Below are 115,343 nucleotides of genomic sequence, written 5' to 3' on the forward strand. Positions count from 1 at the left end.
CTACAATCGCAACACCAGCTTCTTTTTCTTCTTTAGTCAGAACTGCTTCAGACGACGCCAAAGGTTCCAAGGTCAAAGCTTCCATCTCCAGACCTGCTTCACGAACGCATCTTGCAATGTTTCTGATAGAACCCATTTGTCCCACTACAACGTGGAAATTAGCTTCTAACCTTTTGCCGTGCATCCCAACCGGTTCCTGGATTTCACCTTCAGAATCTACTTTGTATTCCTGAGGCAAAACGTGGATGATTTCTTCTCCAGGCAACATTACCAATTTCTTTACCTGGTCTTTTAGTTTCTCGATATCATCTTCTGTGATGTATCTATCCGGATGCTCTCTCATTATATAATCCGAATGCTGGAGAGAACGGATATGTTTTCCTGCAATCCCGACAGTTACCTTGTGTATAGGAACTCCAGCGCTGGATTGCGCTTCTGCCACTGCAGTTTTGATGGAATTGATGGTTTGGGAAATGTTGTTCACGATTCCTTTGTGAACACCAAGACTTTTAGCCTTCCCAACGCCCAGGATTTCGATTTTTCCGTGAGCGTTACGTCTTCCGACAATGGCGACAATCTTGGTTGTCCCAATGTCCAGACCTACTGAATACTCTTGATTTTCCATTATATGCTCGATTTGATTTTTTATTCTACTACTACTTTTGCTTTTTTCTTTTTATCAGAAGACGATTTGGAAGTGGTTTCCTTTTTCTTTTCCGAAGATTTTTTCGGTTCAGATTTCTTCTCTACTTTTTTAGGTTTCGAAGTTTCTTTCTTGACCTCTGATTTTTTAGCTTCAGCTTTTTTTATTTCTTTTTTCGGTTCCGGCTTGGGTTCCGATTTTTTAGTTTCTGTTTTTGCCGGAACTGATGCTAATGATTGCGTCGGTTTTTCTTCCGGTTTTGTGATTTCAATTTTTGGTGCATTTCTCAGAATACTGTCGTTTTCCTTGAAATAAGGATTCAGTGTGGTTACAATCTGATTATTGTATTTAACCGAAATCTTTTTGTATTTCTCAGGGCTCTGATAAACCAGATATTTCTCTACAAAAGTTTTAAATCCTTTAACCTTAAAATCAATATTTTCTAAATCTCCAATCTCAACTTTGTAATTCCCATCGCTCGTCAGAAGATTATAATTGTCTTTTTCTTTCTTGATTCCGATGAAATATTTTTTACTAAAATCATCTTTGTCAATTTTCTCAACCAACTTTCCGAGTTCCTGATATTCAGAAGCTTCAACATCACCCATTACCAACATACACGGATAAGAAAAATTTCTCGAAATCGGGAATTCTACGCCTTTTTCGTCCACATAAAAATCTTTTCCATTTTTATTTAATCTGAAAACCGGAACTCTTTGCTTAATATCAACATTAAGGTTTCCGTTCAGATTCATATAAACATTCGCACTGTCAACGAATGGATTTTCATTAATTTTTTTCTCCAATTCCGGAATCTTCACATCCCCGATTTTTCTTGTCGGGTTGTATTGTTTCACCAAATCCTTGATGTCCTTCTCATCAATGAAATAAACCGGCGTTTTGCTTTGGTTCATATTGATAGACACATTCTCCATCTTGGCGTTGTTGAAACGCTTCAACGAGAAACTGAGCAGAAATCCAAAAAGGACCACTGTTACCAATATCTTCAATATTCTCCACTTGTTTTTCATTCTCTATATCACATTTTCAATGCAATCAGCATCAAATATTTCTTTTATTTATTCTTATCTGCTTTCCGGTTTTTATCATAATTTTTAACCGTCTTCAGCATATAATTGAAATTCTCTTTTAATTCTGATTCATAGTCCCAATCGTCCATTTCGGTTTTCCCGTGTCCGAGGGAAGTCATATGAATCACTTTATTTTTATCAATCCAAAAACTAACACTCCATCCAATTATGTCTTCTGCATCGGACATATTCGTATAAGTTATACTTTGGCTTGCAAAAACCCTTTCCCCATTTTTCAATAGAAAATAATCGTTGTACAATTCCCACCAATTATTACTATTTTCTTTCCATTCTCGGGAGATTTTCACAATCTCATTTCCCTTCTTCTCATAATGGTAATGAATCGTTTTGTTCTTACCTTTTACCTGAAACTGATATTTAGTTATCTGTGAATCTTTATCAATGATGTCAGAATACTTATTTATATTTTCGACTTTTATCAAATCCGCTTTCGACTGTGAAAATCCCAATCCGAAAACCAAAACGAATAGCAAGAAGAAAATTTTCAGTTTCATAATTCTACTTTTTCAACATTGGGAAGCCACTCCATAATCGGGTCATAAAGTGTATCAATATTTCCCGCGCCTACTGTCAATAAAATATCAAAATCTTTTTCTTTTATCAATTCAAAAGTCTCCTGTAATGTGCAGACTTTCTTGTTTACAATTTCAATTTTATCCGATAACCACGATGAGGTAATTCCTTCAAAATTTTCCTGAAGTTCCCTTGCCGGATAAATATCCAACAGCAATAAATCATCAGCTTTCTCCAGACTTCTTGCAAAATCTTCTGCAAAATCTCTCGTTCTGCTGAAAAGATGAGGTTGAAAAACCACCAACAATTTCTTGGTTGGATAAAAAGTTTTAATCGAACCAATCACTGCATTTAGCTCTGTTGGATGATGCGCATAATCGTCGATATAGATTTTTCCGTTATCGAAAATATGTTTGGTATATCTTCTCTTGATGCCTTTGAAATTAGCAATTGCTTTTTTCAAAGTATCGAAATTAACACCTAAATTGCTCAGAATTGCTAAAGCAACGGTTGCATTCTCAACATTGTGAATTCCAGGAATTTCCCAAACAAAATCTTCAATTTCCTGCGTTGGCGTGTGAAAATCGAAATAGATTTTATCGTGGTCCATTCTCAAGTTATCGGAATAATAATCTGCTTCCTCATTCACTGCGTAAGTCTTGTGCTCTCTTCCGATAGCAATTCCTTTTCTCACAAACAACTGATTGTCATTCGGAACCAAAGACGCAAACTGTCGGAAACCATCTTCAATCTGAACTCTATCTCCATAAATATCCAAATGGTCTGCATCAATCGATGTTACAACCGCCCAATCCGGAGAAAGGTTTAGAAAACTTCTATCATATTCATCCGCTTCAACTACAGAAAACTGGTTGCCGTTGTAATCAAAATTAGATTTGAAATTCTCAGAAATTCCACCTAAAAATGCAGACGATGGAAGATTTGCTTCCTTACACAAATGTGCAATCAAAGTTGAAGTTGTCGTCTTGCCGTGCGTTCCTGCAACTGCAATGCAATCTGTATTTTCAGTAATTAATCCAAGAACTTTTGCTCGTTTTAGGATTTCAAAACTTTCACTTGCAAAATAATCTAAGATTCCCAGTTTCTTAATTGCTGGCGTATAAATAACCAAAGTCGATTCTTTGTCGAACGCTACAATTTTCTCATCAATCACATCTTCAAAAGAAATATCAATTCCTTCAAAACCAAGCTGAGCTGTCAATTTTGTAGGCGTTTTATCATAACCCAAAACATTTTTGCCGTTGGCGTGAAAGTATCTCGCCAGTGCACTCATCCCAATCCCACCGATACCGATGAAATAGAAGTTTTGATATTTATTTAAGATGCTCATTATTTAATTATTCTTGAAAATATATTATTTTATCCTCATCCAAAGCGTAAGAATCTCCTTGATAAAGGAAAAATTCTACTACCGCATCTTCCAAAGTCTCATATGTAAAGCCATTCGAAATCCAAAAACTGTATTGAAAAAATATGGCATCTTTTTCCTGATTATAGGTTGCCTTAATCATTGCAAGATCATTGATTTTTTCTACCAACTTATCAATACTGGCTTTACTCGTTCCTTTATTCAACAATATATTGATATTTAAAAGCAGTGATTTTCTATCATCCGAAATATCTATAAACATTGATGAGTTTTGGTTATCAACAAGTTTTAGATACGTTTCGTCTTTTTCAATTATTTTATATCCTTTTTTGCTAAGATGGTCCGCAATTTTTGAAATTTTCAAATCTTTTGGCATTACCAATGTTTGTGCGGACAAGCCAGCCACACAAGAGCAAAGAATAAACAGGACAAAAATTATTTTTTTCATCTTAAATGTATTTTAATATTTCATCTACAATCATCTCTGTTGCTTTTGGTTTTGCAAAAAACTCCAGATTATTTGACATTTCTTTTCTTACATTCTCACTCTCACAAATCTCTGAAAGTGTGTTCCAAAACTTATCTTTCATCTCAGAATCTTTGACCATTCTCGCCGCATTTTTATCAACCAAAGTCATAGCATTTTTGGTTTGATGGTCTTCTGCCGCAAACGGAAATGGAACCAATAAAACCGGTTTTTTCGCAACTGCCAATTCAGAAATCGCAATCGCACCAGCTCTGGAAACAATCACATCTGCCGCCGAATAAGCCAAAGCCATATCGGAGATGAATTCCTTAATTTGGATAGAAGCTGGAGGTTGGATGCTGGAAGTTATTTCAGCAAAATCCGTCTTTCCCGTTTGCCAGATTAACTGATAATCTTTCTCTCTCAGTTTATCAAAATTATCTTTCCAGCCGTTGTTCAAGGTTCTGGAACCAAGAGAACCGCCAACCGAAAGAATCGTCAATTTATTTTTATCTAAGCCTAATTTTTCTTTTGCCAAATCCTTATCAATCAAATCCGTGATGATATTCTGACGAATCGGATTTCCCGAGAAATAAGTTTTTGTTCCCGAGAAAAATTTCTCCATATCTGGATAGGCTGTGAAAACGGCTTTTGCTTTTTTCGCATTGAAAACATTGGTCTTTCCTGGCAAAGAATTCTGTTCTTGTATGAAAGTCGGAATTCCCATTTTCGCTGCGATGTACAATGCTGGTCCGCTTGCAAAACCCCCGGTTCCAACCGCAAAATCTGGTTTGAAATCTTTGATGATTTTCTTAGCTTTCATCAGGCTGGAAATGATTTTAAATGGCAATCCAATATTCTTGAGAAGATTACCTCTGTCAAATCCAGCGATGTTCAATCCTTCGATTTTAAATCCGGCCTGAGGAACCTTTTCCATTTCCATTTTCCCGTTGGCACCAATGAACAAAAACTCGGCATCAGGAAATCTCTTTTGGATTTCCTGAGCAATCGCAACCGCCGGAAAGATGTGTCCACCTGTTCCTCCGCCACTCATTAATATTTTCAGTTTTTTGTTCATTTAAGCGATATCATTTATTTCTTCAATGCTTTGTCTTTTGCCTAAACCTTCTTCATCAAAAACCTGAATTCTGGAACTGACATTTAAAATAATTCCTAACTGAATGTACGTTACCAGCATTGATGTTCCACCATAGCTTATTAACGGTAAAGGCTGGCCTGTAACCGGAATCAGATTTACCGCAACCGCAATATTCACAGATAATTGAATGAATATCATTAATCCGATTGCTAATACGAGCAACGAGCCAAAAAATGCGGGCATTTTACTGGCTATCATTACAATTCTGATTATCATTATCATATAAAGGCTTATCAGCACAAAAGCGCCTATCCAGCCGTATTCTTCCACAATAATGGCAAAAATAAAATCCGAAACCGATTGTGGCAAAGTCTGTTTTAACGCACTTTTCCCTGGTCCGATTCCATTAAATCCACCGTGAACAATAGCCGCTTTCGCTTGCATTACCTGATAGTTTTTTGCTTTGATACTCTCGTCTTCAACATCTGCAGTCTTTTTGGAACTCGTAAACGTTTCGATACGGCTCATCCAAGTGTGAACACGGTTTCCTCCAATTAGATTCGTATTTAATGCAATGACTAAAAACATCACAACGAAAACTACAGCAACCGAGATGAATCCCGCTACATATTGCCAAGCCAATTGCCCTATAATCAGAATGATAATTGAAACCATCATAATCATCAATGCTGTGGAACCGTTGTCTTTTGCAACCAATCCGAACACAATTAGAATTGGTCCGAATATGTAAACAATGTTCTCAATCGGAACTCTTTCCCTTTTGATTTTCTTAGTCAAATATCTGCACAGATAAATAATCAGCATCAAATAAGCAAACGAAGATGGCTGAAAGGAAATCGGTGTTCCCGGGATTTTCAACCAACGCGAAGCACTTGCACCTTCAATCTTTTGTCCTGTGAACATCGTTATCAACAACAGTCCAATCGTGAACAAAAGCAGAATGGAACTCAGTTTTCCAATATATTCGTACTTAACTGTTCCTACGAAACGCATAATTCCCAAACCAATGAATACAAAAACGATATGCTTGAAAACGTGACCTGTCGTGGTCCCGTTATTCACAATATATTCCAGATTCGAACTTGCGGAATAAACCGGAAACACGGAAAGGAAGGATATCAAAATGATAACCGACCAAAGAACCTTGTCTCCTTTCAGCAACTCGAATTTGTTTTCTGTAGTTTGGTTTTCCATTTATTTTATTTGTATGATGTAAAAAGTATTATGTACAATGTACTTCCTACTTATTTACTTTGTACAATTCTAATTCTTAATTGTCAATTCGTCTAAAACTTCTTTTTTGAATTGATTTCCACGGTCTTCATAACCGTTGAACAAATCAAAACTCGCGCAACAAGGCGACAATAAAACCACGTCTCCTTTTTCTGCAATTGATTTAGAAACTTCTACCGCTTTCTGCATACTGGAAGTGTCATAAATCTCAGTTTTCTTATCTTTGAAGAAATCAATAATCTTATGATTATCAACACCTAAGCAAACAATCGCTTTAACTTTTTTTCTGACTAATTCTTCAATTTCTGTATAGTCATTTCCTTTGTCTTTTCCGCCAACAATCCAAACAACCGGCTGCTTCATACTTTCCAAAGCGAAATAAGTCGCATTAACATTTGTTGCTTTACTGTCGTTGATGAACTTCACTCCGCGGATTTCTGCAACAGGTTCTAATCTGTGCTCAACTGCCTGAAATGTCATCAAGGAATGTCTGATACTTTCATTGCTGATTTCCAATAACTTTCCGGCAATACTCGCTGCTAAACTATTTGCCACATTATGTTTTCCAACCAGTGATAATTCATCAATATTCATTGTGAATCCGTCATTGATATTGACTACAAAATTTTCATCAATCGAGAAAGCTCCTTTTTCCAATCTTTCATCCAATGAAAATGGAACTTTGGTCACTTTCAAATCCAATTTTTCAAGAATTGATTTGCTCATTTCGTCATCTTTATTATAAATGAAAAAATTGTTAGCATCCTGATTTTCAGCAATTCTGAACTTAGCCAAAGCATATTCTTCGTAATTGTAGTTGTACTGGTCAAGATGGTCCTTAGACAAATTCAACAACAATGAAATATATGGCCTGAAATTCTGTATATCATCCAACTGGAAACTACTCACTTCCAAGACATAATAATCAAAATTCTCTTCGGCAACCTGCTTTGCAAAGCTTTTTCCGATGTTCCCGCCCAATCCGACATTGAATCCGTCTTCCTTCAGAATATAATAAATCAAAGACGTTGTCGTCGTTTTTCCATTACTTCCTGTAATTGCAATAATTTTTGCATTGGTAAATTCCGAAGCAAATTCAATCTCAGAAGACAATCGGATTCCTTTTTCCTGAATCTTCTGAACCATTTCCGCTTTCTTTGGAATTCCAGGACTTTTGATGACCCAATCGGCATTCAGAATTTTTTCTTCTGAATGTGTTCCGTCTTCATAGTCAATCCCAAGCTCGTCCAATTCTTTTTTGTAATTCTCCCGGATAGTTCCCATATCCGAAAGAAAGACATCAAAGCCTTTGGCTTTTGCCAGATATGCAGCACCAACGCCGCTTTCGCCTCCTCCAAGTATTACTACTCTCATTTGTGGTTATTAGTTTTTATCTAGTTTTTAAAGTAATTAGACAAATAATCGCCAGCATTACACCCACAATTATCATTCGGTTCACAATTTTACTTTCGTGAAAACCTTCTTTCTGATAATGATGATGCAATGGCGACATCTTGAATAATCTATTGTTTTGAGCATATTCCAGCCCATATTTTTTCTTTCTGTATTTGAAAACCATTACCTGCAGGATCACTGAAAGATTTTCGATAAGGAACACGCCGCACAAAACGGGAATTAATAATTCTTTCCTTAGAATGATTGCTAAAACGGCTATTACACCACCTAACATCAAGCTTCCTGTATCGCCCATAAAAATCTGTGCAGGATAGGTGTTGTACCAGAAAAATCCTATTACCGCTCCAACCAATGCAAGCGCAAAAATCGTGGTCTCGCCCATATGCGGAAGAAACATAATATTCAGATAGTCTGCGAAAATCATATTTCCGGAAACGTAAGCAAAAAATGCTAAAGTCAATAGAATCACTGTACTTGTTCCTGCAGCTAATCCGTCAATTCCATCCGTGATATTTGCACCGTTGGAAACTGCTGTTACAATGAAAATTACAATCGGGATGAAAACAATCCAAGCCCATTCGTGTGCTTTTGCATCATCCATCCAGAACAAAATTCCACTGTAATCAAACTCATTATTCTTTGTAAAAGGAACTGTAGAAACCGGAATTTTCTCGTCCGGCATAAAGTTCTGTTCTACATTATTTCTGTTGATAACCGTTGCGTCAGCATACTTTCTCTTAACCTCAACATCAGGGTGGAAATACATTGTAACTCCGACAATTAAGCCTAAACCAACTTGCCCGATTACTTTGAATTTTCCACTTAATCCGTCCTTATTTTTCTTAACTTTTTTGAGATAATCGTCCAAAAACCCAATCGCGCCCATCCACAAAACCGAAATAATTAAAAGGATGATATAAACATTGGTAATTCTGGTAAATAACAAAACCGGAATAATGGTTGCCAAAATGATAATCAAACCTCCCATTGTCGGCGTTCCTTCCTTCTGTTTTTGCCCTTCCAAACCAAGGTCTCTCACCAATTCTCCCATTTGTCTTCTTCTTAGGAAATTGATGATTCTTTTTCCGTAAGCCATCGCAATAATCAGCGAAAACAAAACTGCCATCGCCGCACGGAACGAAATGTACTTGAACAAGTTCATTCCTGGAACGTGGATTCCGTGGCTGGAAAGATATTCGTATAGGTAATAAAGCATATTTTGTTATTTTCCCATTAATTGTAATAATTCCCTAATCGTTTCTTTGTCATCAAAATGATGTTTCACTCCATTGATTTCCTGATATGTTTCGTGGCCTTTTCCAGCTACCAAAACAATATCTTTTGGTTCGGCAAATTTGATTGCCATTTTTATCGCTTCTCTTCTGTCAGGAATCGAAGTGTACTTGCTGAAATTCTGTGGTTGAACTCCGGCTTCTATTTCTTTGATAATCTGCGTTGGTTCTTCAGTTCTTGGATTGTCCGAAGTGATGATGGCCAAAGTCGATTTTTTGGTAGCAATGTCGCCCATTTCCGGACGTTTGGTTTTATCTCTGTCGCCTCCACAACCGAAAACACAAATCAATCTTTCGTTTTTGGTTCTGATTTCGTTGATGCTGTCCAACACATTTTCCAATGCATCCGGTGTGTGTGAATAGTCAACTACGAAGAAAATTCCGCTGTCGGATTTTATTGTTTCAAATCTTCCGTTCACTCTGTGAAGAATAGAAATCGCCTGTAAAACTTCATCTTCTCTCATCCCTAATTCCAACGCAATTCCGTAAGCCAAAAGCAGATTATAAGCATTAAACTTCCCAGTCAATGTTGTCCAGAATTCTTTGTTATTGAAATTCAATAACATTCCGTTGAAGTCCACTTCCAGCACTTTTCCGTGGAAATCTGCCATTGTTTTCAAAGCGAAAGTTTTCTTTTTTGCTTTTGTATTTTGAAGCATTACCGAACCATTTTTGTCATCAGCATTTGTGATGGCAATTGCAGAATCTTCCAACTCGTCAAAGAATCTTTTCTTTGCGTAGATGTAGTTCTGAAACGTCTTGTGATAATCCAAATGGTCGTGCGTGATATTCGTAAAACCGGCAATTTTGAAATGTAAACCTTCAATTCTGTCTTGAGAAATTCCGTGAGAACTGACTTCCATAAAAGCATATTCACAACCGATTTCTACCGCTTTTGCCAACATTTGATTTAATCTAATGACATCCGGCGTTGTGTGAGTTGAAGGGATAATCTCGTCTCCGATTCTATATTCAACAGTAGAAATTAAAGCGGATTGATAACCCAAAGTTTTGAATATGTCGAACAATAAAGTAGTCACCGTCGTTTTTCCGTTGGTTCCGGTAACGCCGATTAGATTTAATTTTTGAGAAGGATTTCCGTAAAAATTAGACGCTAAATGTCCTAAAGTTTTGGAAGAATCTTCAACCTTCAAATAAGTTACTTCATCATTAATTTCTGAAGGTAATTCTTCACATACAATCACTTTTGCACCTTTTTCAATGCTTTGCTTGATGTAAGAATGTCCATCTGAAACTGTTCCTTTCAATGCCACATACAAAGAATTTTCAACAACTTTTCTGCTGTCGAAAACCAATTCCGACACTTCGACTTCGCTGAGTGCAAGAGTTCCGATAGTTTCCAAGATTTGGATTCTTTGTAATAATTTTTCTAAATTCATTTAACCAATATTTCGGTGCTTAGCACCTCATTGTTATTATAATTCGTTTTTATTTCTACCAACATATCGCGACTTCGTCGCTCTTCATTAATTCTGAAGATTAAGATAAATCTTTTGGTTCTTTCCAATGTTTGCACCTTCCGCTGGAAATTGTCCTGTGATTTTTCCAACACCTTTGTAATCTACTCTGTAACCTAAATTTTCAAGTTGTGGGATCACATTTTTTCCAATCATCCCAATCAAATTCGGCATCGAATCTCTTGTGACATTCACCTTTACATTTGGTGCAGTCATTTTATTAAGGTTAACTTTATGCTCAACCAAAAGGTCTTTCTCAACATTCAGAGGTGTTTTCAGGAATGTTTTTCCTGCAATTTCTTTAAAAACAGGTGCTGAAACCGTTCCTCCGTAAAACCCTTTTGATACATCTGGCTGATTCACAACTACAATACACGTATATTTCGGATTATCAGCCGGATAAAATCCTGCAAATGACGCCTGATACTTCATTGGTCCAGCTTTCCAATATTCGAATCTTGCAGTTCCGGTTTTACCCGCAATTTTAAGATTCGGAGTATAGATACTCTTTGCCGTTCCTTTTTCAACCGCTTTTGTCAAAGCATTGGTCATCATTGTAATGGCCTTATCTGAAGCCATTTTTTTGACCATAATTTCAGGTTTCGCTTCGTAAAGAACTTTTCCATCTTTCATTATTTTATCAATGAAAAGCGGTTTTACCATTTTACCTTTGTTCGCAACTCCGTTATAGAAAGCCACCAATTGCAACAATGGAAAACTTGATGAATATCCATAACCTAATGAAGCCAAAGTCGCTTTGTTCCAACGTTTGCTTTGAGGTGTTTGAATCGAAGGTTTTGCAATTCCTGGAAGTTCAATCTGCATTTTATCGAACATTTTCCAACGTTTCAAGTGGTCTATGAAAACCTGAGGTTTATCAGCGTAATGTGCTGTAATTAATTTTGCAGCTCCAACGTTACTTGATTTCGCTAAAACATCGCTAACATCATAAGTTCCTCCACCGTGACCGTCTGTAATTCTTTGTCCTGCGTAAGTCCAGATTCCGTTTCCGATGTTGACTTTCGTATTTTCATCAATAAAACCATCATCCATCGCCGCCAAAAGAGAAACGGTTTTGAATGTAGAACCTGGTTCCTGAGCATCTTTCACAGTATAATTGTAAGCATCCACATAGATTCCCGGTTCGGTTCTTCTAAGGTTGACCATTGCACGGATTTTTCCCGTTTCAACTTCCATAACAACAACGCTTCCGTGGTTTGCATCGAATTTGATTAATTGATTTTCCAGAGCTGAATGTGCAATATCCTGAATTCTCAAATCCAAAGTTGTATAAACATCCTGTCCATCAACAGGCTCCTGAACTTTCCAATAATCGATTGGCTTCCATTGTGTAGAAGTAATTTTCTGTTCCAAACGTTTCCCATCAATCCCTGTTAAGAATTTGCTGAAAGCGCCTTCCAAACCAGATTTTGATTCGCCGTTATCAGCTCCGATTGTTCCAGCTCCGATTTGAGTTGTTGCCAATTCTCTTCGGAAATTTCTTTCTACGATGAAACCGCCTTTGTTTTTACCTTTTTTGAAAATAGGGAATTCTCGAATCCTATCGTATTCATCGAAATCAAGACCTTTTGCCAAAAGATAATATTGATTATTTTTTTTGTTCTGTGCATCCAGTTTTGCTCGGAAGTAACTTCTTGGTTTATCGAACATTTTACTGAGAGAATCTGTCAAAGCACCAATATTATTGGAATAGATTGTATCTCTCATCGATTTGAAATCCAGATAGATATCATAACGCATCACCGTTGTCGCCAAGATAGAGCCATCGGAAGCGAAAAGGTTTCCACGAGCAGCCTTTAAAGTTGCTTCGCGGTAGTTTTTGCTGATGTAATTATTTTCGAATTCTTCAACATTGGTATTCTGAAGAATGAGAATTCTCGTTAAAAAAATGACAAACAAAATGAAAGCTCCCAATACAAAAAGGTAGCCCCACTTCAACGCATTGGAACGCTTTTTTTCGTAATTGTTATTTGGTTGCTTTATCATCTGTGCTGTCAACTTTTATCAATAATTTCATCGGGTGGCTTTCCAAACTCACCAAAGAATCCTGAACCATTTCTTTTCCCAGCTCGGATTCCATTCTAATTTTTATCAGTCTGCTTTGTGCGTAAGCATTTCGCGACTTGTATTCTTCCGTTTCTTCTTTAAGTTTGTTAACGTGCTCAATCTTTTTGTTAACCAAGTGGTTACTATAAATCATCACCATCAACAACCCAAAAATGAATAGGAAATATTTGTAATGCGCTTTTACCTCATCACGGTTAAGAAAGTTTCCTTTTATGATATCCATAAAAGTGAGTTTCTTCTGTCTGTTTTGAGTTAATTTTGCCAATTCTTATTAATTATAACTTAGTTCCTATTCTCATTTTCGCGCTTCTTGCACGTGAGTTTTCTTCAATTTCTTTATCATCCGGAATAATTGCTTTAGTTTTCAATAATTCAAAAGCTTTCGCATAATTTCCGTAAATATCACGTTGAGGCTCGCCTTCGAACATTCCGTTTTTCAGGAAACGTTTTACCAACCTATCTTCTAAGGAATGATAAGAAATCACAACTAATCTTCCTTCAACTTTCAAAATTTTGTAAGACTGAACCAGCATTTCTTTCAAAACCTCCAATTCTTGATTAACCTCAATTCTGATGGCCTGGAAAACCTGAGCAAAAAATTTATTCTGCTTAAAAGCCGGAATATAGCTGAAGAGATTTTTCAGATCTTCCGTTGTATTGATTTTCTTCGTTTTTCTATGATGAACGATTTCCCTTGCCAATTTTCGAGATTCTCTCAATTCCCCATATTGGTAAAAGATATTAGCAAGGTCTTCTTCTTCGTAATCGTTGATGATCTTTTTTGCATCCAGACCCTGCATTACATTCATTCTCATATCAAGAGGCGCATTGCTTCTCGTAGAAAATCCACGTTCTGCTTCATCAAACTGATGAGAAGAAACACCCAAATCAGCCAAAATCCCATCAACGTGAGAAATCCCATAAGCCAACATCGAGTTTTCCAAAAACCTGAAATTTTGATTGACCAAAGTAAATCTCGGGTCATCAATTGCATTTTTCAACGCATCCAAATCTTGGTCAAAAGAAAACAACCTTCCTTTTTCGGAAAGCCTGCTTAAAATTTCTCTTGAGTGACCACCACCACCAAAAGTACAATCCACGTAAACACCGTCCGGATTGGTTACCAGAGCGTCTACGCTTTCTTTTAATAAAACTGGATTATGATACATTGTCTTTATAATTGATGAATGATGATTGATAAATGATTTAATAATCGGTTTCAGAACCTATTAATTATTCTTTCTTAATTATTAATATGATTCCTCGGAATCAAGATTTCCCATTACATCCTCTGCAAGATTTGCAAAATCAGATTCGCTGACAGAAATGACTTGCTCGTAAGAATCTTTGTTCCAGATCTCGAACAACTCGCCGGCACTTGTAATCACAATTTCTTTGCTGAGATTAGCATACTGCGTCAAATCTTTGCTGATCTGCAGACGACCCACGTTATCCATCTCCACGGTTTTAACTCCTGCTGTAAACATCCTGATGAAATCTGCATTTTTTTTCACAAATCGATTCAGACCGTTTATTTTTGCCATCAGTTTTTCCCAAGGTTTCATCGGATAGACCTCAAGACACTTCTGAAACACCGAACGCTTTATCACAAATGGCTCATCTGCAAAATGTTCCATCTGCTTCGTAAGCGAAGCAGGCAGTTTGATGCGCCCTTTGTCATCTATTTTACACTCGTATGTTCCAATGAAGTTTTTCATTTGGAGCAAATTTATATAAAAATCTACCACATTTTACCACTTTCGCCCACTTTTATACTTAATGTTTATAACTTTTTGGTTTCAAAGCTTTCTTGGCTAATGATTTGATTTAAAATCGATTAAAATGAATTATTGCGAAAACCTTTATTATAAAGCCTTTGCAATGAATGATTTAAAAAATTCGGTTAGAAATGTTTCATTATTTAAAACGGTTCTAACTAAAATTTCAAATTGTCTATATTTGTTATATGAACTATTTAGAAGCACTTAACTGGCGATATTCTGTTAAAAAATTTGATGGAAAAAAGATTTCTTCTGAAAAACTGAACAATATCCTGGAAGCAGGACGATTGTCTGTCAGCTCATTAGGCTTACAACCTTATCATCTTTTGGTTGTAGGAAATGATAAAACGATTCAGAAATTGATTCCGGCCTTTTATAATCCTTCACAAATATCGACTTGCTCGCATTTGATTGCTTTGGTCACAAAAACTCATATTAATAAGGAATATGTCGATAATTATTTCAGTCATATTATTAATGAGCGTGGTGTGACTTTGGAACAATTGTCTGCTTTTAGAAATAACATCAATCTTTTCTTAGAAAATTATACCCAGAAAGAACTGGAAAGTTGGTCCGAAAAACAGAGCTATATTGTTCTTGGTTCATTGATAATGGCTTCTGCCGAAGAAGAAATCGACACTTGTCCAATGGAAGGCTTCAAAGCTGATATTTTAGAAGACGTTCTGAAAATCGATAAAGAACACGAAAAAATTGCTGTTGTTCTGGCGCTTGGCTACAGAGCGGAAGATGATATTTTTCAGAATTTCAAAAAAGTAAGAAAACCTGCGGATAAGTTCATCAAATTCTTTTAACTTTATTCTTTTGAATTTTCTCAGACATTGAGAATCATTAATTCTTATTTATGATAAAAACAGACGTTCTTGTAATTGGTTCCGGAATCTCGGGCTTATCTTATGCCATTAAAATTGCCGAACAATTACCTGAAACTAAAATTACCATCGTTACAAAATCCAACGAGGACGAAAGCAATACCAAATATGCACAAGGCGGATTGGCAGTCGTAACAGATTTTTCCAAAGATAATTTTCAAAAACACATAGACGATACTTTGCGTGCCGGAGATTACATCAATGACCCGGAGATTGTCAAAATCGTGGTAGAAGAAGCACCTTATCGATTCAATGAAATTGTTGAATGGGGCGCAAAATTTGATCAGGAAAAAGGAAAATATTCTCTAGGTCGTGAAGGCGGACATACCGAAAACAGGATTGTCCATCATAAAGACATTACAGGTTTTGAAATTGAAAGAGCGCTTCTTGAAACTATTAGAAACTCTCCAAATATCGAAATGCTCCCTCATCATTATGTTATTGATTTGATAACACAACACCACGTTCCAGGGAAAGAATTGGACAAAGGAAATATCAATGCTTACGGTGCTTATATTCTTGATGAGCAGAATAAAAAAATCAAAAAAATCACTTCGAAAATTACTTTAGTTGCAACAGGAGGAGCCGGACACGTTTACAAAAACACAACCAATCCAATCATTGCGACAGGAGACGGGATAGCCTTTGTTCACAGAGCGCAAGGGAAAGTTTCCAATATGCAATATTATCAGTTTCACCCAACGGCGATGTACTCTAAAAGAGATGGAATGCTATTTTTGATCTCAGAAGCTGTTCGTGGTGACGGCGCAAAACTCCGTACCAAAAACGGAAAACCATTTATGCAGAAATATGATGAGCGCGAAGAATTAGCTTCCCGTGACATCGTTGCAAGAGGAATCGATAATGAACTGAAAATCAGCGGAGACGACTATGTTGGTTTAGACTGTCGCGAAATGGACAGAGAAAAATTCATCAATCACTTTCCAAATATCTATCAAAAATGTCTGGATGAAGGAATTGACCCTTTCAAAGAATTGATTCCTGTGGTTCCGGCTTGTCATTACTTGATGGGCGGAATTGATACCGATAAATACGGACAATCTTCTATCAAAAATCTTTTCGCCGTTGGAGAATGTACCAACTCCGGACTTCACGGCGCGAATCGTTTAGCTTCGAATTCTTTATTAGAAGGTTTGGTCTTTGGTCACAATGCGGCGATGAAAACAGTTGAATTGCTGAAAGAAAATGATTTCAATTTCGATGATTTGAAAGCAGTTCCGGAATGGAACGAAGAAGGAATGAAAATGATGGACGAAATGGTTCTCGTAACTTATCTCAGAAAACAACTCCAGGAAATGATGAGCGATCTGGTCGCGATTGTAAGAAGCAACGCAAGATTAGAATTGGCAAAGAAAAAGCAGCGTGAAATCTATGAAGCCGTGACAGAGCTTTATAATTATTCCATACTTTCGCCACAGCTTTCGGAATTGAGGAATCTTGTGAATGTTTCTTACCTTATTATCAAGCATTCTCTCGAAATGAAAGAAAATAAAGGTGCATTTTACAATAAGGATTTGGCCACGAAACCGCTTTTGATCAATGAGTAATGACAGTGATTAAATATATTTTTCTGATTGGATTTCTTATCGTCATTTCTTGTAATTCTTCGAAACAAGAAACCGATAAAAATTCGCTGGAAACAGAAAACTTCATCAACAACAATCTCAACTCACATCCCGGCAAACCCTTTTTTACTTTTGATGCCGTTGATTATTATAAAAATGACATCGATGAGAACACGGCAATGAATCTTCTGAATTATCGACCAACATCATTAGATTCAATAAGATATAATTTAATCATCGACGAAACTTCAGAAAATATCAGTAATGAATACTTTATAAACAACCTTACAAAAGCAGACTTCAACAAGACAGAAATTAAGTCTGAAGATTTTCAGAAACTTGCTGCCCTATTTTCCGAACAGCACCAACGTGAGGAAATTTATTTTGCCTGTATTCCAATCTTTAGAGATATATTAGTATTCAAGAAAAATGAAAAGGTAATTGGCGTTGCAAAAATCTGTTTCGGTTGCAATCGAAATAAAATTATTGCAAGCAAAGCAAATACTTCCAATTTTGGACAAGGGAAAGATTACGAATTACTTTCATTGATTCTCAACAAATATAAAAATACCAATTAACGCAAAATGAAAAGACCAGCATACGCCAGCGACAAAGTTTTAAAAGAATTCATAAGAACTGCTTTGGAAGAAGACATTCAAAATGGTGATCATTCTACACTCTCTACGATTCCGAAGGATTTGGAACAGAAAGCTCAACTTATTGTAAAAGAGAATTGCATTCTGGCAGGAGTAGAATTAGCAGAAATTATTTTCAAGAACTTTGATAAAAATCTGAAAGTGGAGATTTTTATTAAAGATGGAGAATCCGCCAAGAAAGGTGATGTTGCATTTATCGTTTCTGGAAAAGCAAGGTCGATTCTTTCAACAGAAAGGTTGGTTCTTAACTGTATGCAACGTATGAGCGGCATTGCAACAATGACCCACGATTGGGATTCTAGATTAGTGGGAACAAAAACTAAACTTCTTGACACCAGAAAAACGACACCTAATTTCCGAGTTTGTGAAAAATGGGCAGTGGCAATAGGTGGCGGAACCAATCACAGATATGGACTTTATGATATGATAATGCTGAAAGACAATCATATCGACTATAATGGAAGTATTACCAATGCTGTGAAGATGGCGAAAGATTATGTCAAGAAAAATAAGTTAAAACTTAAAATTGAAGTGGAAACCCGTAATCTAGAAGAAGTTGAGGAAGCTGTGAAATCAGGGGCAGACAGAATTATGTTTGACAATATGGATGTCGAAACAATGACCAAAGCTGTAAAGATTGTCAATAAAAAATCAGAAACCGAAGCTTCTGGTGGAATTACACGCGAGGTGTTAAATTCGGTGGCGAAAACTGGTGTTGATTTTATCTCAGCGGGTGCAATTACTCATTCTTCAAGCAATATAGACCTGAGTCTCAAGGCATTAAAAATTTAACACTATATTAACAGAACATATTAATTTTTTTAAGACTTTTGCGACATAAATCTTAAAAAAATGAAAATGTTATCGAAAAAACCAGCATTAGTCTTTATGCTGACAATGAGTACGGCAAGTTTTTACTATGCTCAATCTACTCAAGATACACTGTCAAAAACAAACGACATAGAACAAGTCGTGATCGCAGGTGTTGCAGATCTTGCAAAAGATAGAAAGACACCTGTAGCTGTTTCTACTATCAAAGAGGCTCAAATCGTAGAAAGACTTGGTAACCAAGAATTTCCTGAAATTTTGAAATCAACACCCTCTATCTATGCTGTAAAAGGTGGTGGTGGTTTTGGAGATGCAACTATGAAAATCCGTGGCTTTGACACTAATAATACGGCAGTTATGGTTAATGGTGTTCCTATAAACGGAATGGAAGATGGTGCCGTATATTGGAGTAACTGGTTAGGTCTTTCGGACGTAACTTCTGCGATGCAGATACAGAGAGGTCTTGGTTCTTCAAAATTAGCAATTGCTTCCGTTGGAGGAACAGTCAATATCATAACAAGAGCTTCTGATAAAAAAAGAGAAGGCAATGTAACAGTAGGTGTTGGTAACGATGGTTATCTTAAAACTTTATTTTCTTATAATACTGGAAAATCTGCAAATGGCTGGTCTACTTCATTCTTAATGTCAAGAACTGCAGGAAATACTTATATCGACGCTTCTGAATTTGAAGCTTATAATTACTACTTTGCATTAGGTTATCAAAAAGGAAATCATGATTTCCAATTTACTTTAACTGGTGCACCACAATGGCATATGCAAAACTTCCAAAGTAGGATATCTGATTTTATTAAATATGGAAATGGCGTAGATGAACCCAACAGAAGATACAACCCTAACTGGGGTTATCTGAATGGTGAAGTAATGTCTCAGTCTATAAACTTCTACAGCAAACCCGTTGCATCTATCAACTGGGATTGGAAGTTGTCCGAAAGCTCAAAACTATCAACTGTAGCTTATGCCTCTTGGGGTAGAGGTGGCGGAAGCGGTGTAATTGGAAGCATCAATGGAAACAACATTAATAGCGCAAAATTAAAAGATGCTAATGGTAACATTAGATTTGATGACATCGTGGCTTGGAATCAAGGTGCTGTAATTCCTGCATTTACAAATTCTGCTGGAACTGCTGCTCCTGCAAATCCAACTCCAGGTACTGCAACCAGAACAAACGGTCTTGTAAGAAGAGCAAGTATCAATTCTCACGACTGGTACGGATTATTATCTAATTTCCAACATAAAATCAATGATAACTGGAATTTTTCTGCTGGAATTGATTTAAGATATTATTATGGTTATCACCCAGGTGTAATTACAGATTTCTGGGGGAATTCAAAGTATGTTGAGAAAGACAACATGAATGAGCTTCCTAATGGACACGATGTAACAATAGCTCAAAGTACATCTCCTTCTGCCAATCCTTTTGCCGCTGCAGTAAAAGACAAAAGCCAAATTGCTTACAGAAATTATGATGGAGAAGTTCTTTGGGGCGGGGTTTTTGGCCAGTTAGAATATTCTAATGAAAATTTATCTGCATTTATCCAAGGATCTGCTTCTGAGCAAGGTTATAAAAGAATTGACAATTGGTTAAAAAATGGAACCATCCAACAAGGTCAGGCTGTGAATCAAAAAACAGATACTAAATTTCTTTTCGGATTTAATACAAAAGCTGGTATCAACTATAATATCAATGAGCAACACAATGTATTTGCAAACGTAGGATATTATGAAAAACAGCCTTTATTTAATTCTGTTTACAACTCTCCTCTTGCCCCCGCTTCTGGAAACGACCCGTTAATTAATACTAATGATGGTAGAGCAACCGGTAATCAGCAGATTGTAAATCCATTATTAACAAATGAGAAAATTGCATCAGCAGAATTAGGTTACGGTTTCAGAAGTGGTATTTTCAATGCAAATGTAAACTTATACTACACTTCTTGGAAAGATAGATACAACAGATTTACAGGACTTGTTGTTCCTATTAATCCTAGTTTGCCAGCAACTGGAGCAAACCTTTACAATAGACCATTTGCAAACTTAACAGGTATTCATGAAATCCATATGGGGGTTGAATTCGAGGGTACGATAAAAGCTACAGATTATCTATCATTCAACACCATGATTTCTGTTGGAGACTGGAAATATAAAGGGAATGCAACCGGAAACCTTTATGATGAAAATGGAACACCTATTTCTTTGAATGGTAAAACTGATGTAATATTTGCATTAGATAAAGTTAAAGTTTCTGACGCTGCACAAACTACTGTAGCTTTAGGATTCACAGTAAAACCATTGAAAAACCTAAGTGTTTTCGGAAACTGGAACTATTATGATAATTATTATGGAGTAATCAATTTCAGTGATATTGCTATTACTAAAGCTGATGGTTCAATTAGTAATAATGGTAAAAAAGGAGCATTAGAATATCCTAGTTATAACTTGTTTGATGTAGGTTTATCTTATGGAATTAATCTTAATAATGGCCACAAAATTGTTTTGACAGGTAATGTTTATAACTTACTTGACACAACTTATATTTCTGATGGTAAAACATCTACCCACGTTAAAGATATTTCTGATTTTACACCAACCTCAACACAAACTGCACAACAACAATATGATGCTTACATCAATAACCCTTTGAACTTCTACAAAGGAATTGATACAAGTAATCAAGTTTACTTCGGTTTCGGAAGAACATGGGCAGCTTCTATCTCTTATAAATTCTAAATATTAGATTAATATTTAATTATACCCAAATCCCGGCTATCTGTCGGGATTTTTCTATCTTTGTCAATCAAAAATCTGAATATGGACTTTTTTAAAATTTTTCTTAGCGCTCACAAAGGTTTCGCATACTTAGAGCTAGCACTTGTAGCTGCATTTTTAGTATTCTTATTAATCACAATGTTTGGCTATAGCGGCAGAATTTCTAAAGCATTAAAAAAAGTGACTTTGTTTACAATGATCTTTTTTCACGTTCAATTTTTAGTCGGTGTATGTTTATTGTTCATTTTTTCACCAGGATTCAAAGCTGCTATAGATGCAGGGACATTGATGAAAGACCCTTACTCAAGATTTCAATACGTAGAACATCCTTTCTCTATGTTAATCGCAGCAGTATTAATGACAATCATCAATAAAAAATTCAAAACAACCGAAAAACTGACTATTCCTATTATGTCATTAGGGTTGGTTGCAATTGCATTATTCGTTTTTGCATTCCCTTGGGCAAGAGTTTTCGGATAAATATTTAACAATTTAATTAATCAAAAAACAATGAAAGTAGCTGTAGTAGGCGCAACCGGAATGGTTGGACAAGTTATGCTGAAAGTTTTGGAGGAGAGAAATCTTCCAATTACTGAACTGATTCCCGTAGCATCAGAGAGATCTGTTGGAAATAAGGTCAAATTCAAGGACAAGGAATTCACTATCGTTAGCATGAACGACGCTATTGCAGTCAAACCCGAGATCGCTATTTTTTCAGCAGGCGGTGGAACATCTTTGGAGTTTGCTCCAAAATTCGCTGAGGTTGGAACAGTAGTGATCGATAACTCATCGGCTTGGAGAATGGATCCGACTAAGAAATTGGTTGTTCCTGAGATCAATGCGAACGTTTTGACAAAAGAAGACAAAATCATTGCTAATCCCAATTGTTCTACAATCCAGTTGGTAATGGTTCTTCACCCGTTGAATCAGAAATATGATATCAAAAGGGTCATTGTTTCAACTTACCAATCTGTTACCGGAACCGGAAAAGCAGCTGTTGATCAACTAAATTCTGAAATCAAAGGCGAAAACCCTGAGAAAGTTTATCCTTATCAAATTTTCAAAAATGCATTGCCACATTGCGATGTTTTTGCGGATGATGATTATACTAAGGAAGAAATCAAATTGATGAAAGAGCCTAAGAAAATTATGGGCGATGATACTTTCAATTTGACGGCAACTGCAGTAAGAGTTCCTGTACAAGGAGGACATTCTGAAAGCGTAAACATCGAGTTTGAAAACGAATTTGATTTGGAAGAAGTAAGAAAAATTCTTTCTGAAACACCAGGAGTCGTTCTTCAGGATAACGTTAAAAATAACGAATATCCAATGCCTTTATACTCTGAAGGAAAAGATGACGTTTTTGTCGGAAGAATCAGAAGAGATCTTTCGCAACCAAAAACGCTCAACCTCTGGATTGTAGCAGACAATCTCCGAAAGGGCGCTGCTACCAACGCAGTTCAGATTGCAGAGTACCTAGTAGCAAATAACTTAGTTTAAACTAACAAAATCTAAAGAATCTTCGAAATTTCGAAGATTCTTTTTTTAGCAATGAAAACAAATAAAAAAAACAATTCTAGTCTCGCTTTTCAAAAATGGATCGCTGTTGTTGGCATTATTCTATTCGTAGGGAAAATAGTTGCCTGGAAACTAACAAATTCTGACGCCGTATTCTCCGACGCTATGGAAAGCATCGTGAATGTCATCAGTGCTTTTTTGGGACTTTATTCTTTATACTTAGCTTCGAAACCGAGAGATGAGAATCATCCTTACGGACACGGAAAAGTGGAGTTTGTCACATCGGCTATAGAAGGCTCTCTGATCAGCATTGCCGGTTTAATGATTATTTATGAAGGAACCAACAGTTTGATATCCGGAAAGGTTCTTAGTAAATTGGATTTGGGAATTTGGATTATCGCTGCAACGGCTATTATTAATTACATTATTGGCTATATCTCGATTCAAAAAGGGAAAAGAGAGAATTCGATTGTTTTGATTTCTTCCGGGAAGCATCTTCAGTCTGATACAATTACAACTTTGGGTGTTGTAGTCAGTTTAGTATTAGTTTATTTCACAAAAATTGTTTGGATAGACTCTGTAGTTGCTTTGTTCTTTGGATTCTATATAATTGTAATCGGCTACAAAATCATTAGAAAATCTCTGAGTGGAATAATGGATGAAGCCGATCCAGAAATGTTGGAAAGATTGGCAAGCTTCCTCAATGAGAACAGAAAACCAGAATGGATAGATGTTCATAATATGAAAATCCAGCAATTTGGAAGCCGACTTCATATAGATGCACACATCACTTTACCTTGGTATTTTGAACTAAGAACTGCTCACGATGAGATGGAGGAAGTCATTAAATTAATCGCCAAAAACACCGACAGAAAAGTAGAATTCAATTTTCATATGGACGATTGCAAACCGACTTCCTGTGCTATTTGCCAAATTGAAAACTGTCCAGTTCGCCAACATGCTTTTACAAAAAAGATTGATTGGAATGGCGAGAATATTTCACAGCCGGATAAACATACTTTAGATAATCAACTCTGAATCATCTTTTTACGATAATAAAAAATCGGAACAAGCAAAACAAGTGTCAGTGGTTGAATCACAAATCTTCTCACATAAAATGAGAAAAGATAACCAAAGTCAAACTCATCATAAATGCAGAAGAGATAAATTGGGAATACGATTGCGAAAACCAAAAGAATCAAGATAAAAGCCTGCTTTGTCCATTCTTTATTTTGGAAAAGAAAATGGATAATTACCAACGAGAAAAAGGCGTTTAAACCAAATCTAAAAAGATAACTTATAATTAATTTCCCCCAAACAAAATCTGGAAAAATTTCATTTGGATTAGCTGTTTTGAAGAAACGCAAAAAAGGATCATAGAAAAGTTTATCTTCTAATCCGCGTATCCCGATTAATCCTAAAACGCCTGACAAAACTAAAACCCACTTTAGTATTTTAGGCAATTTTATGGATTGCAAAAGTGAAATGTGAACAATCATTTTTACAAAAATTTAAATTCTTTGATAGATTAATAGCATTATGAAATTCTCAATCCAAAGATTGAATAAGTCTAAATTCATTATTTACTTACGAGAGTAAATGAATGCTATAAAACGAAGTGTTGGATATTAGAATCAGTTCGATTCTGTAAAGCGCTGTGGAAAATCCCAGCTTGGATAATAAATTTATTTTTCATTGTTTCTCGTGTGTTAGACGACAAAATTACAAAAATAAATATTGTTAATCGCTAATAATCAACAATTAAAGTCAAAAAAATTAAAATTCTTTAATGATAATTAAGATTTATCTGTTTTTTTTAAAGCAAAAACCTGAATCCAGACTAACCAAAGAATAATTACACCGCCATAGATAATCGCAGGAAAAAGGTAATCGTGGCCAATTTTTTCGTACTGAGGGTATTTTAAGAAAATGATATTCAATAAAACAATTCTGGAAATATTAAGGATATGAAGTAAAATAATTCCTCCGAGGGCAAATAGAAATGTTTTAGCACCTTTATAAAAAGCAAAAACAAAAGCCGTAAATAAGATTGCGACCGAGAAAACATTACAACCTTCTACCATTCTGGTTGTGAACTTCCCGGATGTTTGAAACAAGACACTATGCAATTTCAAACTATCTACCAAAACAGTTGGGAAGCCTAATACATTTTGCAGAAAAGCGACTTGTTTCGCTACCCATCTTGTAAAAGGATCTACCACTTCGTTTTCATATGTGTTAAGATAGAATTGATAGAGCAATACCAGAACGATATAGATAACAACGAATCTTAACAGAATTTTCAGAACGGGTAAAAAATCTTTCATTTGTGGGTGTTTATTTTTTAAGGTCAATTGAAATCACACTTTATTTTTATAAAATTCTAAGTTTGTGATTTTAAAGCGTAAAATTACAATTTTTAGCGAATCAAAATCTATTATTAATTAACTTTGTTCTATGCAGGAACATCAGGATTTTTTCAAAGAATTTTTGGGTAAAAACCCGGATTCTTTTATTGCAATTCCACAAAGTGGCTCTTCCAGAATCAATTATATCGGGAGTTTTGAGGATAAGAAATATGTGATTACTTATAACGAGAATATTCGGGAGAATGAAGCGTTTTTCTATTTTTCCGAGTTATTTCAAAGTCTACAACTTAATACGCCGAAGGTTTTTAAAATCAATTCTGATAGAGATTTGTATGTTCAGGAGTTTCTGGGAAACAAAACGCTTTCGGAAGTTATTGCTGAGGAAGGAACTTCTGACCGAGTAAAAAAATTAGTCAAAAAAAGTCTGGAGAATTTGTTTAAACTGCAGTCCAAAACTTTGGGAAAAGTAGATTTCAAAAAAAGTTTTGAGTATGAAAGTTATGATGATTTACCAATTACGCACGATCTTTATTACTTCAAGAATTTTTTGATTGATGTTCTTGAAATTGAATATCACAAATCGACTTTGCTGAAGGAATTCAAAACTATTTCTGAGTTGATTCAGAAGTTGGAGCCAAAGACCTTGATGATTCGGGATTTCCAGTCCAGGAATATTTTGGTGGATGAGAATGATGAGGTTTTCTTTATCGATTATCAATCGGCAATGGAAGGTCCTGCAGCTTATGATGTGATATCTTTTCTTTATCAGGCTAAAGCTAATTTCCCTAATAATTTTAAAGAAGAAATGCTTGATTATTATGTATCATTCTGGGAAAAGGCTTCTGACAAAGAAGCTCTGAAAGAATCTTTTGATTGGATGAAAATGATGCGTTTTCTGCAGGTTTTAGGTGCTTATGGGTTCCGCGGGTTGATACAGAGAAAAAAACATTTTTTAGCAAGCTTACTTCAAGGAATTAATAACATTTATGAACTGAATCAAACGTGGAATGAGATTGCTCTACAGTTTCCGGAATTGTATTTTATCATTCTAAGATTAAAAAGCAAAGAAGTGCAATCTAAGATTGAGGAATTGATTATTGATTAAGGCTTAGCAGCTTCACTCTGACATTGATTGACAAATTTTGTTAAGACGACAAATGCCCTAGCCCCGATTGCAGTGGTTACCCCGCAACAAGCCTTGGGAAAAGTTTTGGCGTGAGGAGTATGAGCGGAAAGCGGGAAATAGCTCCTAAGTAAATTTTTTAGATTACTTCGCTTCGTTCGCAATGACAAATAAAAAACCTCAGAAGCAATTCTGAGGTTTTTTCTGAATATTTTCAGTCTCTCTAATTATTTAATACAGTTAATGCATTTTCTTTTACAACTCGCTTAGCGAATCTGAATTTTGGTCCCCAATAATTATCGTCTAGTGAAGAAACCATTACACCTTTGGATGTTGCGGCGTGAATAAACTTCACTTCGCCTTCTGGCGTTACATCTTCCACGATTCCTACGTGAGAGATTCTGCTGCCTCTGTGTGAGAAAAATACCAAATCTCCTTTCTGAAGTTCTGTTTTTTCTACAGAATCGCCTTCTTGAGATTGTTGAGCTGCTACTCTTGGAAGGTCCATCCCAGCTGCTGCGCCAAAAACTGACAATACGAATGCTGAACAGTCTATTCCGCTTCTGGAAGTTCCTCCGAATCTGTATGGTGTTCCGAGATAACTTTCAGCTTCGGATAAGATATTGTCAATCGTATTGCTGTGTCTGATTGCATTTTCTATCGCTGACCTTTTGATAACATCGTTTGTATTAGCAATAGATGCTAAAACTTGTTGTCCTTTGTTGTTTGATTTGTTGGTTACGGGTTTTACGTTTACATCCAACGATGCAAATTTGGCATCAGTTTTGTATGTTTGATTGTTAGAAACCACATAGTTAGAAACACAAGACTGAAGTGTAAAAAACGTGGTCACAAATAAGATATAAACTAGAACTCTTTTCTTCATATATATTTAATTATTTGTGTTAAACTTTAGGTTGGTATTTTGTGATTGCATAGCAAAAATAGCCATTACCGTTTAAAGGGTCTTCCAATTCAAACTGAGAGACTTTTAGTTTAACATATTTTAACAGTCTTTTTAAGAATGTTAAAAAAAAATGAACCGCAAAGCCTTTATTTGGGCATTGCGGTTTTATTTTTAGTTAAGATTCTTTAACTTTTTTGTAGATATTTATCTAGTGAAGAGTAATTCTCTATATTTTGTCATTGGCCAAAGCTCATCGTCAACCATCATTTCCAGAGCGTCAGAAGCCTCTCTAATGTTATCAAACAAAGGGATAACTTTGGTGCAATATTCTTCTGCTTGCTTTTGACTTCCTGACGTATTTTTAGCTTTTTCTTTAGCAGCTAATAAATTGTCAACACCAACTTTGATTTGAGAAACATTTCCGGAAATATCAGAAATCAATGCCAATTGTTCTTTTGCCAAAGTCTTGAATTCTTTGTCTCCGAAGATTTCTTTCAATCCTTTAACGTTCTCGATCAATCTGTTTTGATAATTAAGCGCTGCAGGAATGATGTGGTTTCTTGCAATATCAGCCAAAACTCTAGCTTCGATATCAATTACTGTTGAGTATTTTTCTAACTTGATTTCGTTTCTAGCTTCGAATTCTCTGTGGGAATAGATTCCTAATTCCTCGTAAAGCTCAACGAATTTTTGGTCTAATTCCATTTTAAGAGCTTCCGGAGTTGTCTTCAAATTGTTAAGACCTCTTTTCTTAGCTTCTTTGGCCCAATCGTCAGAATAACCGTCACCTTCGAACATAATGCTTTTGGATTGCTTGATGTATTCTCTCAAAACATTGAAAATTGCTTCGTCTTTTTTAAGACCAGTTTCAATCAAAGCATCAACCTCAGTTTTGAAAGTTTTTAATTGTTTAGCCGCAATTACGTTCATTACAGTCATTACTTCCGCACAGTTTGCAGAAGAGCCCACCGCTCTGATTTCGAATTTGTTTCCGGTAAAGGCAAAAGGCGAAGTTCTGTTTCTATCGGTATTATCTAAAAGAATTTCAGGAATTTTTCCAACAACATTCAGTTTCAACTCCGTTTTTTCTTCAGGAGATAATTTTCCGTCTGTTACTTTTTCCAATTCTTCCAAAACGCCGAACAATTGACTTCCTATGAATGCTGAAATGATTGCAGGTGGCGCTTCATTAGCTCCCAATCTGTGGTCGTTGCTCGCAGATGCAATACTTGCTCTCAACAAATCCGCATAATCGTGAACCGCTTTCAAAGTATTAACAAAAAAAGTCAGGAACTGAAGGTTTTTCTTTGGATTTTTACCCGGACTCAAAAGGTTTTCGCCTGTATCTGTTCCCAAAGACCAATTGTTATGTTTTCCACTTCCGTTAACACCAGCAAATGGTTTTTCGTGAAATAAAATATGGAAGTGATGCTTGTGTGCAATCCTTGCCATAATATCCATTAATAATGAATTGTGGTCAACTGCAACATTTGCTTCTTCGAACATTGGTGCCAATTCGAATTGGTTAGGCGCAACCTCATTGTGACGCGTTGTTACAGGAATTCCTAACTTCATACATTCGATTTCCAACTCCTTCATATAATTCATCACTCTTGTAGGAATCGAACCAAAATAATGGTCATCCAACTGTTGTCCTTTTGCAGGAGAATGTCCTAGTAAAGTTTTTCCTGTTAAAACCAAATCTGGTCTTGATTGATACAAAGCTGTATCTACCAAGAAATATTCTTGTTCCCAGCCCAAAGTTGGAGAAACTTTTGTTACATTTTTATCGAAGTAAGACTTGCAGACATCCGTTGCTGCTTCATCAACCGCATTCAAAGCTCTTAATAATGGTGCTTTATAATCTAAAGTTTCGCCTGTGTAAGAAATGAAAATCGAAGGAATACAAAGTGTAGTTCCCATAATGAAAGCCGGAGAAGTTGGATCCCAAGCAGTATAACCTCTAGCTTCAAACGTATTTCTGATTCCACCATTTGGGAAAGAAGAAGCATCTGGCTCTTGCTGAATCAATAACGCTCCGCTAAATCTCTCGATTGCTCTACCGCCTTCGATTGGTGTGAAGAAAGAATCGTGTTTCTCAGCAGTTGCGCCTGTTAATGGTTGGAACCAGTGTGTGTAGTGTGTTGCGCCTTTGGACATTGCCCAATCTTTCATCGCAACAGCCACTTGGTCTGCAATGTGTCTCTGGATTTTTGTTCCTTTTTTAATAGCATCTAAAATAGATTGGAATGCTTCTTTCGTCAGATATTCTCTCATTGTTTCTTCAGAGAATACGTTTTGACAAAACAATTCTGAAAGTTTGGAAGGTATAGAAACCGCATTATCCTGTCTGTAATTTCTGAAAGGAAGCTCGGCTAAGGCTTTAAATCTTAATGTTGACATAAAAGTGTGTTATTTTTAACAAGGCAAATTTACAAAAAATATAAATTCAAATTAATTTACCCCTGAAAATTTATAGTCATTTTAAATAAAACAAATTTAAAACTTAAAACAACCCCTAAATTTCAAGACAAATCAATTAACGTAAACAAAAACTTTTATTTAATATTTGTTATCAAATTATGAATGAAATTTATTTTTAGAATATTGATGAGAAAGTTTAACTTTAAAAACTATTATAAATTAATCAACCAAGAAGCACATAAAAGCAACAATCATTTGAAATTCAACTAATTAACCAAAATATTTTGATTTAAATAAAATTTCATATCTTTGCAGACTTTTACAAAAATTTTAATATATGGCAAATTCAAGAGCAAGAGAAACCACAGAAGCTATCGAAAGATTATATGTCTCTATGAGACACTTATTCTATAGAGGATTTTTCAAACCATCTGGAGTGTCGGGCGAATCATTAAGAAAATTATTAATGGTCATCAATCCCGAAATCTACGGAAGCATGAGCATCCCTAACAAGATAGAACTGGACGGTTTGCTTTATGTTCTTGACCGTCTCCCGGAAGGCATCGAGGAGTGTTCTTTTATCCATTTGACTTCTGACGAAGGTTTTGACAAAGGAAGTTTCGAGCCAATCGTTCCTAAGAAAAGACGTAGAAACTGCTACAGAATAGATGAACACCAAATGAACATCGAGGTTCTTTTGGGACGTTCTGAGATTTATGATATCCTGACTCACTTAACATTCCTTTATTTGGAAGCTGATAAAATTAAAAATATCGGTTTCGATTTGGATAACGAAGGTCGCCCAAAACGCATCTGGAAAATCATTGAAGAGGTTGCAAAAGGCGAGAAAAAATACAGCAGAAAAGAAAAAGAAGTGGCATTGATTCATCTTTCTTCTTTCTTAGGAAGAACTTTTGATGAAACTCTGAATGCTTATAACAACTTCGGAGACGACAAAAATCCGGACCGTTTGTTCAAAATCATTTATTGGTTAGGGCAGATCAGCCTTGATGATTGGAGAGAAACAAGGGAAAGAGAAATCCATTTTTCAGCGATTCTGCAGGAACGTGTAGGTCATCACCTTTTCGGGGAAAGATGGGCGAACAAAATCAAGAATATCCTTGTAGAAAACAATCTTCATATGCGTCCGCTTCACATCATCAGTGCCAATATGCACTCTGTGAAAAATATGCTTTTCGCCAATGAGGCTCTTAACAAAAAAGCCACAAAAGAAGTAGATTATAAATTATTTGCTGACATCAGTAATAAGAAAGACCTTCAGGAAAAAATCCTTGACCACGCATTGAAAGAAGGAATGATTTATATTGATGACAATAGCGGAAGTAATATCGATGTCCAAATCATCGACCTTTCTAAAACTGAACTAAAGAATTCGGTTTTCGCTAATCAAAAATACAAAGGCGACGATGTGATTTTGGTTTTCGATTATGCTTTCGGTGAACAAGCTTATGAAGTAATGGACGAATTGTTAAGGCCTTACGAAGTGAACGGCGAAGTTTATATGATGAAAGTTAAATCCGTCTCTATAATGGGGAAAGCAGGAATCTTGACCGGTGGAAAAGGCGATATTATGATTCCAACGTCTCACATTTTTGAAGGAACTGCCGATAATTATACTTTCGAAAACGCTTTGAAATTGGAAGATTTTGTAGATGATGAGGTTAAAGCTTTTGAAGGACCAATGATTACTGTTCTTGGAACATCGCTTCAAAACAAAGATATCTTATCCTATTTTATGACAACTTCTTGGAAAGCCATCGGACTGGAAATGGAAGGTGCGCATTACCAAAAAGCGATTCAAGTAGCGAGCAAAATTCGTCATCACATTTCTCCGGATTTGTTTGTGATGTATGCTTATTACGCTTCTGATAATCCATTAGAAACAGGAAGTACATTATCTTCCGGCGGACTTGGACTCACAGGTGTAAAACCAACTTATATGATTACGCATAAAATCATCGAGAAAATTCTTGATAAGAAATAAAAATAGAAAGCCTCCAAAATTTGGAGGCTTTTTTATGAATAAAACTATCTCGCTTATTTTGCAGATACAGCAAATTTTTAGTTTTAATGATTTGCTAAATCTACCAAACTTTTGAGAGCATCAATTATAATTACATTTAAATAAAATTAGCAATCGTATAAATCAGCAAACCAACCAATCCACCAACGATGGTTCCATTGATTCGGATGAATTGCAAATCTTTCCCGACTTCCAGTTCCAATTTTCGGCTGAGTTCTTTACCTTCCCAATTGCCAACCGTTGTACTAATGAGTTCACCAAAATTCTGTGTGTTTTTCAGAATATATTTATAGGCAGTCAATCTAACCCAATTATCAATTCGACTTTGGAATTGCTCATCATTTTGAAGGTTAGAAACAAATTCATCAATGTTTTTTTTGACATAAGATTTTAGTTTAGAATCTTCATCTGATAGTTCTTTTATCAAAGAAGATTTCAGAGATTGCCAAATATCAGAGGAATATTGTTTGATTTTATTACTTTGCAGAAAATCAGATTTTATAGAATCAAATTCTGTTTCCCATTTTGGTTCTTCTTTTAGTTCTTGTGAAAAATCCAGAATTTTATTCGTGATTTCAGCTCGTAATGGATGATTAAGATTTTCTTCAACTTCCAGAAAATAATCGCTTAAACCTTTGGTGATTTTTTCTGCAATTTTATTATCTACCGATTTTGGAATCAAAAAGAAACTCTCCTTTCCTACTCTTTCGGAAACCATTTGCTGATTATCCAGAATATAATTTTTGATTTGAGAACTTAGATTGGTAATGATTTTCTGATGGTCATTTTTATTGAGAAGATATTCGATTCCGTTTCCAACAACTGAGTTTAATTTGAGTGAATCCGTCATTTCCTCAGCTTTATTTGAAATAAATTTCACAACAGATTCATCATCTAACTTATTCAGAATATCTTTAAGAATCGATGACAACTCATTAATCAAAACATTCTGATTATTATCCTTAGACAGCCAATCCCCTACATAAACCGAAACTTTTAGTTTCTGAATATAAGGACGAATATTCTGAGGTGATAGAAAATTATCAACCACAAAATTTCCTAGATTATCTCCGATTTTTTCTTTAGAATTCTCAATCAAATTGGTATGCGGAATTTTAAGTCCTAAAGGATAATTGAACAAAGCCGTCACCGCAAACCAATCCGCCAAAGCACCAACCATCGCCGCTTCCGAGAACGCACGGATGTATCCAATCCAATGCGAATGATTTTCTTTTTGCAAAATCGTCATTGTTATGAAAGTAACCGCCATCAGAATAAATAATCCTGTCGCAAGATTTTTGTAGCGCTTGAGTTGTTGTTTTTTCAATTCATCATTCATAAATCTGGAAAATCGAAAATCATTCCAAACAAAATTAATCAAAATTTGATGGAATACTCTTGAAAATCATATCAATAAATCTATACTAAAATGTTTATTTTTTTAGTTTTGTGTTTAGAAAACAATTCTATGAAAAAACTCTCTGTACTGATGGTAATATTCTTATCATCATTCTTCTATTCGCAGACTCAAGATCTTTATGCATTAGCAAAAGGAGAACATTTGGGATTCAACGCTATCTTTGACCAAAAGGACAATCTTTTCGGTTACATTTCCATCTATTCTTATGGAAAAAGCAGTGATAAAACCAAAAAATTCGAATATGTAATCCTTGATAAAAATCTGAATCCAATCGCGAACAAAGAGTTTGAAGGTGATATCACAGCAGGCGATTATTACGGCTATATGGATTTTCGAGGAGAAATTATCCTCCGCCCTTCCAGAATAGACCGAGAATTCGTTACCAACAAAACGGTTTTCACGCCATCTTCAATGGTCATTGACCTGAAAGACAATTCGGTGAAAAAGAAAATCTATTATGATTATGACAATGGAACATTCAAGGAAATCACCGAACAAAAAGCGTGGAAAAGTGCCAGAAAAGAAAACCGTGAAGAGAAAAAGGAAAAAGGTTACAATTACATCTCTTATGTCGTAGAAATCAAAGAAGGTGGATATATTGCTGTAGAATATAATGATTATGGGAAATATGTGAATAACAACAGTCTCATCAAATTTGATGAAAATAAAAAGGAATTATGGCGATACAAGTACAATACTTCTGGTGACAAAAAAATAAATGAGGAGATTTCTTTAATCGATAAGGATGAAAAGCATCTCTTTTTCCTAGTCAAAAAAACGATAGACAAAAACAAGCAATATTCTCTTTTGGTACTTGACATCAAAACCGGAGAACAAAAAAGTTTTGAAAAAATAGAAGTCTTGAACAATGAAACTCTGGATTATATCACGAGTTTGTACTCCTACACTTTCGGGAATATTGATAACGACAAAATTTTCGATGATAAGATTGTAATGCTCGGCAACCACATTACCAATGACCTCCGAAAAATCGGCTACACCAGACTTTTGGTGGATAAAAATACATTTGAGGTCAACGTAAAAGACCTTGACCACCTTGACCTTGTAAGTTATATTCCTAAGATCAAAGAAAGTGGACTGGTAGAATCTGGTTATTACTTACATCCTCGTGATGCCTATTTTCTGAAAGACGGAAGCGTTGGCTTAATCTTGGAAAAGTATAAACCAGAAGGACAATACAGCGCACCAAAAACCACAGATTTGGTTTACGTTTTTACGGATAAAGATTTTAAAACAAAAGGCGTAAAGATTTTTGAAAAGGAAAAATCAAAATGGTCTAACTCAGATTATCTTTTTTCTCAATATCTGAACGATGGAAAAGATGTGGTCTTCTTCTACCGAGATTATGTAAAAGATAGCGAAACAAAGGAGAAAAACTGGAATCTGTACATCAATACATTAATAGACGGAAACTTCAAACAGGAAGTTGTACCAATCTCTGCCAAAGACGATTATATGGTTTATCCATATGTTGGAAAAGAAGGCTATATCTTGTTGAGAGAATATAATCAAAAGGAAAAATACAATAAGATCCGTTTGGAACGTCTCAATTATTAAGACAAAAGTCTCTGAGTTTTCAGAGACTTTTTTTATTATAAAATTCGGTAATGTATTTGATATCATCCAGACTTAAATTCCACATAAAATTGAGAAACTGCTGGTAACTTTCGCTCTGATTTTTTGGATCAACTCTGTCCAGATAACGATTGAGTTTATAATTCTTCCGAGCTTCATATATTTTTTCAAAATTCTTTCCCAACCAATATTTGTAGTAATCTATATCCGGATCTTCTTTTTGAAGAAATTGCAAAGCAGAATAAATTCCAACGCCATAATCTTCTGATTGATAAAAATTAGGAAGGACTTCCATTTTCGCTATTTTCTGCAGGTCAATAAAATCAGGTTTCGGTTCTTCTTTTGAAACCAAATCCTGCAAAGGGAAATGCTTGTCTAGATATTGTATCCTCGCCTCTATCTCAGGATGCGAAGCCACAGAATCTTTATCTATCTTCTCTTTGTAATGAGAATAATCGTAGCCGGAAAAATCTTCCTTTTTCATCCATTGTTCCTTGAAAGGATGATTCGGAAGGTCAAAAAACTGTTTATAAGTTTCAGCCTTGACTATTTTTGGAGAAATCGTATCGTATTTTTTCAAATTCAACAAAGCTTTCCTGAAATCTGGCTTGGAAAAATTCGATTTCTGATAATAGATATAACCAAGAGAATCTGCTTCATTTTCCTGTTTCCTTTTCTGTGCACTGAATTTGTACAATTGTCTTTTGTAAAACTGATGCGCTTTCTCACCCTTGTTATTTTGAACTAATGTCAAAGTTTTAGCTTCAGCTTTTCCATCTTTTCCCAACTGAATATTTTCTAATTGAATCTTGATGGAATGGTCCAAAAAAAGATGTCCCAACTCGTGGCAAATCACCGATGCCAATTGTCCCTCATTATCCACCCAATTGAAAAGGCCCATATTCACAACCAAAGTTCCGTCTCCCATACAATAGGCATTTGGGCTGTTATCTTTTTCTACCAGAACTTTCAAGTTTGGAAAATCTAAAGAATTGCTTTTAAGAATCTGTTCAACCATTTGATTCACATAATGGTTAAACCCTGTATTGAACACAAAATTCTTATTTTTCACTTCATCCTGAAAATCCTTTTGAAATCTTGATAGAGCAGCAGAAATCTCTCTTCCGGTTTTTCCTTCGTATTTGTCCTTTTGTTTCTTATTATAAGTTTCAGAATCTTTGATATAAGTTGTCAAAAAACTTTTCCGCTGTAGATAATCTGCTGTATCAATCGGTTTGTAGTTGTTTTGAGCATTAGAAAAAGAAAATATACTCAACATCAAAACCAATAAAAATCTATTCATCAATAATATTTTTAACAAAAATAATGTTTTCAGATGACGATGATTACATATTCTATATTTTTGTAGCAAAAGCTTTCTATGAAAAAAATTATCAATGTTGTTCTGGTAATCATTGCTTCTGTTATTGTCCTCATTTACATTACGGGATACAATTATCTTTTCCGGGGGATACAATTAACATATCTGCGAGGTAAAAACGGACCAACCATTGATGATGGAAAAGATTTCCCTTCAAAAACAATTTCCAGAGGAAATCCAAAACCTTGGCCTATTGATATCAGTTATAACAAACAACCTTTATCTCCAGCTTTGGAAAAACATTTAGCGGATACAAAGTCTGTTTCCTTTTTAGTAATTCAGCACGGAAAACTTTTGCAAGAACATTATTGGGATGGCTATAACAAAAATACACTCAGTAATTCTTTTTCTATGGCCAATGCAATTACTGTTTTATTAATGGGAAAAGCTATAGATGATGGTAGGATAGAAAGAATTAATCAGCCTTTTTCAGATTTTTATAAAGAATTTTCAAATGATAAGTTTGGAAAAAATTTGACTTTAGAAAATCTCGCCTCAATGCAAGCCGGACTCGATTGGGAAAACGATTATAAGAATCCTTTTTCCAAAAATGCAGCTACTTATTATGGCTTTTCCATTTCGGATGTTGTTTTCAAAACTAAGTTTAAACATAACCCGGGTGAAAAGTTTGAATATCAATCTGCCGCACCACAACTATTAGGTTTTGCGGTAGGCAGAGCCATTCAGATGCCATTATCGATGTATGCTTCAGCCAAGCTTTGGAAACCTCTCGGGATGGAACACAATGCAGAATGGTCGGTTGATGGTCTTGGTATAGAAAAATCGTTTTGCTGCGTCCATTCTACCGCCAGAGATTTTGCTAAAATTGGATCGTTACTTTTAAACAGGGGAAAGTTCGAAGACATTCCTTGGGTTAATGAAAATTTTGTTGATAAAATGACAACACCTGCAGAAGATACCAATGGTGTTTACGGAATGGGAATCTGGATTAATAACGATTCCAAAATTCATCATTATTATATGCACGGAATACACGGTCAATACGTCATTATGATTCCGGAATATGATATGATTATCGTAAGATTAGGCAACGAACAGGCGCCAGAAAAAGATTCTAAAAATAGACCAAAAGAAGTAGAATTTTACATCAACGAAGCTTTAAAATTTGCAACAAAAAACTAATCCGCGTCGTAATCCAACAAAGCAAAAACGCTTAACAACGTACTGTTTTTCAGTTTCTGTTCAGCTTCTTTCATATATTGTGTATCGTTGTTTGCAGGAACATAGATTTCGTAAAAGTTCTTGTTTCTAATTACAAACAAAGTTGAACCAATAATCATCGTCAGGATATCCTCAGATTTTGGTGCATTGTGAAAAACACCGGAAACTATTCCTCTTTTGATAATCTCGTCCAATCTGCCAACACAAGTCTGGTAAAACTCCAAAAGATCATCTTTCACATTGTCCAGAGAACGCATCTCCTGAGTTACAAAACCGTGAAAATAACTGTATTTGAATAACAAAGAAATCACATAATTCACGATTTCCTTCATCTGCATCTCCGGTTTTCCTTCTTTTATAGTCTGCGCAAACTCAGAAAAACTTTCCTTTGTCCTTTGCACACGATACTGATAAAGATAAGACATCATCTTTTCTTTGGAACCAAAATAGTAAGAAATCATTGCAACATTGATTCCCGCTTTGGTACAAATATCCCGTACAGACGTGCCTTCAAAACCTTTTTTAGCAATCAGTTCCTCTGCAACATCCAGAATTTTTGTTTGTTTATCAGTAAATTTTTTCCTCATTCTTTATGAAAGATTTAATGTAAAATTAAACTAATTTTCATCAAAAACAATAGATATCGATTACAGAATTTAACAAATTTTAACTTTTTATGATTCGCATAATAATTTGGGCAGCTTTATCCGTCCTCCATTCCCGCTGTTTTGCAAATTGCCAGCACTTTTCCCAGTCCAAATTTGCAAAACGAGCTCCATTCAGGCCGGGCTGCGTGCAATTCATCGTTCAGTAAAAATATTTAATTTCATATCTTTGACTATGGATTTTTTGGATTTTCATCATCATAAACAAAATAAAACCGGGATTTATAACCTGAATCTTAGTGAGGTGATTCCACAAGGTAATTTCTCGGCTGGTTTACATCCAAAAGATATTTCAGAAAACTGGAAATCAGATTTCGACAAAATCAAAGAAATTTCTTTATCAAAAAACTGTCTTGCCATCGGCGAATGTGGTTTGGATGGATTAATTAACATCGATGAAAATCTTCAAAACGAAATATTTCAAAATCATATTTCTTGGGCAGAAGAGATCAAGAAACCAATTATCATCCATTGTGTCCGTAGATTTTCGCAAATTTTACATTATAAAAAAGCTAAAGTTCCTTTGGTAATTCACGGTTTCAATAAGAAAGAAAATATTGGAAAAGAACTTCTGGAGGCAGGGTTTTATCTCAGTTTTGGAAAAGCAGGGTTAGATAACTTATCTTTGCAAAAATTGATTAAAGATTTTCCCGTCCAAAAGATGTTTTTGGAGACCGATGATGCAGATTTTGACATTGCAGAATTGTATGAAAAAGTTTCAGAAATCAAATCCATTTCTTTGGAAAACCTGAAAACCCAAATATGGGAGAATCTTGAAAATGTTGTTAATTATGGATAAATTTTGGTTAGAACGCACCGAATTACTGATAAAAGATGAGGGAATTGAAAAACTGCAAAATGCTAAAGTTTTAGTGGTTGGATTAGGCGGTGTAGGTTCTTTTGCAGCAGAATTTTTGGCAAGAGCAGGAATCGGAAAAATGATTATTGCTGATGGCGATGTTGTTGACATAACCAATATTAACAGACAACTTCCTGCACTTCATTCAACTGTTGGTCAACATAAAGTAGAGTTGGTTGGAAACCGCTTAATGGACATCAATCCCAATCTGGAGCTTACAAAAATCAATGAGTTTTTGGAGCCGGAAAGAATGGAAGAATTAATCAAATCAGAAAAATTCGATTACGTTTTGGACTGCATCGATTCTTTGACCCCGAAATTGGCATTAATGATCACTTGCCGCAGAAACAAGGTCAAATTAGTTTCATCTATGGGAGCTGGAGGAAAAACCGATCCAAGCAAAGTAATGGTTCGTGACCTGCATAAAACAAGAGATTGTCTATTGGCAAGACAAGTGAGAAAACGTTTGAAAAAAGAGAAAATCAACAAAGGTTTCCGCTGTGTTTTCTCGACAGAAGTGCAAGATGAAAACAGCCTGAAGATGACAGATGGAAGTAACTTTAAGAGATCTTTCTACGGAACAATCAGTTTTATTCCTGCACTTTTCGGATTATATGCCGCTGCTGAAGTTATCAATCATTTAACCGGAAGACAATAGATTTTGGACAAAAAAAGCTACCCTTCTCACGAAAAACTGAAAAAAAAGTACGAGATAGATTTGCTTTTTGCTAAAGGGAAGTGGCTTTCTGTAGATAATATTAGAATTATCCATTTGAAATCTTCGGATAAACTTTTGATAGACAATCATAAAATTGGCGTTTCTGTTTCAAAGAAATTTTTCAAAAGAGCCGTGGACAGAAATCGCATAAAACGTTTGTTAAGAGAATCTTACCGCCTCAACAAATCTATTTACATCAATGCTTTTGGAGACCAATCTATTGCAATGCTTTTTTGGGCTTCTAAGGAATTGCCCGAAAGCTTTTCTGTAGTTGAAAACCAGTTTTTAGCTCTTTGCAAAAAAAGAACTGGATAAACATCTCTATTTAATTTGTAATTTTATTCTCAAAGAAATTACAAATGGAACATATTTTACCTTACCTTCTGAGTGCTTTCATAGGAATTGGATTAGCTGCGGCTTCTGGCTTTAGAGTCTTTCTACCTCTCTTTGCGGTTAGTCTTTCATCTTATCTTGGATGGATTCCTATGAGTGACAATTTCGAATGGCTTTCTGGATTACCAACCCTCATCACAACCGGAGTTGCAACAATTATTGAGATTCTGGCTTATTATATTCCTGTTGTTGATAATTTTCTGGATACGCTTTCTATTCCGTTGGCAACTATTGCGGGGTCAGTTCTTTTTGCCAGCCAGTTTATGGAATTAGGAACATTTCCTCAATGGGCTTTAGCTCTAATTGCTGGAGGCGGAACTGCTGCTACTATTGCTTCAGGATTTGCCGGAACACGAGCAGCATCTACAGCTACGACTGCAGGGATAGGCAATAATGTAGTTGCAACTACTGAAACTGCAGGAGCAGGATTAATGTCTTTACTTTCTATATTTCTTCCCGTTATTGCTTTTATAATTGCAATCGTTCTGATTATTCTTGTCTTATTTTTTGGACGGAAGCTTTGGAGGAAGATGAAGACGCAGAATTCTGGGATATTTTAAAAATAAAAAAAGACCGCAATTACTTGCAGTCTTTTTTTTTTATAAATAAATATTTTATTATTCTATTTTGATATTATCAATATTAATATCATATACTCCGGCAGAACCAGTTTTGATCGCAAAGATGTCTTTTCCCGCAGCCAGATTAATCAATGGTGCACCAGCTAAATTAATCTCTACTAACATCCATTCTCCTTTTGTATCAATTGCACCTCTGTAGTCATTAGCGTCAGAAACATTAATGATGGTGCTTTTCGTAAAGTTCAACAAATTATATGTATAGTATGCTGGTGATCCAGAAGTTCTGTATACATTAAATGAAAGTGATTTTCCAGTAGATGTTCCTTTAATATAAAAAGTAATTCTTTTTGGACTAGCTGGCAATCCTGCCGGAGCAAGTGCTGTAAACAAATAATCATTACCAGCTGCTGTTCCTTTAATTTGTAAAGAATTGCTTCCGTTCAATCCAAGACCTACACCTTGTGCCAATGGTTGCTTTATCCCAAAACTATTAACACTATTTAAGAAGGTAGCCCAGTTTTCAAAGTCTGAACCAGCAAAAAGATTAACAGCAGATGAAGATGGCTCTTCTGGTGCATTTGGATCTCCTGACGCAAATCTATCCTTAACAAAATTTACATCATTAGTATTTCTAATTAACATTTGGTAGTTAGAATTATATCTGCTTACTACAAAAGTTAAGTCTCCACTTTTAGTTGGAACTAATGTAGCACCAAATGTCGAGAAACCAGAATTTCTAAGGACTGTTGTATTACCATTTTTACCTTCAATATCTCTATCTGTATCCTGACCAACACCTGCAGTATAATTTATATAAGTTAGAGGTTTTGTTGGGTCTTCCAACTTGAATTGTACATCAGCAACCTGAACCAATGTATTGAGATATTTTTCTTGTTTTGCTGCATTTAAATTAGCCAGTTTTGTTGGCACCAAAGTAGCAATATCCATTCTATTATTTCCGTTACAAACACCTGCAAGGTATCTTGTCAAGAGAATGCTTGGGATTCTTCCAATAGCATAGGTTGGATCAATGGATCCTATTTTTCTTGTTCCTCTATCCCATCCTAAAACAAGACCATTAGCTTTGATACGGATATGCGCTCCTACAGGAAAATCCGCATAATTAGAAGCTTTATCAACTTCCAACGACAAACCTACAGTTGGGTTTTCCGCCTTATCTTGGAAAGAAATTGTTTTGTAAAAATTACCACTTTCATCAGAAGACACTATATAAGCATCAAAAATTACAGGAGCTCCATCTGTAGGAACCTTATAGGTACCTGATGTTGGTGCTAAAGCAGCAAAATTAGCCATTGTAGTAGTCGGCTCATCAAATCTATTATTGCAAAGAATCTCTGGCGCATTCCAGTCATCATCTTTAACACACGAAGTAAAGGTCATCGCAACTATTGCAGAAAAGACCAATGTTTTGATTGTTGTATATGTTTTCATTATTATAATTTTAAAATCTAACTTGTAAATTAACGAAATAAGAACGCCCTTGTGTATACCAATATTTAGGAGCGAATAATTGCTGGCTTCTGTTGAAATCTTCCTGGAAACCATCAAATTTAACATTTCTTGTTTGTTCAAATCCTCCAGTAATATACTTTGTATTATCAAAGATATTATTAACAGATGCAGAGATTAACAAATAATATTTACCAAACATCCAAGATTTACCTGCGTTAGCATTGATAAAATAAGCAGCAGGTAATTTGTTTGGTGCTAGTAATCTTCTAAGTTCTTCTGGGGTAGCATTTTCATACGGCGTCCCTGAGTTACTATTTTGCACAAAACTTTGAGATCTCAATAGTGCAGATGGATCCAAATAGTTATTATCTAAATAATTCCAGTTAGCACCAACCCACCAGTATTTTGGAGAGTTATATCTAAAACCAGCAGAGAAAGCCATTTGCGGCGTTCCACCTTGTTTGTAGTTTTTAAGATCAGATTTACCAAACTGCACAAAAGATTGTCCATTTCCGAAAACTCCAATTGCATCAGAAGCAAAATAAACATCTGGATTGTTACGGTAAGTATATTCACCATAACTAGCTACACCTTGTAGTGATAATGTAGGTAATACCTTGAAGTCAACTCCAAGTTCTGCACCCATATTTCTTTTTTCTACATTAGACATTACCTGAGTTACAAAAGCACTCTGAATGTACTGTCCTCCTGTGTTAGTATCTGTAGCTCCACCACTCGCGGAATTATCAATTTGGATACCATCTGCAAAGAATCTCTGCACACTTGTTTCATTCTGAGTATCAATTAAAAACACTGATGCTCTTATTTTGAACAATGGAGAATTAATCACATAACTCAAATCATTAGCATTGATAACCGTATTTTTAATGTTCGGTGCAACAGAAGAGTTAAGTCTTGGGTTGATGAATAAATCTTCAAGATATGGTGCCTGCGAGAAGAATGATCCGTTATATACCAAGAAGTTTCTTCCATCTATTTTATATATAACCTGCCCCTTCAAACCAAAGTTCCAGAAGTCATAATCTTTACTTTTCCCAAAAGAGTCAGCATAAAGATAGTGTTTGAATAATCCTTCTCTGCTAGACGTTGAATAGCCAGCAAGTGCTGAAACAAAAACATCAAATTTACCTTCCGAAAATTTTAGTCCCGGATTTACCTTTACCTCTTGTCTTCTGAAGATATAGTTATAAAGCAATCTATCTCCAACTTTTTTAGCAACATCTGTTTCTCCTTCATTATATAAAGCAGAAGTTCCAGGATTATTAGTTGCCGCAAACGGATCTTTATTGAATACAAAATCAGCTCCTAACAAATCATTAACTTCTCTATAAAGCTCTGATCTGTAGTTCTGATAAGAAACGTTCAACATAAATTTTGTTTTATCCGTAAAATTGTAAGTATAATGCATTGCAGCATTCCAGATTTTATCATCACTTACATCGTTTACCAAATAATACAATGCTCTTTTACCAGTTACACCATATTGTGTTACAGGAGACTGCCCTATGTTGGCAGCATACAATCTGTTCCAATTGATCTGAGTTACATTCGGATCGCCATTTTGCCAAGCAGTACGAGATGCCTGATAAGCATCACCTGCTGCTAAATAATTTCCCGAACTAGGATCCCAAACAAAAGCATCTTCGTTCAATGATCCAAAATAACTTGGTAGATTTCTATAATATGTAGGAGAAGGGTTTGGTACACTTTGCCAATCTAATCTAGATCCTTTATCTTTTCCAAACTGATAAGACAATGATGTCCATAAGTTTGATTTCTTATTGATTTTCCAGAAATCCTGTAATTGGAAAACTGGTTGGAAACCTTTTCTTACTCTTTCACTTCTCTTCTCTCCATCTTGCCAACCCCAATAGGAGTTATAATGTACGCCTCTGTAATCATAAACTTCTTGAGTACTTGGGCTTGCTGTAGATCTTCTATACGGAGAAGCAAATGCATTAAAAGTCATTGTGTGACTATCGCTAAATTTTTTCTCAACACCTAGATAAGTACCATAAGCATCATAGAAAGTTCCTTCTTGGATACCTTCTTCAGCCCATCTTTTAGCTCCCATTAACGTGAAGGCCCATCCACTTTTTGACATTCCAGAAGAATATCTCAAAGAAACTCTTTGTCTATAATTTCTGTTTGTAATAGAATAAACAGCTTGAAAGCCTTTTCGATACTCGCTGGCTCTGGTATTTTTGTAGATAACACCAGTTGCTCCACCAAATGCATATTCAGAAGGAGAATGATTAGCAGCGATTTCAGGATATCTAACAATCTCATTAAGACCTCCCCAATTTGAGAAATCAACATTACCATTATCAGATTTTACCATTGAAACACCATTCAACATGTTTTCGGAAGTTCTTCCATCAACACCCCTTGGTCTGAACCAATAAGCTCCCAAGTCGAAACTTGCGATTCTATTGAAAACATCTTGAGAAGATTGCAATAATCCAACAGTAGAAGACTGACCGCTATTTTCATCGTCTCCAGTATCAAGGATTGCAAGACCTTGATCTGCTCCTGTCAATGTAGAATAAAGGGTAATTACCCCTAAGTCTTTCCTCTTTTCTGTAGTAATGTCAAATTCCAAAGTTTTTGTCTCGAAATTTGGCTTTGACACCACAATTTGATAATGTCCGGTCTTCAAATCTACAAATTGGAAATAACCAATTTTGTCTGCCGTAACATCATTACCTTCTCCTTTTAGATCTACTCTTGCTTTTTCTACGGGTTTCCCATCAGCATCTTTTAGGTATGCAAAAACCGTAGTCTGTGCAAAGTAAAATGATGCCGGAAGCATTGTAAACAAGGAGATTAATGATAATTTTTTAATCATAAATCAATTAGGTTTTGTTTGCTCTTTTTTTCTAATATACAGTCCGTTATGCACGGAAGGCAAATGTATATAAATTTTTGATAATTAAAACTTTTTAACATTTTTTTTATTTTAACAAATTATCAATTAATTAAAACATAATTATGAATTTTTAAAAACTTTAAATTTTTATTTTGCAACTATCCAAAAAAAATTACTTTTGTAGCCTTACATTTTTTATTATGAAAAATTTATTTAGCGTAATAGCTATATTTAGTATTTCCTTATTATTTGCACAACAAAAAAGACAAGTTCGTGCAGCAACGGTTGGATTCTTAAACGTTGAAAACCTTTGGGACACCGTTCGTTCTGCAGATTATATAGACGGAACAAAAGACAGAAGCAATCCTGCATTTCACAGAAGCGTACCTTTGGATTCTATAAAATATCTGGAAGTTACAGAAAAAGACTACAAAGGTCCTTGGAATGATGAATCACTTGTAGGTAAAAAAGTGGTACGAATCCAAGGCGGTTCAGAGGAGTTCACACCAAAAAGTGGTAAAAACTACACCTATAGTGTATACAAGCAAAAATTAGCAAACGAAGCAAAAGTAATTTCTGAAATGGGGAAATCCTATACAGGAACTGCCCCGGTTGTTGTGGGTCTTTTGGAAGTAGAAAACCGTCAGGTGGTGGAAGATCTTGTAAAAGAACCAGCTATTGCAAAGTATGATTACGGCGTTGTACATTATAACTCTTATGATTATAGAGGTATTGACATCGCTTTCATCTATCAGAAAAGAAGATTCACACCATCTAAATCTTGGAAAAAGGAAGTGAAAATTTTTGGTGATGCTGGAAAAAGAGAATATACAAGAGATATTTTAGTATTAACAGGTTTCTTAGACAATGAGAAAGTTGCATTTTTCCTAAATCACTGGCCATCAAGGAGAGGTGGTGAAGCGGCATCTCTGCCTAAACGTAATGCGGCTGCAATGGTTTTAAGACAACAGATGGACAGCATAAGAGCTTTAGATCCATCAACAAAACTATTTGCTATGGGAGATTTCAACGATGATCCTGTAAGTTCAAGTTTGAAAAATGGTTTCAAAGCAGTAGGAAACCCTAAAGACCTCTCCGAGACTTCACCTTATCTCAATTTGATGTATCCTTTATATAAGAAAGGGGTTGCGTCTTTGGCTTACCAAGATGCGCCTAACTTATTCGACCAAATTATCGTTTCTTCCAATCTTCATTCACCTAACAACGAGTTGAAAAAAGATTACACAGTTTTCAAAGCAGAGATTTTTGCTCCCGATTATTTGATTACCAAAGAAGGAAGTTACAAAGGTTATCCGTTCAGATCTTGGTCAGGAGACAAATTTACCGGAGGTTATTCCGATCACTTCCCGGCATTCGTGATTTTGCAGAAAGATCCAAATCCTTAATTAAATCTTAATTGCTATACAAACCGTTTCAAATCTTTGGAACGGTTTTTTATTTTAAGAATCAAATTATTTGGGCAGCTTTATCCGCGCTCCGTTCCCGCAATTTTTTGCCAAAGCTTTGTCCAAATAAAAATGAGCTCCACTCAGCTCGGGCTGCAAGCAATTCACTGGTAATAAAATTAGTCATAACTTTAAAGAAATCATTTAAAATGAAAAACCTTATCGCCATATTAATTATTTCAGGATTTGTTTGGTCTTGCTCCACAACTTCAAAACCATTACCTGAAAATCAAAATCATTCTTTATCAACCCAGAAAAAGACCGATTCTGCAGACGAATGGGAAGTCACCGTTTTTGATCCAGAATATGAGAATTTTGTAGCAACAAGAGCTCAACCAAAATCGATGTTCACAGAAAGTAGCTTGAAATCTCGAAATCAAATTCTCGTTACCGAATGGAACAGTAGATTCTATTCAGGAATTAATCCCAACTTTTATGAAGTCGCTATAGAATACGACCAAAAAGAAAATTATGGATTCGATTTCGAATACAGATTATATCAATTCTTCGCTTATTGCAACTGGAAATACGGAGTCAAGTTTAATGGACTAAGAGGAATCGATAAAACAAAATAAAAAAAGACTGCAAAATTGCAGTCTTTAATTTTTATATAGTGACGAGAATTAAGCAATTCCCTCTTCTTCTCCTTTTAGCTTTTCAGCATTTTCTGCCATTATCACAGCGTCCATCATTTCCTGAATATCACCGTTCATATAAGCATCCAGATTATACATTGACTTATTGATTCTATGATCTGTAACTCTTCCCTGAGGATAATTATAAGTTTTGATTTTTGCAGAACGGTCACCTGTGGAAACCATCGTTTTTCTTTGTGCTGCAATATCGCCAACTACTTCCTGAAGTTTGATATCATACAATTTTGCTCTCAACATTTCCATAGCTAATTCTCTGTTAGCCAACTGAGAACGAGCTTGCTGACAAACAACAACCAGCCCAGAAGGTTTGTGTGTTAACTGAACTTTCGTTTCAACTTTGTTCACGTTTTGTCCACCAGCACCTCCAGAACGAGAAGTCTGCATCTCGATATCAGCAGGATTGATTTCCACATCTACTTCTTCCGCTTCCGGTAAAACAGCGATTGTAATTGCAGAGGTGTGAACTCGACCTTGAGATTCGGTTTCAGGAACACGCTGTACACGGTGAACTCCGGATTCGAATTTCATAATTCCATACACGCTTTCGCCCTGAACTTTCATTATGAGTTCTTTATAACCTTTAGAGGCTTCACTGGAATCTGTAACTTCGTGTTTCCAACCTTTTGTTTTGAAATACATTGTATACATTCTGTACATATCTTCCACAAAAATTGCCGCTTCATCACCACCAGTTCCGGAACGCATTTCCAGAATGATATTCTTATCATCAGCTGGGTCTTTTGGAATTAGAAGGTATTTCAATTCTTCCTCAAAAGCAGGAAGTTTGTCCATAGCTTGATATTTTTCCTCCTTCGCCATTTCCACGAATTCTTTATCAGAACCGTCAGCAATGATTTCGTCAGATTCAGCAATGGTGTCAAGAGCGCCTTTATATTCATCGAATACTTTTACGATTTTTCCCAAATCGCTGTATTCTTTGTTAAGTGTAGAGTATTTTTTTTGATCCGAGATCACATCCGGTTGGATGATAAGATCGGCGACCTCGTTATATCGTTGTTTTATCGCTTCCAGTTTCGGAATTAATGACTTAGACATAGGTAAATTTTAGTTTGCAAAGATAATGATTTAAGAAACAAGAAGAAAGAGACAAAATTCAAGAGTTAGAATTCGTGAAAAATTGTTCTAATCTTCAAAGAAAAATCCACTCTCGAAAGAATGGATTTATTATATATTGTTTCGCTTTGAGTGCAATCTCTCACGAAAAGAAAATTGCCAAATTAATGGTGGTGACCGTGAGAAACTGGTTTTTCTCCAGCTGGTCTTTGGTAGATTACTTCTACACCTTCCTGCTCATAAAGCTTTTTGTATCTGATTTTTTCTGGGTCAAAGTTTTTGTTGATTTTCCCAAAATATTCTGCTACTCCTTCTGTTAACCAAAGTGGTACGATGAATCCGAAGAACATCAAAATACACCAGAATCCACAAATCATCATTGTGAAGAAATAAACGGTCCAAAGAAATTGGTAAAACGGCCAGAATGCTGATAACATCATAATGCTATATATTTTGAGCAAAAATAGAGGTTTTTATTCTATCTCACAAAATTTCTGAATTGATTTTTTTCATTTTGCTGAACTTTTAGTTTTTAGTATTTTCGTAAGGTTATAAAAATCAATGAAAAGTTGGTTGAAAAAGTTTATAAAACAGTCTTTATCAACTAGCCCCGATTGCAGCGGTTACCCCGCAACAAGCGCTGGGAAAAGCCTTGGTGTGAGGAGTAATAGCGGAAAGCGGGATAAAGCTCCTAAAAATAAATAAATATAATACAATGAGTTTCAGAATTGAAAAAGACACGATGGGCGAAGTGCAAGTGCCTGCTGATAAATTTTGGGGTGCGCAGACGGAGCGTTCCAGAAATAATTTCAAAATCGGTCCGGAAGGAAGTATGCCGCGCGAAATCATCGATGCATTTGCTTACCTGAAAAAAGCGGCGGCTTTTACCAATGCAGAATTGGGCGTTCTTTCCAATGAGAAAAGAGATGCAATCGGGAAAGTTTGTGATGAGATTCTTGCAGGAGAATTGTATGACCAATTTCCATTGGTGATTTGGCAAACCGGTTCTGGAACGCAGTCTAATATGAATGTGAACGAGGTTGTTGCCAATAAATCTCACGTAAACAGCGGGGGACAATTAGGCGAAAAAACTGAAGTTCACCCAAATGATGATGTAAACAAATCTCAGTCTTCCAACGACACTTATCCAACAGCAATGCACATCGCGGCTTACACGAAAGTGGTGAAAGAAACTTTGCCTGCTTTGGAAAAATTGAGAAATACATTGGATGAAAAAGCGAAGAAATTCCAGAATATTGTAAAAATTGGAAGAACGCACCTTATGGATGCAACACCTTTGACACTGGGACAGGAATTCTCTGGTTACGTCGCTCAATTGGATTATGCGAAAAAAGCAATTAACAATACACTTGACCATTTGAAAGAATTGGCGCTTGGTGGAACAGCGGTTGGAACCGGACTTAATACTCCAAAGGGTTATGATGTTGTAGTTGCAAAATATATTGCAGATTTCACAGGTCTCCCTTTTGTAACAGCTCCGAATAAATTCGAGGCTCTTGCAGCACACGACGGAATTGTGGAAACTCACGGTGCGTTGAAACAATTGGCGGTTTCGCTTTACAAAATTGCTCAGGATGTTAGATTGCTGGCTTCTGGTCCGCGTTCTGGAATTGGGGAAATCCACATTCCGGAAAACGAACCGGGTTCTTCTATTATGCCTGGAAAAGTGAATCCTACACAGAACGAAGCTTTAACAATGGTTTGTGCCCAAGTTCTTGGAAATGATACAACGATTTCTTTCGCAGGAACGCAGGGAAATTATGAACTGAATGTTTTCAAACCGGTTATGGCAGCAAACTTCCTGCAGTCAGCACAATTGTTGGCTGATGCGATGATTTCTTTCAACGACCATTGTGCTGTTGGAATCGAACCAAATGAACCGAGAATCAAAGAATTGGTTGATAAATCTTTGATGTTGGTGACTGCGCTTAACACGCACATCGGTTACGAAAACGCAGCGAAAATTGCTAAAACAGCCCACAAGAACGGAACAACTTTGAAAGAAGAAGCTGTGAATCTTGGATTGTTGACAGCTGAACAATTTGACGAATGGGTGAAACCAGAAGATATGGTTGGAAGTCTTAAATAGATCATAGACTTTTAAACAAAAGATAATAGATAAACTCCGAGGTAATTCTCGGAGTTTTTATTTTTATTAAATTTCGCTTATGAATATTGATATAATTCTTGACCAAATTTTCTTACTTCCTGAACATTCAAAATCAGTTTTAAAGAATCTGATTTCAGAAGTTGAGTTTCCAAAAGACAGCATTATCATCAAAGCCGGAAAAGTAGAAAGAACGATTTATTTCATCAAAAAAGGAATTGTAAGGGCTTTTGTTCCGCAGGAAAATCAAGACCTTACGTTTTGGTTTGGGAAAGAAGGCGATGTTGTTTTACCGATGAAAAGCTATGTTGATAATCATCAGAATTATGAAAATATTCAGCTTTTAGAAGATTGTGTTTTGTATCAATTGAAAATCGATGATTTGCGACAATTATTTGAAACTGATATCAATATTGCGAATTGGGGAAGAAAATTAGCTGAAAAAGAACTGGTAAAAACCGAAGAATTGTTTATTTCCAGACAGTTCAGAACCGCAAGCCAGCGATATGAAGAACTTTTGACAAAACAACCGGAGATTATCCAAAGAGTTCAGTTGGGTTACATTGCTTCTTATTTGGGAATTACTCAAGTTAGCCTAAGTAGAATCCGAAGCGAAATCTGATTATTTTTTAACATTTGTAAAAAGATTCAAAGTATCAAATTCGGAAATTTGCATCATTAAAAATGATAAATAAATGAACTGGATTTTTTTAATTCTTGGAGGACTTTTTGAAGTTGGATTTACATCTTGTTTAGGAAAAGCCAAAGAAACATCGGGCACAGAATCTTACCTTTGGTACGCCGGATTCGGAATATCGTTGATTGCAAGTATGCTTTTGTTAATCAAAGCAACACAAACGCTTCCGTTGGGAACGGCTTATGCAGTCTGGACAGGAATCGGAGCCGTAGGAACTGTACTGGTAGGAATTTTTATCTTTAAAGAGCCAGCAACTTTCTTGCGATTATTTTTTATTTTCACATTAATTGCTTCCATTGTTGGACTGAAAGCCGTTTCTTCTCATTAATTACAAAACCTTTCAAAATTTTTGGTCCATTTATAATTTAACCAGAAAATTCATCCAGCAGATCTTTGGACGGAACAAAAAACAGGCTACCTGTTTTTGCAGTACTAAAGTCTAGAATCCGATCGTAATTTCCCTTCGGATTCCCAACAAACATATTCTCCAACATCTTTCTTGTTGTTGAAAAACTGCTGGCATAGGAAATAAAATATGTTCCGAATTCATTAGAAGAAGGTCTTCCAAAAGGCATATTATCTCTAACAATCTTTAAATCGTCGCCTATGTTTGCCAAAGCAATGTGGGAATTATCTGGTTTTACCTCGTCTGACATTTCAATATCATTTTCTTTGGATCTGCCTATTATCTTTTCCTGATCTTCTGTAGAAAGACCTCTCCAAGCGTCCATATTATGCAGGTATTTCTGAACAAAAAGGTAACTCCCTCCTGAATATCCAACATCTTCGTCGCCAATTATTGCAAAAACGTCACGATCTTTCCCGTGTGGGTTCTCGGTACCATCTACAAATCCTAATACAGAACGGTTATCCCAGTACTTGAAGCCCCTGATTTCTTCAATACTTTCAGCAACCGGCGTTAAGATTTTAGAAATCTCTATTGCCATATCGAAGCAAATGCTATAATCATCTGCTCGAAAATGAAAATGAAGATCTCCAAAAGTAGAAATTGCAGTATGCTTATCGCCTTTTATTTCTGTAAAGTTCTCTAACTCTTTCGGCAAAGGCTCTTTCAGGCCAAGTCTTTTCCAAGCTTCGAAACCAATTCCTATAATACAGCTTGCTCTGCTATCTGGAAATCTATTGACCACAGAATTATTTAAATTTAATACCAAAGCACACAGCCTCTGAAAGGAATCCTGGATTTCTAAATTCTCTTTGAATTTCCATACTTGAAAAATGGTATTGATATTTGGATAATCTGTAACATTTTGCGGTTTTAAACTCATTGTATATTTTTAATGAGATGAATTTACAAAGAAGTTACCTGGTCTGCAAAATATTGCTCCAAGTCTCTCAGTGTCTCCGGAGAAGTTTGGATATCTCTTACCAATTCTCCTTTGTTGATGACCACGATTCTTTCGCAAACTTCTGTGGTGTGAGCTAAATCGTGACTGGAAATCAGGAAAGTGGAATCTGAGTTTTGTGACCAATCTCTGATGAGGTTTTTCAGTTTGATTTGAGTTGATGGATCAAGATTGGCGAAAGGTTCATCCAGAATAATAATTGCTGGCGTTCCGATCAATGCTCCGATGATGCCTACTTTTTTCATATTTCCTTTGGAAAGGTCACGGATGTATTTCTTGGCATTCAGGATTTCTCCGTTGAAAAAATCTGTGAAGTTTTTCAGGAATTCGTCAACATTCGCTTTACTTTGTCCTCTGAGTTCTCCCAAGAAATAGAAATATTCTTCCGGAGTCAAATAGCCAATCAGAAAAGTTTCATCGATGAATGCACCAACTTTGTTTTTCCAATTTTCGGATTCGTTAACTTTTTCTTCATCAATGGAAACATATCCTGAACTTGGTTCTATCAAATCCAGAATCAAACTGAATAATGTGGTCTTTCCCGCACCATTGTTCCCGACTAAGCCAATGGTTTGACCTTTTGGAAATTCTAGGTTTTCTATGGATAAGACTTTTTTGGTTTCGTAGACTTTGGAAAGGTTATTTATTGTTATCATTTAATTAGATATTAGAAGTGAGATATTAGATGTTAGATTTTTATTGACAGTGAATTACTCGCAGCCCGGCTTGAGCGGAAATCCTTTTTGTTATTGCGATTGTACAAATTTTCTACAGATTGCTTCACTTCGTTCGCAATGACAAAAAGATTGGGAGCGGAAGACGGAAATAGCTGCCCAAATTATTTTAATTCCCTTTAAAGGCTTTGATGGTTGAGTATTTTTCTTTTTTATACAATTTGACAATGAAATCGAAGAATTTTTCTCTTAGGAAAAAGCCAATCAACCCCAAAACGCCCAGACTCGCCACAGCTGCTGTTGTTCCGAAAAAATATTTTGAAAAGCCGAAAACCGCCATTGGCAATACCATTTGTGGCAAAAGAAGTAAGATATTTTTGAAACTGAAGTTATTTTTCTTTCCTAATGTTTTTCCCCTCGCATTGAGGTCAATTGGATTTTTGTTAAACGCGCCCGACAACAAAACGACCTGAGAATTGACGCCAACATTGTAAAGTCCAGCCGCTAAAAAGGTGAAATACAAATCCCAATTTACGAACGCATAACCAACTGCCAAAACCATACTGACGCCAGTAGCACTCACAATCATCCACCATTTGGCTTTCAGATATTCTTTGTAGGGAACGTTCAGTGTCATCATCAGCGGATAGTAGGAACTGTCGAAAGAAGGAACTCTCTGTCCAAATAAAAACAAAAATCCACCAGTTACGAAAAGCCCCATAAATAGTTGCATATAAGCGGTTTTGTATGCCGGAGAACTGAACAAAAGCAAGCCATAAAACAAGAACAGAAAACTTCCCAAAGCAATGGATTTTGCAGCCTTGCTTCGTTTTATCATTCGGATATCGTTGTTGATGAAGGTGCCGAGAACACCATATTTATTGAGAAACTGAATACTTTCTGTTTTCCCGACTTCCTGCTTCATTTCCAGTCCCTTGTCGAGATAAAAATTGTCGTAAATAAATTTTCTACAAATAATATAGAGAATAACGAATAGCGCAATCGGCAATACAATCGTGAACCAATGATTATAGAAAAGCATAAAAAACTTTTCAGAAGCCGATGACAAAGCAATGATATTATAATAATCTAATCCGCCAGCAAGAACCAAAAATCCACCGATAATCCAAACGGCTAAATCTTTTCCGTTCAAAAGGATATTAATCAGATTGATGGTGAAACTCAGAATAATCAGGGCAAATACCCAAGAAAAACTGCCCAAAACTGCATAGCCATTATAAAGCAGAATCCCTAAAAACGGCAAATAAATAAAAAGTCCGCCCCAACTGAAAAATGACAGAAACGTCTTGCTAATCATATAATTGACCAGCGTACTTTTCTTGATATTCATCGTCAGAAAAGGTTTGATATTCTGAGTCGGCATCTGCTGGAAAAAGTATCTCAGGAACAGATCGACAATCAGCCAATAGATCAGAAACTTACTGATAAATGGTAATGGGTCGATATGCAATTCTTTTTTCGGGTAATAAAAAGCACCGAAAGCAGCAAAAACAAATATCGCAAGGATATACAAGACTCCCAAAAGTTGGAAAATCTTAATGACAATATTGGCTGCTAAAGAACTGGACCTGAAAAAATTTTTGAATTCTAATCTGACGAATCGTTGCAACATAAAGTTTATTTTTTGTTAAATGTAATGAATTCTAGATATTATTAGGTTTTCTATATATTAAGTTCGCATTTTGTACATTTTGTTACAGATTTCTTTGACTTTTAAAAATTACTAACATACGATTTCTTGCAGCAAAAGGTGTTTGCAGGAATTGTGAATAATTTTGTTAGGATTTTCATTGACCTCAACCTATCAAAAAAACTATCTTTGTACAATGGCAGAAAAGGAAACATTATCGAGTTTGATTCACGGTAATTTTGCAAAGGAATTATCTATTTCGGATGGCAAAATGCCGCCCAATGCATTGGATTTTGAGAAAATCGTCATCGGTACTTTTTTGATTGACAGAAAAGGGCTTGACCATTCTATCGATTTATTAACGCCCAATGTTTTCTATGACCCAAGACATCAGACGATTTTCGCATCAATCCTGAAATTGTATGAGAGCAACTCTCCTATCGATTTGATGACAGTTATTCAGGATTTGAAAAAGAATGAAAAACTGAATCTAGCTGGTGGTGACCATTATATCATCGATTTGACAATGGGTGTAAGTTCTTCTGCCCACATCGAATATCACGTTCGCGTAATTTTGGAGAAATTTATCCTACGTTCATTGATTAATGTTTCAGCCAATGTTATCGACAGTTCTTACAAAGAATCAACGGACGTTTTCGAATTGTTGGATAAAGCTGAGCAATCTTTTTTTGAAATCACCAATGGAACGATCAAAAAAGGTTTCGATACTGCCAATTCATTAGTAAAAGAAGCGATTGACAAAATCAAATCGTTAAAAGATAAAGAAGGATTGTCCGGTGTTCCTTCCGGATTTACTGCCCTTGATAAGGAAACTGGAGGTTGGCAAAACTCTGACCTCATCATTATTGCGGCAAGACCTGCGATGGGAAAAACGGCTTTCATTCTATCGATGGCGAGAAATATCTGTGTAGACCACAATATTCCAATGGCGCTTTTCTCTCTGGAGATGGCATCTGTCCAGCTAATTACAAGGATGATTTCTTCAGAAACGGGGATTTCTTCCGAGAAATTAAGAAAAGGACAAATGTCTGATGATGAGTGGCAAAGGTTATTCACCAACGTTTCCGCATTGGAAAATGCCCCACTTTTTATTGATGAGACGCCTTCGCTTTCTATCTTCGACTTCCGAGCAAAATGCCGAAGACTGGTAATGCAGCACGGTGTTAAGATCATTATGGTCGATTACCTCCAGCTGATGACAGCAAGTTCCGGAAAAGGAGGCGGAAACCGAGAACAGGAAATTGCAATGATTTCGCGTTCATTAAAAGCGATTGCAAAAGAATTGAACGTTCCGGTAATTGCACTTTCTCAGCTCTCCAGAACCGTGGAAACAAGACCCGGAAAAAGGCCTATGCTTTCTGACTTGAGGGAATCCGGAGCGATTGAGCAGGATGCGGATATTGTATCTTTTATCTTCCGTCCGGAATATTATAAAATTGCGGTTTGGGATAATGATGAAGACGGCGCAGAAACCAGTACAGAAAATCAGGCAGAAATAATCATCGCTAAACATAGAAATGGTGCAACAGCCGATGTCCGTTTAGCTTTTCACAAGAATATTGGTAAGTTTGCGGACCTTGGAACAAATTACGAATACACGCCTTCTAACTTCGGACAGAAAGATGAGCCATCTGGATTTGACAGAATTACTATTACGAGTGACCCACATTCTGCATTTGGAATTCCTGGCAATAATCAGGTTTCTGGTTCAGCGATGAATGATGACGATGATGATATGCCTTTTTAATTTTTTACTTTGAGTTTGAAAGTCGAAATCTTTACAGACGGTGCCTGCAGTGGAAATCCCGGACCTGGCGGTTATGGAATCTTAATGCGTGTTCCGGAAAAGAAATATCAGAAAACCTACTCCAAAGGCTTCCGAAAAACAACCAACAACCGAATGGAATTGATGGCTGTAATAGTAGCTCTTGGTAATTTGAGAACGTCTGACAATGATGTCCACATCTATACCGATAGCAAATATGTGGCAGATGCCATTAACCAAAAATGGATTTATGGATGGATTAAACGAGGTTGGAAAAATGTGAAAAACCCCGATCTTTGGAAAGCTTTCTACAAACTCTATCAGCTTCATCAGCCAAAATTTCATTGGATTAAAGGACACGCCGGACATCCTGAGAACGAAATTTGTGACCAATTAGCAGTAGCCGCAGCCAAATCAGGAAAATTAGAAATCGATACTTTTTTTGAAAATCCGATTGAAGGAGGAATGTTTTAAGCATTCCAAAAATCGCGATCCAAACTTCTGTACTGTATCGCTTCAGAAATATGATCGCCTTGGATATTTTCTGAGTTTTCCAAATCGGCAATTGTTCTGGCAACCTTCAAAACCCTGTCATAAGCTCTTGCAGAAAGATTAAGTTTCAACATTGCTGTTTTAAGTAGTAATTGCGAATACTCGTCCAGTTCACAATGTTTTTCTATTTCTTTTGGTCCCATCTGCGCATTATAATTGATATCGAGATCCTTGTATCTCTCGGTTTGCTTATTCCTTGCACCAATCACTCTTTCGCGAATTTTCAGACTGCTTTCTCCTTTTCTCTTTTCAGCTAATTGTTCGTATTCAACCTTTGAAACTTCGATATGAATATCAATCCTGTCTAGAAGTGGTCCAGACAGTTTGTTCATATAACGCTGCATTTCCAATGCTGATGAAGTATTATTAGGATCATCGGGAAAATAACCGCTTGGACTTGGGTTCATACTTGCTACGAGCATAAAGCTTGCAGGATATTCAATCGTAAATTTGGCTCGGGAAATGGTAACAACTCTATCTTCCAAAGGTTGTCGCATTACTTCGAGAACTGCACGTTTGAATTCGGGCATTTCGTCCAAAAACAGAACTCCATTATGAGCCAAGGAAATCTCGCCTGGCTGGGGATAACTTCCGCCTCCGACTAATGCGACATCCGAAATTGTATGATGTGGAGAGCGAAAAGGCCTGATTGTCATCAACGATGTTTCTGCTCCCATTTTTCCAGCTACAGAATGGATTTTTGTAGTTTCCAAAGCCTCCTTCAAATTCAGAGGTGGAAGAATACTTGGTAGTCTCTTCGCTATCATCGTTTTTCCACTCCCTGGAGAACCAATCAGAATGATATTATGACCGCCAGCTGCAGCAACTTCCATTGCACGTTTTGCTGCTTCTTGACCTTTAACCTCGTCAAAGTCAAAAGGAAAATGATCTATCTTATCCTGGAATTCTTTTCTTGTATCAATCTCAAACTTTTCTAAAGGAATTTCGTCATTAAAAAAGTCAATAACTTGTTTGATATTCTCAACACCATAAACATCCAGATTGTTGACAATTGCTGCTTCTCTTGCATTTTGTTTTGGAAGAATAATCCCTTTGTAGCCATCTTCTCTGGCTTTGATTGCTATGGGTAAAACGCCTTTTATCGCCTGAAGTCCGCCATCAAGAGATAATTCTCCCATAATAATATATTCGCCTAGGCTTTCTGCTTTGATCAAATCGGATGCGGCGAGAATCCCCAAAGCAATACTCATATCATAAGCTGAACCTTCTTTTCTGAGATCAGCCGGCGCCATATTAATTGTAATCTTCTTCCCAGGAATTTTGAAGCCAGAATTCTTCAAAGCAGCAGAAATCCTGTAACTGCTTTCCTTAATAGCATTATCCGGCAAGCCGACTAAGTGATAACCAACGCCTTGATCTACATTAACTTCAATAGTAATAATCTGTGCGGAAACGCCGTGAATGGCAGCCCCGGAAATTTTGACTAGCATTTGTGCTTTGTTTTACCAAAAATAAAAAAAACTCTTTGATGAAAACCAAAGAGTTAAATATTTTTAAGAAATAATATCGATTACATAAATCTTTCTCCTTTCTTAAGGTTTTTCAGATCCAACACATAATCTTTTATCAATTGATCATTATCTCTCGGACAAATCAACAAAGCCTTTTCCGTATCTACGATGATATAATTTTTCAATCCATCGATTACTGCAGCTTTGTTTTGATTTTTGATTCTAATAACATTTCCTTTTGAGTTGTAGGTCAATACATTTTTAGAACTGATTGCGTTATTATCATCGTTCTTGTCTGCATTGGTGTAAACTGAAGTCCATGTTCCAAGATCACTCCAGCCTATATTTGCAGGAATTACATAAACATTATCAGCTTTTTCCAAAATTCCGTTATCAATAGAAATTTTGCTAACAATTGGATAAATGACATCAATGTATTCTTTTTCTGCTTCTGTATTGTATTCACAACCATTGAATTGGTTAGACATTTCAGGTAAATATTTTGTAAATGCAGACAAAATGCTTTTTGCACTCCATACAAAAATTCCTGCATTCCAAAGGAAATCACCAGATTCTATAAAACTTTTAGCTATTTCCAAATTTGGTTTTTCTGTAAAAGTTTTAACTTTAGAAATAACTTCATCATTTTCCTGAATGAATTGGATGTAACCATAACCCGTATCAGGTCTTGTTGGTGTGATTCCCAATGTAATCAAATAATCATTTTTAGAAGCCAACTCAAAAGCCAACTCAACTTTATCAAGAAAAGTTTTTTCTTTTAAAATCAAATGATCAGCGGGCATTACAATGATATTAGCGTCAGCATTAACATCTTGTATTTTTTTTGCCATATAAAGATTACATGCTGATGTATTCTTCATCGCAGGTTCTCCAACGATATTATTTACAGGTATGTCTGGCAATTGTTGTTGTGTTAATTCTGTATATTCCTGATTGGTAATTACATAAATATTTTCTGCTGGAATTAACTGACTGATCCTGTCAAAAGTCTGCTGAATCATCGTTCTTCCAGTTCCTAATATATCGTGAAATTGCTTTGGAAATTTCTGGGTACTCATCGGCCAAAATCGACTTCCGATACCTCCAGCCATTATAACGCAATAATTATTGTTCTTCATTTAATGTTAATTTTTCTACTTTCGCTAAAGCGCGGAAGAGATATTTTTTTGAGTTTTTTAAGTGAACGCAAAGATATAACTTTTTCTTTTTTTCTAATAACCTATAATCGCCTCCTTTGTAGTGAAATTCATCATTAATTAACAAATCCTCAACAAAAACAAAATTTTCTTCAGGATTTTCGATGTGAAAATAACGTACTAATTCTGGACTTGCCATAAAGTTGGCTTTTGGGTTTTTGGAAAATTTTTTGATAATTGGCTTCAAATCTTCTGTATAAATATCAATACTTTCCAAAAGCATTTCTCGAAAAGTATCTTTCCATTCCTTTCCATGCGCACTGATTCTGAAATTAAATTTCTCAAATGCAATAAGGTGAGCCAATTCATGTGTCAGTACAAAAAAGAATAACTGTTTATCTAAAGTAGAATTAACCGTTATCTGATGTGATTTATCCGGTAATTTTCTGTAATCTCCTAACTTGCTGTTTCGGTTCTTTGTAATCTTGATATGAATGTAATAATTCGAGAACCATTTTTTGAGAAAAGGAAACGTATTATCCGGAAGATATTGCTCTAAAGTGTTGATTGACATTAATAAAATTGAATGTTAAACAAAATTAATCATTCCAGTCATTTAATACTAAATTATTGGAACATAATCTGTTTTTTCTTAAATTTCGAATAAATTATGAAGTTTGCAAAAGTCGATTTTTTGTTTTTTGTTGTTGATTCTGTTTTCCTGCACAGAAAAAACTGAACAACACAAAGACACTTCCCCAAAAAAAGAACTGAATCCTTTTTACGAAAAGGCTTTTGTTTTGATGGATAAAAATCAGACAGACAGCGCTTTCTATTATCTGAACAAAGGTAAAGACCTTTTTCAAAAGAGAAAAGATAGTTTTGGAATGGCCAAAAGCTTTGTTAATATGGCCATCCTTCAGGAAAATACAGGTGATAATTTTGGAAGTATTGAAAGTAGTTTGATTGCCTCCAAATTTCTTAAAGAAAAAGATACTGCCCATTATTATTCTCTATTTTGCAACTATAATAATTTGGGGGTTGCATCTGGAAATTTAAAAAATTATGATGACGCAAAGCGTTTCTATAATAAAGCTTTACTTTTTACAAAAGATCCTGTTGATAAATTGATGCTATTCAATAATTTAGCAATTGCTTATCATAATGAAAAAGATTTTACCAAAGCCATCTCTATTTACAAAAAACTCATTGATAGCATTGGTTCAAAAAGCGAGTTTTATCCACGACTTTTACTAAATTATTCCAGATCCAAATGGTTTCAAAATAATAATTATAATCCTTTAAAGAACTATTTGTTGGCAGAAAAACTAAGTGAAAATTGGGATGATGATTGGGATAAAGATGCGGCATATGCTTATTTGGCAGCTTATTATCTCAATAAAGAGCCCGATTCAGCAAAGTTTTATGCAAAAAAAATGCTGACACTGGCTAAAAAATTACAATATCCTGCTGATGAATTAGAAGCTTTGCAAACTTTAATAAAACTATCAGACGGGACAGAAACTCAGCAATATTTTGATCAATATTCTAAAACACAAGATAGCTTGGTTAATGCACAAAACAAAGCCAAAAACCAATTCGCTTTGATCCGTTTTGATAGTGAAAAGGCGAAAACTGAAAATCTAATTCTCCAAAAAGAACACGCTTCTCACGAATATCAAGTTCAGATTCAGAAAATAATTATCAGTCTTCTAATTTCTGTTTTCCTTATCGTTATAGTTATCACTTACTTTTGGGTTAAAAAAAGACGCGAAAGATTATTACTAGAAGCCAATAACAAACTGCAGGAACAGCGATTGGATTTATCAAAAAGGGTTCACGATGTTGTAGCCAATGGGATTTATGAAGTCATGACAACTATCGAAAATCAGAAAGATCTGCCTAAAGAAAAACTTTTGGACAAGTTAGAATTGATGTATGAAAAATCCCGTGATCTGTCCTATGACAATAACAGTCAGCAAGATTTTCAGGATAAAATCCTAGGTTTGGTAAGCTCTTTTGACAATGAGGAGACGAAAATAATTATCATTGGAAACGACTTCGATTTTTGGAAAAATTTAAGTTATAAATTTAAAGAAGAAACTTACCAGATTATTCGGGAATTACTCGTTAATATGAAAAAGCACAGTTCTGCGACGCAGGTTATTTTAAGATTCAACCAAAAGAATGATAATTATGAAATTGTTTATTCTGATAATGGCGTTGGATTACCGGAAAATTTCGTTGAGAAAAACGGATTCACCAATATAAAGTCCCGCTTGGAAGAAATAAATGCAAATCTGATGATAGAAAAGAGTCATTCGGAGGGTTTAAAATTATCAATAAAACATTGTTCTTATGTTCAGTAAAATATTAATTGCAGAAGATCACGAAAGTAGCAATTTTTCTGTCCAAAAAGTATTGGAAGATTTGGCAATTTCTAATGTAGGTCACGTTTATTATTGCGATGACGCTTTTGAAAAATTGAAAAAATCATTAACCTCGAAATTTCCTTATGAAGTATTGATTACCGATCTTTCTTTTGAGGAAGATCATAAGAAACAATTAATCAAAGATGGTAAAGAACTGGTAAAGTGTTGCCGAGATTTGTGTCCTGAGCTGAAAGTGATTGTTTTTTCCGGAGAACACAGAATTGGTGTTATCGACCTGTTATTCAAAGAGTTTGGAATTAATGCTTATGTCAAAAAAGCAAGATCTGACTCCAAAGAATTAAAGAAAGCAATAGAAGCTGTTTACAACGGAGATACCTACATTTCTCACGATTTAAAACTCCCAATAAAAAGTGCTAACACTATAGAATTCAGCAACTATGATATTACTTTGCTAAAATTATTATCGGATGGAATTTTACAAAAAAATATCCCTAAAAAACTACAGGAACAGAATATCTATCCAAACAGTTTGAGCAGTGTCGAAAAAAGAATCAATGCCATGAAGTTAGCACTAGCTGTGAAAAACACCGAGGAATTGATCGCTTCCAGCAAAAATATTGGAATAATTTAAAAAAAGTAAATTTTTTGAATTTTACGGTTTTCCCGTAAAGAATTGTGATTTTATGTAATTAACTTTGCCACAGATTAATAACCGTAAAAACGCAAATCGAGATACTTTCATTTTTCAGAAAGAGTCTAAAGCGCGACTTCAGACTCTTTTTTTTATTTCCTAAACATCTCAGTATGAGGAATATTATCTTCCAGATATTTCTTCTCCGTTTCCTGAAAACCGAATCCACAATAAAACTTCAATAAATAATCCTGAGCGGAGATTCTAACTTCAGAAGTTCGGAATCTATTCTCGATAATATCTACTGCGTAAGAAATCAGTTGTTTTCCCAAACCTGTCCCTCTACCTTTTTCTGTTGTAATCACTCTTCCGATAGACGTTTCCGGATATTTGATTCCTTTGTCAAAAATCCTACAATAAGCCAAAACTTCGCCTTCTTTTTCTGCCCAAAGATGAATCGCTTTTTGGTCATAATCATCCAAATCAGGATAAGGACAATCTTGTTCCACTACAAAAACATTGATTCTGGCTTTGATGATTTCGTAAAGTTCAGTCGTATCAAGCTCAGAAAATGTTTTGATTTTCCAATCTACATTAATCATCAAATCTCACTTTATTTTTAACCAAAAAGTCATTGGTTTTCTGGATGTATTTTAAAATCAAATCAACACCTTCCTTTTTCTCTGCAGAAGTGATATATAGGTCTGGCAAATCTTCCCAGGTTTTAAGCAATTCGTTTTTATAGACCTCAACATTTCTCTCTGATGCGCCAGGCTTCAGTTTATCAGCTTTGGTAAAAACAATTGAGAACGGAACGCTGCTCTCTCCAAGCCATTGCATAAATTCCAAATCTATTTTTTGCGGTGTATGACGGATATCTACAAGAACAAAAAGGTTAACAAGATTTCTCCTGTTAAGAATATAATTGGTAATCAATTTCTCAAAATCTTTTCTCAAACTTTTAGAAACCCGTGCATAACCATAACCAGGAAGATCGGTAAGCGACCAGGTTTCATTAACCAAAAAGTTATTGATTAATTGAGTTTTCCCAGGCGTTTGAGATGTTTTTGCAAGATCTTTGTGATTCATCATCGCATTGATGAGAGAAGATTTTCCGACATTGGAACGCCCGATGAAAGCATATTCCGGCATTGTTGGCTCTGGACAATCCTGCCATTTCTGACTGCTTTTTACAAATTCTGCGGTTTTGATTACCATATTTTTATAATTTAAAAACCATTAAGAATCAAATTTATTAAAATTAAAAAATTCAAATTCTTAATGGTCTGAAAAGTTTTTATTGATTATTGGCCTACATTACTTTTTGCAGCCAAGTATAAAGAATCTCATTGAACTCATCCGGCTTTTCCATCATTGCAGCGTGACCACATTTATCTATCCAGTGCAATTCGGAATTTGGGATGAATTTGTGCATATCTTCTGCCACTTCCGGTGGTGTCACATTATCTTGTTTTCCCCAGATGATACAAGTTGGGCAAGTGATTTTCGGAAGATCATTCAACATATTGTGTTTGATGGCACTTCTTGCCAACATCACGGTTTTGATGCCTTTCATTCTGTCATTTACAACCGCAAAAACCTCATCTACCAACTCATCTGTTGCAACAATCGGGTCGTAGAAAACGTCTTGAGTTTTTTTCTTGATATATTCTTTGTCACTTTTTCTTGGGAAACTATCTCCGAATGTTCTTTCGTAAAGACCAGAACTACCTGTCAGAACAAGATTTCTTACCAGTTCCGGACGAGAAGTCGTGAGAATCAAACCAATATGACCGCCCATAGAATTACCAACTATCGTTACCGGTTTTCCAATAACATCTGTAATAAATTTCGCTACAAATTTTGAAATAGAAGCCAAATTGGTATTCAGAATAGGTAAATCATATATTGGCAATTGTGGAACAAAGACCTGATAGCCTTTGTCCGAATAAAAATTGATCATCTTATCGAAGTTGCTCAACCCGCCCATCAAACCATGCAAAAGCACCATTGGATGACCTTCACCCGCTTCTACATAACTATATTTCGTGTCTTTTTTTGTCTTAAAAATCATAATGCTCTCTCGATAACGCGCAAAAATACAAATAAAAGAATAATTTTTTTATTTTAATCCTACTAAAGTGGTCAAAATTAAATTATTTTAACACTGGTGTCAAATTATTAATAAAGTTTGAACAAAATATTTTTGATATTTGATTTCTCACTTCAATGCGATTTGTCTTTTCGCCTCTCCAACAACAAATGCCACAGAATTAGCAATATTGAAGCTTCGAATCAACTTAGACATCGGAATGGTCAAATGATTATCGAATAAACTTAAAACTTCCTTACTCAATCCACGACTTTCTTTTCCAAAAACGAGCCAATCTCCATCTCGGAATTCATTTTCATAAATCGAATTAGTTGCGTGCGAGCTCATTAGGAAAACTCGGGATTTATCCGGAATCACATTCATCCATTCTTCGACATTTTGATATTCGGTGAAATCCAGATGAACCCAATAATCCAATCCGGAACGTTTCAAATTAGCATCATTTATGACAAATCCAAAAGGATGAATCAAGTGCAATCTACTTTCTGTTCCTACACATAAACGACCAATATTCCCTGTGTTATTAGGAATTTCTGGCTCTACTAAAACAACATTTAACATTTTGAAATTTAATTTAAGACAACTTTCAATTCGTGGATTCTATTAATAATTGGCATTGCGAAAATTCCGCTGGTTTGAAGATATAATTCGTAAAAAGTTTTGGCTTTATCAGCAAAATCTAATTTCCCTTCTGTTCTATAATGAAACATAAAAACATTCCCCAGCATCTCATAATAATCTGCGTGGTCTTTGGTTTCCCTAAGCTTTACCATTTCGACCAATTCCTCTTTTGATTTTGATGACAATTCTTGGAAGTCGATTTTAAAAATATCTTTCATCAAAGAATCGAAATCCAATTCTTTTTGCATCAGACTTTCTTCCGGCTTTCCGAGAAGCAATTTTTCCAAGGCCTGAGTGAGCTGTCGTATTAATCTAAGTGTAAAATCTTTATCTTGAATCATTGATTTAGGTTTTAATTGTTTGGATTTAGATTGACAAATTATTATCCAAAAAATAAATAAGCCAAAATTACCGAAACTGTCACACCAACCAAATCCGCTAAAAGCATCGAACCAACTGTATATCTTGTATTTTTAATTCCAACCGAACCGAAATAAACTGCAATGACATAGAACGTTGTATCAGAACTCCCTTGAAGAATTGCCGATAATTTTCCTGCAAAACTGTCCGCCCCAAAAGTTTTCATTGTGTCCACCATCATTCCGCGAGCTCCAGAACCTGACAAAGGTTTTATCAATGCGGTCGGTAATCCGTCCACAAATCTGGTGTCGAGATGAGATACGCTTGCGATCCATTTCATTCCGTCAATAATCACATCAAAAACACCACTTGTTCTCAGTAATGAAATTGCAATCAACATCCCGACTAAATACGGAATAATCTTAACACAAACCGTAAACCCTTCCTTCGCTCCATCAATAAACGCATCGAAAATGTTGATTTTTTTATAAACCGCTCCGAGAACTATTGCGAAGAAAATCAGCAGGATAATTCCGTTACTCATCACTTTACTGAAGGAATCTAATTCGTCTTTGCTAAGCTGAACAAGATAAATTACAAGCAAAGCAATAATCGCAGAAATCCCGCCAACGTAAGCTAAAATAATTGGCTGAAAAAGATTGATTCTTTGTCTGATAGAAACAATCGTCATTGCCGCCAAAGTTGCACAAAACGTAGCAATCATACACGGAAGAAAAATATCCGTCGGTGTTTCCGAACCCATTGATGAACGAATCGCAATAATAGAAACCGGAATCAATGTCAATCCGCTGGCGTGAAGACAAAGAAACATAATTTGCGCATTGCTGGCTTTATCTTTATCTGGATTCAGGGTTTGGAGACTTTCCATTGCTTTGAGTCCGAAAGGTGTAGCCGCATTATCAAGACCAAGAAGATTGGCACTGAAATTCAGCATCATATGCCCGAATGAAGGATGGTTTTTCGGAATCTCTGGAAATAATTTTGAGAAAAATGGCTGAATCAGTCGGCTGAGGAAATTGATTCCACCCGCTTTTTCAGCGATGCTCATAAAGCCCATAAAAAGCGCCATAATTCCAATCAACTTTAGGCAGATATTAACTGCTGTTTCACTGGTTCCGATCACGCCGTCGGTTTCCTGAATACGGTAGATTCTCACATCAGGTGACTCATTAGCTTGGTAATGAATACGGTTTTGTTCAAACTCCAGATTATCCATCAGCGGTTTTCTAATCTCACGAGAAAGTTTGACCAACGGCTTGTAGGCAATCTGAATCGTGTCACCACCTTTTCCCACAACCATATCGTTGAAAATCTGACTGTAATTTTCTGAACTAAAATATTTAACCGATGCAACCGCAATTGCAATGATAATGAAGGCGGACCAAATCCTGCTTAAAACCATTTTGGAAATTAATTTCAGTAAATGTATGAAAAAAGCGAATAAATTGGTGAAGTTAGATTTTAGAAATTAGAGGTTTGAATGGAACGTTGAATTACAGCAGCCCGACTTGAGCGGAAATCCTTTTTTGCCGGTTCTCGGTTTTTATTTTATGTGAAAATCTTCTGCAAAAAAGATTGGGAGCGGAAGGCGGATTAAGCTGCCCAAATTAAAATATGAAAACCTGACATTTGTCATTTAATTTAAATTATACTTGTTTGGTATGAATTGAATTTTATAGTTTTGCAAAGGCTTTTTTTTAAAACACTATACAATGTTGAAATTTGTTTGTTGCATAAGATTTATATGAAGAAGAAATAGTGTGTTTATTTTGAAAACCTTTCATAACTCATTTGAAAGGTTTTTATTTTTTAATTAATGAATCAAAATGATTGAATTGCTGAACGTTTCCAAACGTTTTACAACTAAAAATAAAACCATCCAAGCTTTGTCCAATGCTTCTCTGACTGTAGAAAAAGGGGAAATATTTGGCGTGATTGGAACTTCCGGCGCAGGAAAAAGTACGCTGATTCGCTGCGTGAACCTTCTGGAAAAACCAAATGAAGGAAAAGTAATTGTTGATGGAATTGAATTGACAAAACTTTCCGATTCCCAATTGACTCTGGAACGAAGAAAAATTGCGATGATTTTCCAGCATTTCAATTTGTTATCTTCTCGAACTGTTTTTGATAATGTGGCTTTTCCGTTGGACTTGGAAGGAAAATCTAAGTCGGAAATCAAGGAAAAAGTGAATGGACTTTTGGAATTGGTTGGGCTGAAAGAAAAAGCAAAAGATTATCCTGCCAATCTTTCCGGCGGACAAAAACAAAGAGTTGCAATTGCAAGAGCTTTGGCGAACGACCCAAAAGTTCTTTTGTGTGACGAAGCGACAAGTGCGCTTGACCCGGCAACTACAAAATCGATTCTGCAACTTCTTAAATCCATTAATCAAAAACTTAATCTTACAATTCTGCTCATCACTCACGAAATGGAAGTGATTAAAAGTATTTGTGATAAAGTTGCGGTGATTGACAATGGGCAATTGGCAGAACAAGGAAAAGTTGAGCAGATTTTCATCCATCCGGAAAAAGAAATCACGAAAGGTTTCATCCAGTCTTCTCTGAATGTAGAATTACCTTTAATTTATAAGAATTCTATCAGTAATATCAATAGTGAAAACAACAATCCATTGGTGAAAATTCTCGTGCGCGGGAATGATGAGCAAAGTTCTGTTATCATCAATCTGTATGAACAATTTAATGTTAAAGCAAAGATTATCAGCGCTCAACTGGAATATGTTGGTCACTTGAGTTTCGGGGTTTTGCTTTTGGAACTGAAAGAGGGAAATATCAATGAAGCTTTGGCTTACTTGGAAAATGAATATGCAAACACAGAAATTTTAGGTTATGTCGGATAGTATCATCAATTTGTTATTTCAAGGGACGATTGAAACTGTTGTAATGACCTTGGTTTCAGGATTTTTCGGATTTGTTTTAGGATTACCGACGGGAATTTTCCTTTTTCTCACAAGAAAAGGTCAGTTATTGGAAAATAAGATATCACACCAAATCGTATCAATAATAGTCAATATTTTCCGTTCGATCCCTTTTATCATTCTCATTGTCTGGATGATACCTTTCACACGAACGATTGTTGGAACGTCGATTGGCGTTTCTGCAGCATTGGTTCCACTGAGTGTGGGTTCTGCTCCATTCATTGCAAGATTGGTAGAAAACAGTCTGTTGGAAATACCTTCAGGCTTGATAGAAGCAGCGAGAGCAATGGGTGCAAAACCGCTTCAAATCATCCGAAAAGTCCTTTTACCAGAAGCTTTGCCTTCGTTAATCAATAATGTCAGTATTACTTTGATTACACTTGTTGGTTATTCCGCAATGGGAGGTGCAGTTGGCGCTGGAGGTTTAGGGCAAGTTGGTTATCAGTACGGATACATCGGATACGATTTTGCGGTAATGAATTCGGTTCTAATATTATTAATTGTGCTGGTTTTCATTATTCAAATTTCCGGAGACTTACTTTCTAAAAAATTCAATCATAGATAATCTTAAAACTAATAATTCTCGCAGATTATTCAGATTTAGCAAATTTAAAATTTGACAATAATCGAATCAGAAAATCCACAAGAGTTTAATTATAATTTATAAAAAAATGAAATCGAAAATATTTGCTTTAGCATTGGCAATTATCACATTATCAGCCTGCAATAAAAAAGAATCGAATCCGAATGTTCTTAAAGTCGGAATTGCCACCGGACCAGAGCAAAATCTTGCCGAAGCTGCCAAAAAGGTAGCGAAAGAAAAATATGGTTTGGATGTGGAACTGGTAACCTTCAATGATTATGTTGTTCCCAACGAAGCTTTAAGTCAGGGCGATGTGGACGTGAACGCTTTTCAGCATTTACCATATTTGGAAGAACAATCTAAACAGCGAGGTTATAAATTGGCTGTTGTAGGAAAAACATTTGTTTACCCAATTGTTGCTTATTCTAAAAAGATAAAATCAGTTTCCGAATTACAACCTGGGCAAACTATCGTCATTCCAAATGACCCGACAAACGGTGGACGCTCATTACTATTATTACAAAAACAAGGATTAATTAAACTAAAAGACGGCGTTGGACTTTTGCCAAAAGTAACAGACATTATTGAGAATCCGAAAAATCTAAAAATTCTTGAATTAGAAGCACCACAAATCCCAAGAGTCCTGGAAGATAAAGAAGTAGCTCTGGCCATCATCAATAACAATTTTGCAGCTCAGGCCGGACTTGACCCGGAAAAAGAAGGTCTGTTCACAGAAGATAAAAATTCACCTTATGCTAATCTTATCGTTTCCAGAGAAGACAATAAGAATGATGAAAAAGTCAAAAAATTTGTACAAGCTTATCAATCTCCGGAAGTAGAATCTGCCGCCAAACAAACCTTCAAAGGAGGTGCTGTGAAGGCGTGGTAAAACTTCTATTCTATATCTAATTTTTTAAGTTGGCGGTTCTCACGAATCGTCAATTTTTTATTTATAATTCAAAAAATTATAATTATGGTTTTAAAATTATAATTACTTAAAACAATCTCAAATTATACTTAATCAATACACACAAAGCAAAATTTGAATTTTTACGCGCAACGCCTGATTATGATATAAATCATTTTGTTATTTTTATTAGTTCTAAATAAATATGTTTGCAAAAAATTTAATTATATGCTTAATAAATATCTTTGTTTAGGTCTGTTTGCAGCCTTTTTTAATGTGCAGGCTCAAAACTGTACACCACAAACTGCAGGTGCAAACATTGGTGATAATGGCTGTGTAAGTTTAACTTACCAAAACCAAACTGTTTCTTACAAAACCGTGAGAGCTGCCGACGGAAACGAATGGCTACAACAAAACCTTGGAAGTTCAAATGTCGCAACAAGCATCGGCGACGAAGGTGCGCGTGGCGATTATTTCCAATATGGACGTTGGGATGATGGACATCAAATAAAAACATCTCAAACTACAGAAACTTATCCAACACCAAACAATCCTGTTGGTTTAGGAGCTGGAACAAGTCTTTTTTATATCGGCGGAGGAACACCATGGTCCTCTAACTATACAGGTTGGTTTGCTAATCCTGAACAAAATGATAATTGGACAGCAAAAAGTCTTTCTGAAGTGACAGAACACAACGGAATGGATCCTTGTAAAGCGATTGGAGACAATTGGGAAATGCCTTCTGAGGCAGATTGGGATTTGGTAATGACAAAAGAAAATATCTTCCCAAGACCGGCAGGTGCTACAAGTACAGGAATGCAGAGAGGTTTTGATAGCAACCTGAAAATCGCTGGTGCTGGCGCTCGTAAAGATGCCGGATGGGCTTTTGAAGGAACGCGTGCTTACCTTTGGACAAGGTCGGCTAGTGCAAACCCCAACTTTTATCGTTATGCCTATTTAGGTGCTTCTGCGGCAAGCACTACTGGCTTTGGGGGTGATGCAAAAAGTTTTGGTTATTCTGTAAGATGTGTGAACAAGTCGAATAATGCTTTAGCTATTAATAATTTCAATAAAGTTGATTTCAGTTTTGGTCCAAATCCGGCTGATAAATTCATCAAGGTGAATACAGAAAATGCTTTAAAATCTGTTGAAGTTCTTTCTGTATCAGGACAAAAAGTACTGGAAACTAAAGAGAATACAGTAGATGTTTCCAGCTTAACGAAAGGAAATTATTTCATCAAAATCACTTTCGAAAACGGAAAAACGACGACAAAGAAATTCATCAAGAAGTAATATCACTTCAAATTTTTAAGGAAAAAGACGCTCAATTGAGCGTCTTTTTTATTCCAGATATATCAAAACATCTTTATCAACTTCCTCGTCTATAGATTTTATTAAAACGCCATTCTTTGTTCTTTCCTGCAATTCCTTAATAAAAAAACTACTTTCGAAAAACTGACGATGAACGCCAGGAATCAGGCTCATAAAATAATCCATTCCGACTCTGTTATTATGCAGATCCATTTCGGTTTCTAATGGTTCATTCGGAAACAATTCTTCGTGCATATTCGTGAGCTTTTCACACCATTCTAATGATTTTCTTGGTGAAGACACTTTGCAGAAATACATCATAATCAGACAACACCAATAAGAATGTCGGAAGGCATTTCCTTCACCGTTATTGGAGTTGGTTTCAGGATATAACTCTTTCGCTTTCGCAAATGCTTTAAAGCTCGCATAAGTGTATAAAATAGCGAACAAAGGATGCATCAATCCAATAGAAAAAACTTTCAATAGTTTTCCAAAGGTCAATGACTTTAATGTTCTGAAAAATATACCTATAAATCTCATCAATAAAAAACTCTCCCAAATTTGAGAGAGTGAATTTTGTATTTAAATTTAATTAATGATACTCGTGTACCAATAATTTTACGATTCTTGAAATTGACTCTTTGATTTCTGTTCTTTTCACGATGAAATCAACAAATCCTTTTTCCTGCAAGAATTCCGATGTCTGGAAACCTTCCGGCAAATCTTTACCAATTGTTTCACGGATAACTCTAGGTCCTGCAAATCCAATCAAAGCGCTTGGTTCTGCAATAATCACATCAGCAGTCATTGCAAAAGAAGCCGTGATTCCACCAAAGGTTGGATCTGTCAAGTAAGCAATGTAAGGCAAACCAGCATCAGAAAGTTGAACCAACTTAGCCTGAACTTTCGCCAATTGCATTAGTGAATAAGCCGCTTCCTGCATTCTCGCGCCACCGGACTGGCAGATAATCATATAAGGCAACTTATGTTTGATACAATAATCGATGGCTCTTCTGATTTTTTCTCCCATTACTGAGCCCAAAGAACCTCCAATAAAAGCAAAATCCATACAAGAAACCACCATTTCTACACCGTTTACTTTTCCGGTTGCATTTCTGATAGAGTCCGTCAGTTTTGTTTTTGATTTCACTTCTTTCAGACGGTCTGTGTAAGATTTTGTATCCTTAAATTTAAGAATATCAACACTTTCCACATCCGCATCCAATTCCTTGAATTTATGGTCATCAAAAAGCATATCGAAATATTCTCTACTTCCGATTCTTACGTGGAATCCATCTTCCGGAGACACAAAATTATTAGCTTTAAGTTCTTCAGCTTCTATAATTTTCCCAGTAGGCGTTTTGTGCCAAAGTCCTTTTGGAACATCTTTTTTGTCCTCTGTAGAAGTTGTAATGTTTTGGGTTTTTCTTTTAAACCAATCAAATGCCATAATCTATAATTGATAAATGAAAAATGATAATTGATGTAAAGACATTACGAAAATCGCTTATCTCTCATCAATTATCATTTATAAATTAAAGTGTATTGATATTGTTCAGGTCTTCGAAAGCCTGCGTCAATCTCTTGATATACGTTTCTTCTCCTTTTCTTACCCAAACTCTTGGGTCATAGAATTTTTTGTTTGGAGCATCTGCGCCAGTTGGGTTTCCGATTTGATGTCTCAGATATTCAATCTGTTCTGTCATATAATCTCTGATGCCTTCTGTGTAGCCGAACTGCAAATCTGTATCGATATTCATTTTCACAACACCGTAACTGATTGCTTCACGGATTTCCATCAACGTAGAACCTGATCCACCATGGAATACGAAATTCACAGGCTTGTCTCCCGTTCCGAATTTTTGCTGAACATATTTCTGAGAATTGTCAAGAATTTTCGGAGTCAATTTTACGTTTCCTGGTTTGTAAACACCGTGTACGTTTCCGAAAGCTGCCGCAATGGTGAAGTTATCAGAAACAGCTTTCAGAACTTCGTAAGCGTGAGCTACTTCTTCTGGCTGAGTGTAAAGCTTTGAACTGTCAACATCAGAGTTGTCAACACCGTCTTCTTCACCTCCAGTTACTCCTAATTCGATCTCAAGAGTCATCCCCATTTTGTTCATTCTCTCAAAATATTTTGCAGAAACCTCTAGGTTTTCTTCAATTGGCTCTTCTGAGAAATCCAGCATATGAGAAGAGTAAAGAGACTTTCCGTTTTGCTTGTAAAATTCTTCACTGGCATCCAAAAGTCCGTCTACCCAAGGTAACAATTTTTTAGCGCAGTGGTCTGTGTGAAGGATAACAGTTGCTCCGTAAGCTTCTGCTAAAGTGTGGATATGTTTTGCACCAGCAACAGCTCCTAGAACTGCAGCTTTTTGGCCGTCATTACTCAATCCTTTTCCAGCATTGAAGATAGAACCTCCGTTTGAGAACTGGATAATTACTGGAGCATTAAGTTTTGCAGCAGTTTCTAACGTTGCGTTGATATTACTAGAACCAATCACATTAGCTGCCGGAAGTGCAAATTGCTTCTCTTTGGCATAATCAAATATCTCTGTTACTAAAGAACCAGTGGCAACTCCTGCCGGAAATTTTCTGCTCATTTTTATTATATTTTTTTAAGATTTTTTGGACTGTAAACTTACGAAATTATTAACAATTCAAATTTCATTTTTACAAATCCTATGTTATAGATAATAATTTTTGTTTTTAATTCCGCTTATCATTTCCCCAAAGCAGTTTTTGACGAATCGTTTCGTAGAAACTGAAATTTTTTGGTTTAATGAGAAACAAGGAAAATTCGGCTTTTTCAATTACAACTTCGCTACCAACATCCATATGATAAAGTCTGGAATCCAAAGCTAAAGTATATTGCGGAACACGGCTTTTGACCGTCAATTTTATCTTCGAATCGTCTTTTACGATGAGCGGACGAACATTCAGATTATGAGGAGCAATTGGTGAAATTGCGAAGTTATCATTGGATGGAGAAATAATCGGCCCTCCACAACTTAATGAATAGGCGGTAGAGCCTGTTGGCGTCGACACAATCAATCCATCACCCCAGAAAACGTTCAGGAATTCATCATTGATGTAAGATTCCACAGTAATCATTGATGTAGTTTCTTTTCTGGAAAGGCTGACATCATTCAGAGCAAAAGGAAAATCAATCTGAGAATTATCGTCCGTCGTAATTTTAATCACGGAACGTTCGCTGATATTATAATTTTTATCAAGAATAATCGAATCCAATTCATCAAAAATCTGGTCTTTCCTGAAATTTGCCAAAAATCCTAATCGTCCTGTATTAACCCCAATAATCGGAATCTCAAGGTCTTGAATAAATGTTAGGGCATTCAGAATCGTTCCATCGCCTCCAAAACTGAAAACAATATTGACATTCTTATTCTTAAGCTCTTCTTTCCCGGAAAATGTATCAAATTCTTTGGAAAAATTCAGATTCTCCGCCATCTCTGCGTGAAGAACAACTGCTACTTCTCGCAACGCCAATTCGGAAATGAACCGGTTGAGATACAAAAACGTATCAAGATCCTTTTTTTGAGAATAGATAGCTGCCTTCATCAATTATATTTCTAAAAATTTCTGGAAAAACCCAAAACGGTCTTTCAACAGTTCTTCCTTCTCGTCATCATAATGTTTATGCACCACCACATAGCCATAACGTTCAAAAGTTTCGTCTATAGAACTTAGATTTTCATTGCTGATTTTGAGCGTAATTTCTACACTGTCATCCTTTATAGCATTGATGAATGTGCCGTAGATTTTTCCATTGTTACTTTCTACAATCTGAGAAATCTCCGTCATAGAATAATGCAATCCTGTGGTTTGAATTGTCAAAATCGCCCCGTTTTCGGAAAACAAAGGATATTTGGAAAACTCATTGAAAATATCGTCGCAAGAGATATAACCCAGATATTTTTCCTCTTTGGAAATAACAGGAACTACATTCGCGTTGAAGGTGTGGAAAAGCTTGATGCTGTCCAGCAAACTGCTGTCCTCCATAATCGCAAAACGCTCGTAATGGATATTAAGCGAATCCAGATTGCCTTCCGGACTGTCTTCCAAAAACGGTTGACTCAATCCACCAAGAAAAATGCCCTTGCTCACAATGAAAACGTGGGAATATCCAAATTCCTTAGCAACCTCAGAAGCTTCTTCTATAGAGTCTCTGACGCCGAAAGCCGGATAGTCTTTGGAAATGTAATCTTTGATAAACATTATGCTAATTTACAAAAATTACTTAGCCACAAAAGATTTTAAAAATTTTTATGTTTTTTTACAACAACTATTGCTTTATATAAAAATAAAAATATATCTTTGTCGCCTTTCATTTTTACTTTTTATTAGATTTATTTCAAACTGCAGCACTTCATTGTGTTTGCAGTTTTTTATTTTGTAAGATTAAGATTCTTTGCAAATTCCCAGATTACGATTCCGCCACAGACACTTACGTTCAGAGAATGTTTGGTTCCAAGTTGTGGGATTTCTAGGAAAGTATCAATATTTGGTAAAGCTTCATCACTGATTCCATCGACTTCATTACCAAGAATCAAAGCGTATTTTTTGTCTGGATTAATTTCAAAATCTGTTATCAATTGACTTGACGAGGTTTGCTCAATCCCAATAATTTCGAAGTTTTCCTTTTTAAGATGGTCAATAGCCACATTAATATCCTGCTCATAAATCCAATCCACACTTTCGGTTGCACCAAGAGCCGCTTTATGAATTTCACGATGAGGCGGCTGAGGCGTGATGCCACAAAGCACAACTTTTTCTATCAAAAAAGCATCGCCAGTTCTGAAAATCGCACCAACATTGTGCATACTTCTTACATTATCCAAGATCACAACCAAAGAAATCTTCGTTGTTTTCTTAAACGTTTCTACATCTATTCTTCCTAGCTCTTCTAGTTTCAGTTTTTTCGTCAAAATCAGGCTTTATTTAAAATTAAATCGATATTTCTCTCAATATTTTGTGCGATAGATTCCATTGGGATATCATTCTCATCATTGTTGAAAGGATCTTCTATTTCTTCCGCAATCAATTCCAAACTCATCAGAACATAGTAAACAAACATGGTGATCGGAATCATAAAAACTCCAAGATTCACAACATTAGCGATTGGCAAAGCTAAGACATAGAAAACGATAAACTTCTTGATGAATGATGAATATGAGTACGGAATTGGTGTATTTTTAATTCTTTCGCAACCACCACAAACATCCAAAAAACCAGATAATTGTGTATCTAAAACTAACATTTCTGTTTCGGAAATCTTACCTTCTTTTTTTAATTGAAACAATTTTTTGGTCATCAGAAAAACCAATTCTGCAGGTCCGTGATGTTTCAGTTCTTTTTTAAGATCGGTAAAATCCTCATCCAAAACCAATCTTGTTGATTCTTTGGAAAGATGTGTTGCCAGCAAATGAGGAAAAAGTTTAAGATAACGCGCGATCTGAGTTTTGGTTTTAATATCTTTATCATCCAAGATGCTACTCATCTTAATCATAAAATTTCGGCTGTCATTGACCAATTTTCCCCAAAGTTTTCGTCCTTCCCACCAACGGTCATAGGCTGTATTAGTCCTAAAAACCAAAAGCAAAGACAAGACAAATCCCAGCAAAGAATGAATCATTCCGATATTAATCACCGAGGATTTAGACGTCAAATGCAGATATTCTACTTCCAAATAATAGATGCCGTAAGAATAAACTCCCACGAGAAGCATTGTTGGAAAAAGGATACTCAGTGTGTCACTTTTATGAAGACTAATGAGTATTTTGAGGAAATTTTTTGTGTTGTAAGCGCGCATACAAAAAACATTAGATGACAAAGATAATTGATATCAAAATAAAATCCTGTGATAACTTTATAATTCACTCAAGTTTTAAATTGTTTCTGAAAATTATTTTTAAATTTAAGGATTGAAAAAACCAATCGATGTCAAATAAAGAAAAATTCATAACCGACCTCAACGCCAAGTACAATCCAAAAGGTGAACACATTATTCTCGGAAAAGGAATGCTGGATGGAGAAGTTATTACAGAAGTTAATGTTTCTATCCCTCTAAAAACCGTTAACAGACACGGCTTAATTGCCGGAGCGACTGGGACAGGAAAAACCAAAACACTTCAGGTTTTTGTAGAACAATTATCTCACGCTGGCATTCCAACTTTAGTCATGGACATCAAAGGTGACTTATCTGGAATTGCCGAAGCCGGAACAGAAAATGATAACATCAAAGATCGATATTCTAAAACGCAATTACCCTATTCTCCGCAGAGTTTTCCTGTAGAATTGATGACAATTTCCGGCGCAAAAGGTGTGAAACTTCGTGCGACAGTCTTGGAATTCGGACCAATTCTATTGAGTAAGATTCTTGGATTGAATGACACTCAACAAAGCATTATGTCCATTGTTTTCAAATATTGTGACGATAAAGCCTTGCCTTTGGTAGATTTGCAGGATTTGAAAAAAGTTTTGCAATATGTGACCGATAATCCGATTGGTAAAAAAGAATTGGCTGACAATTACGGTTCGATTGCTCCCGCATCTTTGGGCGCCATTTTACGCTCGATTGTGGCAATGGAACAACAAGGTGCAACAACTTTCTTTGGAGAACCTAGTTTTGAAGTGGATGATCTGCTAAAAACCAGAGATGGAAAAGGCGTTGTGAATATTTTCCGAGTTGATGATATTCAGAATAAGCCAAATCTTTTTTCCACGTTCATTTTATCATTGTTTGCCGAGATTTATATGACCTTTCCTGAAGAAGGCGACAGTGGGAAACCGAAATTGGTTTTGTTTATAGATGAGGCGCATTTATTATTTAATGAAGCTTCAAAAACCTTGCTTTCCCAAATCGAAACGATGGTTAAATTGATTCGCTCCAAAGGAATCGGAATTTATTTTATTACTCAAATTCCTGGTGATGTTCCGGAAAATATTTTGAGTCAGTTAGGATTGAAAATTCAACACGCGTTGAGAGGTTTCACTGCAAAAGACAGAAAAGAAATTGATAAAGCTGTAGAAAACTACCCAACGACAGAGTTTTACAAAGCCAATGAACTCATCCAAAATCTGGGAATCGGAGAAGCTTTTGTAACCGCATTGGACGAAAAAGGAATTCCAACGCCTTTAGTCCAAACTTACTTGATTTCGCCTGAAAGCCGAATGGATATCTTAACCGCTTCAGAAATCGATGAACTGACCAGAAATTCCGACCTTGTCAAAAAATACGAACAAGACATCGATAAAGAAAGTGCCTACGAAATACTCAACAAAAGAATCGAAGAACATACGCAAACCGTAATCCCAACGCCAACAAGAGGAAGACCTGCACAACCAAAAGAAGAAGCGGGAATGTTTGAACAAGTCATCGAAAGCCGAGCCGGAAAAACTTTTCTGAATACTTTGGCAAGAGAGGGTGCAAAGTTTATTTTGGGGATGTTCAGTATGAAGAAAAGGAGATAGAATAAAGCTGAGGCTGTCTCAAAAGGGCAGTCTTTTTTGTATTATGTTGCAAAAAAGATTTTTCATTTTTGTGTTTAAAAAAACTTTGAAAATTGGAAGATAAAAATTTTTTCAGGCTGCTTTTGACATTTTCTTGAGGTTGTGGGCTATCGCAAGTATGCCGATTTCTACCTCGATCTTATTTTTCCCCGAAGCATAAATCGTTTAAAATTTTTGTTGTGTTTGAGTGGGGCAAAAACAGGTTCAACATCGTGACATCGCTGTTTCCGTAGCCTGATACATTTTTAGTACAAAGAAGTTTGAAAACCTTTTCCCTGATTTTTGCCAGTTTTGAATTGTTTTGTGAAGCGGTTATTTGTAATGATTTTTGATCTTTCCTGAAGTAATTGCTTTTTACATAAGCTTTTATTTTATTAGATTTCAGTAAGTTATAGTTTTCTTCCGAGCATATCCTGAATCCGCTACCAGCTCTTTCGGAACTTTATGATAGCTTTCTTTAAAGCCCTGTAAATGAGATTCCAACGTTTTGGTATCGGTTGTATTGGGATGGATGGAATAGTGTTTGTTGGTGGAAATCTGCAGGTTGTAAGCCGGTTTTAGTTGCCCGTTTCGCATATAATCTTTCTTCTCTGCATAAAGGTAGCATTTATGTCCTGGTGCTGTTAGATTTCTGTAGAGAAAGTAATTGTTTGATTCATGGCTTAAAATAAAAAATCCCGAACTCAAATGTCGGGATTTTTAATAGCCAATTACTGATTTCCGTAAAATTAATTTTAAAGTAATTTTTATATTTGCTAGAAATCAATCAATAAATAACTATGAAGAGCCTTAGCATTATTTTAATTACAATTTTATTAATAAGTTGTAAAAAAGAAGAAAAAAAATATTCTCCTGAAATTGAAATGAAAGCACAATTGATTGTTGACAGTATTACCAAATCTGTTAAGAAAGAATCTGCTCTTGAAAATAAAGAACAATCGGATGCTCCTGTGAAGGTAATGAATTCTCGTTTTATAGAAAAGGAATATTCAAATTATAAAGATGTAGAATTAACCTATAAAAATATTTCTAACAAAGATATAAAAGCCATTAAATTTGAATGGTATGGAGAAGATTCATTTGGAGAACCAGCAGATATGGGTATTACAGACGGAAATGGCGGAGGATTTGATGATGACGTTTTAAAAGCAGGAAAAAAGAGAACTTCTGAATGGAATGTTTTAAGTAGAAATGGGGATAAGATTCTAACCGCGAGAGCTTATGAGGTGGTTTATACTGATGGTACAAAATGGAAAGCAAAATAATTTTGGTTTTGCTTATTTTTTAATAAAATAAAAATCCCAATATATAAATCGGGATTTTCATTATATAAAGTTGACTTTATTTTAAATCTTAGAAAGCAAAGTCCTGAAATTCACCTTCTCATCAATAATTCTTCTCAGATCAGAAACAGGAACTCTTTCCTGCTCCATTGTGTCTCTGTATCTCAAGGTTACAGTATTATCGTTCAAAGAATCGTGGTCAACTGTGATACAGAAAGGCGTTCCAATGGCGTCTTGTCTTCTGTAACGTTTTCCGATGCTGTCTTTCTCCTCAAAGATCACATTGAAATCAAACTTCAAATCATTGAAAATTTTATCAGCAAATTCAGGTAAACCATCTTTTTTAACCAAAGGCAAAATTGCTGCTTTTACAGGCGCTAAAGCCGGTGGTAAGCTCAAAACTGTTCTTTCTGAACCATCTTCCAAAACCTCATCTTTCAGAGAGTTGGAGAAGATTGCTAAGAACAATCTGTCCAAACCAACCGAAGTTTCTACAACATAAGGCACATAATTCTCATTTCTTTCCGGGTCAAAATACTGGATTTTTCTACCAGAGAATTTCTCGTGCGCCGAAAGGTCAAAATCTGTTCTAGAATGGATACCTTCCAATTCTTTGAATCCAAATGGGAAATTAAACTCGATGTCAGCAGCAGCGTTGGCATAATGAGCCAGTTTCTCGTGGTCGTGGAAACGGTAATTATCTTCGCCAAGACCAAGCGCCAAATGCCAGTTAAGACGTGTTTTTTTCCATTGTTCATAGAATTCCAACTCAGTTCCAGGTGGAACGAAATATTGCATTTCCATTTGTTCGAATTCTCTCATTCTGAAAATAAACTGTCTCGCAACAATCTCGTTTCGGAACGCTTTACCAATCTGAGCAATCCCGAAAGGTAATTTATGACGAGAAGTTTTCTGAACGTTAAGGTAATTCACAAAAATACCCTGAGCCGTTTCAGGTCTTAGATAAAGGTCAGTTGCAGAATCTGCAGAAGCGCCCAATTTAGTTCCAAACATCAGGTTGAATTGTCGCACTTCCGTCCAGTTTTTAGAACCAGTGTCCGGGTCAGCAATTTCTAATTCCTCGATCAAAGCTTTTACATCCGCAAGGTCTTCTTTCTCAAGAGATTTTGCCAGTCTGGAAAGAATCGCCTCTCTTTTTGCTCTGTACTCCAAAACTCTTGGATTGGTCGCTACAAATTCAGCTTTATCAAAAGCATCACCAAAACGTTTTGCCGCTTTTTCTATTTCTTTATTTTCCTTGTCCTCGATTTTAGCGCAGTAATCTTCCACCAAAACATCCGCACGGAAACGTTTTTTAGAATCTTTGTTATCAATCAACGGATCGTTGAACGCATCCACGTGTCCTGAAGCTTTCCAGATCGTGGGATGCATAAAAATGGCAGAGTCGATCCCAACGATATTTTCGTTCAGCTGAACCATCGCTTTCCACCAGTATTGTTTGATGTTATTTTTCAGTTCCGCGCCGTTCTGTCCGTAATCGTAGATGGCCGAAAGTCCGTCATAGATCTCGCTGGAAGGAAAAATAAAACCATATTCTTTAGCGTGGGAAACCACTTTTTTGAAAACATCTTCTTGCTTTGCCATAATTTATGTTGAATTGAAGTGCAAAAATAACGATTTTAAGTGATTTTGAATGATTTTTTTTAGGAGCCGGGAACCTGCTTTCCGCTATATCTTTTGTCTATCTTTCTCCACTCCGTTGCGTAAGGCAGACAAAAGGATGCCGCTACAATCAGGGCTAGAAATTCATTCAGAAATCTCTACTTTTGCCCAATGTTAGAAATCCTTTATCAAGACGACTACCTCATTGCAATCAACAAACCGAGTGGACTTTTGGTTCATAAGTCAAAATATGCAGGTCCAGCAGACGAATATGCGGTAGAGAAATTAACGAATCAAATTGGCAAAAATGTTCATCTTGTTCATCGTTTGGACCGTAAAACGTCTGGTGTATTATTGTTTGCTTTTGATAAAGAAACCCTAAAATTACTGAGTGACCAATTTATGGATCGCAAAGTTGAAAAAAAATATCTGGCGATTCTCCGAGGTTGGGCAAAAGAGGAAGAAACAATTGATTACGATTTGACCAATGAAAATGAAATTGTTCAAAATGCAATCACCTATTATCGTCGTTTACAAATTTCTGAAATAGATTTACCATTTCTAAAACATCCAACGTCTCGTTATTCTTTGGTAGAAGCCATTCCTGAAACTGGGAGATTTCATCAATTAAGGAAGCATTTCAAACATATTTTACATCCGATTTTAGGCTGCAGAAAACACGGTTGCAATAAGCAAAATAAGCTGTGGCTAAATGCTTTTAATATTACTGCAATGCCTTTGCATTCTCATCAGCTTAATTTTAAACATCCAATTACAGAACAAAATATTTCCATCAATGCGAGTCTAAATGTCAATCCTGATTTTTTACAAATAGGAAAAATATTGGGTTTTGATTTTGAGGAATATATTTAGGTTTTGATAATTATAAAAACAAAAAAAAGCTTCCCATTTCTGAGAAGCTTTTCTGATTGTTTTTACTAACTATTACTTTTTGATTATTTTTTTGCTTACGATGCTGTTGTCAGAAGTTACGATTCTAAGAACATAAACGCCGTTTGGAAGCTTAGAAACATTCATTTCATTGCTCTTAGTTTCTAATAATTTTTTGCCATCCATATTGTAAAGTGCAACAGATTTAAGGTTCTTGTTATCGATGTGAACAATATCTACAACAGGGTTCGGATAAACCAGAACTTTGGCTTTTTCACCGGAAACTTCGCCGGTTGCTAAAATGTCGAGATTCAGACTATAACCTAGCAATCCTAAGTCAGCCGATGCAATGTAGATGTAGGCGTTTTTATCCGAGAAATCTATCGTCACAGAACTAGTTTCTGAGTACAAAAGGTCTTTTCTGTCGACACTTTCCCAATTGGCGCCGTTATCCACAGAATAATAAACATTGAATTGAGTGAATTGAGAAGTATAAGTTGTTGCAATCAGCACTCCGGAATTGATATCAGAATAAGCTACTTTGTTCGCTACAAATTCTCCAGTTAGAGTCCAGGTTACACCTTTGTCGTTCGAAACATAAACACCGCTAGAAGTTCCTAACGCCAATTGATTGGCATTTTTGGGATTCTGAACGATATCAAAAACCGCAGCATATGAAGGGAAATCACTTCCTAAAGAAACCGGAGTCCAATCTGTTCCGCCGTTCGTTGTTTTATAAACTTCGGAACCAATCAGGATAAAGAATTCGTCTGAGATATTATTCGGATGCAGAATCTTGTAAACACTTGCTTGTGCAGGCAAGGGAATATTAGTTGTTATAATATTATTTTGGTCGTTGAAATTGATTTTATCCAATTCGCCTTGTCCCCAGTTATCGAAAGTGGTATAGATTTGATTGTTGACCTGCGGGTCAGGAATAACATTGGTCAATCCGCTCGTAAACGTTTCGAAAATAGTATTGGAAGTTGCTCCAAAATCATTACTCATAGACAAAGTTGAACCCATAAATCCACCTTTGAAAGTATAGATTCTTCCTTCTGTTTTAGAATCAGAAATATATGAAGGCGTATTATTGGTACTGAAAATATTAAGAGGCTCGATATTAAAAGCGTTTTCTGAGTTATCCGCTAAATTCCTATGGACAAAACCACTCTGAACGCTGTAGAACAAATGTTTCGCAGTGGAATTTTCAAACAGATTAACTCTTCCCGTAGAACTGTAAAAAGGCGTCTGAACCTGAGCCAAAGTTGCTCCGTTGTCTGTAGAAAACAAAGGTTTATAGTTCGCAGTAATAAACAACTCGCCTGCTTTGAAAGGATTGAAACTTGCTTTGATTCCGTAATAATAGCTGTCCAAATTATCATAAGGATATTCTACACTTTGCCAAGTTGTACCACCGTCTTTTGTGGAAACGATCTCGTCTTCTTCCAAAACGATCACGTGATTGTTATCCAACGGATTGAATTTGATATCGATAATGTTATTCAGGATGCCGTTGCTTCCCCAAGTGATATTCTTATCTTCCCACGTGTTTCCGCCGTCTGTAGAATGATGAAGTTTTTCCGGACTCATTCCGAAGCTGATTCCTGTCCCAGTGTAGATTTCGTTCGGGTTATTCGGATTGAATTCCAGCGTTGCGAGAACACTGCCCTCCAGTTTGGTTGTGAAAGTACCACCACCATCGTTGGAAATCATCAGTCCGCCGTAAACACCTTCGCTTCCATTTCCGTTGGCAATGTAGATCTTGCTTTTATCAGCTGGGTTGAAGGCTACATAACTCGTTATAATATTATGGTTATCATCTACAGAGTAATAAACTTCTTTCCAGTTTTCTCCGCCGTCAGTTGTTGTAAAAACCCGGTTTGCTGTTCCAAGACCATACGGAAACTGAGAGCTTACAATCAAAGTGTTTTTATCATTCTCAAAGAAATTATAAGCCGAAACAAAAGCACCTTCTGAGTAATTTGGCATTGAAAAAGTTTTGGTAATTGTTTTTGAAGGGATATCAAAAATATGCAATTCCCCAATTCCATCTTTCAAAGTCGAAAAAGACAAAAATGAACCGTCTTTGCTGATATTCAGTTTGGTAATGTTTCCATATTCTGTCGGCAGGGAATAGAAAACTTCCCAAGAAGTTCCATTGTTGTGGGAAACCAGAATGTGATTGGTAATTGTTGTTGCATAGACAGTGTTTTGTTCTGTTATGCTATATGTAACTTCGAAGATTCTTCCGAATTCATTCTTACCCAAAACCTCAACTTGGGCATTCATTTTATTAGTGAAAAGTGCGAATAGTAATCCCGCAAAAAAAGTAATTTTCTTCATATATCTAATTTTATAACCAAATGTTGTGATAAAAATTAGCAATGCAAAAAAACTGAACGGAATTAATAGGACGATGCTTCAGAAATAAAGTGACATTTTTTTTAAATACTTGTAATATAGGTATATAGGTCTAAATTTTCATCGCCGCCAATCTTCTTCGTAATCCGCTCTTTTCTCTTGCGACAAGCTTCTGGAGTGATGTTAAAAATCGTCGAAATCTCTTTTACCGAAAGATTCATATAGACATACGAAAGGAATCTGATATCGTTTGAATTAAGGTCTGGATGAAGTTGTTTCAATCTGGAAAGAAAACCTTGATTCACTTCTTCGAAATGTACCAGAAAACTTTCTTCGTCGTGTGTTTGTTTCTGAAGAATTTTGAATTGCTTGATGATGCTACTGATATCAACATTGTTCAAATCATCCGACTCTCGGGAAAGCGTGTTGATGAGGTCGTCAATGAGTTCTATTTTCGTAGAGAGCTGTAAAGCTTTTGTTGTCAGTTTTCTGTTTTTAGCTTCGATTTCATTTTTGTATTTTTCTTCTTCCAGTAGAGCCGAAACTTCTTTTTCTTTTAATTGATTTTCAAGGATTTCCTTATTCTTTTTCTCTTTTTCAAGTTCCAGTTTTGCAATTTCTGCATTGTTCTGTTCGATGATTTTCTGCTGTTTATTTTTCAGAATACTGTTTCTGAGTGCCCAAAAAATAATTGCAATAATAAAAATCGCCAACAAAATTCCTTTAATAAAATAAGAACGCTGGGTCGTCAGTTTCCCTTGACTTTCTGCCAAATCTTTTTGAGAATTCTGAAGTTCAAATTTAATTTTACTATTCTCGAAAAGTTGTCCATTTTTAATCCGATTCACCGAATCTTTCACTGCCATTATCGAATCTTTGTAAGCAACTGCGCGGTCAATATTATTCGCTTTTTGGTAAAGTTTGCTGAATCTCTCGAAAAGATTTTCTTTAAAATCATAATTCAGATTACTTTTCTCGGCTAATTCCAGATAATGAAAAGATTTAGGCAGATCATTTTTATGCTCTGCAATCACAGAAAGATTGTATAATACCTGGGTTTTGTATTCAGAATATTCTACACCGGTCAGTTTTGGTAAAAGTTCATTAGCAATTCTTGTGGCTTCATCGTATTTTTCCAGATTCACCAATGTTTCCATCTCGGTAGACTTTGCGAGCAGATGATAAGGTGAATTTAATGTCAATTTCAAAGCTTCATCAATATATTTTTTTGCCGTTTTGTAATCGCCTTTTTCGTTGTAAACAATGGTCAGGTTAATAGCGTATAAACCTTTGGAAGTGTTGTTGTTAACTTTTCCCGCGAGTTCGTAGGCTTTGGAAAAATATTCTTTGGCTTTATCGATTTTGTTGTCCCGGGAATAGAGAATTGCAATGTTATTGAGAACAGTCATTTCTGATTTCTCGTCCAGATGAGCAACGGCAATTTTGTAAGCATCAAGGTAATTATTGAGTGCTTCGCCATAATCCAATCGCATATAATAATTCGCACCGATGTTGTTTGTTGCAAGGAATTCTTCGCGGTACCATTTGTTATCCTGAGCAATTTTTCGGGTTTTGGTAAGGATTTGCAGAGATTTGGTAAAATCCTTTTTGTTCATCGCTTCTACGCCTTCAATAATCATTTTTTCACAATCCTTTGGCGTAATTGCAAAAGCTTGAAAAGGCAGAAACAAAAGGAAAAATATATAAATTAAACTTTTATAAAAAGTATGTGGAATCATTTAAAAATTCGGATAAAATCTAAGTAAAGATATAAAGATTTTAGTTTATTTTTCCTGAATTCTGAAAATGTCAGTGAAACCACAAAAGGCACAAAAGAAATTAGTGGAAAATCTTTTGTGCCTTTCGTGGTAAAAATTTCAAAGAATTCCCACAGTCTTAAACACAACATTATCCATTATGCTTCTGTATTTAACTTTTTAAGCAATTTTAATTGATTATCCTCACAAAAACGTAAATTTGTAAAACTTTTCTCCGATGTACAAAAGCCTAATTCGTCCGATTCTTTTCAAATTCGACCCAGAAGAAGTTCATCATTTTACATTTTCTATTCTGAAGAATTTTGGATTTCTTGCCAAATTATTTTTACCAAAACCAATTGAAGATAAACGTCTGGAACGTGAGGTTTTCGGGCTGAAATTCAAAAATCCAGTTGGATTAGCGGCGGGTTTTGATAAAGACGCCAAACTCTTCAATGAATTGTCCGACCTCGGATTTGGCTTCATAGAAATTGGAACTTTGACTCCGAAAGCTCAAGCTGGAAATGATAAAAAAAGGTTATTCCGATTGAAGGAAGATTCTGCAATTATCAACCGAATGGGTTTCAATAATGGCGGTGTTGATGAAGCCATCGAACGTTTAAAGAAAAACAAAAATGTTCTCATTGGCGGAAACATCGGAAAGAATAAAGTGACGCCAAACGAAGAAGCCGTCAACGATTACAAAATCTGTTTCGAGAAATTACTTCCTTACGTTGATTATTTCGTAGTAAATGTCAGTTCGCCAAACACACCAAATCTCCGTGAACTTCAGGACAAAAAACCGTTGACAGAATTATTGTCAACGCTTCAAAACCTCAATCTTGCAAAGCCAAAACAAAAACCAATTCTTCTGAAAATCGCACCAGATTTGACAGACGAGCAACTTTTGGATATTATTGATATCATTAATGAAACTCAGATTGCAGGCGTCATTGCTACGAACACGACTTTGTCAAGAGAAAATTTGATTTCAGAAAATAAATCAGAAATGGGTGGATTGTCCGGAAAACCTTTAACAAAACGTTCGACAGAAGTTATTAGATTTTTATCAGAAAAAAGTGGAAAAGCATTCCCTATCATCGGCGTTGGCGGAATTCATACTGCGCAGGATGCAATCGAAAAACTAGAAGCTGGAGCGAGTCTTGTTCAGCTTTATACAGGATTTATCTACGAAGGTCCGGAATTGATTAATGAAATCAATAAAGCGATTCTTCTAGGAGAATAAGCCGGTTTATTTGGTTGATTTCTGAGAACGGAATAAATTATTTTGCTGACAATGTAACAAAGTATGCGTTATAATTGTTTTAAAATAAAACAACCTTTCAAAGACTAATTCCTATGAAAAAAAGCATTTTATTTTTTCTTGTTTTCATCTCAACTCTCATTTTCGCTCAGCAAAATCTTAGGATTAATGGGAAAATCATTAATTCTGATAAAGAGAAAAGCACTTTTCCTATTGTTGTTTATCTTTTGGATAATGAGAATCAATTAATTAAATCTACAGTCGCCCAGGATTCGAAGTTTGAATTTGACCAATTGAAATCCGGAAATTATCATCTTCAGTTGTCATCAGATGAAACCATTCAGAATGAAAAGCCATTTTATCTGGAAAAAAATCTGGAGCTTTCAATTGCTTTTGAACCAAAAAGTCAAAAAATTGATGAGGTGACAATCACTGCAAAGAAAAAGATTTTCAAAGTTGAAAATGGGAATATCACGCTGGATGTCGCCAATTCTCCACTGAATACATTGCCAACTTCAACGGAATTATTATCAAAATTACCTTTTGTAATGATGGATGCAAACGGCGAAGGATTATCGTTTGTTGGAAAAGGAACGCCTTTGCTTTATGTTGACAATCAGAGAGTGGATTTTGCGACATTAACTGCAATTTCTGTAGATGATATCAAGTCGGTGGAAGTTATTAGAAATCCATCTGTTAAATATGAATCGGAAGGAAAAGCGGTTATCAAAGTCAATCTTAAAAAGAGCAGAAAGGACGGTTCGCAGCTTAGTATCTCAGAAACGGCGACATTCCAAAAACGTTTTAGTAATTATCTTTCAGCCAATTTTCAGCAAAAGAAAAATAAAACCGAGTGGAAACTGAATGCTTCCTACAACCAAATTAACCATTGGGAAAGCAACGGTTTTGATTATTCGGTTCCGAGTAAAAATATTAGTTCAGATTATGTTATAAAATCGATTACGAAACGTCCGCAAACTATTTTTGGAGCGAGTTTGTATCAGGAACTGAATGATGATGGCGATTATTTGACATTGTCTGTTAACAGTAATTTCAGACCGGACAAAGGCGATAATAATACCAATACATTTTATTCTGAAAATGGTAATTCTGCGTTTATTAAAACACTCAATCAGCAAGACAGTAAACGGGCGACAATCAACTCTATCTTTAATTATAAGAAGAAATTAACAGATTGGGATGCTGAGATTTTGACTGGATTTCAGTTCAAACGAGAGAGTAAAAATGTAGATTATAGTTTTTTCAACGATACCAATAATTCGGGTTATGAGTTCAATCAATTTCGCGTTCAGCAATATTCTGGAAATGTGTATTCAGGAAGAGTGGATATCGAAAAAAAATTGAGTGAAAATTACAGTTTGGAATTGGGTGGAAGTTACACGAAAGCTGAAACCAAAAATGATAATAAAACAACTTATCAGAACAACCAAAATCCGGAATTTTATCTGTATCAATTCAAGGAAGCAAATCTTGCGGGTTACACAAATCTCGCTTTTAATGCAGACAAATGGAATGTCAACGGCGGTTTAAGAACGGAATCTACCAATGCAGAAGGTTTTGATGAAATTGAAAACCAGACTAAAATCAAGAGAAACTATTTGGATTGGTTTCCCAATGCAGAAATCGGTTTCAAGCAAAATGATAATTACGACTATACTCTGAATTTCAGGAAAAGCATTTCCCGTCCAAACTACGGAGATTTGTCTTCAGGTGGCTTATATGGAAGTCCGTATGTTGAATATCAAGGTAATCCAGACTTAGTTCCAACTTATACCAATACAATTTCTTTAACTGCCAATCTCAAGAAAATCTCGGTCAATGCAACTGCTTACAACAGCAAAAATCCTTTGGGTTATACCTTGGTTTATGATGATGATAAGAATATTTCAAAATTTACAGCGGTTAATTTTGATAAAGAAATGGGTGTTTCTTTAGGCATTGATTCTCTTTTTCAAGGGAAAAAATGGAGTTCTCAAAACAGTCTGTCCGTTAATTATGATAAAATAGAGGATTCTTTAGCCATTCTGAAAAAATCCACGCCATATGTTTATTTTTCTACCAATAACACGGTTAATGTTTGGAAGTATTTGTCAGTTCTGTTGGATGGTTCGTACATCACAAAACGTGTGGAAGGTCTGTACGAAAACAATGCAATGTGTCTGGTGAATCTGGGGATGACATCTTCTATTTCCGATTTTGATTTTACCGTGCGTTACAACGATGTTTTCAATCAGATGAATTATATTCAGAAAATGACTTATAGCGGAATCAATTCAACTGGCACCTTTTTTGGAAATACACCAACGATATCTTTTGCGGCAAAATATAATTTTGGTAAATTGAAAAAGTCCAATTACAAAGAAAGTGCTGTAAACGAAACTTCGAACAGGTTATAATAAATTAATTATGGAATTAATTACACTCAAGATTTTTAATACAGAAATCGAAGCAGAAATGCTCAAAGTTTACTTAGAAACCAATGGCATTGAAGCTTATGTCTTCGGAAATATTATGGCAAATACTTTCAATCTGTTTAATAATACAAACGAAGGTGTCCAACTGAAGGTTGTTGAAAATGATTTCGAAAAGGCAAGTGAATTAGTCGTCGAATTTTATAACAAAGACAATCAATAAAAACAAAACCTCGCCAAATCTGACGAGGTTTTTTGATTCATTTTTTAAAGTTCTAAAACTTAAAATCCACACCAACATAGAAATTCTGTTTCATAATCGGAGCGTAAACCATTCCACCATCAAAGTAATTTCCAAACGGATTTCCCGCATCTAGAATCGCAACTTTTTGCTGATAACCAGTTAAGTTTTCTCCACCCAAATAAACCCTGATTTTCTCAGAAAAATTTCTGGAAATCTGAGCATTCAAAGTTGCATAACTTGGCGAATAATCTCCAATCTGGAATTCCGCAGGATTAGATTTTGTATTCGGAAGTCTTTGTTTTCCGACTAAATTTAAAGTCGTGTCAAAGCTCCAGAATCTGCCTTTTTCCGTTTTGTTGGTTGAATAAGCCAAGTTTGCAAATCCACGATGTTTCGCCATAAACGGCACTTTTTTCAACCCGCTGAGGTAATCCAAAGCAACATCATAATATTTATAAGCCACTCTGAATTCCAGATTTTTCACAGGTTGAATATCCCATTGCGTCTGGAAACTATTTGCAAAAGATTTTCCCTCAAGATTGTAGAATAAGATTTTCTGCGCAGATTCATCCAAATCGGTTACAACTTGATTTTGGAAATCCGTTCTGAAAAAATCAGCCAAAACGGTCGATTTTCTCCCAAACAATTTGAATTCCTGCTGAAGACTTACGCCATAATTCCACGCAATTTCTGGTTTCAAACCATAAATTGCGCCACCACTATTGATGATTTGAATTTGACGATTCGATGCAAAATAAGCTTGGCTTTCCGCAAAGATATTCGCAGTTCGGAAACCTCTTCCAGCCGAAATTCTGAAAATGGTTTTCGGAGTCAAATCATATTTGAAATTCATTCTCGGCGTAAACTGCGTTCCTGCAAGATTGTGAAAATCAACACGAGCACCTGTTACCAAAGTGAATTTTTCACCTGTCAAAGTATATTCTGCAAACAATCCAGGAACAGTTTCTGTTCTTTTGTAATTGTCCAAAAGATAATCTTCATCGTACTTATCATAAAGGAAACTTGCACCAACTTTATATTTGTTGTTTGTATTTCCGAGGATGCTTTCGAAAATCAAATTAGAGTAATAAGACGTTTCTTTTCCAAAATAATTTCTCAATCCGAAAAAGCTATCTTGTTGATGATAAGTCAATTGATTCATCCAACCCAAGCTTTGATAAGGTTTCCCTTTGAAAACATAACCTGTTTTGTTCCATAATTGAAATCTCGAAATATCAATTCCAACGCCATAAAGCGATTGGTCTTTCTGCGGAATCCTTTTATTAAATCCGATTTGTCCTGCCGTTCTTTCGTCTTTCAGATAATTAATTCCGAAATGCGAGCCGAAGCCAGAACCTTGCAAATCATTATAATTCAATAAATAAGCTACGTTTAATTGGCTTCCTTTTGGTCTGTCAAGAAAAGCGTCATCATTCATATCCGTATCACCGAAAGTTCCGTTTCCGTGAAGCAAAACACTTTGGTTCCATTTGTCAGAAATTGGAGAAGTGCTTGTGACATTAGCTTCAACTCTTCCGTTGTTGTCAGAAAACAAATTGATTTCCGTTTCCGCTTTTTTATCGTCATCGTGCGTTTTCAAAAGTTCGGTATTAATTTGCCCTGTGATACTTTCGTAGCCGTTAACAACTGTACTTCCGCCTTTCGTCAATTGGATTCCTCCAATCCATTTTCCTGGAATAAAATTGAGTCCATAAGGCGAAGCCAAACCACGGATTTCCGGTAATTGTTCTTTCGTTAAAAGCGTGTATTTTTGGTCTAATCCCAACATTTTCAACTGTTTAGTTCCAGTAACCGCATTACTGAATGAAACATCAACTGTTGCATTGGTTTCAAAACTTTCGGAAAGATTACAACAAGCGGCTTTCAACAATTCTTTGGAACTGATATTGAAAATCAATCCCGCTTCTTTTTTGCTGATTGCGGTTGCTTCTTTTTCTCTTGTCAGTTTTACACCTTCAATCTGATTCGTTTTTTTATCAGAATCTGAGTGATGTTCAAGTGTGTCATTCGGTTTTTCAAAATCAGAACCTCTTGTATATAAGCAACAAGGAGGCAAATTTTTGTAAGCATCTTCAGACGCCTTGAACTTCTCATTGTCGTGACCAACTTCTGCAATTTGTTTCAGGATATCGTCACATTTAACTTTTGATTCGTCCAAAGTCATTGTCAAAGTCTGATTATTGGCAGTCCAATTGGCAGTTGTTGCGCCGGCTTTCAAGGCTGCTTTTTCTATTCTGGCTTTGCACATATTGCAATTTCCTTTTACCAAAAACTGTTCTGTAACGGTTTGCGCAAAAGAGAATACGGAACAAACGAGCAGCACAGAAAACATAAGTTTTCTACTTAAATAATTCATCGTCAAAAAATTTAAATTAATTACTTAAGCTCGCAGACTTGTTTGGTGTCACTATTTTTCGCCAACTTTTTGCTATTGTCGGGACGGTCGTATTGGCAGCAAGCATCCAAATCGTCATAGATTTTGTCAGAAGCACGGAACATTTCGTTGTCGTGACCCACTTCAGCTACACTTTTCAGAATCGATTTTTTGTCTGTCTTGGAGGCGTCATAGCTTACAGTCAAGACTTTTTTGCTCATACTCCAGTCGGCTGATTTTACGTTTTTATCAGCTTTAACCGCTGTTTCGATGCGTTCTTTGCACATTCCGCAGTTGCCTTCTACTTTGGCTTTGAATGATTTGGTTTGTGCAGAAAAATTTGAAAATAGAAATATAGAAAGGAATAAAATTCCTGATTTTATGATTGTATTCATTTTGATTTTGATTAATTTTAATTTGATTGAATTAAGATTTTTAAATAAATCTTTGAATTTATATTCTCACAGATTTTACGGATTTAGCAGATTAACTTTCAGAAAAAATCTGTAAGATTTGCTTAATCAGCGAGAGAAATTAAAATTAACCAAGTTTGGGCGGTTGCCAGATGTTGAAAGTTCGCGCAAGAGGCGATTGTGAATAATAAGAAAAAGGATTGTTGATGGTGAAAATCGGTGTTTTCAGTTTGTTATCGAAATTATTCAGAACAACAGAAAAAACAAATCCAGAACTGCAGGTTTTGCAAGTCGTGCAATTGTCTTTGCAGTCTTTTTCTTTTTTGGAATCGTGATGACAAGAATCCGTTTTTTTCTCGTCTTTTTTGCAACAGTCGGAATTGTCTTTCTGAGATTCACAACAAGAACTTTGAGCAACCTGCGCATTGAAATTCTGCTTCGGAAATACAAAAATTCCCAAACAGAAAATCATCATAAAAAGTTGCAATCTTCTCAACATCGTTTTGCAAAATTATGAAATAAAAATTATCCAAACGCAAAGGCGCAATTATTTTCTCTAAATACTGATAAAAGTCGCAAAATTTAATTTGCGACTTTCAAGCATCAAATATAAATTTCCTGCGGCTTTGCGATAAGACTATTCTTCACTTTTCACAAACATTTTTCTTCTTCTCAAAAAATAAAATACCAAACCGCCAATCAAAACAATCGGCCAGATAGAAATAAGAAAAACAAATAATTGCTGAATCAAATAAAATCCTTCCACGAAAGCATTTTTCACATCGTACAAGAAATTGTATTTGTATTCATTATCAATATTTTTGGTGTTGATGATAGGAATTTTCGCAACACTCGTTTTCGGTTCTTGGATGAAGATATCAACTGTTGAAAATTTCAGATTATCAGCAAGAATTTCATCAGAATATTTCTGAACATTAGCTTGAGACATATTTTTATCATCAAGATTCACTTTATCTTTTCCAGCTTTCAATTCAGAAATATTAGTGCTGGTTTTCGATTGTCTTTCCGCTTCCATTTTGGAAAGTTTGATGTTTGCTGTAACATCTTCTGCAGAAATAATTCTGGAATTGAGAAATACTTTTTTATCATTAATAAAATCCAAAAACTCGCCCAATTTCTGAGTCGGAACTCTTACTTGCATCCTATTATGATTCTGAAATTTTCGAATCAAAATCGCCGATTCATCCGACGTATTATAAGTATCTTCCGACAAAGTCTGCGCTTCCATTCTGCTTTTCGTCACAAATCCGCCAAGCGACTGCAGCTGTTTCTCAATCGAAATTGTCGCGTCATAAACATCTTTCACTTCCATATCCACTTCTGCCGTTTTCACAAATTGTTTGCCTTCGACAGATTGGGTTGCTGCCATAGAAACATTGTCAGAAACAGCAGCCGCGCTATCTGCAGTTGCGTAAGCAGATTCCGCATATTCTCCTTTTTTACATCCGATTAAAAGTAAAGCAAGTAAGCTGATTGATAAGATTTTAGTTTTCATAATAGATTATTTTTAGAGATTAAATTTTTAAAATTAGGGCAGCTTTATCCGCCTTCCGCTCCCAATCTTTTTTGCCTAAGCTTTTCCAGCCACAAAAAGGGATTTCCACTCAAACCTAACGAAGTGGTTCATCGATTCAAATAATAAATAAGAAATCAGAGATAAGTCGGGCTGCGGTTCCAAGTTTCAAATCAAGTTTTGTCAATTGTTTGAAACCTTCTTTCTCAAAATTGATAATTAAAATGAAAGCAATTCTGCAAATCAATCCGAAACTAATTGTAAACTAATCTTCAATCCAAAACATTGATTATGAGTGTTTTGTAAAATTGTTTTTCAAAGAAAGATTTATAATTAGTGAATTGTAAAAGCTTTTTAGGAATATTAATTGCATTCTACAAGAAAAACAGAATCAATGAACAGCACAATCTCCAAAATCAAAGGCGTTTTCAGCCTTTTAAAAAATATCGATATAGACCAACTTTCCCAAATCTCACAAAAAGTCGACCTTCCAAAATTGATGCATCAGTTTTCAAAACTCGATAAAAATCAATTGAATAGTTTGACCAAGATGCTGGATTCTTCCGGTAAGAAAAGGGAATTGCCACCAATCAACGGTGATTTTTACGAACTGCATCTGAAACTGACAGACGAGCAACGAGCAATCCAACTGAAAGTCCGAGAGTTTATGGAAAAAGAAGCCAAACCTTTGGTCAACAGATATTGGCTGACAGACGATTTCCCACACGAACTCATCCCAAAATTCAAAAAATTAAATCTTTGCGGCGTGACTTACGAAGGTTACGGTTGCCCCAATTTACCTTTCTTGATGGAAGGCGTTATCGCAATGGAAATCGCAAGAGTTGATGCTTCCTTGGCAACATTTTTCGGAGTTCAATCCGGCTTATCAATGGGTTCGATTTATATGTGCGGTTCCGAAGAACAGAAACAAAAATATCTTCCCGGAATGCAACAATTCGATTTGATTGGTGCATTTGGATTAACAGAGCCGGAAGTTGGTTCGGGAGCGGCGGGCGGATTGACTACAACTTGTAAAAAAGTAGAAGGTGGCTGGATTCTGAACGGACAAAAAAAATGGATTGGCAACGCCACTTTTGCGGATGTGATTATTATCTGGGCAAGAGATGTAGATGACAATCAGGTCAAAGGTTTCATTGTTGAAAAAGATACCGCTGGATTTTCAGTCGAAAAAATCCGAGGAAAAATGGCACTCCGAATTGTGCAAAACGGATTGATTACGATGAAAGACTGCTTCGTCGCCGATTCTCAAAAAATGGAGCACGCCAACAGTTTCAAAGACACCGCGAAAGTGCTACAAATGACAAGAGCCGGCGTTGCGTGGATGGCAACCGGCTGTGCAAGAGGTGCTTATGAAAGCGCTTTGGACTACACTAGAAGACGTGAACAATTCGGGAAACCGATTGCTTCTTTCCAATTAGTTCAAGGACATTTGGTAGAAATGTTATCGAATTTAACCGCGATGCAAACTTTAGTTTTCAGATTGTCGGAAATGCAAGACCAAGATATTTTGAAAGATGAACACGCATCATTAGCGAAAGTCTTCTGTAGCTTGAGAACGCGCGATGTTGTTGCACAAGCAAGAGAAGTGATGGGCGGAAACGGAATTCTTCTGGAACACGATGTTGCCCGTTTTGTTGCAGATGCAGAAGCTATCTATTCTTACGAAGGAACCAAGGAAATCAACTCGTTGATTGTCGGTCGATCGATTACGGGAATGAGTGCCTTTGTTTAACTATCTTATGATAACAGAATCTAATATCAGATTTAGTAAATTTACATCAATGAAAAAATTATTTTTTTTTATATTAATCAATTCATTTCTGCTCCAATGTGCGCAGAAAAAAGTTGATTTAACTAAACCTCAACAACAAACTAAAATGGAAGATAATAATACACACACCAATAACCCTTACTATTCAAGGACGGATAAAACTAAACTGAATGTTTCCAACGAAGAATGGAAAAAAATCCTTTCGCCAGAAGTTTATGCCATCGCAAGAGAAGCCAATACGGAATATCCATTCACCGGAAAATACAACGATTTTGATGAAGTTGGAGAATATTACTGTGCCGTTTGCGGTAATCATTTATTCCGTTCAAGTTCCAAATTTGCGAGCACTTGTGGTTGGCCAAGTTTCTTTGAAGCAGACAAAGACGGTGTTATTTACAAGCGAGACTCAACTCACGGAATGGAACGTATCGAAGTGCTTTGTAAACGCTGCGAATCGCATCTGGGACATGTTTTCAATGACGGACCGCCTCCGACAGGCACCAGATATTGCATGAATTCTGTTAGTCTGGATTTTCAAAGAGATAAGAAATAAATCAATCCCGAATTATTCGGGATTTTTCTTTTATATAACTTAAATTTGTAAGACTAAATCTAAAGTAAAATTGAAAACAATATTCATAACGGGCGCAACTTCCGGAATCGGTAAAGCGACTGCAATTCTTTTAGCACAACAAAAAAACAGATTGATTCTTTGTGGTAGAAATAAAACAGTCCTTGAGGAACTCCAAACCGAATTATCGAAGGAAACCGAAGTTTTCACATTAAGTTTTGATGTTCGAAATTCTGATGAGGTTTTCTCAGCAATTAATTCGCTTCCTGAAAATTGGAAAAATATTGATGTCTTGATTAACAACGCTGGAAATGCTCACGGACTCGACCCAATTTCTGAGGGGAACATCGACGATTGGAATTCTATGATGGATGGAAATGTGAAAGGTTTATTATATGTTTCTCAACCGATTATTAAGTTGATGAAAGAAAAACAAAACGGACAAATCATCAATGTCAGCTCGGTAGCTGCACGGCAAACTTATGCCAATGGCGTGGTTTATTGTGCATCCAAAAAAGCTGTTGATGTGATTTCCGAAGGAATGAGAATTGAGTTGACAGAGTTCGGAATCCGTGTTACGAATATCCAACCGGGAGCTGTAGAAACTGACTTTTCCAAAGTGAGATTCAAAGGCGATGATGAAAGAGCTGCAACCGTTTATGCGGGTTATGAACCTTTGGTTGCAGAAGATATTGCGGATGCGATTGCTTATTGCATCAATGTTCCGGAACGTGTTTCGATTGCAGAATTCACGATTTATCCAAAAGCACAGGCTGAACCAAGAACGATTTACAGGAAATAATGAAATCACTTTTCAGTTTTATATTTCTCATTTGTTTTGTCTTCGGATTTTCTCAAAATTATTCTAAAAAGGAGAAAGCATTAATCTCTCAAGTTTCAAAGCTGGATTCATTGATGCAAAATAACGATTCCAAAATTCTAGAGTTGTTTTCTGAAGATGTTTCGTTCGGACATTCCAATGGTTGGGTTCAGAACTATCAAGATTTCAAAACAGATTTTGAGTCCGGAAAAGTGAAATATCAATCCGTAAAACAAACCGAATTGAAGGAATTCATAATCAAAAACAAATTTGCCAATATCCGAAGAACCATTTCTGTCAAAGGACTTTACAAGAACGATGAATTCCAAATGAAACTTTCTGTACTCGAATTTTGGATTAAGCAAAAAGGAATTTGGAAATTGTGGAGCAGACAAAGTGTAGGTTTGAAATAATTCTTACTTAATCCTTACATTTGCAGAATGAAAATCCTCCACATAGAAACCTCGTCCAAAAACTGTTCTGTTGCCATTTCTGATGGCGAAGAAATCCTTTGTCTTTGCGAAGAAGTTTCTGATAATTATAAACAATCTGAAAGCCTACATTCCTTTGTAGAATGGGCTTTGGAAGGCGCAGAAATTTCCCTGAAAGATTTGGATGCTATTTCTCTTGGGAAAGGTCCGGGTTCTTACACAGGACTCAGGATTGGTGCCGCTTCTGCGAAAGGTTTTTGTTATGGTTTAAAGCTTCCGTTGATTGCGATTAATTCCTTGGATTCTATGGTTGAAGAATTTGTGAATCAGGGTTTTGAATTAATTATTCCTTTGATTGATGCAAGAAGAATGGAAGTTTACACCGCATTTTTTGATGGAACTTCCGGCGAAATAATAAAGGAAACCGAAGCTAAAATTTTGGATGAAAATTCCTTTGCAGAATTAGCGGATAAGAAAGTTTTGTTCATTGGCGATGGTGCAAAAAAAGCTCAGGAAATCCTTAATCTTCCAAATGCAGAATTCAAATCCGATATTTATCCTTCCGCAAAAGGTCTGATTAAAAAATCGGTTAAGAAATTCAATCAAAAAGATTTTGAAAGTGTGGCTTATTTTGAACCTTTTTATCTAAAAGATTTTCAGGGAATCAAGAAAGCAGACCGCATAAAAAAATCCTGAGTTAATCAGGATTTTGTATTTTATTTTTTAGAAATTCGATACAATTTACCGCTATCCGTAATTCCGTAGAGGTTACCATCCATTCCATTCAAAACATCTCGGAATCTTTCTTTTTGATCAAGAAGCAATCGTTCTTCGCCAACCACTTTGTTGTCCTTAATTACGATTCTGTTAATATGTTCGCCACTTAGACATCCTATAAAAAGATTATTTTTCCATTCCTCGATATTTCCTGTATAAAATGTTACGCCACTTGGCGAAACAACTGGATCCCAATAATAAACGGGCTGTTCTGTTCCGGCTTTCTGTGTTGTTCCGTTATTGATTTTTTCTCCAGAATATTCAATTCCGTAAGTCACATCGCCCCAACCGTAATTTTTTCCAGCTTGAATCAGGTTGATTTCGTCACCGCCTCTTGGTCCCATTTCGATATCCCAAAGCTGACCTTTTTCGTCCAAGGCCAAACCTTGCGGACTACGGATTCCGTATGCGAAAATCTCAGGTTTGTAACCATCTTTTCCTATGAATGGATTTCCCGCTGCCGGTTGGCCATCTTTGGTAATTTTAAGGATTTTACCTAAATAATTATCTGTCTTCTGAGCATAAACTCTTGTTTGTTTATCTGATCTTTCGCCTGTGCTGACAAACAGAGTTCCGTCTTTGTCAAAAACCAATCGGCTACCGTAGTGCTTATCGCCATCGTAAGTTGGTGTTGCTCGGAAAATCACTTTGACATCAGAAATTGTTTTAAGATCAGAAGATAATTTGCCTTTTCCGACAGCGGTATGATTCCCGCCTTCATAAGGCTCAGAAAAACTGAAATAGATGATATTATTGGTTTTAAAATCTGGATCCAATGCAACGTCCAACATTCCGCCCTGTCCTTTAGCATCTACTTTTGGAAAGCCATTGATTTTCGAAACTTGTTTTCCATCTGCCGAAACGACATTCATAAATCCAGTTTTCTCGGTAATCAAAAATTTGCCGTCAGGTAAATTGATAATTCCCCAAGGTTTTCCGAGAGAAGTATTCAAAACTTCAACATTGTAAGGAGTTGTAGTTTTTACAGGTGTTATTCTTGTTTGTCCTGCAAATGCAGGTTTGTAATTCGTATTCGCTTTTTCCTCTATAGCAGAGACTTTGCTGGGTTTTCCTTTGCTCTGGCACGAATAAAATGCACCGATTAATGAAAGGAAAAAAGGGAGTGTGGATTTTAACATAATATTTATTTTCTGTTTGGAATGGAAAAATAATGCCAGTAAAATTTGTTAGTTTAATTTTTAATTCTACATTTGTAGAATAAATTTTATGTTTGTAGAATGAAAGAACAAAAATTGACAGATACAGAAATTGTTTTGATGGAGATTCTTTGGCAGAAAGGAAAGGTTTTTATGAAAGATATTCTTGAAGAATATACAGAACCAAAACCTGCTGCAACAACCATTGCAACTCTTCTCAAAAGAATGCAGAACAAAGATTTGATAGGCTATAAAACTTATGGAAATTCGAGAGAATATTTTCCAAAAGTGAAAAAAGAAGATTATTTCCAGGAAGAAATGTCTTCTATGATTGACCGTTTTTTTAATAATTCTGTGAGCCAGTTTGCATCATTTTTCACATCAAATGCAAAACTGTCCCAGAAACAATTGAAAGAACTTCGAGACATTATTGACAAAGAAATAACAGACTAAAATGTTAACCATTATTTTCAAAATAATCCTTTGTTCATCGTTACTGATAGCGATTTATTATTTGTTCTTACAAAGAGAGAAAATGTTCCGCTTCAACAGGTTTTATCTTTTGTTGGCTTTGGTGTTTTCTTATGTAATTCCATTTGTGAAAATCAACCTTCCTGCTGTTTCTCAACAGAAAAATGAATTGATTTTTGATGAAATCCAAACTCAACAATTGATTCAGACAACAACTCAAGCGACTGATTTTAATTGGATGAGTTTGATTGCCTTGATCTGTGGATTTGTTTCTATTGTTTTGATAATAAAATCAATCATTTCAATTAGAAAAATTATTACTCTGAAAGGAAAAGAGATTAATTATCAGAATCAGAAAGTAAAATTATTGGACAAAAATTTGCCGCCATTCAGTTTTTGGAACAAAATCTATCTGAACAAAAGTTACTTCGAAAATCAAACCATTGATAGTAGGATTTTCCTTCACGAGAAAACACATTTGGTTCAGAAACATTCTCTCGATCTTTTGTTTTTAGAAATTCTAAAAGTTATTTCCTGGTTCAATCCTGCTTTATATTTTTATAAAAAAGCGATGACAGATAATCACGAGTTTTTGGCGGATGAAAGCATTATTCAACAAAAAAATAATGTGAAAGATTATCAGACATTGATTCTTTCAGAAATTCTCCAAACGAAAAATTTAAAACTGACACACCAATTCAATTACAATAACACCAAAAAACGATTTATTATGATGACCACAAAAAAGTCAAAATTCGAAAAAACAAAAAAAATAATCGCGGTTTCTGCTTTTGCGGGATTGAGTCTTTTGTTTGTTCAAAAAGTTTATGCTTCGGAAATTAAAGCTGAAAATCAACTTAATATGCCGGAATTATCTGTTGAAAGTTCTATAAAATCTGATACGATTCCGCAAAAGACTGAAGGGAAAAATAATGTCAAACTTAAGAATTCAAAAAAAGTAAAGACACCACCAACTCCAAAGGAATTTAAAGAAAACGAATTGCCAATTCCGCCTCCGCCGCCTCCAGCTAGTAATATTACAGCAGCTCAATATCCGGAAGGCATTAATTCGCTTCGCAAGAATTTTTCTAATATTTTTGATTCTTCAGGATTTGTGAAAGAGAAAACAACTGTAAAAACGAATGTCTATATTTCTATTGATGAAAATGGAAAAACAACGGATGTAAGAGCCGATGGACCTAATCCCAAATTCAATGCAGAAGCAGTACGAGCAATGAAACAAGCAACAGAAAATGTAACTTGGAAACCAGCAACAGAAAACGAAAAGCCAGCTGCTACAGTTTTTCAGCTTCCTATTACTATGAATTTTCAATAGAATATTTTTATCATCAAGATCAAACGTTTCGCATTCCGAAACGTTTTTTTATTTCGTATTTTTGTTCAATGCAATTCAAACTTCAATCAGAATATCAACCTACTGGAGACCAGCCTCAAGCGATTGAGAAACTGGTAGAAGGGATTAATATTGGCGAAAAATATCAAACCCTTCTCGGAGTTACCGGTTCCGGAAAAACGTTTACCGTTGCCAATGTGGTTGCCAATGTCCAGCGACCAACAATTGTGATGGCGCATAACAAAACTTTGGCGGCACAGCTTTTTATGGAATTCAAAGAGTTTTTTCCGGATAATGCGGTGGAATATTTTGTAAGTTACTACGACTATTATCAGCCGGAAGCATTCATTGCATCAACCAATACTTATATTGAGAAAGACTTGAGCATCAATGAAGAAGTTGAAAAACTGAGACTTTCTGCCATTGCAAGTTTACTTTCCGGGCGACGAGATGTTTTGATTGTGGCTTCGGTTTCCTGTATTTATGGTGTTGGAAATCCGAGTGAATTCCATAAATCCTTAATCACAATTGAGAAAAACGAAAAATTATCCCGCACAAGATTACTTCATCAATTGGTTAGTGCATTGTATTCCAGAGCACTTAATGAATTTCAGAGAGGTACATTCCGTGTAAAAGGCGATGTGATTGATATTTATCCGGCTTATGCTGATACAGCGATTAGGATTCAGTTTTTTGGAGATGATGTGGAAAAAATTCAAAGTTTTGATCCAGTTTCCGGAAATGTGATTTCGAATTTTGATTTGATTAATATTTATCCGGCTAATCTTTTCGTAACGACACCTGAAACGATGCAAAGTGCCATCAAACAGATTCAGGATGATATGGTAAAGCAGGTTGATTTCTTCCGGGAAATCGAAAAACCTTTGGAAGCCAAACGTTTGGAAGAAAGAACGGAATTAGATTTGGAAATGATTCGTGAACTTGGTTATTGTTCAGGAATTGAGAATTATTCTCGTTATATGGACGGAAGAATTCCGGGCTCCAGGCCTTTCTGTTTGCTGGATTATTTTCCTAAGGATTTCCTGATGGTGATTGATGAAAGTCACGTAACTGTTCCTCAGGTTCACGCGATGTACGGCGGTGACCGAAGCCGAAAAGAAGTTTTGGTGGAACACGGATTCCGTTTGCCTGCTGCGATGGACAACAGACCTTTGAAGTTTAATGAGTTTGAAGATATGCAGAATCAGGTGATCTATGTATCGGCAACACCTGCAGATTACGAATTGGAAAAATCTGGTGGAACTTACATTGAGCAAATCATTCGTCCAACGGGACTTTTGGATCCAATTATAGAAGTTCGTCCAACGATGAATCAGATTGATGATTTAATTGAAGAAATTCACAAAAGAGTGGAACTGGACGAAAGAGTTTTGGTAACGACATTAACAAAAAAAATGGCGGAAGAACTGACCAAATATTTTACAAAAGTCGGAATCCGAACACGATATATCCATTCTGATGTAGAGACTTTGGAAAGAATCCAGATTATGCAGGATTTGCGTTTAGGATTATTCGATGTTTTGGTTGGGGTTAACCTATTAAGAGAAGGGTTAGATTTACCGGAAGTGTCATTAGTTGCGATTCTAGATGCGGATAAGGAAGGAATGTTGCGTTCTCGCCGTTCGATGATTCAGACAGTTGGTAGAGCAGCTAGAAACCTGAATGGTAGAGCAATAATGTATGCTGATAAAATGACAAAATCTATGCAGGCTACGATTGATGAGACCAACTATCGTCGTGAAAAGCAGATGAAATATAATGCTGATAATGGTAAAGTTCCTCAAGCATTGAATAAAAAAATCAGTGAAAATCTAGTTGGTAGAAGCAAAGATTTCCCGGATGAAAAATATACGCACAAAGAAATTTTAAGAGAAGTTGCTGAAACTAAAGCCAGTTATGGAAGTGAGGATATCGAGAAAATCGTGGCTCAAAAGCAGAAAGAAATGGAAGCAGCAGCGAAAAATCTTGACTTTATAAAAGCGGCGAAACTGAGAGATGAGATTGCAGCTCTGAAAGCTTAATGCTTGGGAAGAAAATATTTATAAAACTTCAGTATTTTCTTTACCTTACGTTTAAATGCTTTTTTATTAGTAAAATCGACGATCTTATTTAGACAAAACTCAGGAGAATTCCCCGATAATCTGGCGTATTCTGCACTAATTATTTTGATGGTTTCAAGATCGTTGGTCAACCTCTCAAAGTTGATTAATCTTTTGTCAATATCGATACTTTCATAAAAATTCATTCTATTCAGATCGACTAAAAAAAACTGAAAATTTTCACCTGTTTTCTTGATCAAAAAATTTCCGGAGGCGTTATCAATAAAAATAATTCCATTTTCGTGCAACTGGAAAATGAGATTGGTATAGGCTTTAATAATTTTCTCTCTGTCTGTAAAATCATCATTATGAAGAACATCACTTAAAGTAAAAACATCTTCAAGTTGTTCACTCACATAATAGCTGGATGTTACACCAATCCAATCGTGATTTTCTATAAAAGCTACAGGTTTTGGTGTGAAAAAACCCTTATCCAAAAGCATTTGTGCATACTCATAAGAACGTCTCGACTTTGATTTTCGATAATATTTGTAAACGTGACGATTGATGATGTTGTGCTGTTTGAAAGATTTGAAATTGAACTTTAAATCATTAACAATGAAAAATTTAACAACATTTCTATTTCCGTGACCAACGACAGTTCCTTCATTTTTAAAATTCTTTAAAATGTTCAGAATGTCGTTTTTGTATTGAGAATAAGCCTCGGAAAGTACAAAGTTCATAGCAGTTTGGTTATAATATTATAAAGACGTTTTGATGAGGTCTATTACTTTATCCAAATCCAAATTATTTGTATTGATAGAGAAACTTTTGTCGTTATAAGGTTTGTACATCGTCTCATCTGTCACTTTGAAAAGCCCGATTGTAGGTACATTTACCGAGCTTGCAAGATGCATGACGCCATTATCAGCGGCAATAAAAAGTGCACAGTTGGCCAAAAATCCACCCATTTCCCGGATGTCTGTACTGTAGAAATTCGGAATTTTAAAATTCAGTTTTGAAATGTTTTCCACAGGCAACAATTCGATGATATTGTAATCTGGAAATGTAGATTTTAATTTGTCATAGAAGGCTTCCCACCAATCTTCAGAATAAATTTTTGCGCCCGTTGCGTTGGTGAATAAGCAAATGGTTTTCTTATCGTTCTGTACTATTTTCAGCAGATTTTCTTTTCCAGTTTCAAGTTCTTCTTTATCTAAAATAAGTTTGAGCGAAGGAAGCTCAGAAGTGTTTTCTGGATAGCCTAATTCCGTTAAGAATTTTCTGAGATTGTAAATCGTTTTCTTAGCATCGTGGTTATAATCCTGATATTTTGAATTAAGTTCTTCATCGTGATCGCCGAAAAATTTGAAAGTAGAATTGGTCGCAAGAATAGATAATCTACCGGAAGATGAACCTGGATTTGAGTTGATTGCCAAGTCATATTTTCGAAACTTTAGCTGAAACCAACCTTTGATATATTTCCCCAAGTTGCTGAAAGGCTTTTTAGGAAGCTGAATATATCTGTCAATATTTTCGTAATTTTTATAGATAATCGGTGTTACGCCACCTTTAACAAACAAATCAATCTTACTGTCAGGAAAGGTTTTGATAACTTCTTGAACAAGAGGAGTCAATAATAGTAAATTTCCTAATCTGTGATTGGGTCTTGAGATCAGAATTCTCTTGATTTTTATATTTTGATTGTTTTTAATATCTGCATTAGATTTACCAATATTCTTGGTAAGACCTCGCATTAGAGATCTCCGAAGTGCATTTATTTTTTTCTTCATAATAATGCAAATTTACCGAAAAAATTAATGTCTCAGAGGTTTTAGCAAATCCATTAATCCATTGAGTTTGATCTCGTAGATTGTGGAAAGTTGCATTCCTAACTTTCCTTTTGGGAAGCCCCCGTTTCTGATAAACCATTCAAGGTAAGAGATTGGTAAATCGGCTAAAATTGTTTCTTTATATTTTCCAAAAGGCATTCTGACTTCACAGATTTCTTTCAGGATATTCGGATTGATGCCATCCATTTTTATATGATTAAGTCGGTTTTATTTTCCAGTTCAATATCTTGATTCGGAAGTTCCAACTGTGTAGTATCGTCTTCTGAAAATTCGTCTCTATAAACCTGAATTAGCATTACAGTAATTGACATCAGAATCGGACCAAAGATCAATCCCATGAAACCAAAAATATTCATCCCGAGAATAATCCCGAAAACAGTCACTAATGGATGGATATCTTCTAATCTTTTCAGTAATGTGAATCGCAGAAGATTATCCGTTAAACCAACTACTACCAATCCGTAAATCAAAATCCCAACGCCAGGACCAGTTTGTCCTTCAGCAATCATAAAAATCCCAACCGGAACATAAACAATTGCTGCACCTACAACTGGTAACATAGACGCAACTGCGGTTAAAGCAAATAAGAGCATTGGACTTGGGCATCCGAAAATCCAATAACCAATCAAGGCAACAACGCCTTGTCCTAATGCCACGACTGGAATTCCGATCGCGTTTGCCATTACGAGTTTTATGAATTTGTCTCCTAAAAGCTGTATGTTTTTTCTTTTAAAAGGCATTGCTTTGGCTACAATTCTTTCAAATAATCTGGCTTTTACAAACATAAAATACAGAATGAAATACATTGATGTAATTACTGTGAAAGTGTTCACAGTGGTATTCAAAGCTTTCGTAGAAAGTGTTCCTGCAAAATTGGTCACTTTTGTAATATTCTCTTTGCTCAAGATATCAAATCCTACTTTCTGATAAACAAACTGGTGAATCTTCTCCAGGAAAATATTGAACTTTTCCATATAAACCTGCGCATTCCCGGCTTTTGCAACCAACATATCTACAATAAAGTAAACCGGAAGAATCAGAATAATCAAAGATGCTAACATCAGAACTGTAGCCGATAGCCACGGTTTCCAGTTTTTTTCTTCAATCAGATAATAATTATATTTCCTACAAACAATATAAAGTGTAATTGCTCCCAGAACTGCAGGAATGAACAATGCCAGATTCCAGCAAATTAACCCAACTAAAACACATATAACAAGAATTAATGCAATCTGTTTGAAAACAACAGAATCTATTGGTTTACCGGAATCTGACATAGTTTATTTGAATTTATTTGTATTGTTCTATTTGTCTTGGTGTTCCGCAGTATGCACAGTAAGTAGAATACATTGCAATGTATGCAAATGGAATCGTTAGATAAATCCCAACACAACATAGCACAACTCCGGCAATACTGATAAGACCAGCCAATAATGCGGTAAGTAAAATCGTGCCATAATTATTTTGAACAATATCAAAAGACTTCTTCAAAGCATCAAAAGCACTTGCCTTTTCAAAAATTAAAATTGGATAGCCAAGGAAAAAGAAAGGCATTACAAAAACCGCCGGCAAAACGCACATAAAAAGTAGAATTGTAAGAGCAATCTGAGTAATTAAAGCGTAAATGAAAATATTAATAAAGTTCTGTCTGTATGCAAAAAAGATATCAGAAATTACAATTGGTTGTTTGAAATTGGACTTGTTAGCCACATAAATCAAACTTACCAATACAGGTGTTAGAAGAAGTGTTACCAAAAAACTTGCACCAGTATAAGCTGCAAAACCTGGTGCTGCAATCATATCTGCATAACCAAAATTACCATTACTTTCTCTTGCTTGTTCAATTAAAAGTTGAGTGTCAAATCCGGTTAACATTTGAACAAGAAGACTTAGTAAAAAATAAATAACAACTGCCAAAAAGCAATATAGAAACGTATTTTTAAAAATTTCTAAAGCGTGAGAGATGATGCTTCCTGCCTCTCTTTCCGGCACAGGCACAGAAGAATTGAATTCATTAAAATTGTCCATTAAGTTTGTTTTTATAGTTGATTATCAAATCTACACAAAAAATCTCTTAATAGAATTAACAAAACAACAATTATTCCTCAAAGTCTGCAATCAGATGCTTATAAAGAACATAATTTACGGCATTCCAAAAAGGGAAAGTCACAAAAAGTCCAAAAAAGAAAACAATAATTCCCGAAAAAGAAATAATAATAGAAGCCAAAACAACCACAATCATCAACAGAGCGTTCTTGTTAAAAACCTGAAAACTCAGTTTAAAAGCATCAAAGAAATTATAATTTTTGAAGAAAATCAAAGCCGGAACTAGTAAAAACATCGGCATCCAGACAAGAGAAATGATGAAAAGATAGTTATTAATGAAATTCCAAATCAATGCAAAAGCCACAAAAATTATGAAATGATAACCCCTGAAACCGGCAAACAAATCCGATAATTCCAGCGGAACACCAATATCCAGCTTTCTATAAATTTTCAAAAAACCAATATTCAGGGGATAAATCACAGATTTGATTATCAAAACCGCAATAGAAAAATTCACCGCATTTTCCGTCTGCATCAATTCTGCATATTTTGTCAAGAATGCTGAGCTGTCAGAATAGAAAAGATTTTGGAACTTCTGAATTTCTTCAAAAAGTCCGTAATATCGGAACGCATACATCGCTGCAAACATATAAATGCTGAAATAAATCACCGTAAACATCAGCTGGAACGGCAAAGTTCTCATCCAATATTGATAGGCTTCTGTCAGTATTTTTCCAATTTCCGGTTTTTGCGTCGTCATTTCTCAAACTTTTTTTGCAAAAGTAGCCATTATTGTTTTGGAAATATATCGCAAAGGCACAAAATTATTTATCTAAATCTTTTTAAAGCACAAAACATCCAATATTGGAAACTTTGCGACTTATCAATTGTATTAGATTATTAAATTGCGCCTTTGCGATACAAATTCCTATTTTTGTTTTTATGTTTCAGAATCCGCAGTTTCAAAAGATGGACGAATTATCTCAGCGAAAAGAACCCTTCTTTTTTCTGATTAATTTTTTGATGGATGAGGTCAAAATATTCACAAAAAACGAAATTGAAAGTAAAGCTTTGTTGATTGATTTCCCGAATGTTATAAATATCAATTATCAACACACGACAATTCCGAATTTTGAATGGAAATCATTTCCCGAAACATTAGAACATTATAAAAAAGGATTCGAATTGGTTCAGAAAAATCTCAGAAAAGGAAATTCTTATCTGACCAATTATACCACCAAAACGGAAATTGAAGCAAGTTTAAGTTTAGAAGATATTTTCAAATTTTCAAAGGCAAAATATAAAGTTCTGTTTAAAGATGAATTCGTATTTTTCTCACCTGAAACTTTTGTAGAAATTGTTGATAACAAGATTTTTACGCATCCGATGAAAGGAACAATTGATGCAGAAATAGAAGATGCGGAAAATATTCTGAAAAACGACCCGAAAGAAAAAGCGGAACATTATACGGTTGTCGATTTGTTGAGAAACGATTTGAGTATGGTTGCAGATAACGTTCAGGTTAAAGAATTTCAAAGAATCGATTACATCAAAACCAAGCAAAAAAATCTCTTGGCAATGAGTTCCGAAATCGAAGGTGAAATCAAGCCTGAATATCAAAATAAAATTGGAACCATTCTTCAGAAATTATTGCCGGCAGGCTCAATTCTTGGTGCTCCAAAATCCAAAACTTTGGAAATTATTTTGGAAGCCGAGCAATCTGAAAGAGGATTTTATACAGGAATTGCAGGTTATTTTGACGGCAAGAATCTGGATTCCTGCGTGATGATACGTTTTATTGAAAAAGAGAACGAGAAACTGTTTTTCAAAAGCGGAGGTGGAATTACCCATCAAAGTGACCTTATCAGCGAATACGAAGAAATGAAAAACAAAATCTATGTCCCGATTTATTGAAAGCATCAAAGTTGAAGACCAGAAAATTTTCCTGAAAGAACTTCATCAGAAAAGAATGAACGACACTTTTTCGAATTTCGGGAAAGTATGTAAAATCGATATTTACAGTTTATTTCTCAATCTGGAGCACGACGAAGACGGACTTTACAAATTCCGAATCGAATATGATTTGGAGAATAATTTTAAGACGCAGATTATTCCTTATGCAATTTCTGAATTAGATGATTTTGAATTGGTTATTGATAATGAAATAGATTATAGCTTTAAGTCTGCTGACAGAACTCAATTGCAAAAACTAAAAGACAAAAGCCACGCTGACGAAGTTATTATTGTGAAAAATAATCAGATTACAGACACTTCATATTCCAATCTTTTGTTCCTGAAAGATAAAACTTGGTTCACGCCGAAAAGTTATCTTCTAAATGGTGTAATGAGACAGAACCTTTTGCAATCAAAAGAAATCAAGGAAACAGAAATCACTTTAGATAATATCAAAGAATTTACCCATTTTCAATTAATCAATGCGTTGAATGATTTTGATGATATGTTCATTTATCCGATTGAAAAAATTATTAATCTTCCGAAAGAGGAATCGGATTTGGAGTTTTAAACTATTAAAGAATTATTAATTCTCGCAGATTTAGCGGATTATACAGATTTTTAAAATCTGCAAAATTTGCCAAATCTGCGAGAAAATTTACTTCAACTCCGCAAAATACTGCTTCAAAATATCCGCATTATTACATTCCGAAGTCATTACTTCCAATATTTTCGGTTTAGAATCCGGCTTGAAATAATTTGGTAAAACACGGTCAAGAGAGATTTCATCTTCAACTCGTATATAATCAAATCCAAAATTCTTCGCCAGTAATTCTGCATTTCTGTGATGTTGCGTTGCAATGAATTCGTCCAAAGCATTAGTTCCGCTTGGTCCAGGAATGATTTTGAAAATATTACCTTCGCCGTTGTTGAAAATCACAATTCTTGTGTATGGCGGAATGTACTGATTCCAAAGTCCGTTGATATCATAGAAAAATGACAAATCGCCGGTAATCAAAATTGTTGGTTCATCTTCCATCATTGCAAATCCCATCGCTGTAGAAGTACATCCGTCGATTCCGCTGGTTCCACGGTTGCAATACACATCATATTTCTGATATTCAAATAATTGTGCATATCGGATTGCTGAGGAATTTGAGAAATGAACTCTATAATTTTCAGGAATTTGATTGGATAACAGATTAAAAAGATAGAAATCAGAGAAAGACGCTTTGTTCAGATACTCCTCGTGTTTCGCATCTTTTTTATCTTTCAGAACATCCCAAAGATTGAAATATGCTCTTGGTTCCAAATTGATGGATTTCAATAATTTGGAAAAGAATAGCTCTGGTTTTGTTTCAATTTTTTGAGTTAAAGCGTAATAAGTATCTGGCTGCCAATATTCATCGATGTGCCAATGTTGTTTTGGTTTTGCTTTTCTAAGAAATTGTTTCACTCTTTTGGAAACCACATTTTGCCCAATTGTAATCAACAAATCTGGCGCATACGTATGGTAATCTTCTTCAGAAAAATCAGTGATGTAACGGTCAATATGAGCGAAAAATTTGTCGTGCTGAAGATTGGAATTCATTTCTGTCAAAACGACAACTGTGTGGTTTTTAACCAATTGTGAAAGTTGAGCTTCGAGTTCTGGATTTGGAGCAAGCGTTCCTGCAAGAACCATAATTCTTTTGGAAGTATGCCAGTCTGCAACCAGATTCGAAGGAAGTTCATAACTTTTTTTCTGAATCGTTTTCTCAACTGCTGGCATCACAGGAAGTTCATCCAAAAGATTATAAAGTGGTTCTGCCAAAGGGATATTGATATGAACTGGCCCACTTTTTTCGATACACAATTCAACCGCTTTTTTGATGGTTTCGAAATTATAATCATCGGCTCCATCTTTTTCATCTTCCAACAATTCAAAATCGCCGTAAGAATGCTGCTGGAAAATATTTTTCTGGCGAATCGTCTGTCCGTCAAAAATATCCACAAAATCTGCTGGTCTGTCCGCCGTTAAAACCAAAAGAGGTACATTTTGATAAAACGCTTCCACAACAGCCGGATAATAATTGGTCGCTGCAGAACCGCTTGTACAAGTTATTGCAACAGGTTTTTTAATTGATTTTGAAATTCCTAAACCTACAAATGCTGCTGCTCTTTCATCCACAATACTGTAACATTGGAACGCATCAATCTCAGAAAAATGAATTGCTAAAGGTGCGTTTCTGGAACCTGGAGAAATGATGATTTTATCGATGCCGTATTGTTCAAGAATATGAGCTAGAATCTGGATGCTGCGTTTTGCGGAATATTGCTTCATTTGGGAAAATTACTGAGAAATATATCAGTTTGCAAATTTAATGAAAAGACTTGTTTTATTTTATCGCAAAGGCGGAAAATTATAGATAAACTAATCGATTTTAAGTCACAAAGTTTGAGTAGAATTTTATTTGCGACTTGTTTGAATTTGAATCAAATCAATTTTGTGCCTTTGCGATGAAAATATCAAAACAATCGCAATTGTTGCGTCCTACTTCCTGTAAAATGTTCAGTTGTCAAAACGGCTCTTTCTCGATTATTAAAAAACTTCTTCTTCCCAATTTCAAAAGTTTTATGAATCATTTCTGCGATGTTTCCTTCGCCTTTGTATCTTTCATAAAATCGTTTTTCGCCGAGATTTCCGCCTCGCATTGAGCGGATGAGATTCAGGACTTTGTCTTTTCTGTCTGGAAAATGAGCTTCTAACCATTGAACAAAAACAGGTTCAACAGTGTCATTCAGTCTCACCAAAGTGTAGCCGCAACTTCTGGCGCCGGCTTCGGAAACCGATTTCATAATGGATAAACTTTCGTCACTTGTCAAAGCAGGAATCACAGGTGCAATCATCACATTCACAGGAATATTTTTCTCGGATAAAGCTTCAATCGCTTTCAATTTGTTTTTTGCAGTTGACGTTCTTGGTTCCATTACTCTTCTCAAATCTTCATTAAGCGTCGGAATACTCATCGAAACCGAAATCAGATTTTTTTCTGCCATTTTTTCAAGAATATCCAAATCTCTCAGAATCAAAGCATTTTTTGTAATAATGGAAATCGGATGTCTGTAATCCAGACAAACCTGAAGCAGTTTTCTGGTAATTTCAAATTGTCTCTCAATCGGTTGATAACAATCGGTATTTCCGGAAAGCATAATTGGTTTTGGAACATAGGATTTCTTTTGAAATGTTTTTTCCAAAAGTTCCGGCGCATTTTTCTTAACCATTAATTTTCTTTCAAAATCAACTCCCGCGCTGTAACCCCAAAATTCGTGTGTTGGTCGTGCAAAACAATAGGAGCAACCGTGTTCACAACCTTGATACGGATTCATAGAATAGTCCATTGGCAAATCTGGACTTTTCACAACATTGATAATCGTCTTCGGAAAAACTTCTGTAACCTGTGTCTTGATTTTATCCAATTCATAGTCTTCCGGCTCGAAAGTATATCTGTCGAATCGGTTGATGACGTTGCGTTGTGCACCTTGACCTTTTGGAATTAAATCTGACATTGGAATTTAATTTTCTCGCAGATTTAATTGATTTTAACAGATTTACAATCAGAAATAATTTGCGCAATCTGCAAAATCAGCGAGAGAATGGTTCAAAATTATCACTTGAAAAATGAAAAATATCTTAAAATTCCGGAAAGTTTTCCACAAAAAAATCCGGCTTGCGAGAACCGGAAATTTGTATAATAAAAATAGTGTGTGTTATAAGAATGCGTCCAATTCTACGCCGTCATTTGGAGATGCGTAATATTTTCTTTTAGAATTTCCGAATAATAAATGATGGTCAGAATATTCGCTGTTATAAATCTTGTTTTTAAAATATTTCCTCGCTGCAAAAATTCCCAAAACAGCAGCTGTTCCGAAAAGTCCTGCAAAGATTATTTCTATATTTCTATTCATATAATATTAAGTTTTGGTTTTTTGTCAAGCAAAAGATGTTCCTTTTTTGCGTGTCAGTACCAATCTTATCAAAAATTTAAGATTCTGAATGACACTTTTTACAGTTCAGTCGGATTTTTTAACAGTTCGGTCACATATAATTGCTTAACTTTTCTTTCTGTCATAATTTTGAACCAAGAAATTAGAATATGAATAAAAAACCATTAATAACGCTAACGTGGATTACACTAGGCTCGTCCATTTTTTTCTTCACTTTTTTCTCTGATGAAAAAACTTTAGAAAGCTTTGGTTACAACTTGCTTATTTCAGCAATGTATGCTTTCGGATTGGGCTTGAGTAATGGTTATTTAAATGATTTCCTTAATAAAAAACTGTCGTGGACGGAACAGACCAGACTTAGAACCATTTTAGGAATTGTAGCAACTATTATCGTCAATTTCATAATTGTTTATGTCTGTAATTATTTAAACTATGTCATCATCCAAAAAGTGGCAACTCCGGAAGTGTTTTTTTCTGGGAAGTACAATTTTGTTAATTGGTTTATGATAAATTTCGCATTGATGATTTCGGCTTTCCTTCACGCCAAAGGATTTATGGAGGAATTGAAAAAAAATACCAAACAAGAAGTTGTAGAACAGAAGTTAATCGCAAATTCCGCCAACGCTCAATTCGAATCTTTGAAGAACCAATTAGACCCGCATTTTCTATTCAATTCTTTGAACGTTTTAACAGCTTTGATTGATGAAAATCCGGAACAGGCGCAGAAATTCACGACATCGATGTCAAAGATTTACCGTTATGTTTTGGAGCAAAAAGATAAGGAAATGGTAAAAGTTGAGGATGAGATAGAATTTGCTAAAATCTACTGCAACCTTTTGAAAACCAGATTTGAAGACAGCGTGAATTTCACTTTTGATATTAATCCAGATGATTTGCAAAAATTCGTAGTTCCGCTTTCTTTACAATTATTATTAGAAAATTGTATCAAACATAATTTCGCAA

The 115,343-nt window shown here is 35.6% G+C and carries 109 protein-coding genes (2 of these 109 running past the window's edge); 46 read left to right on the plus strand and 63 right to left on the minus strand.

Going from position 1 to position 115,343, the window contains the following annotated elements; all coding sequences use genetic code 11:
* The 14 genes from ftsA to mraZ form a co-directional block, all read right to left on the minus strand.
* On the minus strand, positions 1-625 hold the 5' portion of the coding sequence (gene ftsA / locus BUR19_RS12570) for a cell division protein FtsA (RefSeq protein WP_074235808.1). The gene continues 755 nt to the left of window position 1, outside the view; 625 of the gene's 1,380 nt are visible here — the first part of the coding sequence; the start codon lies at positions 623-625; its stop codon lies beyond the left edge, outside the window.
* 20 nt (positions 626-645) lie between these two features.
* The gene (locus BUR19_RS19160; RefSeq protein WP_074235809.1) at positions 646-1,674 is read right to left on the minus strand and encodes a cell division protein FtsQ/DivIB; all 1,029 of its coding nucleotides are present in this window, start codon (positions 1,672-1,674) and stop codon (positions 646-648) included.
* A 44-nt stretch (positions 1,675-1,718) separates the two neighbouring features.
* Positions 1,719-2,249 (minus strand): hypothetical protein, encoded by a 531-nt coding sequence (locus tag BUR19_RS12580; protein ID WP_074235810.1) that lies wholly within the window; start codon positions 2,247-2,249, stop codon positions 1,719-1,721.
* Entirely contained in the window at positions 2,246-3,619 is a 1,374-nt protein-coding gene (murC, locus tag BUR19_RS12585; RefSeq protein ID WP_074235811.1) for a UDP-N-acetylmuramate--L-alanine ligase, read from the minus strand. Before murC ends, BUR19_RS12580 begins: the two co-directional genes overlap by 4 nt.
* A 7-nt stretch (positions 3,620-3,626) precedes the next feature.
* Positions 3,627-4,106 carry a hypothetical protein gene (locus BUR19_RS12590; RefSeq protein ID WP_074235812.1) on the minus strand — a complete coding sequence of 160 codons (480 nt, stop codon included), beginning with the start codon at positions 4,104-4,106 and terminating at the stop codon, positions 3,627-3,629.
* Position 4,107: 1 nt separating this feature from the next.
* Positions 4,108-5,202, minus strand: coding sequence for an undecaprenyldiphospho-muramoylpentapeptide beta-N-acetylglucosaminyltransferase (gene murG / locus BUR19_RS12595; protein ID WP_074235813.1), 1,095 nt, complete (start codon positions 5,200-5,202; stop codon positions 4,108-4,110).
* A complete protein-coding gene (locus BUR19_RS12600; RefSeq protein ID WP_074235814.1) occupies positions 5,203-6,438 on the minus strand; it encodes an FtsW/RodA/SpoVE family cell cycle protein in 1,236 nt (411 codons plus the stop codon).
* Positions 6,439-6,507: 69 nt separating this feature from the next.
* Positions 6,508-7,851: a UDP-N-acetylmuramoyl-L-alanine--D-glutamate ligase gene (murD, locus tag BUR19_RS12605; RefSeq protein WP_074235815.1), complete on the minus strand. Its 1,344-nt coding sequence runs from the start codon at positions 7,849-7,851 to the stop codon at positions 6,508-6,510.
* 16 nt (positions 7,852-7,867) lie between these two features.
* Positions 7,868-9,109, minus strand: a complete 1,242-nt coding sequence (mraY, locus tag BUR19_RS12610; RefSeq protein WP_074235816.1) for a phospho-N-acetylmuramoyl-pentapeptide-transferase — start codon at positions 9,107-9,109, stop codon at positions 7,868-7,870.
* Between the two features lie 6 nt (positions 9,110-9,115).
* Complete coding sequence (locus BUR19_RS12615) at positions 9,116-10,585, minus strand: UDP-N-acetylmuramoyl-L-alanyl-D-glutamate--2,6-diaminopimelate ligase (RefSeq protein ID WP_074235817.1); 1,470 nt, start codon at positions 10,583-10,585, stop codon at positions 9,116-9,118.
* Between the two features lie 87 nt (positions 10,586-10,672).
* Positions 10,673-12,670 (minus strand): penicillin-binding transpeptidase domain-containing protein, encoded by a 1,998-nt coding sequence (locus tag BUR19_RS12620; RefSeq protein WP_074235818.1) that lies wholly within the window; start codon positions 12,668-12,670, stop codon positions 10,673-10,675.
* On the minus strand, positions 12,651-13,016 hold the full coding sequence (locus BUR19_RS12625) for an FtsL-like putative cell division protein (RefSeq protein ID WP_074235819.1): 366 nt from the start codon (positions 13,014-13,016) through the stop codon (positions 12,651-12,653). Before BUR19_RS12625 ends, BUR19_RS12620 begins: the two co-directional genes overlap by 20 nt.
* A gap of 10 nt (positions 13,017-13,026) precedes the next feature.
* On the minus strand, positions 13,027-13,920 hold the full coding sequence (gene rsmH / locus BUR19_RS12630) for a 16S rRNA (cytosine(1402)-N(4))-methyltransferase RsmH (RefSeq protein WP_074235820.1): 894 nt from the start codon (positions 13,918-13,920) through the stop codon (positions 13,027-13,029).
* Between the two features lie 81 nt (positions 13,921-14,001).
* Complete coding sequence (gene mraZ / locus BUR19_RS12635; RefSeq protein ID WP_074235821.1) at positions 14,002-14,469, minus strand: division/cell wall cluster transcriptional repressor MraZ; 468 nt, start codon at positions 14,467-14,469, stop codon at positions 14,002-14,004.
* A gap of 248 nt (positions 14,470-14,717) precedes the next feature.
* On the opposite strand from mraZ, the gene BUR19_RS12640 reads away from it, so the two are divergent.
* The 8 genes from BUR19_RS12640 (at position 14,718) to BUR19_RS12675 (ending at position 23,835) form a co-directional block, all read left to right on the plus strand.
* Positions 14,718-15,344 (plus strand): NAD(P)H-dependent oxidoreductase, encoded by a 627-nt coding sequence (locus BUR19_RS12640; protein WP_074235822.1) that lies wholly within the window; start codon positions 14,718-14,720, stop codon positions 15,342-15,344.
* Positions 15,345-15,394: 50 nt separating this feature from the next.
* Positions 15,395-16,990 carry an L-aspartate oxidase gene (gene nadB, locus BUR19_RS12645; RefSeq protein ID WP_074235823.1) on the plus strand — a complete coding sequence of 532 codons (1,596 nt, stop codon included), beginning with the start codon at positions 15,395-15,397 and terminating at the stop codon, positions 16,988-16,990.
* Complete coding sequence (locus BUR19_RS12650) at positions 16,990-17,586, plus strand: hypothetical protein (RefSeq protein WP_074235824.1); 597 nt, start codon at positions 16,990-16,992, stop codon at positions 17,584-17,586. The genes nadB and BUR19_RS12650 overlap by 1 nt, the downstream gene beginning before the upstream one ends.
* 6 nt (positions 17,587-17,592) lie before the next feature.
* Entirely contained in the window at positions 17,593-18,456 is an 864-nt protein-coding gene (gene nadC / locus BUR19_RS12655) for a carboxylating nicotinate-nucleotide diphosphorylase (RefSeq protein WP_074235825.1), read from the plus strand.
* A 60-nt stretch (positions 18,457-18,516) separates the two neighbouring features.
* The gene (locus BUR19_RS12660) at positions 18,517-21,240 is read left to right on the plus strand and encodes a TonB-dependent receptor (RefSeq protein ID WP_074235826.1); all 2,724 of its coding nucleotides are present in this window, start codon (positions 18,517-18,519) and stop codon (positions 21,238-21,240) included.
* 81 nt (positions 21,241-21,321) lie between these two features.
* Positions 21,322-21,759 (plus strand): hypothetical protein, encoded by a 438-nt coding sequence (locus BUR19_RS12665; RefSeq protein ID WP_074235827.1) that lies wholly within the window; start codon positions 21,322-21,324, stop codon positions 21,757-21,759.
* 30 nt (positions 21,760-21,789) lie between these two features.
* Complete coding sequence (locus BUR19_RS12670) at positions 21,790-22,779, plus strand: aspartate-semialdehyde dehydrogenase (protein ID WP_074235828.1); 990 nt, start codon at positions 21,790-21,792, stop codon at positions 22,777-22,779.
* Between the two features lie 51 nt (positions 22,780-22,830).
* Complete coding sequence (locus BUR19_RS12675; RefSeq protein ID WP_074235829.1) at positions 22,831-23,835, plus strand: cation diffusion facilitator family transporter; 1,005 nt, start codon at positions 22,831-22,833, stop codon at positions 23,833-23,835.
* On the opposite strand, the gene BUR19_RS12680 is transcribed toward BUR19_RS12675, so the two are convergent.
* Positions 23,826-24,296 carry an exosortase F system-associated membrane protein gene (locus BUR19_RS12680; RefSeq protein ID WP_074235830.1) on the minus strand — a complete coding sequence of 157 codons (471 nt, stop codon included), beginning with the start codon at positions 24,294-24,296 and terminating at the stop codon, positions 23,826-23,828. The genes BUR19_RS12675 and BUR19_RS12680 overlap by 10 nt on opposite strands.
* 297 nt (positions 24,297-24,593) lie before the next feature.
* On the minus strand, positions 24,594-25,124 hold the full coding sequence (gene xrtF / locus BUR19_RS12685; RefSeq protein ID WP_074235831.1) for an exosortase family protein XrtF: 531 nt from the start codon (positions 25,122-25,124) through the stop codon (positions 24,594-24,596).
* A 130-nt stretch (positions 25,125-25,254) separates the two neighbouring features.
* Here xrtF and BUR19_RS12690 point away from each other — a divergent pair, with 130 nt between their 5' ends.
* The gene (locus BUR19_RS12690) at positions 25,255-26,271 is read left to right on the plus strand and encodes an aminoglycoside phosphotransferase family protein (protein ID WP_074235832.1); all 1,017 of its coding nucleotides are present in this window, start codon (positions 25,255-25,257) and stop codon (positions 26,269-26,271) included.
* Between the two features lie 241 nt (positions 26,272-26,512).
* On the opposite strand, the gene BUR19_RS12695 is transcribed toward BUR19_RS12690, so the two are convergent.
* Both BUR19_RS12695 and BUR19_RS12700 read right to left on the minus strand, forming a co-directional pair.
* Positions 26,513-27,175, minus strand: coding sequence for a C40 family peptidase (locus BUR19_RS12695; protein ID WP_074235833.1), 663 nt, complete (start codon positions 27,173-27,175; stop codon positions 26,513-26,515).
* A gap of 225 nt (positions 27,176-27,400) precedes the next feature.
* Positions 27,401-29,599, minus strand: coding sequence for a glutamine synthetase III family protein (locus tag BUR19_RS12700; RefSeq protein ID WP_074235834.1), 2,199 nt, complete (start codon positions 29,597-29,599; stop codon positions 27,401-27,403).
* A 358-nt stretch (positions 29,600-29,957) separates the two neighbouring features.
* Here BUR19_RS12700 and BUR19_RS12705 point away from each other — a divergent pair, with 358 nt between their 5' ends.
* The gene (locus BUR19_RS12705) at positions 29,958-31,625 is read left to right on the plus strand and encodes a DUF6909 family protein (protein WP_074235835.1); all 1,668 of its coding nucleotides are present in this window, start codon (positions 29,958-29,960) and stop codon (positions 31,623-31,625) included.
* Positions 31,626-31,761: 136 nt separating this feature from the next.
* On the opposite strand, the gene BUR19_RS12710 is transcribed toward BUR19_RS12705, so the two are convergent.
* Positions 31,762-33,003 (minus strand): DUF445 domain-containing protein, encoded by a 1,242-nt coding sequence (locus tag BUR19_RS12710; RefSeq protein WP_074235836.1) that lies wholly within the window; start codon positions 33,001-33,003, stop codon positions 31,762-31,764.
* Between the two features lie 129 nt (positions 33,004-33,132).
* Between BUR19_RS12710 and BUR19_RS12715 the strand changes: the two genes are divergently transcribed.
* Positions 33,133-34,662 carry a hypothetical protein gene (locus BUR19_RS12715; protein ID WP_083600779.1) on the plus strand — a complete coding sequence of 510 codons (1,530 nt, stop codon included), beginning with the start codon at positions 33,133-33,135 and terminating at the stop codon, positions 34,660-34,662.
* 19 nt (positions 34,663-34,681) lie between these two features.
* Here BUR19_RS12715 and BUR19_RS12720 read toward each other — a convergent pair whose 3' ends face one another.
* A complete protein-coding gene (locus BUR19_RS12720) occupies positions 34,682-35,983 on the minus strand; it encodes a M48 family metallopeptidase (RefSeq protein WP_074235838.1) in 1,302 nt (433 codons plus the stop codon).
* Between the two features lie 78 nt (positions 35,984-36,061).
* Here BUR19_RS12720 and BUR19_RS12725 point away from each other — a divergent pair, with 78 nt between their 5' ends.
* Positions 36,062-37,204, plus strand: coding sequence for a serine hydrolase domain-containing protein (locus tag BUR19_RS12725; RefSeq protein ID WP_245799081.1), 1,143 nt, complete (start codon positions 36,062-36,064; stop codon positions 37,202-37,204).
* Here the strand turns inward: BUR19_RS12725 and BUR19_RS12730 are convergent.
* Positions 37,201-37,830, minus strand: a complete 630-nt coding sequence (locus tag BUR19_RS12730; protein ID WP_074235839.1) for a TetR/AcrR family transcriptional regulator — start codon at positions 37,828-37,830, stop codon at positions 37,201-37,203. The genes BUR19_RS12725 and BUR19_RS12730 overlap by 4 nt on opposite strands.
* Positions 37,831-38,083: 253 nt before the next feature.
* Between BUR19_RS12730 and BUR19_RS12735 the strand changes: the two genes are divergently transcribed.
* The 4 genes from BUR19_RS12735 to BUR19_RS12750 are packed head-to-tail and all read left to right on the plus strand — an operon-like array spanning position 38,084 to position 40,438.
* On the plus strand, positions 38,084-38,707 hold the full coding sequence (locus tag BUR19_RS12735; protein WP_074235840.1) for a TatD family hydrolase: 624 nt from the start codon (positions 38,084-38,086) through the stop codon (positions 38,705-38,707).
* A complete protein-coding gene (locus BUR19_RS12740; RefSeq protein WP_074236481.1) occupies positions 38,700-39,425 on the plus strand; it encodes a tRNA threonylcarbamoyladenosine dehydratase in 726 nt (241 codons plus the stop codon). Before BUR19_RS12735 ends, BUR19_RS12740 begins: the two co-directional genes overlap by 8 nt.
* A gap of 3 nt (positions 39,426-39,428) precedes the next feature.
* Entirely contained in the window at positions 39,429-39,800 is a 372-nt protein-coding gene (gene rnpA, locus BUR19_RS12745) for a ribonuclease P protein component (RefSeq protein WP_074235841.1), read from the plus strand.
* A 44-nt stretch (positions 39,801-39,844) separates the two neighbouring features.
* A complete protein-coding gene (locus tag BUR19_RS12750) occupies positions 39,845-40,438 on the plus strand; it encodes a DUF4126 domain-containing protein (RefSeq protein ID WP_074235842.1) in 594 nt (197 codons plus the stop codon).
* A 57-nt stretch (positions 40,439-40,495) separates the two neighbouring features.
* Here BUR19_RS12750 and BUR19_RS12755 read toward each other — a convergent pair whose 3' ends face one another.
* Positions 40,496-41,911 carry a DUF5689 domain-containing protein gene (locus BUR19_RS12755; RefSeq protein WP_074235843.1) on the minus strand — a complete coding sequence of 472 codons (1,416 nt, stop codon included), beginning with the start codon at positions 41,909-41,911 and terminating at the stop codon, positions 40,496-40,498.
* A 10-nt stretch (positions 41,912-41,921) separates the two neighbouring features.
* Positions 41,922-44,801, minus strand: coding sequence for a carboxypeptidase-like regulatory domain-containing protein (locus tag BUR19_RS12760; RefSeq protein ID WP_074235844.1), 2,880 nt, complete (start codon positions 44,799-44,801; stop codon positions 41,922-41,924).
* A 221-nt stretch (positions 44,802-45,022) separates the two neighbouring features.
* Here BUR19_RS12760 and BUR19_RS12765 point away from each other — a divergent pair, with 221 nt between their 5' ends.
* Both BUR19_RS12765 and BUR19_RS12770 read left to right on the plus strand, forming a co-directional pair.
* Complete coding sequence (locus tag BUR19_RS12765; RefSeq protein ID WP_074235845.1) at positions 45,023-46,228, plus strand: endonuclease/exonuclease/phosphatase family protein; 1,206 nt, start codon at positions 45,023-45,025, stop codon at positions 46,226-46,228.
* A gap of 209 nt (positions 46,229-46,437) precedes the next feature.
* Positions 46,438-46,863 (plus strand): DUF6146 family protein, encoded by a 426-nt coding sequence (locus BUR19_RS12770; protein ID WP_074236482.1) that lies wholly within the window; start codon positions 46,438-46,440, stop codon positions 46,861-46,863.
* Between the two features lie 48 nt (positions 46,864-46,911).
* Here BUR19_RS12770 and prfA read toward each other — a convergent pair whose 3' ends face one another.
* Both prfA and BUR19_RS12780 read right to left on the minus strand, forming a co-directional pair.
* Positions 46,912-48,000 carry a peptide chain release factor 1 gene (gene prfA / locus BUR19_RS12775; RefSeq protein ID WP_074235846.1) on the minus strand — a complete coding sequence of 363 codons (1,089 nt, stop codon included), beginning with the start codon at positions 47,998-48,000 and terminating at the stop codon, positions 46,912-46,914.
* Positions 48,001-48,182: 182 nt separating this feature from the next.
* A complete protein-coding gene (locus BUR19_RS12780; protein WP_074235847.1) occupies positions 48,183-48,458 on the minus strand; it encodes a hypothetical protein in 276 nt (91 codons plus the stop codon).
* A gap of 275 nt (positions 48,459-48,733) precedes the next feature.
* On the opposite strand from BUR19_RS12780, the gene fumC reads away from it, so the two are divergent.
* The 3 genes from fumC to BUR19_RS12795 all read left to right on the plus strand — a co-directional run bounded on the left by fumC (position 48,734) and on the right by BUR19_RS12795 (position 51,171).
* The gene (gene fumC / locus BUR19_RS12785) at positions 48,734-50,128 is read left to right on the plus strand and encodes a class II fumarate hydratase (RefSeq protein WP_074235848.1); all 1,395 of its coding nucleotides are present in this window, start codon (positions 48,734-48,736) and stop codon (positions 50,126-50,128) included.
* Between the two features lie 79 nt (positions 50,129-50,207).
* Entirely contained in the window at positions 50,208-50,768 is a 561-nt protein-coding gene (locus tag BUR19_RS12790; protein WP_074235849.1) for a Crp/Fnr family transcriptional regulator, read from the plus strand.
* Between the two features lie 73 nt (positions 50,769-50,841).
* Positions 50,842-51,171 carry a DMT family transporter gene (locus BUR19_RS12795; protein ID WP_074235850.1) on the plus strand — a complete coding sequence of 110 codons (330 nt, stop codon included), beginning with the start codon at positions 50,842-50,844 and terminating at the stop codon, positions 51,169-51,171.
* A gap of 37 nt (positions 51,172-51,208) precedes the next feature.
* On the opposite strand, the gene BUR19_RS12800 is transcribed toward BUR19_RS12795, so the two are convergent.
* The 3 genes from BUR19_RS12800 to BUR19_RS12810 all read right to left on the minus strand — a co-directional run bounded on the left by BUR19_RS12800 (position 51,209) and on the right by BUR19_RS12810 (position 54,517).
* Positions 51,209-52,132 carry a Dyp-type peroxidase gene (locus BUR19_RS12800; protein WP_074235851.1) on the minus strand — a complete coding sequence of 308 codons (924 nt, stop codon included), beginning with the start codon at positions 52,130-52,132 and terminating at the stop codon, positions 51,209-51,211.
* 23 nt (positions 52,133-52,155) lie between these two features.
* The gene (locus tag BUR19_RS12805; protein WP_074235852.1) at positions 52,156-52,866 is read right to left on the minus strand and encodes an ABC transporter ATP-binding protein; all 711 of its coding nucleotides are present in this window, start codon (positions 52,864-52,866) and stop codon (positions 52,156-52,158) included.
* Positions 52,867-53,053: 187 nt separating this feature from the next.
* Complete coding sequence (locus BUR19_RS12810) at positions 53,054-54,517, minus strand: DUF5687 family protein (RefSeq protein ID WP_074235853.1); 1,464 nt, start codon at positions 54,515-54,517, stop codon at positions 53,054-53,056.
* A 214-nt stretch (positions 54,518-54,731) separates the two neighbouring features.
* Between BUR19_RS12810 and dnaB the strand changes: the two genes are divergently transcribed.
* Positions 54,732-56,303 carry a replicative DNA helicase gene (dnaB, locus tag BUR19_RS12815; protein WP_074235854.1) on the plus strand — a complete coding sequence of 524 codons (1,572 nt, stop codon included), beginning with the start codon at positions 54,732-54,734 and terminating at the stop codon, positions 56,301-56,303.
* Positions 56,304-56,318: 15 nt separating this feature from the next.
* A complete protein-coding gene (gene rnhA, locus BUR19_RS12820) occupies positions 56,319-56,795 on the plus strand; it encodes a ribonuclease HI (protein WP_074236483.1) in 477 nt (158 codons plus the stop codon).
* On the opposite strand, the gene BUR19_RS12825 is transcribed toward rnhA, so the two are convergent.
* The 3 genes from BUR19_RS12825 to BUR19_RS12835 form a co-directional block, all read right to left on the minus strand.
* The gene (locus tag BUR19_RS12825) at positions 56,792-58,324 is read right to left on the minus strand and encodes a YifB family Mg chelatase-like AAA ATPase (RefSeq protein ID WP_074235855.1); all 1,533 of its coding nucleotides are present in this window, start codon (positions 58,322-58,324) and stop codon (positions 56,792-56,794) included. The genes rnhA and BUR19_RS12825 overlap by 4 nt on opposite strands.
* Positions 58,325-58,404: 80 nt before the next feature.
* Positions 58,405-59,484 carry a mannose-1-phosphate guanylyltransferase gene (locus tag BUR19_RS12830; protein ID WP_074235856.1) on the minus strand — a complete coding sequence of 360 codons (1,080 nt, stop codon included), beginning with the start codon at positions 59,482-59,484 and terminating at the stop codon, positions 58,405-58,407.
* Positions 59,471-60,076: a SprT-like domain-containing protein gene (locus tag BUR19_RS12835; RefSeq protein ID WP_074235857.1), complete on the minus strand. Its 606-nt coding sequence runs from the start codon at positions 60,074-60,076 to the stop codon at positions 59,471-59,473. The genes BUR19_RS12830 and BUR19_RS12835 overlap by 14 nt, the downstream gene beginning before the upstream one ends.
* A 103-nt stretch (positions 60,077-60,179) precedes the next feature.
* Here BUR19_RS12835 and BUR19_RS12840 point away from each other — a divergent pair, with 103 nt between their 5' ends.
* Both BUR19_RS12840 and BUR19_RS12845 read left to right on the plus strand, forming a co-directional pair.
* Positions 60,180-61,871 (plus strand): ATP-binding protein, encoded by a 1,692-nt coding sequence (locus BUR19_RS12840; protein WP_139297347.1) that lies wholly within the window; start codon positions 60,180-60,182, stop codon positions 61,869-61,871.
* Positions 61,861-62,526 carry a response regulator gene (locus BUR19_RS12845; RefSeq protein ID WP_074235858.1) on the plus strand — a complete coding sequence of 222 codons (666 nt, stop codon included), beginning with the start codon at positions 61,861-61,863 and terminating at the stop codon, positions 62,524-62,526. Before BUR19_RS12840 ends, BUR19_RS12845 begins: the two co-directional genes overlap by 11 nt.
* Before the next feature lie 152 nt (positions 62,527-62,678).
* Here the strand turns inward: BUR19_RS12845 and BUR19_RS12850 are convergent, their stop codons facing one another.
* The 6 genes from BUR19_RS12850 to BUR19_RS12875 all read right to left on the minus strand — a co-directional run bounded on the left by BUR19_RS12850 (position 62,679) and on the right by BUR19_RS12875 (position 67,043).
* Positions 62,679-63,128 carry a GNAT family N-acetyltransferase gene (locus BUR19_RS12850; RefSeq protein WP_074235859.1) on the minus strand — a complete coding sequence of 150 codons (450 nt, stop codon included), beginning with the start codon at positions 63,126-63,128 and terminating at the stop codon, positions 62,679-62,681.
* Positions 63,121-63,744: a ribosome biogenesis GTP-binding protein YihA/YsxC gene (gene yihA, locus BUR19_RS12855; RefSeq protein ID WP_074235860.1), complete on the minus strand. Its 624-nt coding sequence runs from the start codon at positions 63,742-63,744 to the stop codon at positions 63,121-63,123. Before yihA ends, BUR19_RS12850 begins: the two co-directional genes overlap by 8 nt.
* A gap of 94 nt (positions 63,745-63,838) precedes the next feature.
* Entirely contained in the window at positions 63,839-64,600 is a 762-nt protein-coding gene (locus BUR19_RS12860; RefSeq protein WP_074235861.1) for an alpha/beta fold hydrolase, read from the minus strand.
* Between the two features lie 147 nt (positions 64,601-64,747).
* Positions 64,748-65,200: a tRNA (cytidine(34)-2'-O)-methyltransferase gene (locus tag BUR19_RS12865; protein WP_074235862.1), complete on the minus strand. Its 453-nt coding sequence runs from the start codon at positions 65,198-65,200 to the stop codon at positions 64,748-64,750.
* Positions 65,201-65,208: 8 nt separating this feature from the next.
* On the minus strand, positions 65,209-65,601 hold the full coding sequence (locus BUR19_RS12870) for a hypothetical protein (RefSeq protein ID WP_074235863.1): 393 nt from the start codon (positions 65,599-65,601) through the stop codon (positions 65,209-65,211).
* Between the two features lie 41 nt (positions 65,602-65,642).
* Entirely contained in the window at positions 65,643-67,043 is a 1,401-nt protein-coding gene (locus BUR19_RS12875; RefSeq protein WP_074235864.1) for a nucleoside recognition domain-containing protein, read from the minus strand.
* A gap of 424 nt (positions 67,044-67,467) precedes the next feature.
* Here BUR19_RS12875 and BUR19_RS12880 point away from each other — a divergent pair, with 424 nt between their 5' ends.
* From BUR19_RS12880 to BUR19_RS12895, 4 genes are all read left to right on the plus strand, one after another.
* Positions 67,468-68,496 carry a methionine ABC transporter ATP-binding protein gene (locus BUR19_RS12880; RefSeq protein ID WP_074235865.1) on the plus strand — a complete coding sequence of 343 codons (1,029 nt, stop codon included), beginning with the start codon at positions 67,468-67,470 and terminating at the stop codon, positions 68,494-68,496.
* Positions 68,486-69,139, plus strand: a complete 654-nt coding sequence (gene metI, locus BUR19_RS12885) for a methionine ABC transporter permease MetI (protein ID WP_074235866.1) — start codon at positions 68,486-68,488, stop codon at positions 69,137-69,139. The genes BUR19_RS12880 and metI overlap by 11 nt, the downstream gene beginning before the upstream one ends.
* A gap of 106 nt (positions 69,140-69,245) precedes the next feature.
* Complete coding sequence (gene metQ, locus BUR19_RS12890; RefSeq protein ID WP_074235867.1) at positions 69,246-70,046, plus strand: methionine ABC transporter substrate-binding lipoprotein MetQ; 801 nt, start codon at positions 69,246-69,248, stop codon at positions 70,044-70,046.
* Between the two features lie 246 nt (positions 70,047-70,292).
* Positions 70,293-71,357 carry a T9SS type A sorting domain-containing protein gene (locus BUR19_RS12895; protein WP_074235868.1) on the plus strand — a complete coding sequence of 355 codons (1,065 nt, stop codon included), beginning with the start codon at positions 70,293-70,295 and terminating at the stop codon, positions 71,355-71,357.
* Positions 71,358-71,405: 48 nt separating this feature from the next.
* Here BUR19_RS12895 and BUR19_RS12900 read toward each other — a convergent pair whose 3' ends face one another.
* The 7 genes from BUR19_RS12900 to BUR19_RS12930 form a co-directional block, all read right to left on the minus strand.
* On the minus strand, positions 71,406-71,915 hold the full coding sequence (locus tag BUR19_RS12900) for a DUF6973 domain-containing protein (RefSeq protein ID WP_074235869.1): 510 nt from the start codon (positions 71,913-71,915) through the stop codon (positions 71,406-71,408).
* Positions 71,916-71,967: 52 nt separating this feature from the next.
* Positions 71,968-72,825 carry an acetyl-CoA carboxylase, carboxyltransferase subunit beta gene (gene accD, locus BUR19_RS12905; RefSeq protein WP_074235870.1) on the minus strand — a complete coding sequence of 286 codons (858 nt, stop codon included), beginning with the start codon at positions 72,823-72,825 and terminating at the stop codon, positions 71,968-71,970.
* An 85-nt stretch (positions 72,826-72,910) separates the two neighbouring features.
* Complete coding sequence (gene fbaA, locus BUR19_RS12910; RefSeq protein ID WP_074235871.1) at positions 72,911-73,978, minus strand: class II fructose-bisphosphate aldolase; 1,068 nt, start codon at positions 73,976-73,978, stop codon at positions 72,911-72,913.
* A gap of 106 nt (positions 73,979-74,084) precedes the next feature.
* Entirely contained in the window at positions 74,085-74,957 is an 873-nt protein-coding gene (locus BUR19_RS18965; RefSeq protein ID WP_074235872.1) for an NAD kinase, read from the minus strand.
* A gap of 3 nt (positions 74,958-74,960) precedes the next feature.
* Entirely contained in the window at positions 74,961-75,614 is a 654-nt protein-coding gene (locus tag BUR19_RS18970; protein WP_074235873.1) for a CBS domain-containing protein, read from the minus strand.
* Between the two features lie 170 nt (positions 75,615-75,784).
* Positions 75,785-76,324: an RNA methyltransferase gene (locus BUR19_RS12925; protein WP_074235874.1), complete on the minus strand. Its 540-nt coding sequence runs from the start codon at positions 76,322-76,324 to the stop codon at positions 75,785-75,787.
* 2 nt (positions 76,325-76,326) lie between these two features.
* Positions 76,327-77,208, minus strand: coding sequence for a bestrophin family protein (locus BUR19_RS12930; RefSeq protein ID WP_074235875.1), 882 nt, complete (start codon positions 77,206-77,208; stop codon positions 76,327-76,329).
* A 128-nt stretch (positions 77,209-77,336) separates the two neighbouring features.
* Here BUR19_RS12930 and BUR19_RS12935 point away from each other — a divergent pair, with 128 nt between their 5' ends.
* Positions 77,337-78,869, plus strand: a complete 1,533-nt coding sequence (locus BUR19_RS12935; protein ID WP_074235876.1) for a helicase HerA-like domain-containing protein — start codon at positions 77,337-77,339, stop codon at positions 78,867-78,869.
* A 167-nt stretch (positions 78,870-79,036) separates the two neighbouring features.
* On the opposite strand, the gene BUR19_RS19285 is transcribed toward BUR19_RS12935, so the two are convergent.
* Both BUR19_RS19285 and BUR19_RS12945 read right to left on the minus strand, forming a co-directional pair.
* A complete protein-coding gene (locus BUR19_RS19285; RefSeq protein ID WP_074236485.1) occupies positions 79,037-79,147 on the minus strand; it encodes a transposase in 111 nt (36 codons plus the stop codon).
* 142 nt (positions 79,148-79,289) lie between these two features.
* Entirely contained in the window at positions 79,290-79,595 is a 306-nt protein-coding gene (locus BUR19_RS12945; RefSeq protein WP_074235877.1) for a hypothetical protein, read from the minus strand.
* A gap of 92 nt (positions 79,596-79,687) precedes the next feature.
* Between BUR19_RS12945 and BUR19_RS12950 the strand changes: the two genes are divergently transcribed.
* Positions 79,688-80,173, plus strand: a complete 486-nt coding sequence (locus tag BUR19_RS12950) for a hypothetical protein (protein WP_074235878.1) — start codon at positions 79,688-79,690, stop codon at positions 80,171-80,173.
* A gap of 81 nt (positions 80,174-80,254) precedes the next feature.
* Here BUR19_RS12950 and BUR19_RS12955 read toward each other — a convergent pair whose 3' ends face one another.
* On the minus strand, positions 80,255-81,796 hold the full coding sequence (locus tag BUR19_RS12955; protein WP_074235879.1) for a glycine--tRNA ligase: 1,542 nt from the start codon (positions 81,794-81,796) through the stop codon (positions 80,255-80,257).
* Between the two features lie 189 nt (positions 81,797-81,985).
* Here BUR19_RS12955 and BUR19_RS12960 point away from each other — a divergent pair, with 189 nt between their 5' ends.
* Positions 81,986-82,687: a pseudouridine synthase gene (locus BUR19_RS12960; protein WP_074235880.1), complete on the plus strand. Its 702-nt coding sequence runs from the start codon at positions 81,986-81,988 to the stop codon at positions 82,685-82,687.
* A 72-nt stretch (positions 82,688-82,759) separates the two neighbouring features.
* Here the strand turns inward: BUR19_RS12960 and BUR19_RS12965 are convergent, their stop codons facing one another.
* Both BUR19_RS12965 and BUR19_RS12970 read right to left on the minus strand, forming a co-directional pair.
* Positions 82,760-85,051 (minus strand): T9SS type A sorting domain-containing protein, encoded by a 2,292-nt coding sequence (locus tag BUR19_RS12965; RefSeq protein WP_074235881.1) that lies wholly within the window; start codon positions 85,049-85,051, stop codon positions 82,760-82,762.
* 101 nt (positions 85,052-85,152) lie between these two features.
* Complete coding sequence (locus BUR19_RS12970; protein ID WP_074235882.1) at positions 85,153-86,808, minus strand: tetratricopeptide repeat protein; 1,656 nt, start codon at positions 86,806-86,808, stop codon at positions 85,153-85,155.
* A gap of 256 nt (positions 86,809-87,064) precedes the next feature.
* Between BUR19_RS12970 and BUR19_RS12975 the strand changes: the two genes are divergently transcribed.
* The 3 genes from BUR19_RS12975 (at position 87,065) to BUR19_RS12985 (ending at position 90,745) form a co-directional block, all read left to right on the plus strand.
* The gene (locus BUR19_RS12975) at positions 87,065-88,072 is read left to right on the plus strand and encodes a quinone-dependent dihydroorotate dehydrogenase (protein WP_074235883.1); all 1,008 of its coding nucleotides are present in this window, start codon (positions 87,065-87,067) and stop codon (positions 88,070-88,072) included.
* 113 nt (positions 88,073-88,185) lie between these two features.
* Complete coding sequence (locus tag BUR19_RS12980; RefSeq protein WP_074235884.1) at positions 88,186-90,507, plus strand: outer membrane beta-barrel family protein; 2,322 nt, start codon at positions 88,186-88,188, stop codon at positions 90,505-90,507.
* A 10-nt stretch (positions 90,508-90,517) separates the two neighbouring features.
* On the plus strand, positions 90,518-90,745 hold the full coding sequence (locus BUR19_RS12985; RefSeq protein ID WP_074235885.1) for a putative signal transducing protein: 228 nt from the start codon (positions 90,518-90,520) through the stop codon (positions 90,743-90,745).
* 52 nt (positions 90,746-90,797) lie between these two features.
* On the opposite strand, the gene BUR19_RS12990 is transcribed toward BUR19_RS12985, so the two are convergent.
* The 4 genes from BUR19_RS12990 to BUR19_RS13005 all read right to left on the minus strand — a co-directional run bounded on the left by BUR19_RS12990 (position 90,798) and on the right by BUR19_RS13005 (position 95,090).
* Positions 90,798-93,119 (minus strand): TonB-dependent receptor domain-containing protein, encoded by a 2,322-nt coding sequence (locus BUR19_RS12990; protein ID WP_245799094.1) that lies wholly within the window; start codon positions 93,117-93,119, stop codon positions 90,798-90,800.
* A gap of 44 nt (positions 93,120-93,163) precedes the next feature.
* A complete protein-coding gene (locus BUR19_RS12995) occupies positions 93,164-93,556 on the minus strand; it encodes a heavy-metal-associated domain-containing protein (protein WP_074235887.1) in 393 nt (130 codons plus the stop codon).
* A 145-nt stretch (positions 93,557-93,701) separates the two neighbouring features.
* The gene (locus BUR19_RS13000; protein WP_074235888.1) at positions 93,702-94,073 is read right to left on the minus strand and encodes a hypothetical protein; all 372 of its coding nucleotides are present in this window, start codon (positions 94,071-94,073) and stop codon (positions 93,702-93,704) included.
* Between the two features lie 138 nt (positions 94,074-94,211).
* Entirely contained in the window at positions 94,212-95,090 is an 879-nt protein-coding gene (locus BUR19_RS13005) for a DUF4349 domain-containing protein (protein ID WP_074235889.1), read from the minus strand.
* Positions 95,091-95,502: 412 nt separating this feature from the next.
* Between BUR19_RS13005 and BUR19_RS13010 the strand changes: the two genes are divergently transcribed.
* The 5 genes from BUR19_RS13010 (at position 95,503) to tsaB (ending at position 99,418) form a co-directional block, all read left to right on the plus strand.
* The gene (locus BUR19_RS13010; RefSeq protein WP_074235890.1) at positions 95,503-96,861 is read left to right on the plus strand and encodes an acyl-CoA dehydrogenase family protein; all 1,359 of its coding nucleotides are present in this window, start codon (positions 95,503-95,505) and stop codon (positions 96,859-96,861) included.
* 49 nt (positions 96,862-96,910) lie between these two features.
* Positions 96,911-97,453: a peptide-methionine (R)-S-oxide reductase MsrB gene (gene msrB / locus BUR19_RS13015; protein WP_074235891.1), complete on the plus strand. Its 543-nt coding sequence runs from the start codon at positions 96,911-96,913 to the stop codon at positions 97,451-97,453.
* A 70-nt stretch (positions 97,454-97,523) separates the two neighbouring features.
* Complete coding sequence (locus BUR19_RS13020) at positions 97,524-98,273, plus strand: SDR family NAD(P)-dependent oxidoreductase (protein ID WP_074235892.1); 750 nt, start codon at positions 97,524-97,526, stop codon at positions 98,271-98,273.
* Entirely contained in the window at positions 98,273-98,704 is a 432-nt protein-coding gene (locus BUR19_RS13025; RefSeq protein WP_074235893.1) for a nuclear transport factor 2 family protein, read from the plus strand. Before BUR19_RS13020 ends, BUR19_RS13025 begins: the two co-directional genes overlap by 1 nt.
* Before the next feature lie 27 nt (positions 98,705-98,731).
* Entirely contained in the window at positions 98,732-99,418 is a 687-nt protein-coding gene (gene tsaB, locus BUR19_RS13030) for a tRNA (adenosine(37)-N6)-threonylcarbamoyltransferase complex dimerization subunit type 1 TsaB (protein WP_074235894.1), read from the plus strand.
* Between the two features lie 20 nt (positions 99,419-99,438).
* Here tsaB and BUR19_RS13035 read toward each other — a convergent pair whose 3' ends face one another.
* Positions 99,439-100,638: a PQQ-dependent sugar dehydrogenase gene (locus BUR19_RS13035; protein ID WP_074235895.1), complete on the minus strand. Its 1,200-nt coding sequence runs from the start codon at positions 100,636-100,638 to the stop codon at positions 99,439-99,441.
* Positions 100,639-100,737: 99 nt separating this feature from the next.
* Between BUR19_RS13035 and BUR19_RS13040 the strand changes: the two genes are divergently transcribed.
* The 3 genes from BUR19_RS13040 (at position 100,738) to uvrB (ending at position 104,523) form a co-directional block, all read left to right on the plus strand.
* Positions 100,738-101,109: a BlaI/MecI/CopY family transcriptional regulator gene (locus BUR19_RS13040; protein WP_074235896.1), complete on the plus strand. Its 372-nt coding sequence runs from the start codon at positions 100,738-100,740 to the stop codon at positions 101,107-101,109.
* Between the two features lie 82 nt (positions 101,110-101,191).
* Positions 101,192-102,463 (plus strand): M56 family metallopeptidase, encoded by a 1,272-nt coding sequence (locus BUR19_RS13045; RefSeq protein WP_074235897.1) that lies wholly within the window; start codon positions 101,192-101,194, stop codon positions 102,461-102,463.
* Positions 102,464-102,531: 68 nt separating this feature from the next.
* Positions 102,532-104,523, plus strand: coding sequence for an excinuclease ABC subunit UvrB (gene uvrB, locus BUR19_RS13050; RefSeq protein ID WP_074235898.1), 1,992 nt, complete (start codon positions 102,532-102,534; stop codon positions 104,521-104,523).
* On the opposite strand, the gene BUR19_RS13055 is transcribed toward uvrB, so the two are convergent.
* The 6 genes from BUR19_RS13055 to BUR19_RS13080 form a co-directional block, all read right to left on the minus strand.
* Complete coding sequence (locus tag BUR19_RS13055; protein WP_074235899.1) at positions 104,520-105,284, minus strand: lipopolysaccharide kinase InaA family protein; 765 nt, start codon at positions 105,282-105,284, stop codon at positions 104,520-104,522. The genes uvrB and BUR19_RS13055 overlap by 4 nt on opposite strands.
* A gap of 18 nt (positions 105,285-105,302) precedes the next feature.
* Positions 105,303-106,334 carry a glycosyltransferase family 9 protein gene (locus BUR19_RS13060; RefSeq protein ID WP_317041451.1) on the minus strand — a complete coding sequence of 344 codons (1,032 nt, stop codon included), beginning with the start codon at positions 106,332-106,334 and terminating at the stop codon, positions 105,303-105,305.
* 24 nt (positions 106,335-106,358) lie between these two features.
* Positions 106,359-106,571, minus strand: a complete 213-nt coding sequence (locus tag BUR19_RS13065; RefSeq protein WP_074236486.1) for a DUF3820 family protein — start codon at positions 106,569-106,571, stop codon at positions 106,359-106,361.
* Between the two features lie 11 nt (positions 106,572-106,582).
* Positions 106,583-107,671 carry an AI-2E family transporter gene (locus BUR19_RS13070; RefSeq protein ID WP_074235901.1) on the minus strand — a complete coding sequence of 363 codons (1,089 nt, stop codon included), beginning with the start codon at positions 107,669-107,671 and terminating at the stop codon, positions 106,583-106,585.
* Between the two features lie 13 nt (positions 107,672-107,684).
* On the minus strand, positions 107,685-108,422 hold the full coding sequence (locus BUR19_RS13075; RefSeq protein ID WP_074235902.1) for a beta-carotene 15,15'-monooxygenase: 738 nt from the start codon (positions 108,420-108,422) through the stop codon (positions 107,685-107,687).
* A 70-nt stretch (positions 108,423-108,492) separates the two neighbouring features.
* A complete protein-coding gene (locus BUR19_RS13080) occupies positions 108,493-109,200 on the minus strand; it encodes a hypothetical protein (RefSeq protein WP_074235903.1) in 708 nt (235 codons plus the stop codon).
* A gap of 209 nt (positions 109,201-109,409) precedes the next feature.
* Here BUR19_RS13080 and BUR19_RS13085 point away from each other — a divergent pair, with 209 nt between their 5' ends.
* Positions 109,410-110,354 carry an aminodeoxychorismate synthase component I gene (locus BUR19_RS13085; protein ID WP_083600803.1) on the plus strand — a complete coding sequence of 315 codons (945 nt, stop codon included), beginning with the start codon at positions 109,410-109,412 and terminating at the stop codon, positions 110,352-110,354.
* Positions 110,338-110,964: an aminotransferase class IV gene (locus BUR19_RS13090; RefSeq protein ID WP_074235905.1), complete on the plus strand. Its 627-nt coding sequence runs from the start codon at positions 110,338-110,340 to the stop codon at positions 110,962-110,964. The genes BUR19_RS13085 and BUR19_RS13090 overlap by 17 nt, the downstream gene beginning before the upstream one ends.
* Positions 110,965-111,051: 87 nt before the next feature.
* On the opposite strand, the gene menD is transcribed toward BUR19_RS13090, so the two are convergent.
* The 3 genes from menD to BUR19_RS13105 all read right to left on the minus strand — a co-directional run bounded on the left by menD (position 111,052) and on the right by BUR19_RS13105 (position 114,341).
* Entirely contained in the window at positions 111,052-112,716 is a 1,665-nt protein-coding gene (menD, locus tag BUR19_RS13095) for a 2-succinyl-5-enolpyruvyl-6-hydroxy-3-cyclohexene-1-carboxylic-acid synthase (RefSeq protein ID WP_074235906.1), read from the minus strand.
* 185 nt (positions 112,717-112,901) lie between these two features.
* On the minus strand, positions 112,902-113,942 hold the full coding sequence (locus tag BUR19_RS13100) for a PA0069 family radical SAM protein (RefSeq protein ID WP_074235907.1): 1,041 nt from the start codon (positions 113,940-113,942) through the stop codon (positions 112,902-112,904).
* 201 nt (positions 113,943-114,143) lie between these two features.
* On the minus strand, positions 114,144-114,341 hold the full coding sequence (locus tag BUR19_RS13105) for a hypothetical protein (RefSeq protein WP_074235908.1): 198 nt from the start codon (positions 114,339-114,341) through the stop codon (positions 114,144-114,146).
* Between the two features lie 188 nt (positions 114,342-114,529).
* On the opposite strand from BUR19_RS13105, the gene BUR19_RS13110 reads away from it, so the two are divergent.
* A protein-coding gene (locus BUR19_RS13110) for a 2TM domain-containing protein (protein ID WP_074235909.1) crosses the window boundary here: on the plus strand, positions 114,530-115,343 show its 5' portion. Its footprint extends 515 nt past the window's final position; 814 of the gene's 1,329 nt are visible here — the first part of the coding sequence; the start codon lies at positions 114,530-114,532; the stop codon falls past the right edge of the window.

This window comes from Epilithonimonas zeae (assembly GCF_900141765.1).
In the GTDB taxonomy this organism is placed as follows: Bacteria; Bacteroidota; Bacteroidia; order Flavobacteriales; family Weeksellaceae; genus Epilithonimonas; species Epilithonimonas zeae.

Bases quoted from the DNA above. Each gene is read 5' to 3' on its own strand.
- BUR19_RS12680 (WP_074235830.1), bottom strand. From the start codon at position 24,296: ATGATTGTTCACATTTCACTTTTGCAATCCATAAAATTGCCTAAAATA.
- menD (WP_074235906.1), bottom strand. From the start codon at position 112,716: ATGAAGCAATATTCCGCAAAACGCAGCATCCAGATTCTAGCTCATATT.
- BUR19_RS12650 (WP_074235824.1), top strand. From the start codon at position 16,990: ATGACAGTGATTAAATATATTTTTCTGATTGGATTTCTTATCGTCATT.
- BUR19_RS12670 (WP_074235828.1), top strand. From the start codon at position 21,790: ATGAAAGTAGCTGTAGTAGGCGCAACCGGAATGGTTGGACAAGTTATG.
- BUR19_RS12870 (WP_074235863.1), bottom strand. From the start codon at position 65,601: ATGATTCAAGATAAAGATTTTACACTTAGATTAATACGACAGCTCACT.
- uvrB (WP_074235898.1), top strand. From the start codon at position 102,532: ATGCAATTCAAACTTCAATCAGAATATCAACCTACTGGAGACCAGCCT.
- BUR19_RS18970 (WP_074235873.1), bottom strand. From the start codon at position 75,614: ATGTTTATCAAAGATTACATTTCCAAAGACTATCCGGCTTTCGGCGTC.
- murC (WP_074235811.1), bottom strand. From the start codon at position 3,619: ATGAGCATCTTAAATAAATATCAAAACTTCTATTTCATCGGTATCGGT.
- BUR19_RS12660 (WP_074235826.1), top strand. From the start codon at position 18,517: ATGAAAATGTTATCGAAAAAACCAGCATTAGTCTTTATGCTGACAATG.
- nadC (WP_074235825.1), top strand. From the start codon at position 17,593: ATGAAAAGACCAGCATACGCCAGCGACAAAGTTTTAAAAGAATTCATA.
- BUR19_RS13025 (WP_074235893.1), top strand. From the start codon at position 98,273: ATGAAATCACTTTTCAGTTTTATATTTCTCATTTGTTTTGTCTTCGGA.
- BUR19_RS13035 (WP_074235895.1), bottom strand. From the start codon at position 100,638: ATGTTAAAATCCACACTCCCTTTTTTCCTTTCATTAATCGGTGCATTT.
- BUR19_RS12760 (WP_074235844.1), bottom strand. From the start codon at position 44,801: ATGATTAAAAAATTATCATTAATCTCCTTGTTTACAATGCTTCCGGCA.
- BUR19_RS13010 (WP_074235890.1), top strand. From the start codon at position 95,503: ATGAACAGCACAATCTCCAAAATCAAAGGCGTTTTCAGCCTTTTAAAA.
- BUR19_RS12800 (WP_074235851.1), bottom strand. From the start codon at position 52,132: ATGAGTTTAAAACCGCAAAATGTTACAGATTATCCAAATATCAATACC.
- BUR19_RS12795 (WP_074235850.1), top strand. From the start codon at position 50,842: ATGAACTGGATTTTTTTAATTCTTGGAGGACTTTTTGAAGTTGGATTT.
- BUR19_RS12930 (WP_074235875.1), bottom strand. From the start codon at position 77,208: ATGCGCGCTTACAACACAAAAAATTTCCTCAAAATACTCATTAGTCTT.
- BUR19_RS13055 (WP_074235899.1), bottom strand. From the start codon at position 105,284: ATGAACTTTGTACTTTCCGAGGCTTATTCTCAATACAAAAACGACATT.
- tsaB (WP_074235894.1), top strand. From the start codon at position 98,732: ATGAAAATCCTCCACATAGAAACCTCGTCCAAAAACTGTTCTGTTGCC.
- prfA (WP_074235846.1), bottom strand. From the start codon at position 48,000: ATGTCTAAGTCATTAATTCCGAAACTGGAAGCGATAAAACAACGATAT.
- BUR19_RS12790 (WP_074235849.1), top strand. From the start codon at position 50,208: ATGAATATTGATATAATTCTTGACCAAATTTTCTTACTTCCTGAACAT.
- BUR19_RS12580 (WP_074235810.1), bottom strand. From the start codon at position 2,249: ATGAAACTGAAAATTTTCTTCTTGCTATTCGTTTTGGTTTTCGGATTG.
- accD (WP_074235870.1), bottom strand. From the start codon at position 72,825: ATGGCATTTGATTGGTTTAAAAGAAAAACCCAAAACATTACAACTTCT.
- BUR19_RS12860 (WP_074235861.1), bottom strand. From the start codon at position 64,600: ATGATTTTTAAGACAAAAAAAGACACGAAATATAGTTATGTAGAAGCG.
- BUR19_RS12590 (WP_074235812.1), bottom strand. From the start codon at position 4,106: ATGAAAAAAATAATTTTTGTCCTGTTTATTCTTTGCTCTTGTGTGGCT.
- BUR19_RS18965 (WP_074235872.1), bottom strand. From the start codon at position 74,957: ATGAAGGCAGCTATCTATTCTCAAAAAAAGGATCTTGATACGTTTTTG.
- BUR19_RS12755 (WP_074235843.1), bottom strand. From the start codon at position 41,911: ATGAAAACATATACAACAATCAAAACATTGGTCTTTTCTGCAATAGTT.
- BUR19_RS12780 (WP_074235847.1), bottom strand. From the start codon at position 48,458: ATGATGTTATCAGCATTCTGGCCGTTTTACCAATTTCTTTGGACCGTT.
- BUR19_RS13000 (WP_074235888.1), bottom strand. From the start codon at position 94,073: ATGTTGAGAAGATTGCAACTTTTTATGATGATTTTCTGTTTGGGAATT.
- BUR19_RS12970 (WP_074235882.1), bottom strand. From the start codon at position 86,808: ATGATTCCACATACTTTTTATAAAAGTTTAATTTATATATTTTTCCTT.
- BUR19_RS12690 (WP_074235832.1), top strand. From the start codon at position 25,255: ATGCAGGAACATCAGGATTTTTTCAAAGAATTTTTGGGTAAAAACCCG.
- BUR19_RS12955 (WP_074235879.1), bottom strand. From the start codon at position 81,796: ATGGCAAAGCAAGAAGATGTTTTCAAAAAAGTGGTTTCCCACGCTAAA.
- BUR19_RS13085 (WP_083600803.1), top strand. From the start codon at position 109,410: ATGGACGAATTATCTCAGCGAAAAGAACCCTTCTTTTTTCTGATTAAT.
- BUR19_RS12990 (WP_245799094.1), bottom strand. From the start codon at position 93,119: ATGTTTTCTGTGCTGCTCGTTTGTTCCGTATTCTCTTTTGCGCAAACC.
- BUR19_RS12805 (WP_074235852.1), bottom strand. From the start codon at position 52,866: ATGATAACAATAAATAACCTTTCCAAAGTCTACGAAACCAAAAAAGTC.
- BUR19_RS13040 (WP_074235896.1), top strand. From the start codon at position 100,738: ATGAAAGAACAAAAATTGACAGATACAGAAATTGTTTTGATGGAGATT.
- mraZ (WP_074235821.1), bottom strand. From the start codon at position 14,469: ATGAAAAACTTCATTGGAACATACGAGTGTAAAATAGATGACAAAGGG.
- BUR19_RS12740 (WP_074236481.1), top strand. From the start codon at position 38,700: ATGGATAAATTTTGGTTAGAACGCACCGAATTACTGATAAAAGATGAG.
- BUR19_RS12700 (WP_074235834.1), bottom strand. From the start codon at position 29,599: ATGTCAACATTAAGATTTAAAGCCTTAGCCGAGCTTCCTTTCAGAAAT.
- BUR19_RS12675 (WP_074235829.1), top strand. From the start codon at position 22,831: ATGAAAACAAATAAAAAAAACAATTCTAGTCTCGCTTTTCAAAAATGG.
- BUR19_RS12900 (WP_074235869.1), bottom strand. From the start codon at position 71,915: ATGAGATTTATAGGTATATTTTTCAGAACATTAAAGTCATTGACCTTT.
- xrtF (WP_074235831.1), bottom strand. From the start codon at position 25,124: ATGAAAGATTTTTTACCCGTTCTGAAAATTCTGTTAAGATTCGTTGTT.
- fumC (WP_074235848.1), top strand. From the start codon at position 48,734: ATGAGTTTCAGAATTGAAAAAGACACGATGGGCGAAGTGCAAGTGCCT.
- BUR19_RS12965 (WP_074235881.1), bottom strand. From the start codon at position 85,051: ATGAAGAAAATTACTTTTTTTGCGGGATTACTATTCGCACTTTTCACT.
- murD (WP_074235815.1), bottom strand. From the start codon at position 7,851: ATGAGAGTAGTAATACTTGGAGGAGGCGAAAGCGGCGTTGGTGCTGCA.
- BUR19_RS12615 (WP_074235817.1), bottom strand. From the start codon at position 10,585: ATGAATTTAGAAAAATTATTACAAAGAATCCAAATCTTGGAAACTATC.
- BUR19_RS12725 (WP_245799081.1), top strand. From the start codon at position 36,062: ATGAAAAAAATTATCAATGTTGTTCTGGTAATCATTGCTTCTGTTATT.
- BUR19_RS12710 (WP_074235836.1), bottom strand. From the start codon at position 33,003: ATGAATGATGAATTGAAAAAACAACAACTCAAGCGCTACAAAAATCTT.
- msrB (WP_074235891.1), top strand. From the start codon at position 96,911: ATGAAAAAATTATTTTTTTTTATATTAATCAATTCATTTCTGCTCCAA.
- BUR19_RS12765 (WP_074235845.1), top strand. From the start codon at position 45,023: ATGAAAAATTTATTTAGCGTAATAGCTATATTTAGTATTTCCTTATTA.
- BUR19_RS12730 (WP_074235839.1), bottom strand. From the start codon at position 37,830: ATGAGGAAAAAATTTACTGATAAACAAACAAAAATTCTGGATGTTGCA.
- BUR19_RS12640 (WP_074235822.1), top strand. From the start codon at position 14,718: ATGAACTATTTAGAAGCACTTAACTGGCGATATTCTGTTAAAAAATTT.
- BUR19_RS13070 (WP_074235901.1), bottom strand. From the start codon at position 107,671: ATGTCAGATTCCGGTAAACCAATAGATTCTGTTGTTTTCAAACAGATT.
- BUR19_RS19160 (WP_074235809.1), bottom strand. From the start codon at position 1,674: ATGAAAAACAAGTGGAGAATATTGAAGATATTGGTAACAGTGGTCCTT.
- BUR19_RS12770 (WP_074236482.1), top strand. From the start codon at position 46,438: ATGAAAAACCTTATCGCCATATTAATTATTTCAGGATTTGTTTGGTCT.
- BUR19_RS12665 (WP_074235827.1), top strand. From the start codon at position 21,322: ATGGACTTTTTTAAAATTTTTCTTAGCGCTCACAAAGGTTTCGCATAC.
- rsmH (WP_074235820.1), bottom strand. From the start codon at position 13,920: ATGTATCATAATCCAGTTTTATTAAAAGAAAGCGTAGACGCTCTGGTA.
- BUR19_RS12620 (WP_074235818.1), bottom strand. From the start codon at position 12,670: ATGATAAAGCAACCAAATAACAATTACGAAAAAAAGCGTTCCAATGCG.
- BUR19_RS12720 (WP_074235838.1), bottom strand. From the start codon at position 35,983: ATGAATAGATTTTTATTGGTTTTGATGTTGAGTATATTTTCTTTTTCT.
- BUR19_RS12825 (WP_074235855.1), bottom strand. From the start codon at position 58,324: ATGCTAGTCAAAATTTCCGGGGCTGCCATTCACGGCGTTTCCGCACAG.
- BUR19_RS12850 (WP_074235859.1), bottom strand. From the start codon at position 63,128: ATGATTAATGTAGATTGGAAAATCAAAACATTTTCTGAGCTTGATACG.
- BUR19_RS12875 (WP_074235864.1), bottom strand. From the start codon at position 67,043: ATGGTTTTAAGCAGGATTTGGTCCGCCTTCATTATCATTGCAATTGCG.
- BUR19_RS13100 (WP_074235907.1), bottom strand. From the start codon at position 113,942: ATGTCAGATTTAATTCCAAAAGGTCAAGGTGCACAACGCAACGTCATC.
- nadB (WP_074235823.1), top strand. From the start codon at position 15,395: ATGATAAAAACAGACGTTCTTGTAATTGGTTCCGGAATCTCGGGCTTA.
- BUR19_RS12960 (WP_074235880.1), top strand. From the start codon at position 81,986: ATGTTAGAAATCCTTTATCAAGACGACTACCTCATTGCAATCAACAAA.
- BUR19_RS12810 (WP_074235853.1), bottom strand. From the start codon at position 54,517: ATGTTGCAACGATTCGTCAGATTAGAATTCAAAAATTTTTTCAGGTCC.
- metQ (WP_074235867.1), top strand. From the start codon at position 69,246: ATGAAATCGAAAATATTTGCTTTAGCATTGGCAATTATCACATTATCA.
- BUR19_RS13090 (WP_074235905.1), top strand. From the start codon at position 110,338: ATGTCCCGATTTATTGAAAGCATCAAAGTTGAAGACCAGAAAATTTTC.
- BUR19_RS12935 (WP_074235876.1), top strand. From the start codon at position 77,337: ATGTCAAATAAAGAAAAATTCATAACCGACCTCAACGCCAAGTACAAT.
- BUR19_RS12895 (WP_074235868.1), top strand. From the start codon at position 70,293: ATGCTTAATAAATATCTTTGTTTAGGTCTGTTTGCAGCCTTTTTTAAT.
- dnaB (WP_074235854.1), top strand. From the start codon at position 54,732: ATGGCAGAAAAGGAAACATTATCGAGTTTGATTCACGGTAATTTTGCA.
- BUR19_RS13060 (WP_317041451.1), bottom strand. From the start codon at position 106,334: ATGAAGAAAAAAATAAATGCACTTCGGAGATCTCTAATGCGAGGTCTT.
- mraY (WP_074235816.1), bottom strand. From the start codon at position 9,109: ATGCTTTATTACCTATACGAATATCTTTCCAGCCACGGAATCCACGTT.
- BUR19_RS12950 (WP_074235878.1), top strand. From the start codon at position 79,688: ATGAAGAGCCTTAGCATTATTTTAATTACAATTTTATTAATAAGTTGT.
- murG (WP_074235813.1), bottom strand. From the start codon at position 5,202: ATGAACAAAAAACTGAAAATATTAATGAGTGGCGGAGGAACAGGTGGA.
- BUR19_RS12975 (WP_074235883.1), top strand. From the start codon at position 87,065: ATGTACAAAAGCCTAATTCGTCCGATTCTTTTCAAATTCGACCCAGAA.
- BUR19_RS12830 (WP_074235856.1), bottom strand. From the start codon at position 59,484: ATGAAGAACAATAATTATTGCGTTATAATGGCTGGAGGTATCGGAAGT.
- BUR19_RS12835 (WP_074235857.1), bottom strand. From the start codon at position 60,076: ATGTCAATCAACACTTTAGAGCAATATCTTCCGGATAATACGTTTCCT.
- metI (WP_074235866.1), top strand. From the start codon at position 68,486: ATGTCGGATAGTATCATCAATTTGTTATTTCAAGGGACGATTGAAACT.
- fbaA (WP_074235871.1), bottom strand. From the start codon at position 73,978: ATGAGCAGAAAATTTCCGGCAGGAGTTGCCACTGGTTCTTTAGTAACA.
- BUR19_RS13045 (WP_074235897.1), top strand. From the start codon at position 101,192: ATGTTCCGCTTCAACAGGTTTTATCTTTTGTTGGCTTTGGTGTTTTCT.
- BUR19_RS12995 (WP_074235887.1), bottom strand. From the start codon at position 93,556: ATGAATACAATCATAAAATCAGGAATTTTATTCCTTTCTATATTTCTA.
- BUR19_RS13075 (WP_074235902.1), bottom strand. From the start codon at position 108,422: ATGGACAATTTTAATGAATTCAATTCTTCTGTGCCTGTGCCGGAAAGA.
- BUR19_RS12695 (WP_074235833.1), bottom strand. From the start codon at position 27,175: ATGAAGAAAAGAGTTCTAGTTTATATCTTATTTGTGACCACGTTTTTT.
- BUR19_RS12715 (WP_083600779.1), top strand. From the start codon at position 33,133: ATGAAAAAACTCTCTGTACTGATGGTAATATTCTTATCATCATTCTTC.
- BUR19_RS12705 (WP_074235835.1), top strand. From the start codon at position 29,958: ATGGCAAATTCAAGAGCAAGAGAAACCACAGAAGCTATCGAAAGATTA.
- BUR19_RS12865 (WP_074235862.1), bottom strand. From the start codon at position 65,200: ATGTTAAATGTTGTTTTAGTAGAGCCAGAAATTCCTAATAACACAGGG.
- yihA (WP_074235860.1), bottom strand. From the start codon at position 63,744: ATGGTAATCAAAACCGCAGAATTTGTAAAAAGCAGTCAGAAATGGCAG.
- BUR19_RS12750 (WP_074235842.1), top strand. From the start codon at position 39,845: ATGGAACATATTTTACCTTACCTTCTGAGTGCTTTCATAGGAATTGGA.
- BUR19_RS13005 (WP_074235889.1), bottom strand. From the start codon at position 95,090: ATGAAAACTAAAATCTTATCAATCAGCTTACTTGCTTTACTTTTAATC.
- BUR19_RS12845 (WP_074235858.1), top strand. From the start codon at position 61,861: ATGTTCAGTAAAATATTAATTGCAGAAGATCACGAAAGTAGCAATTTT.
- BUR19_RS12980 (WP_074235884.1), top strand. From the start codon at position 88,186: ATGAAAAAAAGCATTTTATTTTTTCTTGTTTTCATCTCAACTCTCATT.
- BUR19_RS13105 (WP_074235908.1), bottom strand. From the start codon at position 114,341: ATGAATAGAAATATAGAAATAATCTTTGCAGGACTTTTCGGAACAGCT.
- BUR19_RS12600 (WP_074235814.1), bottom strand. From the start codon at position 6,438: ATGGAAAACCAAACTACAGAAAACAAATTCGAGTTGCTGAAAGGAGAC.
- BUR19_RS13080 (WP_074235903.1), bottom strand. From the start codon at position 109,200: ATGACGACGCAAAAACCGGAAATTGGAAAAATACTGACAGAAGCCTAT.
- BUR19_RS12735 (WP_074235840.1), top strand. From the start codon at position 38,084: ATGGATTTTTTGGATTTTCATCATCATAAACAAAATAAAACCGGGATT.
- BUR19_RS12985 (WP_074235885.1), top strand. From the start codon at position 90,518: ATGGAATTAATTACACTCAAGATTTTTAATACAGAAATCGAAGCAGAA.
- BUR19_RS12880 (WP_074235865.1), top strand. From the start codon at position 67,468: ATGATTGAATTGCTGAACGTTTCCAAACGTTTTACAACTAAAAATAAA.